The sequence below is a fragment of the Pseudomonas sp. NFACC46-3 genome, from assembly GCF_900114515.1.
GTDB classification, from domain to species: domain Bacteria; phylum Pseudomonadota; class Gammaproteobacteria; order Pseudomonadales; family Pseudomonadaceae; genus Aquipseudomonas; species Aquipseudomonas fluorescens_Q.
Map to the genome: position 1 here is coordinate 1 of NZ_FOTH01000018.1, position 115,343 is coordinate 115,343.

Consider the following 115,343-nt stretch of genomic DNA (forward strand, 5'->3'; position numbering starts at 1 on the left):
CAACAATATTTCAACCTGACCCACAGCCAGCCCATCGGCGACTGGACCCTGGGCGCCAACCTCGGCTACTTCACCGGCAAGGAAAACGGCAGTGCCCTGGCCGGCGACCTGGACAACAAAACCGCGTTCGCCATGCTCTCGGCCAAGTACGGTGGCAACACCTTTTATGTCGGCCTGCAGAAAGTCGGCGGCGATGATGCCTGGATGCGCGTCAACGGCACCAGCGGCGGCACCCTGGCCAACGACAGCTACAACTCCAGCTACGACAACGCCAAGGAAAAATCCTGGCAACTGCGCCACGACTTCAACTTCGCTGCCGTCGGCGTGCCGGGCCTGACCCTGATGAACCGCTACATCAGTGGTGACAATGTGCACACCGCCACCGTTGACGACGGCAAGGAATGGGGTCGCGAAACCGAACTGGCCTACACCGTGCAGAGCGGCGCGCTGAAAAACCTCAACGTGAAATGGCGCAATGCGTCGATTCGCCGGGACTTCAGCACCAATGAGTTTGATGAAAACCGGATTTTCATCAATTACCCTATCTCGCTGCTATAAAACATCTCCGGTTCCACTTGATGAGTAGCGGCGTGCAGGTACGCCGCTATTTTTTCAATAATTTCTGCGCCAGCGCCAAGGCTTCATCTTCAGTGGTTGCGATGAGCATGGGATAACCCCAAAATTTTTCATACATGATTGCGAACGCTTTGCCTGCCAGCCGTTTGGCGAGACTTGATTCGATATGAATCGAGGCTTTGACATAACGCTTGAGTTCGCTTTTGTGGCGCTTCATCCACAGGGTCATTTGTTTCAGTTCCTCTGGCGAGTGTTCCGGTTGCTCCTTGTCCAGACCTTCATTGCTGATCAATACGAAGGGCTCATTGCGAGCAAGCACGGCTTCGAACTCGGCGAGAGACTCTTCTTGGCTATGGCCCAGTGTGGCTTTTTGCATCCAAACGAACGGAAATTGTGTGGCGTCTATACGCATTTCTATAGTCCTTCGACACGTTGCCAAACTTCTGTGATGTCCCGCGGTTTCAGGATACTCTGCAAGCGAGTCGGCTTAATTGCACAGTCTGGCCACAATATTGTTCAAATCAGCCGTTTTGAGGGGATTAGCGTGGGGCGCACACCTGTTATGGCGAACACGGCCAATAGAGACACGGTGACTGTTTGGGACGTCGACAGCATTTCCCGGCCTGTCGTTGCCCTCAGCGCTTCGATGGTGAGCAAGGATTGGGAGCAGGCCAGCCATCAACATCGTAAGGCGCAACTGCTTTATTCCGTGCGCGGCATCCTTAATTGTGAAATAGAAGATGGCGTCTGGATCGTTCCACCCCAATGTGCCGTATGGATACCCGGTGGTTTGTCACATGCGACACGTGGTTCAGGAGAAACAGAATGTTATTGCCTGTTTGTTGAACCTGATGCCGCTCCGGATCTTCCGCGAAGCTGCTGCACGATTGGCGTATCACCGCTGTTGCGCGAGTTGCTGCTGAAGGCGGCGGCGTTCTCGGGAGACGCTGTCAATGTCGCGCGCGAAGACCGCCTGATCGCAACGTTGTTGGACGAATTGTCGGCAGCCCCCGTGGAGGACCTGCATTTGCCGATGCCTCGCGACACGCGTCTGCGCAGGCTCGCTGAAATGCTCTTGGCCGACCCTGCTGTTAAGGTTTCGGTGCGCGAGTGGGCTACTCGCATTGGCATGAGTGAGCGCAGCATGAGTCGGCTTTTGCTGCAGGAAATAGGGATGAGTTTTGGACGTTGGCGTCGGCAATTGCATGTGATTGTGTCACTGCAACGCATGACCAGGGGCGAGAGCGTCCAATCGGTTGCGTTGGAACTCGGTTATGAGGGACCCAGTGGTTTCATCACGATGTTCCGCAAAACCGTAGGCAAACCGCCTGTGCAATATCTCTCCGCACGCTCAGCCAGCGCTCTCATCTCAGGTGAATCATTGCCCGTGCCGTCAATCCTGTTTCCTGACGACCTGTAATGGCTTGTAGGCCATCTATCCGAACCTGACCATCCTCGTGGCGGAAGGAAAACGGCCAATCGCTGACATTGGCTGAACTGGAAAATAATCTGGCCATCCTTCGATATCTGGCAACGGCGGCTTGTTGCTAGATTGCGCGACAACGAATGCAAATCAGTTTCACTTGAGACTGATTTGTCACTTCTGTTCTCCGGCCTGGCGCCGGTTGAGTTGTCGGCCCTTTCTCAAACCCGTCTCTTGACGGTCGGCCGCTGTCTGTTTTTTTCTTGATAAGGAATGGCTGATGTGGAGTTCGTTGACTTACTGCGGTGAGAGGCGTCCTTGCGTGCCTGAGCGTTTGCTGAAAAATCCGGTTACTGCAGCGCTGTTGGTGCTTTTAGGCAGTTCGAATTGTGTAATGGCGCAGGACCCTGTCGAAGCCGATGAGAGCACTCAGTCTCAAGGCGTGATAATTCTCCCATCGGTGACGATAAGCGGGACGAGGACACCTGATACCACCCCGACGGAAGGGACGGGACTTTACACCATCGGTCAAACCACGGCCGCGACTCGCTTGCCGCTGACGTTGCGGGAGACGCCGCAATCCATTTCCGTGGTAACACGTCAGCGCATGGACGATCAAAAGCTGGATACAGTCCAGGGGGTGCTGGAGAACACGACTGGCATCTCGTCTTACCAATCAGATAGCCAACGTACGAGTTTTTATTCCCGAGGCTTTCTGATCGACAACATCCAGTATGACGGCATACCCGCCGTCATCGGCGATGTCATAAACGGCAGCGGAATCAGCGATCTGGAAACGGCATTTTACGACCGTGTCGAAATTGTGCGCGGGGCTAACGGGCTGCTCACCGGCACGGGTAATCCGTCAGCTGCGATCAACTTGGTGCGCAAAAGACCAACGCCAGAGTTCTCGGCCTCCACTTCTATCAGTGCGGGGTCTTGGGACAATTTCCGAGAGATGGGGGATATTTCCGTACCGTTGACAACCGACGGTCGTATCCGAGCACGTATGGTAGGGGTCAATAACGATGGTCACTCCTACATCGATGGTTACCAAACACAAAAGCAAGCTTTCTACGGGATCATTGAGGCAGATCTCACCGAAGACACCACCTTGGATATAGGGTACGACTATCAGAACAGTTCCCCTGAGCGACCGACATGGGGTGGTGTTCCTCTCTGGTTCAGCAACGGCTCAGAGGCAGAATGGTCGCGCTCCAAATCCCTGGCCGCGGACTGGAATCGCTGGGACAGCACCCGGCAGACTGCCTTTGCCGAACTTGAACACCGGTTTGATAACGGTTGGAAAGTTCACAGTATGGTGAACCAGTACCGCACTAAGTATGACTCCCAGTTATTGGGCGGCTTTGGTACACCCGACCAGGAGACTGGATTAGGTATTTTCCCTAATGGCGCTTATCCGGTTGCGTTGGCCGGCAAAGGGAAAAGCCGTCAAAACACCTTTGATGTGATGGCGAGCGGTCCCTTCGATTTTATGGGGCGCCAACATGATCTGGTAGTAGGCGCTATGAGTTCTCGGTATACGTCGAACAAAGACGATATCAGTCCCTTTTTTGTAGGGTTCACGCCCGGCAATATCTACAATTGGAATAATCATTTCCCCAAGCCCGACTTTGATTCAATGGCGTCTGTGCCGTCCGATACCGAGGTTAAACAGCGCGGCTTCTATAGCACAGCGAGATTCTCATTGGCCGACCCATTGAAACTGGTTGTCGGAGGTCGGTTCAGTCGGTACGAGATCGACGAGACCGCAGGTGGGACGCCGTTCAATTATAAAAAGAGTAACGAGTTCACGCCCTACGCAGGTCTGATATACGAGATTGATAGTACGTATTCCGTCTATATCAGTTATACCGGCATATTTAACCCGCAAACATCGTTCCGAGACAGCAATGGCAATGTCCTCACGCCGACGGAAGGCAAGACGAAAGAGATTGGCGTCAAGGCTGAATACCTGGAGGGGCGATTGAATGCGTCTGTCGCATTGTTCGACACTGAACTGGACAATGCTGCACAACCGGATGGCAGTCTTCTTACGCCAGCCGGTGCGCAGGCTTACAAAGGTGTTGACGGCACCAAATCCCGCGGGATTGAGTTTGACATGCAAGGTGAAGTCGCTCGCGATTGGAACATCTACGCTGGCGTCGCCGCCTTCACTGCCAAGGATGGCAACGACGCCAGGCTGAACGCACAGGTACCGCGCACTACCGCTCAGATGTTCACTACGTACAAATTACCTGGCATGTTGGAAAAGTTGACTTTGGGCGGAGGCGTCAGATGGCAAAGCCGCTTCTTAAGCAGCAGTACGAGCACAAGGGTAGCGGAACAAGACCCCTATGCGCTGACGTCACTGATGGCACGGTATGAGTTGTCAAGGAACATGGACCTATCAATCAATGTCAACAATGTGTTCGATAAAAAATATGCAACCCAGAAAGGCGATTTCGATACTGTCAGTTACGGAGCGCCGCGTAATGCCCTGATGACGTTGAACTATAAACTGTAGTTTGCGCGGCTAACCGAATCACTCCATCACCTTAAGCTCCGCGGCCTCGTCAAACTTCGACCGGGCCGCTTCAACCTCGGGCAATTTGTCGAGCGTCCATTTATGCAACTCGCGAAATGGCTGCTGCAATGTTCGACCCAGCGGGGTGATCTCATACTGCACTGCCACGGGCGAGAACGAAATGATCTGGCGCGAGACGAGACCGTTGCGTTCCAGCCGCCGCAGGCACTGGGTAAGTGCCTTCTGGGTGACGCCCTCCAGGCGACGTTTGATGGCGTTAAAGCGATGCGGTCCGTCATCGAGCACCGCCAGAACCATCATTGACCACTTATCCGCGATCTGGTCGAACAACTTATTCCGTCCTTTTTCCATCCGGTCGCTCGAACTGAAAAACCGCATTGTCATGGCGCCGATGACGCGTCTGTTCTCACCCGAGGGCATCCCGGGGGACGCGAGCACTGCCTATTACCGGCGGCGGGCAGAGGGAGGTGTCGGGCTGATTTTGTCGGAAGGCACCGTGATTGATCGCCCGGCATCGCGTAATGAGGCCGGTATTCCTTTTTTTCACGGCGAAGCGGCGCTGGCTGGATGGAAGAACGTGATCGATGCCGTCCACACGGCTGGCGGGCGCATGGCTCCGCAGATCTGGCACACCGGCTCCACGCGTTACATCAACGACTGGGAGCCAGATGCACCCGTTGAAAGCCCGTCGGGCCTTGTTTCGCCAGGTGACCTGCGTGGCGTGGCGATGAGTGAAGAGGACATTGCCGACACGGTAGCCGCCTTCGCCAAGGCCGCAGCGGATGCCAAGCGACTGGGCTTCGATACCGTTGAGATCCACGGAGCCCATGGTTATCTGATCGATCAGTTTTTCTGGTCTGGTAGCAATCTGCGCACCGACCGCTACGGCGGCCCGACAATCAAGGAACGCTCGCGTTTTGCCAGTGAGGTCGTCTCTGCCGTTCGTCAGGCTGTTGGCCCGCAATTCCCGATCATCATGCGCGTCAGCCAGTGGAAGCAACAGGACTACAGCGTACGCGTCGCGGAAACGCCGGCGGTGATGGAGGACTGGTTGTTGCCACTGGTCGAGGCCGGTGTCGACGTCCTGCACTGTTCGCAGCGCCGCTTTTGGGAACCTGAGTTTCCCGAAATTGACGGTGAGAACGGGTTGAACTGCGCGGGCTGGGCGAAGAAAGTCACTGGCGCCACCACCATCAGCGTCGGTTCGGTTGGGCTGGAGAATGATGTCACTAACGCCTTCGCCGGAAAGGGCTCAACCCCCGCGAGTCTGGATCGGCTCATTGAGCGTATGGAGCGCGGAGAGTTCGATCTGATTGCAGTAGGGCGTGTGTTGCTGAGTGACAAGGATTGGGTCGCCAAGGTGGAAAGAGGCGATTACGCGGATTTGAAGGGCTTCAATCCGGCCTCTTTAGCTGAATTGGTTTGAATTGGTTTGAATTGCGGGGTGGCCCGGGCATTTAAGCGCAGGCCACACCTTCAATCTAATGAGAATGGATGCACAGCTTGAACTCAGTACCCCTCGATCATGTCGGCCGCCTGCTGGGTGGCCTGGCTGGTGCGGGTGGCCAGCTTGCGGACCTCGTCGGCGACCACTGCGAAACCCCTTCCGGCCTCACCGGCTCTGGCCGCTTCTATCGCCGCGTTCAAGGCCAGTAGATTGGTCTGTTTGGCGATGCTTTGGATGGCGGCGACTATCTGCGTCAGCTTGGCGAGGTTTTCCTGCATCGCTTGATGCTGACGTTCCTGAGTCTGACGCAACTGGCTTTCCTCGCGATGGGCGTGCACGTCTGTGATCGCCCCCACTGTACGCAAGGGCGTGCCGTCGTTGCTTCGCTGGGTCTGACCCCGGCCTCTGAACCAACGGTACTCGTCGTTGCGGTGCCTGAGGCGGTAGGTCACATCGAAGGGTGTTTGGCCGGAGCGGTCGGCGACATGGTCGACAAACGCTTGCACGGCCCGTTGGCTGTCTTCGGGATGCAGGCGGGACAACCAGCTTTCGAACACATTGGGAAACTCTTCGATGGTTTCGTAGCCGAGCAGGTGACGCATCTGTGACGAGAACCAGATGACGTTATGGGGATTGGCTGGATCGCCTGCGATGATATTGATGTCCCAGAGTGCGTCCTGAATGCATTCGCGGGAAATCTCGAAGCGGGCTGAGAGCATCGCGAACTCTTCGTCTTGCAAGCGTTGTCTGTGGATGTCACGCACAATACCGACGCTGATCTGTGGCAGTCCCCGTTCGTCCCGGAGCGTTTCGCCGACGATCTGGACCCAGCGGTATTCTCCCGAGTGGCTCGCGAGGCGCACCTCCACCTGGTAGGGCGCGTGCCCGCTGCGATCGGCCAGGTGACGAGCCAGGGCATCCAGATTGACCTGGCGGTCGTCAGGGTGCAGGCAATCGTTCCAGGGGCCAAGATAGGCGGGGAGATCCGCTTGGGTGGGCAGGTTGCCGAACCATTGCAGTACTGCATCGCGGGCGGGCTGTAGGCTGCCATTGAACTGCAATTTCCAGAGCAAATCACCCGACCCGCAAGCCGCCAATTGCCAAAGTTGCGCTTGGTCGTGCAACTGCGTTTCGTATTCATCCAACTGAAGCTTGAGGCGTTGCAGTTCAGCATTCAGGTCGACCACGCTGGCCCGGAGCGCCGTGCGATCGGCGAGCAGGCGTTCGATGCCGGCCAGTACCCGTCGCAGTGACGAATCCTTCGCCGTTATCGATACTCCCTCGTCGTCGGGTTGTTCCAGTCGTTCGCCGAGCAGCTTCAATTCCTTGCGGGTGCTATTTCTGAAAAACATCAAATACCTCTAGTTTTACTCACGAGGTTTCGGGGCGGTTCTGGTTCTTGATGACCCGAGCATTCCGGTCTTCGAATGCTCGGGGACTGTCTGACCTGGACTGGAGTCTGTCGACTCAGGCGGCCTGGTACAGGCGGCGCTCGATCAGCGCGCTGCCACGCAGGCGATGTGTTGCCTTGGCACCGGCCAGCACGGCCAGGTCCAACAGCGGTTCGAGGGTGACGACGGTCATGTAGGCACTGCCGAAGGTCAGAATTGACAGGGCGTTTCCTGCGGTGAAGCCTTGTCCATAGAAGGCCCAGAAGGCAACCCAGGCGACGATGCCGGCCTGGAAGGCGGTCGACAGCCCCAGCGCTTGTCTATAGCTCAGTTCCACATACGGCGTGTTTGGCGCGATGATGCGTTTCGCCAGGGCGGCGACTGCGAACAGCGGTACCAGAAGGGTGGTGACGTTCATGCCGTATTGCGGCAGGTCGAATGGAGCGAAGAACAGACTCTGGATCAGCAGTCCCAGGGCTAGACCCGCTGTCGCAGGTGCGGCGCCGAGCAGCAGAAACAGCGTTGACCCCAGGATGAGATGCACCTCGGAGACGCCGACTGGATGGTGCGGTAGTAGCTCGAAGAAGCTGAATACCAGGGCCGTGGCAGTGATAGTGCGAGCCAGCAGCGAGAAGACCCCACGCTCGCCTATGGCTTGGGCCGCGAGTTTGAGGGTGTAGGCGCCGGCACCCGCGGCAGTGACATAGCTCAGCCAGAGTTTTCCAGCTTCCACCAGGTTAGGTTCGATATGCATGACGATTGCTCCTTGGCCGCTTCGCGACCTCGAAAGTAAAAAACAGGACGACTCCGGCCTCAGCTGATGGCCCGGCTGATCGCTACCGGCTCATGCCGTGGCAAGTGCTCGTGGCCGTTTCCATGGGCCGGTGGGCAACTCGCATTGAGCAGCGTCACCGGTTGTCCATGGGGGGTATTCAAGTAAGCCTGCTGCCATTGCTCGGTGCGCTGGGTGATGTCTTCCATACCCGTTAAACCAAGTGTGGTGACCATTCTTTCCATCGCTGTGATCCATTGCCGGTAGTAAGTGTCGTTGACGCTTTCTCCGGGTTGCGCCGGGCTAGCCTTGATCTCGTCGCTGAATACCTGCACCCAGTCTTTCCAGGGGAATAGACCGATTTGGTGCAGGTGTACCAGCAGGGAAAACGCCTGGACCTGCCAAGGTTTGTCGAACACCGGGCCCTCATCGTCGGAAGACAGGCCGGCTATTGGGGGGATGTGATGCAGGCTGGCGCTCATACGGCCTCCAGATAGTTGTCCCACAGATCAATGCAAACGCTGTCCGGTCGCGCCACTCCCCACAGTTCTGTGGCAGTGAAGCGAACGGCATAGACCTGTTGGGGTTGTTCGCCGAGACCGTGGGCCATCGTGTCTGGGGTGGCAAACGCACCGTGTGCAATTTCGATGGTCCCGACCTTGCCGCGCGCGTAGCGCGGCAGTCGGGTGTGGGTGGTTGGATTGAGGTTCTTCGTCCGCACCCGGTCACCGACCCGGAAGCGGCCGTCGACGGGTTCCTTTGCCCGGGAAGAGGCGCCGCCGAGTACTACGGCCTCGACGATGTCCGGTGTTAAAACCGTGACGGGCTGTGCCGGTGGGGTTGGTTTGGCCGTACCCTGCAGTTCGCCATTGCTGATCACGCCTTTTTCCAGCAGCAGGTTCTCGAAGGCATGCAGCCAATGCTCGTAGTAACTGGACTGCAAGTATTCAGCCGGTTCCATGCGTTCAATGGCGTGTCGGAATTCGTCGACATTGAAGTGTCCGCCGGCGAAGAGCGAGGCGAACAGCGGAAAGACCCTGCGCTCCCAGTCGTGATGGAAGATCGGTTCATTTTCCTCAGTAAGCACTGGGCCGAAACCGTGCATACCGCCTAAGTCGTGTACACCGTTCATGGGTTTTCTCCTTCTCAGGTTCAGGCTACTTGATCCGGATTCTTAGGCAGTCCGGTACCGATCATGGCGTCGCGCGTCACCAGCTCGACCAGTCGTTCCTCACTCCAGCCGTCAGTACCTGCCGGACGTTCCGGCAATACCAGGTAGCGCAACTCGGCACTGCTGTCCCAGACGCGAACTTCCTTGTCATTGGGAATGATCAAGCCGAATTCGGCCAGCACGCTGCGCGGATCGATGACGATCCGTGACCGATAGGGCGCGGATTTGTACCAGACGGGTGGCAGACCCAGGGTCGGCCAGGGGTAGCAGGAGCACAGCGTGCAGACTGTCACGTTGTGTACGGTCGCGGTGTTTTCCACCACCACCATGTCTTCGCCCTGCACGCCGGAAAAACCCAGTTCAGCAATGGCCGCGGTGGCATCTTCCAGCAGCCGCTGCTTGTAATCGGGATCGAACCAGGCCTTGGCGACCACCTGAGCGCCGTTGCGCGGGCCGACCTTGTGTTGGTAAGTGTCCACCAGCGCATCCATGGCGGTTGGGTCGACCAAGCCCTTTTCGATCAACAGGGATTCGAGTGCCTTGACACGCAAGGCGATGGCCTCGGGTGGCTCGGTGTGATCGTGATCGTGATCGTGGTGATGTTCATGGGTATGGCTCATGTATTGGCTCCTCTGAAGTCGATACTCACTTTCAGTGCTACTTGCCGGTGTTCGTTCGCCAATGCGATGCGCAGGTCTACAACGTCCGCCAATCGACAGAAGCCTCGAATGCCGCTGCCGCTTGATAGAGGGTGCCTTCGGCATAATGTCTTCCGACAAGCATCAGCCCCACGGGCAGTCCGTCCACCAGGCCGCAAGGGATCGACAGGGCGGGGTGCCCCGTAATGTCTTGAGCGGCCGTATTGCCAAGCATCTCCAACGCACGCGTGACGGTCTCGGTGATTGAAGAACCCGGTTCCGGGAGCGGCTGAGCGGTGATTGGCACTGTCGGCATGACGATCAGGTCATAGGTGTCCAGTGCCTTGTCGTAGGCCGCTCGGGCAAAGCGCGCAATGTTCTGGGCCTTGGCGTAGTAGCGACCGTTGTAGCGCTCCAGACCGAACTGGCCGACGAACATGCAAAGCTTGAGTGACGGCGACAATGCGTTCGCCTGGTCGCGCCAACCGGCCTGTTTGTCCAGCAGGCCCACGTCGTACAGCCCCTTCCAGTTAAAACCCGCGCCATTGCCGTGCATCATTTGCATGGTCAGGCCTTCACAACCGATAGGGCTCCATAACGACCCCGCCAGGTTGTGTTCGGGAACCGATACCTCCTCGACCCGCGCGCCCAACGCCTCTAGCCGGGCGATAGCGCTGCGTACCTTTTCTGCGATACGTGGATCCTGGTTAGCGAGTTGGAAGCCTTCCTGGAGAACCCCGATCCGAAGTCCGGTCACGCCTCGTTCCAGATAATCGCAATAGGCATCGACCTTGGGGGCGGCTTGGCGAGGGTCGAGCCCGTCGGCGCCGGCCATCACTTCGAGCATGAGCGCGTTATCGCGTACGTTGCTCGTCATGGGGCCGACATGATCGAAAGTGGACTCGATCGCCATGACCCCGGTGTAAGGCACTAGACCCCAGGTAGGTTTCATTCCATAAATGCCGCACCATGCGGCAGGAATGCGGATGGAACCGCCTTGGTCGCCACCGATAGCCAGGTCGACCGCGCCCGTCGCCACAAGCGCCGCGCTGCCCGAAGACGAACCGCCCGTCGTGTAACCATGGCGAAAAGGGTTGTGCACAGGCGCGGGGTCCGAGGTATGGCTACCACCGGAAAGGCAGTAATGTTCGCAGGTGGCTTTGCCGAGGATGGTTGCTCCTGCGTCGAGCAGACGCGTCACCACGGTGGCATCAAACGACGGTACGAAACCCTCCAGTGGCGCGGCACCATTCATCATCGGGACACCGGCCAGAGAGATATTGTCCTTGAGCGCGACCGTCTTGCCGGCAAGCTTGCCCGAACTGGCGCCCATCACCTCGGTTCTGTAGTACCAGGCGTTCAGCGGATTATCCGTGCTTGAAGGGCGGTAACCAGCACTGCGCTCGTAGCGCACTGGAGGGATGAAATCTGGCAACTCATCGACCAGGTCGTAGGCATCGAAACTGGATTGCATAAGCGCCAGGTATTCGCTGGCTTGCTCGGGTGTCAGCTGTATGTGCAGGCGGCTGGCGAGGTCCTGCACTTGTTCGAGAGTCGGGCGGATGATGGCCATGGGGTGTCCTGTGTCCTGTGCCAACCCGTAGGGGCTGGCAATGTCTGTTCAAACGTCATCTCGGGGATGCCCGGGCACGCTGCGCACTCTTGGCGAGCCGTGCTCGGGGCTGGTATCAAGCTATCTCCACAGATTGAGCAGCGCTTGGCTGAGGAGGACAGTCGCTTGGTTGAGCGGGACTCGCTTGCCCCTGTTTTTATAGCCACGCCACGGTAGCCGTCGGCGGCCAGAGCGAGCCCTGGCTGCCGTAGGCTGATGCCGAGCGCATTAGTCTTTGGATTCCGGCGTGGCCTGTTTCTGAGATGCCTTCCCAGGTTTTGGCCAGACAACCCCAACGCTTCTCATGCCTTTGGCGGGGTCCATTTCCGGGTGCGCGAGCACGACGTCCCGATAGGAGGGGCTCCCGATCACCGCCGGTTTGAACTTGATGAGGAAGTCGTTGACCTCTTTGCGCAGATCCGGGGCCAGGCCGTAGTCGTCGTAGCACGCCTCGAGACAATCGAGCACCGCTTGCCAGTGCACCTCGGTCAGGCCCATCCCGCGATGCGCGGTGACCATGTCTCTACCCCGGTATTTGGCGCTTCCACCCCAGTGCTCGGAAAGGAAATCGACAAAATTGATGTGTTCCTTTTGGAACGTCGATTCCGACATATGGGCCCAGATGTGCCCGATGGCGGGGTGTCCCATTGTCTTTCTCAACACGGCGCCTGCGAACTGATAGATCGCGTCATAGCCGCCAAGACGGGTATAGAGGGAGGGTTGTTGTTCCATGGTGGATTGCTGGTCGCTCATTGTCTGGTTACTCCGTTTCGGGTGAGAGGCATCTCATTAGCCAACTGTCGCGCCGTTGGGCACACGCTTGGTTGATAAGGACAACGGGTGGTAGAGACGGGCGGGTCTAAAAAACCCTGACGTAACGCAGGTTCATGCGAAAGTCTTCTTTGGGGCCGTTCTCCACCGCAAGGTCGCGTCCAAGTTGCACTTGGAGTTGGTCCTTGGCGGTGAAAAACTTCCTGGCCGTGATACGGAAGTTGGTGGTTTCCATCCTGTCGTCCTGGTTGACACCATCGATCTGGTTTTCCCCGCCCCAACTGTGGCCGAAGCCGATAGCCAGCGCCGTGGTCTCGTCGGGCATGTAGCGCCCCATTAACTGAGCACCGTAGGAAACGTCCTGCTCCCGGCGGGCGGAGTTGGCGCCGAAGTCGTTGTTGTCTGCGTACCAGATGGCGTCGCCGACGAGGTCGATGGCCCACTTCTGCGTGAAGTGCTTGACGTAAGCGGCCTGGAGATCAACCTTCCAACGGTTCTCGCCAATGTTGAGCGCGTCGTCTTTGTCATAGTCGCCAGTCGGCACGTACAAGTAGGCGGTCGCACCGAGGGTGTCGTTGGCGTCGTTGAGACGGTACTTGAGTGGCGCGGTGAGAATGAGGTCGCCGATGCCGCTGGCGTCGCCTAGACCAGAAGCGTCACCACCGCCCGAGACATGACCGAAGGGCAACAGGAATTGGGGCTCGATGGTCAGCCGCTCGCTCAACTGGTAGACGTGCAGCAGACGCAGAATGCCGATATCGGAAGTCAGGTTGAAATCGGAGCTGGTCTTGTGACCCTGGGCATAGGCACTGTCCGTGGTGGCGTGCTGGTAGTAGACCACGCCGATGGTCGCTCCGACGGGGAGCGGCTCGTAATCGCCAGGATCCACCTCGAGCGCGTGAGAAGAAAGGCTGGGGAGGAGGGCGGCAAGCGACAGGTAGCGGAACTGTTTCATGATCGACGATCCTTTTTTTCGGGCAAAAAGAGCCCCGCAATCGCCAGTCAGGCAATGCGCAGGGCTAAAAGTGGAGTCAGCGATGAAGTCAGGTAGGCGACACTTGCGCGTCGCGCATCATCCCGGTCTGCGGGTGGCAGTTGATGTACTCGAACAGTTGCTGGCTACCGTCCGCTACCGAGACCTCGTGATACAGCCGCAGCTTCGAAAGGCCTCCGATTACTCGGAAGAACGTGGTGAAAATACGTAAATGAGTGGGGTGGGATTCTGCCCAGCGTTCCAGTTTGTCGAGGGATCGCCAGTGACCGATGTCATAGGCGATGTCGAGAAGATTGCCATCCAGGTCGACGTTGCGTACGAAGCGGTTGCTGTAGCAGCCAAGCGCCTGCCCCTCGTCACGCAGGAAGTTCATGCCGTCTTGCAGGGGCGGCAGCATCTCGTTGAAATAGAGCGCGCGCTCTTCCTCGCCGGCTTCGACCCAGTCTTGTCCGGAGCGGATCAGCGTCAGGTTGTCGTGGCCGCGCACCACGACCCTGCCGCCCTTGGCGGGGTCGCCTGAAATGACTTGCAGTTCGCTGGTCGGCTGCATCCAGTCGGTTTGTGAAATAGCAAAGCGGTCGCGCGCCGAGCCCCAGTAGCCGTGCTCCTCGATCTCGCCGCTGATGCCGTCCATGATCGCACCGACACCTGGCAAATCGTCCTGGAATGCATACAGCGTCTCGAACTGCTCGGCGCGCGGTGCGATGACTTCGCGGAAATACCCCAACCCCTCGTTCAGGCGCGCATCGTCGCCCCACCAATCGGCCACAGGCGCTGAAAGTAGCCATCGGTGGTAGGCGGCGGGATCACGCCAATAGCCCACGGCGATGAAGTTCCCATACCCCTGATTATCCAGGTGGTAGGTCAGGTCGTGATTCCCTGGGCCATCGGCGAGGGCAAAGCTGGCGTCAATGTAGCGCATGGCTTGCAGGGCGGCGGCGCGTTGCTCGTCGCGAAATTGCACCCCGAGGTAAGCCATCACCACTTGCTTCACGTTTTCGTCGGCTCGCCCCACATACATCGGGAAGGGGGGCTGGTAATCGTCGTGAACACGACGGGACAACGTCCGGGGACATTTGAGATGTTTATCGATCGCAGATTCCATGGGGGGCTCCTTTATTTCCGTCTCAAACGGACGGTTCGCTGTTCTACATCCCAGTGGATGTTGTTGTTTTGCGGTGAGTACCGCGCCATCGGCGTTGCAGCATCAAGGTCCCGAGCTGCACCAGGTAAGTGGCAAACTCTTCGGGTGCCATGTCCCATCGCTGTAAAAACCAGGATGAATCGGACAGTCGCTGCTGTTCTCGTGGATGCATGAGACACCTCATCATTCGTGCTTGCAGGGGCACGGCGTGGAGTAGAAATTATCCAGGGGGGATGCAACGTGCTTGGCTCGAATGGACAACCGTTTGGTTGAAAAGGACAGGCAAAAAAGGCCGGCATATCAGCGCGCAGCAATGGTGCGGGGCTAGTGAATCAAGGGGGCGAGGTGCCCCGAGAAGTGGCATCAGGAGTATTGGAAGAATCGGCCCATGTAACGCGCAGGCACCTGTCTTCCAAGGTGTCTGACAGTGGGAATGAGGCGATGGCGATGGCCTGCTAATTGCTTGGCTCGCCAAAACGTTACCCCGCTTTTTTTGTTGAATCGCCGCCGCGAGGTGAATGCAATGAGCCAGACCTGTCAGTATTCAACGCTTGCCGTTACGGCCCCCCTCCGGTTCGATTACTGGAAGGAAGTGGTTTGTCACCACTGCCTGGACGCAGACAGCAAACTGCTGGCGCAGAGCGATTTTGACGGGGCGCTGGAGGTGCATGGCATGGGCGAGTTGGACATCTGCACGTTGTCCGCCCCCTTGCATTATTGGGAGCGCTCCGCCCAACACCTGCGCAGTGATCCCAATGACGACTTGTGGTTGGGCTTTACCAGGAGCGGTTATGGCGAACTGGAGCAGGCTGACCGACGGACGAAACTGGCGGCGGACGATCTGTTTCTTTATGACGCATCCCAGCCGTTCAGATTCAGCTTCGGTGGTACTGATAACCACCTTGTCCGCATTCCGCGAAAACTGCTCAGTCAGCGCTTGCCCTCCATAGCGGACTGCACCGCTGTGGTTCTGGATGATCGTCGCCCGGGAGTGATTCCGTTACGCGAGATGTTACGTCAAGCCGCGAGTATGCCTTCAGGCTTCCATAACGAAGGAGTATCCAGTCGTTACTCCAGCACGTTGCTCGACCTTCTGGTGGTCAGCCTGGAACTCCAGGATTTAAAGCAGACTCATGACGAGTTGGATCTGCATGGCCGGATCATGAATTACATCCACCGGTATTTGACCGAGGCGGACCTGTCGCTCGAACGCATTGCTCAAGCCCACCATGTCTCCACGCGCACTGTGACGCGCGCTTTCGCCCGTCATCAGAAATCGCCGGTCGCAGAAATCTGGAAGGCACGATTGCTTGCCAGCCGCGACGCTATTGAGCGCGGTCAAGTCCGCAGTATTTCTCAGGCGGCGCTGGATTTCGGTTTCTCCGACTTCTCTCATTTCAGCCACGCTTTTCGCAAAGCCTTTGGCGTTGCCCCCCATACTCTCCTGCGACGAGAGTGAAAGAGGGGCTTGATCGCTCCTGAAGCGAAGCCTAACCATACAACCGCTGCTCAATCTCTTCGAGCGTGCTGCCGCGTGTCTCCGGTACCCATACCGCGACGAAGGTCAGGGACAGGAGTCCTGCTCCCACGAACACAAAGAAGGTTTGGCCGATCCCGATCATCGCAACCAAAGATGGAAAGAACATGCCGATCATCACGTTGGTCAACCAGAACGCTGCGATCGCCATACCCATGCATCCGCCGCGGATGCGCATTGGGAAAATTTCCGCCAGAAGCACCCAAAAAGCAGGCCCGATCAGCCCTTGCATGGAGGCCAGGAACATCGCCATGGCGCCGAGGATGAGCATGGCGCGGGTGACGGAGGGGTCGACAAAAACTGAAACCAGGCCAATCAACAGCAAAGACAATGTGGTGCCAGTGAAACCGAGCAACATCATTGGACGACGGCCTACGCGGTCGAGCAAAGCAATGCCCACGAAGGTTGCGCCAATGGAGATAACGCCGTTTACAACATTGGCGATCAGTGCGCTACGTTGCTCCAGGCCTGCTTCTGTGAGGATCTGGGTGCCGAAGTACATGATTGAATTGACTCCGGTCAGCTGCGACGTAACAGCGATACCGATGCCAATCAAAAAGATTCGCCGCGCACCCTTTTGAGACAGGTCACGCCAGCCGCCTTTTTTGATGAATCGTTCGTTGCTGATCTGCTGGGTGATCGCCTCCATCTCAGCTTTGGCGTAGTACTCCTCCCGTACCAGTTTCAGCACCTCCAGGCCCTCTCTGAAGCGCCCTTTGGTGGCCAGCCAGCGCGGGCTTTCCGGCATGTAGAGCATTCCCAACCAGAGTGCCACTGCAGGCAGGGTTGCCAAGGCAAGCATCCATCGCCACACACCATCGAGATCGCTGAACAAATTGCCCAGTGTGGCGTTGGTGGTGAAGGCCAGGAATTGTCCGGTGACGATCATCAACTCGTTGCGGGTAATGATGCGACCGCGGATGCTGGATGGCGCCATCTCCGAAAGATACGCCGGCACGACGACCGATGCGCCGCCCACCGCTAACCCCAGCGTGAAGCGGGCGGCCACCATGACGTTGAGGGTTGGCGCCAGCGCACAAGCCAACGCGCCAAGAAAAAACACTACGGCGAGGAAAAGAATGATACGGCGGCGACCCTTGAGGTCCGATAAGCGACCGCTGAACAGTGCCCCCATCATTGCGCCGATCAATAGGGCGCTGGCGACCAGACCTTCCGTAAAGGGTGTCAGGCCCAGGTCATCTTTCATGTAGAGCAAGGCGCCGTTGATGACGCCGGTGTCGAAGCCGAATAGCAAGCCGCCAAACGTGGCAATCCAGGTGATTTTTTGCAGGTAGCGCTGTGCCTGGTGCTTTTCAGGGCTTACATAGGCGGCTGAAGTGTCTGCCGTATTTCCGTAGGAATTAATTGTCATTGTGATATTCCTGACTGAAACTCATGGGGATACTCACTCGCCATCGCGGTGAGCGTTTCAATATGCAATTACATGGGTTTTTCTCGTGGTGCGATTCAGATGGGTTGGGGTTTGAAATCGCTGGTGGCAACCGGCATGACGCTCTGTAGCAGTCTTACGGACTTTTCCAAACCCTCGAGGCTGTTGAGTAAAACGTCCTCATGCTCGATCGATAGCCAGCCATCGTAGCCAGCCATCTTCAGGCGGTAACAAAACTGCCGCCACCATTGCTCACCGTGGCCGAATCCAAGTGTGATGTAGGACCAGCTTCGGGATGAGATATCCATCAATGAGCCATTTTCCAGGAGTGAATCCACGGCCTGGACTGGCGCATTAAGCAAAGTGTCTTTGGCGTGCACATGATAAATGGCGTCGCCCAGTGCCTCGGCGGCGACCAGCGGATCAGCGCCCATCCAGAACAGATGCGAGGGATCGAGGTTGGCGCCAATTACCGGTCCGATGGCATTGCGTAGCTTCAGCAGCGAACGGACGTTGTAGACGCACTGGTTACCGTGCAATTCCAAAGCGATGCGCTCCACACCATTTTCCTTGGCCAGATCAGCTATCTCGCTCCAGAAGGGCAGCAGGCGTTCTTCCCATTGATAGCGCAACATTGCCTGGGTTTCGGGAGGCCATGAGGCAACCACCCAGTTCGGCATCCTGTCGCCGGCCTGACCTTCAGGTAAGCCAGACATGGTGCAGACGGTCTTGACTCCCAACTCACCGGCTACGCGTATCGTGTCCCTGAGGCACTGGCCTTGTGCAGGCTGCGTGGGGTGCAAAGGGTTGCCGTTGGCGTTCAGGGAAATGATCTCCAGATTGTGTTCCTGGAAGCTGCGTTTGAGGGCCTGGCGCTGGTCGGCGCTGGCGAGCATCTGGGCCAAGTCAAAGTGCGGCGCGGTGGACCATCCGCCAGTGTTGATCTCCAGGCCCGACACTCCCAGCCGTTCAGCCTGCTTGAGCATCTCCCGCAGGGGCAGGTTGCCGAGGCTATCGGTGACGAATCCCAGCTTCATGACGTAGCTCCTTCTCGCGACCGGTAGAGGGGCGGTGCTTCCAGCGTCGGCAACACGATCCGGCGACGCTGATTGAGTGCCTCGATGCCGGCTTGGGCGACAATGGCTGCGCAATAGCCGTCCCAGGCATTCGCGGCATGGACTGGGAACTGACCTGTGTTGATGAACGCCACGAATGCTTTGTTCTGCAGGCGGTAGGCGTCGGCGAAACGCGGCCGCCAATCGGCCGCGTACCTTTCAAAACCCTGAAGACAGGTGTTGAAACGAGCATGTACGGGTGTGTTCAGTTGCACGGAACCTCGCTCACCCACCAACTCGCCACGGACGTCGTACCCGTAATGGGCGTTGTTGTTGATTTCGATGTTCACCAGATGGCCTTCCCGGGTTTCCAGCACCATGAACACCGGGGCGCCGACGCCGTCCTCAGACGTGTGGGTGGGTTGGAACACTGAGATGGCAACGTATTCAGTGTCGAGCACGTGACGTGCCACATCGAACTCATGCGGCGCGGAGTTACTGATTGCCATTTGCCCGCTGAAGTTGGCGGGGGCTTCTACGTTGCGGTGGAAGTTGTGCATCATCACAGCCCGACCTATCACGCCGTCGCTCAAGGCACTTTTCATTTCCCTATACGAAGGGTCAAACCGGCGCATGAAGCCCAGTTGCACGAATTGGCGACCCCGAGAGGCCTCTTTGTCGATGACCGCCAGGCACTGGTCCGGGCTTTGAGACAGCGGCTTTTCACACAGTGCGGGCTTCCCTGCCTCGATGGCTGCCATGGTCAGGACCGCATGGGTTTCGTCCGGGCTGGCGATGATGATTGCATCGACATCGGACCTTGAAAGCGTGAACAGTGGATCAGTGGAAACGTCAGCAGCCCCATAACGGTCAGCTATCAGCTTCGCTCGCTCTGGCGACGCATCACACACCACGTGCAAAGTGGCTCCCGGAAGGTCCTGGGCAATGATGCGGGCGTGATCCTCCCCCATAATCCCTGCGCCGATAACGGCGATTCGTATGCTCATATTCAACGACCTATCAATGGGCGACAGTCATCAACGCAACGTCGAACTCGCGTGCGTGTGGACTGGGAAGGGAGATGTATGTGGCCATAAGCGGCGTAGCCGTGGCGGTCGAAACCAACCGATGAGGCGAGTTATTCATGGGACTATCCTGGCGGTTTGTTGTGTTTGTTGTGCCTCGATTATTAGCACCGAACAAGCAATCATCAAGGCGCGCCATAGGCTATTTATGATGTGAAAAACCTCAAATTTGAAGGTGTAGTAGTGGTTTTCATTGCTCTTGAAAACAGCCATCAGTAATGCGTATATGATGTAAATGACATCAAGAGAGAGCGGGCTATATGACCATGCAAACATCGGCGCGTTTATGGAAGGGGCCCACCGTTCAACAGGTCGCCAAGGTGGCCAGGGTCGGAGCAGCCACCGTCGACCGCGTGCTGAATAACCGCCCCGGCGTGCGAGAAAACACCCGTCTGAAAGTGCTGGCGGCCCTGGATAAGCTAAAGAAGGACTTGGCTGATGGCATGGCAACGTTGCAGATCAAGCTCTTTTGCGATTCGGGCGAAACCTTCAATGCAACATTGGCTGACGCCGAGGCATTGGTGAACGCTTCGACGCCAGGTGTCGTGGTGCATGGCTACTATGAACCGACCAACCAGGTCGATCCCGCCACGTTTGCTGATCAGGTTCAGGCGCAGGGCGCCTCGGCGGATGGGGTGATCGTCGTATCGCGCGAGCATCCGGCGATCAACCGAGCGATTCGCAAACTCTGCAGCCTGGGTATTCCAGTTGTGTGCCTGACCACCGACCTGCCTAACTCCGGGCGTAGCGCCTATGTTGGCAATGATCAATATGCGGCAGGCAGTGTCGCCGGGTTACTGATCGGCAATGCGTTACCTAAAGAGCCCGCGAAAATCCTGCTGGTGACCAGTGTGCCGTTTCGTTGTCAGCAAGAGCGGGAGATGGGGTTTCGCCGGGTGCTCCGCTCGGAGTTTCCCTATCTGAAGATCGACGAGCGGGTGATGTCCGATGATCGCCCTCAGACCACGACTGAACAATTGACGCGTTACTTTTCCAAACACGACTACCCGGCAGCCATCTACAACGTGGCCGGCGCCAATCGGGGCGTTGCTTGCGCAATAGATACCATTGCGGCTGAGGATCGGCCTATTTTCGTCGGCCATGAGCTTACGGTTCATACGCGGGCGATGCTGGAGTCCGGTGTCATGGATTACGTTATCTCTCATGATTTCGTTGGCGAGACGGCCGCAGCGGTGCGCTGGATACGAGGAGCGATCGAGGGCGCGGCGAGCGCGCCACCCTCAACACAGATCTTGATTCACACTCGATATAACTGTGGTGCGTAAGGCCAACGTTGCGTTCTACCCAACCGTGTCCCTCAGCAAAACCAAGGATGGAGGCCTATGTCGGAGTCAGTACCGATCGAGAAACGGTGCTCCTTGCCATGCAGCCGATACGATTACAGACTATCCGGATCCCCGAAGAACATTTTGACTGGGCTCCAGGACGGTAGTTACAGCCCGAAAAAAGGTCGCGTTGCACGCCTCATTAGACGCCACCAAAATACCTGCAAATGCAAAGCACGGCCGAGGTGGACAGTACTAAAAGAGTTGCAAAAATGCCGGCGTTACGACCAAAAGAATTGTCGTCTGTAAACGAAAGTGCGTAGCCATGTAGAATGCGTCCAACAAGTAGTACTGAACCGAGCGTGTGTAGTTGCCATTGCGGTGAGCCGGTTAATTCTAGAAATCCAATCAGCACGAGCGCCAGTGGAACGTACTCAGCGAAATTGCCATGTCCTCTAATGCGCCGAAACATGACGGAATTGCCACCGTCGCCAAGGCTAGGGCTGCCAGGCCCCATTCTTCCAATAATTACTCGGGCACTTAGTGCAATGAATAAGATTGCAAGTAGGCCACCGTAGAGAAGTGTAACCTTCACTGTATGCTCCCTGCCCCGCAAGGGGCCTAACTAGTGGCTAAAATTGCTCGCCTCGAAGCGTATGCACCCCGCGAAGGCTGTTGGCGCTTAGATCTTTGCTCTTCAATTGCGCTGCGCTAATCGGAGCTAAAGAACTGCTATTGGACGTTTCCCAAGGAAGGAGTGCGATTGTGATGTTTAGCTGAAACAGGGCAAGGAATAGCTTGCCCTGTTACAGGGAATTACGCGTCAGCGCCGCCTAAAATATTCTCTAGTTGCATTTCTTTTAAAACACGGTCTTGAATGGGTTGTTTGGCAGCGTTAATTTCATCAACACCCCAAACCATGCCTACCGCTGTGCGTGTAGGACGTTTGCCGGCAGGCATATCTGCTAACGCTAAATAAGTATCGACGACCAACTGTGGATCTGGTGCCTGGTCAGACTGCATGAATTTCGCGAATTCTGCGAACATAGCATCAGGTATCTTTGCCAAGTCACCATAGCTCTCCAGTACGTCAAGACGGGAAGGCGCTTGCCCTCCAGCACTCAGACCAGTAGGGAACGGGCCTGGTTGCACGATGGCAACATCAATACCGAAGGGCGCCACTTCGTAACGTAAGCCTTGGACGTAGCCTTCCAGAGCGTGCTTGGTGGCGGCGTATGTAGAGAAATACGGCGCCGAAATCTGGCCGACCATTGATGAGGTGTTAATGATCAGACCGGATTTGGCTTCCCGCATAGCGGGCAAGACAGCCTGTATAATGCGCATGGCGCCATAGTAGTTGGTTTCCATCTGCTCCCTGGCTTGGGCAATGCTAAATGCCTCCGTAATACCCAGGTACATTACGCCTGCATTGTTAATCAAAATATCAATCTTGCCCGCTTTAGCCAGCACACCAGCAATGGCTGTCTTGACGGATTCGTCGCTGGTGACATCCATATCTACGACATGGATGAGGTTGCTATACGCTTCCAGCGCGGTCTTGACTGCGGCGTTCTTGCCTTCTGTGCCACGCATGGTGGCGAACACTTGGTAGCCCTTGTCTGCAAAGTCTTTCACTGCTTTTAGGCCAAATCCACTGCTGCTACCGGTGATGATGACGCTTTTTTTGGCTTCGCTCATTTTTCTTTCCCGCTGGGTTGTCTATTAAGTACCATTCGGTACAAAATAGGAGGGGAGGGTGCCGTGTGTCAAGTTAAAATACCAGGTGGTACAAAATGAGCTTAAATCCGACAAAGCCTTCAAGGGGACGACCTAAGACCCTGGACCGTGATCACGTTTTGGATGTGGCAATGGAAGCCTATTGGAAAGAGGGCGTACGCAGCTTATCCCTTAATGAAATTTGCAGAAGGTGCGATATATCGAAGCCAGGTCTTTATCGTGAATTTTGGAATGAAGATGGCTTGATGAAAGCCGTTATTCTTAAATATCAGGAACAGGAGCTGGATTCTGTGCTGGAGATGTTAAAGGCAGAAAAGCCGTTTCGAGAGATGCTTGACAGCCTGGTGTCATTCGCCACCTCGGTGAGTGACAGTCAAGGGATACCAAAGGGATGTCTTTTGATAAAGATGCGCGAATCACGCATGCACTTGGGTGAGGCAACACGAGCACAAATCGATTTCATTCAAGAGCAAGCATTAACGGCTTACAGGAAATGGGTGGAGCGTGCAAAAGCCAAATGTGAATTCTCTGCAGACATGTCATCAGAGTTTGCATCTATCTATATTGATGCGCAATTAAGTAATGCTGCGTCACAGATATCTCGTGGCGAGGATCCGCAGATTGTAAAGAAGATGCTGTTAGTCGCTTTTTCTGTGTTCTGATGAGCATGCCTCTCAGCCCAGTGTTTCTGTAGAAGCAGGTATTCGTTCGTCTGGGGTAAAAAAGTGGCTTATCTGAATACTGTTTGATTGATATTTGCAGAGCCATTCATAACAATTCACGGCGCATGAGAATATTCTCGCTTCGCGCCCAGAAACTCCGGTGAGTGGGGCGTTAGGGTGTCTGCGTATAAGAAATTAATAGTGCTTTGTGGTGCTGAAAAAGCCGAGTTCAGGCTCTTGGGCGTACCCAGCCATGCGTGGGTTCTGTACGAAATCAGCTGAAACTCATTTGAACCCAGCAATCGTCGGGACTCAGTAAAGTCCGCGTCCATCAAAGGCAGGAGCCCAGTGTTCTGGTGCTCTGCTCGGGCGCTGCTAAAGAACCGCAAGATCATGCCCTCGGACGAAGCCGGGTCGGCCTGATGACGAAGATTCACATGCTGTGCGATGCCAATGGCGTACCGTTGAATTTTCTACTGTCCGGCGGGCAAGCTAGCGACATTGCCTATGCACAGCCGCTGCTGGATAACGCTTACATCCCAGGTTTGCGAGGGCGCCCTCGCAAGCGCTGCCGATGGTTGCTGGCCGACAAAGGCTACGACGCCGAAGCGTTGCGGCGCTACTGCGACCGCTATCGGATGCAGCCGGTTATCCCGCTGCGCACGATGAAGCGCAAATCCAAGCCAGGATTACCGAGACTGTTTGATCGCCCCAAATACCGACAACGCAACATCATTGAGTGCATGCTCAGCTGGCTGAAGGAGAACGGCCGCATCGTTGCGCGCTTCGACAAGCTAGCGAAAACTTATGCGGCGATGGTCTCACTGGGGGAATGTCCCTGTGCCGGTTCGTAGAAATGCCAATCGGTCATAGCTTACCTCTTTGGGCGCGCGCGCAAGGACTGCCAGCTGCTCGAGTCAATTCTGCTGCGCCGTTTCTAAAGAACGGGGCGGCGTTCGTATTTCTTACTTGTTTACCCAAGGCATGGAGAGGTCAATGTCAGAGACCAGCTTGCCACCGCCGAAGCTCATGTTCTCCAAGGGAACGGCATACATGATCAGGCTGATGTCGTCCTGGCTGACGCCCACTTTTCTACCGCGTAACGGGTGACCAACTCCGCGAGCTTGCGCTTCTGCTCCACTGTCCTGCTCGAGCCTATCGTCACCGTTACGACCATGCGCTTGTCAGATCTCTTCATGTCAGGAAAAGTCGGATGGATGAAAAGCTCATCGTCCTTGTGCTCACTGATGATGACGAAGCGGTCATCCTTGGGCGTATCCATGGCTTCATGAAGAGCGAGATTCAAGGCATCCGCCAGCGCGCGTTTCTCTTCGCTAGAGAATTTCCGAGCTGGAATGTGGGCGTGAAAAACTGGCATGAGCGTTTCCTCAGTTGTGTCGTTCAGCTAATACGCGGCGACGAGTTGGCCCCGACTTAGCTAAAGAAATCTTGGCCGAGTGTTTCTTCGAGTCGCTCTTTCAGGCCAGCCGAGAACTCACGAACGACGGGGAACGGGCTTTGAAAGAGCTTGATATTGTGGACGAGGCCAGACTCATTCCGAGTGATGATGGTGGTGCCGGCGACCGGCTTACCACCGTGGATGGCATCCCACTCAAGGTAAGTCTTCGCACCGTCAACCGTCTCCGCGGTGAACACGAAGTCTTCGTACATCGTGCTCGTCGCGGCAAAGAATGCCCCGATGGATGTCGGGCCGACCACCGTCTTGCTTAGGGCTGAGGTCTGAAGGCTGGCGTCAGCGGTGAACGACTTCGCGAAGTCGCTCGTTCCTTTCTTCTTGACGATTTGCATCCATGCTGTTCCCGGTGGGTTGGTGTCAGTAGTCATTACAATCTCCTATCGAGTGTCTGCAGTTTTGCAGTGTGTGTGCGTGCGCGTGCTAGTCAGCGAGGTGCCCGATGAGAAACTCGCCGGCTCTCTGGAGCGCGTCGTGGGCCTGGGGCAAAGAGGCTGTTTGAATGTGCCAGACGTGCAACATCTCCGGCCACACCTCAAGGTGCGATTCGCCGCCGGCCGCGCGCACCTTTCGGTCAATTTCAAGCGCGTCGTCGAGCAGTACTTCGTCGCTTCCGACATGTATGAGCAGCGGAGGAAAACCGTGCATGTCGGCGAACAGGGGCGAGATGCGCGGATCCTTCAAATCGTGGTTGCCAGCGTAAGCCGCTACCATCTCCCGCATCGCGCTTGCGTTGACCATTGGGTCGCGGTGAGCCAGTTGCGTTAACGAGGGCAGCGTCAGCGTCAAGTCTGCCCATGGGCTAATGAGTAGCGCTGCTCGCGCGTCCTTGTGGCCTTTCGAGGCTGCATAGGCCAGAACGTTGAGAGCCATGCCCCCGCCACTGGAGTCACCTGTCACGGCGAATGGCTTGCCAAGCGCACGCAGTGCTTCGTAGCCGCGGATGGACTCGTCGTAGGACGCCGGAAATGGGTGCTCAGGTGCCTTGGAGTGGTCCAGAACGATGACCTGGGACTTTGCCGCTCGAGACAGCTCCCCAAGCATGCCTAAATGCGAGGAAGGAGAGCCAGCCACCCAGCCACCACCATGGAAATGGTAGATGACTCGGTCCTTGGAAGCGCCAGGAGCCGTAATCGCCACCGCAGCTACGCCACCGAGTTGGATCGTCTCGACGGTTAGGTCGGCCGCCGGCGGGTTCGCTTGTGAAATGGCCTCCATGCCGACGCGGAGCGTCTCGATGGTGCGTACGGGATGCGCAAAGTCGAAGGCAAACATCGCATCCCGAAGCTCACGGACGGAAGATGAATCGTAAGTCATGGTCAGTTCACTCCAGGTTGAGGAAAGTCGCCGGTACCCAGTCGTAGCCTTCGCCGTTGTCGGCTTTGCGAAGACGGCCCAGGCCAGGGAACGGCATGTGGGCTGCGGCAATCATCGTCTTGTCCGCAGCGAGTTTCACCAGCAGGTCTTCACGCGTTTTGACCGCCGACGCGCTGTCTGAGTCGAAGACGATGCTGATTTCCGGGTGCGGCATTTGGACGGCGCCAACATGAGCTACGTCGCCCCAGATGAGCAGCGACTGACCCTTTGAGGAAATCATGTAGCCGGTGTGACCGGGCGTGTGGCCGGGAATGGCATACGGTGCAATGCCTGGAACGATTTCGGCCATGCCTTCGTACGGCTTCCATTTACCCGCAGCGATATAAGGCGCGGCGCCATCCTGTGCGACCTTGAAGAAGATTTTCGATTCTTCCGGAGCCTTGGCCATGATTTCCTTCGACAGCCAGAAATCGGCGTCGGCCTTCGTCATCATCACGGTCGCGTTCGGAAAGACGCGTTTCCCGTTTTGGTAGATACCGCCAGCATGGTCAGCGTGAAGGTGAGTCAGTAGAACCAGGTCAATCTGCTCCGGCTTGTAGCCGGAGGCCTTCAAGTTCTGCGCGAGCTTGCCCAGTGTAGGAGGGCCCCAGTGACCGCCTGAACCGGTATCGATGAGAACGAGTTTGGAGCCGGTGTTGACGAGGAAGCCTTGGACGGTTGCCGAAACATGCTTGGGATCGTTTTGGAAGGAGCGCGCCAAGAGGGACTGAATGAGCGCGGGATCACCGTGTAGGAGACTGGAGTCGATACTACCGCCGCCGTCATAGAGCGCGGTGACTTCATAGTCGCCAATCATCGTGCGATAGAAGCCTGGAACCTGCTTGTGCTGCATCGGCGCAGCAGCTTGGACCGGAGCTACAGCAGCGAAGGCGCCCGCGAATGCTAACGATACCGCGAGTAGGGTGCGCGAAGTGATGGTGGAGAATTTCATCGTGTTCTTAACCATTGTGTGTGGTGGATATGTAGGTACGTACAGCTGTGATGACCTTCAGCAAAACGCCAACTCATCGTGCCATGTCGCTGTTACCGCCTTTCCGGCCATACGCAGCATCGAATTGCCGGTGTTACCCGTGATGAAAGCCCGGATGTTCGATTTTTTGCCGATCCGCCGGAGCTGTCATAGCGCTTGCATTGTGCAAGTGGTTGAATAATATTCGAGCACCTTGCACAATGCAAGTGGAAATTCAAGGAGAGTAGCTGTGCAACAAACAAGACGATCGGGCTGCCCGATCAACCTGACGCTTGAGCAGATCGGCGACCGCTGGAGCCTGATCGTTATCCGCGATGTCATGTTCGAGAACAGACGCAGTTATGGCGTCCTGCTGGAGAAAAACCAGGAAGGCATCGCCACGAACATCCTCGCAAGTAGGCTGAAACACTTGACCGCGTCTGGCCTGCTGACACGATGCCCGGATCCGAATCACCAGCAGAAAGTAATTTACAGCCTCACGGAAGCAGCAATACAGCTGGTACCTCTGCTCGCGCATGTGGCTGCCTGGGGTGTTCGGCATACGCAGCCGAGCAAGGAAGCGTCTTTGCGCGCGGAGGTGCTGGAGAAGGGCGGCCCTTCACTCTGGAGTGCCTTTATGGATGAACTACGTTACTTGCATCTCGGTGCACCGCGTCCGGAGCGTTCGGTATTGGACCAGCTCAGGGCCGACGACGAGCAGGCGATCGCTACTTAGTAGCCATCTTTGGCGTCATGACATGCAGCATGTGGTGCAAGGCTATCCATGCTCGAATAGCTTCCGCCTTGCGCGAGATGGGGCGTCATCGAGCGCACGCTGTTCATAAACGGGTGATTTTACCTTCGCGCCTTTGAGCCCGACATCGCTTACTCCATTTCGAGCAAGTGCTGCAGGAACAAGCCTGCCGCGACCGACAACGCCGTTCGCGACCTCACGCATACGCTGAGTTCGCGGGAGGCCCACGGCTCATCCAGCCTGATCACCTTCGCTCCGTCCATTTTGTAAATCGCCGCGCTCCCCTCGGGCATGATGCCAATGCCCAGGCCGGCCTGAACCGTCAGGCATAGCGCGTCGTAGCTGGAGACTTCCATTCGGATCCTTAGCGAGCGCCCCAGGTCGTTGGCCGCCTTGATCAACTGAAAGTTGAGATGAGTGCCACTGCGCAGTGAAAATCCATCACAGGCTATCCGGATCCCCGAAGAACATCTGAATCCGCGACCGCAACCAACGCTCCCCAGGATCGTTGTCCTGGGATCCGCGCCAAGCCATGTGCAGCTCAAAGCTACGCACTGGAATCGGTGGGTCTTCGGCGCGTACGCCGCCGGCGGCGGTCAGGGCGTCGGCGGTGTAGTCAGGGACGGTGGCGATGATGTCGGTGCCCGACAGCAGCGTGCTCAGGCCATTGAATTGCGGTACGGCCAGCACCACATGGCGCTTGCGGTCGAGTTTCGCCAGCTCTTCATCGATGAAACCGCTCAAATCACCCGCGAAAGACACCAGGGCATGGGGGCGAGCACAGAATTCGTCCAGGGTCAGTCGTCCCGGCGCGGTGTCGGCCCGCAACACTTTGGGCAAGCTGCGTCGCAGGACCTTGCGCTTGGCGTTGGCCGGCAGGTCGTCGGTGTAGCTGACACCGATGGAGATTTCACCGGACGCCAGCAAACCAGGCATCAGAATGTAGTTGACCCGGCGCACCACCAGCACGATGCCGGGCGCCTCGGCCCGCAGGCGCTTGAGCAGCATCGGCAGCAGGGCGAATTCGGCGTCGTCCGACAGGCCAATGCGAAACACCGAGGTGCTGGTGGCCGGGTCGAATTCCGCCGCCCGGCTGACCGCCGTGGAAATCGAATCCAGGGCCGGGGAGAGCAGGGCGAAGATCTCGACCGCCCGGGCCGAAGGCTCCATGCTGCGACCGGTACGTACGAACAACGGGTCATCGAACAGGCTGCGCAGGCGCGACAGCGCGGCGCTGATGGCCGGTTGGCCTAGGAACAGTTTCTCGGCCGCGCGAGTCACACTGCGTTCATGCATCAATGTTTCGAACACGATCAACAGGTTCAGGTCGACACGCCGCAGGTCATTACGATTCATCTGGGGTCCTGGCAGATTCGGCAAGCTTGACGTGAGCGGCCATATGGGAACAATGGCCGGCATGAATCTTACGGGGAAAGACTGGTACTCTGCACCGGCTAATTGAGTTTTCTTAGGTTAAGTCCTACGCAATGGCTTGGTTTTTCTTGCTGCGGAATCAATGACAGGCATGTCGACTATTAATAGCCACTGATGGTCTTGGGTACAAAGCCCGGATAGAGTTCATGGCATTAGAGGTTACTTTGACGAGGTTTGCGATGTCCCGCACGATCCGTTTTCACAAGTTTGGTGGTGCCGAGGTGCTCAAATGCGAAGAGCATACGGCGGCTCTTCCTGCGCCAGGAGAAGTGCAGGTCCGCGTCGAAGCGATCGGCATCAGTTGGTACGACACCTTGTGGCGCCAGAACCTGGCGTCGTCCCAGGCGCGCCTGCCTTCGGGCCTGGGCCATGAAATGGCCGGCGTGGTCACGGCCGTCGGCGACGGCGTCGATGACTTGGCCGTGGGCGACAAGGTCGCCAGTTTTCCGGCCGAAAGCCCGAACGATTATCCGGTGTACGGTGAGGTCATCGTGCTGCCACGCACCGCCCTGACCCGTTATCCCGACGTGCTCAGCCCGATCGAAGCCGCCGTGCATTACACGCCGCTGCTGATCGCCTATTTCGCCTACATGGACCTGGCACGGGTCAAGCCGGGGCAATTCGCCCTGGTCACCGATGCCAGTCATTGCGCCGGTCCTTCCTTCGTACAACTGGGCAAGGCCCTGGGTGTGCGGGTGATCGCGGCCACCAAGACGGCTGAAGAGCGTGAGTACCTGTTGTCGCTGGGCGCCGAAAAGGTCATCGTCACCGAAGAGCAGGACTTGCTGATGCAAATCAACAAGCTCACCGACAACCGTGGCGTCGATGTGGTCTTCGACGGCCTCGGCGGGCCGCAGATGTCGCTGCTGGGTGACGTGTTGGCACCGCGTGGCAGCCTGGTGCTGTATGGCTTGCAGGGCGGCAACCAGACGCCGTTTCCAGCCTGCGCGGCGTTCCAGAAGAACATTCAGTTCTTTGTGCACTGCATCGGCAATTTCACCGGCAAACCGGAACTGGGCATTCTCCAGGACCAGGTGGCCTTGCAACGAGCACTGCGCGATATCAATCAACTGACCGCCGACCGTGTGCTGTTGCCACTCAAGACTCGGGTCTTCCCGTTCTCCGAGTTTGTCGAGGCTCACCGTTACATGGGCGAATGCCCTTGCCGTGAACGTGTTGCCCTTCAGGTCATCGACCCGGTCTGAACCCTGCCTTGCGCAAGAGTCATCACCTGGGCTCTTGCGCTGCCTTCGTCCTGACACCTTCTTATCCTTTCTGACGGCACCTCCTGCCTGGCGGTGCTGCGTTCTTACCTGGCCTTTCGTGCCTTGAATGGCCTGTCCCGGTTCGCTCAAGCCTGAAACGGTCTGCCGACCAACATCTGAACTGGTTTTTGCCCTCAATCTGTATCTTCTAATCATTGTTTAAGTCTTGATAATTGAACGCTGATTTCCATATCAAGGAAGAAGTCGTGGTGCTGTATAACTTTTTCGAAGGTCTTCATCCTTCAAGATGCATTCAAGGGGCAATAAACGTTAATGGGTGCGGGGCTATCTATCGACCCCGGGGAAAACAGGGCGGGGTAGAGAGTCAATTAAAGTTCGGCAAGTTCTTTATTTCTCGTACTCATTGTCTGTGGGACGTTGTCGGAATTCTCCTAGGACGTGCCGTTTGGTCGGTTAGGCCCCCTGATTTAAAGGCTTTCGGCGGAGGGTTGCTGGGGCGTGAGCCGACTCTCAGTATATGTATCAAATAATTACAACAAGCAATGCTCGAGCGTATTGCTAATACTCTTTGAGTGCTAGAACAATCATCTAGACCAACACGTCGTGCAGTCACGTTGGTGCGGGTGCGACGCCGATAGTTGAATTTCCAGGTAAATGGCTATGAGTGCAATTCATGAGCAGGCAATGACTCACGTGTATCAACAGATACTGCAACGACTGTCAGGTTTTTATTCCCGGGCAGAACGTACCGCGTTGCAGCTTTTGATCCAGCGTTTAATTGTCGCCGCCGGAGGCATCGAGCGGATTGGCGATTATCGCGTGTTGACGGTCCTGAACGGGAGCCGGGAAAGCTTTTATGTGCTGACCGCCTTGCGGGCCGCACAGCTGAGTATCGCGGGGCGACATCCGGTGACCTTCACCTTGCGTGTCGCCACGCCACGCTTGAGCGAAACCACCCAGGCGACGCTGGAAAACATCCACCGCTGCTACAGCGCGCTGTTTGTCTACGATGATCCCCGGGTCGAATTGCTGATGGCGGATAACCGCGAGGTGTTGCCGTTCAATCACCGGCAGCCCTTGTCGGTGGCAGGGCACGAAGCCAATCGCATGGACCTGCTGGTCCTGGGGCATCTTCGTGCGGTCGACAGCCCCTTGGAGATTGGGGATGACGGCTACCTGGCGATGGCCGAATTCTATCGGCATATGGCTCGCTGGGAGTCGGGCGTGGATTCGTTGGTCAGCAGCGATACACCGCGCCAGCAAAAACAATTCATATCAGGCCTTCGCCGCGCGACTCGCAAGATCGGCCTGCAGACCGAGCACGCCTGCGGTTTCGACAACCTCTTTGCCCACCTCGACACCCTGGGTGGTGATATCTACCGGCATTTCTATGGGCCGGATCGCCTCGATGCCTGGAGGCCCGAGGGTCACTTCGAGGCTTGCCGGCGAGTGGGCCACGTCGGCATCGACGACCTGATCGTCGTTCGTTCGGAGGGGACCAACTGGCCGCTCTTCAACGAGTTCCTGCGGGTGCAGACCGAGGGGCTTGTGCCATCGGCGCCTGAAAACGAATACATCAGCCCGCTGCTGTCGGCCCATCTGCACGGTCTGCAGGCCTGCTACCTGCATGGACGCAGCTATGAAACCGGCTATGGAGACTACGCGCAGCGAGCGATCATGATCATGCATCGCAAGCAACTGCCGGAACACGCCTGCGAACAGGCCCGGGCACTGTTCGGCTCACCGTCGTCGATTCCCGAGCGTCGTGCCTACGCCGCCCTTGAAGCGCAAAAGATCCTGGGGCTCAGCGAAACGCAACTGGTGTGCATGCTGTTCGCGCCCTTCGTGGGGCAGGGTGCGGGCCTGGAGCATTTCCTGCGTTGCTGCCATCCCGGCATGCTGGTGGCGATGCCGGACCTGCACAAGGCCATGCAGGGCGCGACCGTCGTCGATCAGGTTGCGCAGTGGATGGTCGAGGTCAGCGGCCTGCCCATCGACATCCTTGGCAAGCTGTACCGGGCGAGCGTCTCACTGCCGGAACAACCGGACATTGCCCCGGGCGCCGATCTGCAGCAGACCATTGACGGCATCGACACTGCAGAAGCCGGGTCGCCTGCCGATGGGCTGCATGAACGCTCGGCAAGGCATTGAGGAACGAGGTTTGACGCAATCATCTACCTCGTCCCCAGTCCTTGTACCCGGTGTTGCGACTGGGTCGGCGGCGACCCGCTGTCCTGGCCTGAGCCGATGAAAGGTTGCCGGGAGACAGGCTTCGCCTACCAGGCGGTTTATCGCTACCTGACCACGCTGATCAACGAGCTGGAGGTTGATGCGCGGGTTCGCCTGCCGTCGCTGCGGCAACTGGCCGAGCGTCTGAACGTATCGATATCGACCATTCAGTACGCGTATTCGCTGCTGGAAAAGGAAGGGCGGGTCTATTCGATCGCCAAGTCCGGCTACTACGCGCTGCCAGTGCCCAGCATGGCCACCCTGGACGGCGGTGACGATTTGCTCGAGACCCTGTACGTCAATGCCCGACGACCAGGCATGCGGGTGCTCAGTGCGGACGAACCGGCGTCGATGCAGCCATTGGACAGCCCGCTGTTGCTGCTCGAACGCGAACTGCTGCGCCAGTACCCACGCTCCTCGCAGACACCCTCGCAACCCTGGGGTGAGCTGGAGCTGCGCACCGCGCTGGCTGCCCGCTACACGTCTTCGCCGGCCCGTTGCTGGAATGCCGATGACGTCTACATTGGCGCCGACCTGCGTGGCGTGCTGGAGATCCTGATCGCGGTGCTGGCACTGCGCGGGTCCGCCGTGCTGATCGAATCGCCCTGCGATTGGGCAGTGTTGCGCCTGCTGCAGTCGGCGGAGGTCAACGTCATCGAGCTGCCACTGCTGACCAGTGGCGAGCTCAATGTCGAGCAACTGGAACAACTGCTGGTGAACGAAACTGTACGCCTGGTGGTGCTGTCGTCGGTCTTGAACATGCCGAGGGGGACGCTCGTTCCTGAAGAGAACCGTCGTGCCATCGCGCATCTGCTGGAGCGGCACGGAACTTGGGTGCTGGAGAACGATAGCCATACGGACCTGGCGTTCGAGGCGAGGGGGACGCCTTTTCGAGACTTGCTCGACCCGGACCGGCTGATCGTCTATTCGACGTTCGAGAAAACCATCGGGCCAGAGGCGCCGTATGGCTACGTGTTGTCGCGCCAGTTGACCCTGCACCTGCAGCGACATTTCCTGTTGCGTGCGTTTTGCTTGTCGCCGATTCGCCAGAAAGCCATCGCCCGGCTGTACAGCAACGGTCGGATTGACCAGCATTTGCTGGTGTTGCGGCGCCTGCTGCGCGAAAGCGCGGTTTCGACGACGCAATTGCTGCGCGAGCGGCTAGGGGATAGCCTGCAATGGGCAGAACCTCAAGGTGGTGCGACGATCTGGATGCAATCGACGCGACGGGTCGACTTGCGGCGGGTCTTCCATCGGCTGCTTGCCCAGCGAATCGTCATCGCGCCAGGGGAGTTGTTCAGCCTCCAGGGCCTGTATGCGCAACATATGCGCCTCACCCATGCCCTTAACGGGCCACAGGACATGGACGCGGCCCTCTGCGCGCTGGCCGATGCCTTGAGACTCGAACAGGCGTAGTCGGCAGCAATGGATCGAACCCATCGCGCCATGGTCGAACTGTCAGTAAACTGCACCCCATTTACCGAGCCACTCCACTCAGAGGTTTTGCATGACAGTCAGTCCATTTGCGGGCAAGCCGGCACCGGCAGAGTTGTTGATCGATATCCCGCGACTGGTGACGGCCTACTACACCGGCCGACCCGATGCCTCGGTTGCGACCCAGCGCGTGGCTTTTGGCACTTCCGGGCACCGTGGCAGCTCCTTCGACCTGGGCTTCAACGAATGGCACGTGTTGGCCATCAGCCAGGCGATCTGTCTGTACCGCGAAGCCCAGGGCATCAACGGGCCGCTGTTTGTCGGTATCGACACCCACGCGCTATCGACCCCGGCGGGCGCCAGCGCGCTGGAAGTATTCGCGGCCAATGGCGTCACCGTAATGATCGCCGAAGGCGATGAATACACCCCGACACCGGCGGTTTCCCACGCCATTCTCTGCTACAACCGTGGCCGCACCTCGGGCCTGGCGGACGGTATCGTCATCACGCCGTCCCACAACCCACCGCAAAGTGGCGGTTACAAGTACAACCCTACCAACGGTGGCCCGGCCGATACCCACATCACCAAATGGATCGAAGCCAAGGCCAACGAATTGCTGGCCAACCAGCTCGCCGGCGTCAAGCGCGTCAGCTACGAGCAGGCCCTGAAAGCCGATACCACCCACCGTCACGACTATGTAAACACCTACGTGGCAGACCTGATCAACGTCATCGATTTCGATGCCATCCGTACTGCCGGGTTGCGTCTGGGCGTCGATCCGTTGGGCGGCGCGGGCGTGCGCTACTGGCCGGCCATTGCCGAGCATTACCGCCTGGACCTGGAAGTGGTGAACACTCACGTGGATTCCACCTTCCGTTTCATGACCGTCGACTGGGACGGGCAGATCCGCATGGACCCGTCCTCCAGCCATGCGATGCAAGGGTTGATTGGCCTGAAGGAACGTTTCGACGTGGCCTTTGCCTGCGACCCGGACCATGACCGCCATGGCATCGTGACCCCGTCCGGTGGCCTGTTGGCGCCGAACAACTACCTGGCGGTCTCCATCGACTATCTGTTCCAGAATCGCCCGCAATGGCGCGCCGATGCCGCCGTGGGCAAGACGGTGGTCAGCAGCGGCCTGATCGATCGCGTGGCCAAGCGCTTGGGGCGCCGCCTCTATGAAGTGCCGGTGGGCTTCAAGTGGTTTGCCGATGGCCTGTTCGATGGTTCCCTGGGCTTTGGGGGTGAAGAAAGTGCCGGTGCTTCGTTCCTGCGCAAGGACGGCGGCGTCTGGAGTACCGACAAGGACGGCCTGATCCCTGCGCTGTTGGCAGCTGAAATGACCGCGCGCACCGGTCGCGACCCGAGCCAGGCCTACCGCGCGTTGACTGACGAGCTGGGCGAACCCTTCTCGGTACGCGTCGATGCCAAGGCCAGCCCCCAACAGAAGGCGCTGTTGAGCAAGCTTTCGCCCGATCAGGTGGCCTCCACCGAACTGGCCGGGGAGAAGATCCAGAATATCCTCAGCCATGCGCCGGGCAATGACCAGGCCATTGGCGGCTTGAAGGTCATGACCGAAAACGGCTGGTTTGCGGCACGCCCGTCCGGGACCGAGGATATCTACAAGATCTACGCCGAAAGCTTCCTTGGCGATGCGCACCTCAAGCAATTGGTGGCTGAGGCGCAAACGTTGGTGGATGGGGCTATCACCAGCAAGTGATACATGTGATGTGAGCTTTGTGGTGAGGGAGCTTGCTCCCGCTGGGCTGCGCAGCAGCCCCCCTCAAGCTCACTCAATCGACCTGATCCACCGCGTCGCCGGGTTCTAGGGCCGCTGCGCCACCCAGCGGGAGCAAGCTCCCTCGCCACAAGAGCAGCAGTGCTGCGATGCAGGGGTTAGGCGAGGTCAACGAGCACGATTTCGCTGTCTTCGATCGCGGTCACTCGCAATATCCGTTCATCTTCAATCGCAACACCGTCTCGAGCTTGTGCACGCAAGCCATTGATTTCTATCAATCCTGTGGCCGGCACAAGATAAGCTCGACGTGCGGCGTCCAGCCGATACTCCGCACTTTCACCCGCCTTGAGATTGGCCGCTACCAGTCGTGCGTCGGCGCGAATGCGCAGGCTCTGGTCATCGCCGGCCTTGCCACTGGCCAACGTCACGAAGCCTTCGCGCGAGTCCTTGGGAAACGGCTTGGCCCCCCATGACGGTGCCAGGCCTTCTTCGTTGGGGATGATCCATATCTGGAAGATGCGGGTGGCCGTCGACTCCAGATTGTATTCGCTATGGGCAATGCCGGTGCCGGCGCTCATGACCTGTACATCACCGGCCTGCGTACGGCCTTTGTTACCCAGATTATCCTGATGGCTGATCGCGCCTTCGCGCACATAGGTGATGATTTCCATGTCCCGGTGCGGGTGTTGGGGAAAACCGCTGCCAGGGGCGATGACATCATCGTTCCAGACGCGCAGGTTGCCCCAATGCATGCGTTGCGGGTCGTAATACTCGGCGAACGAAAAATGGTGGTGGGCATCCAACCAGCCGTGGTTGGCGGCGCCCAAGGTGGCGAAGGGCCTGAGTTCGAGCATGTTCGTGTCCTTTTCGCTGGGAGCGAAAGCGATGGTTGATGGCGCTATTCTCGCGAAGGAAATCATCGACAAAAAGCGTAAAAAACGCGTCAAACCTATCGACTAACCAGATATTAATTCGTGAGCCAACTTTCACTTCATCGCCTAAACCCATGACTTAAAAGCTTTTGGGTGGAACCTGACGGCAAATACAGACACCATAGCCGTCATGGTTCATGAACACCGGAGTCCCCAGCGTGGCGCAACACACTCCCGATCTTCCCCCCGAGCTTTTATCCCTGGCCCAGATGCCGCTGTTCAAGCGCCTGGTCGCCCGATTCTTCGGCCATGGCCTGACACGCCTGCGAGCCCAACATCGTGCCTCCTGGTTGCATGGCCAGGCCGACGGTTTCCGCAGCGGTCATACCGCCGGTTTTGACTATGGATACAAGGAAGGCCGGGCCGAAGGGCTTGAGGAAGGCCGTCAGGTCCTGTTGATCCGTGATTCGCGCAGCACGGAGCATCCGGCACCGCAGGTCGATGATCTGCTGTTCGATGACTGGCGCCTGCCGCTGACCGCTGAGTTGAAGAAACGCATCAAGGCAGATGTCGCCCGATTGCTGCCGGTCCATGCACAACCGAGTGCCGCGCAATGGAAGATGATTTTCAGCGACACACCCTCGACCTCGGTGGTCGCCGGGGCCGGGGCGGGCAAGTCCACCACCCTGGTGCTGCGCATTGTGCTGTTGTCCCATTACCTGGGTTTCGAATTGGACTCGATGACCGTGGTGACGTTTACCCGGGAATCGCGTAAGGATTTCATCCAGAAACTGATCGAAGTGTTTGCCCTGTGGGGACGTACCGTCAGCCTCAAGGAAGCTCGGGACTTGGTGCGGACATTCCATTCGCGAATCTTGCCCATGGTCCGCAGCCTGCCCGGGTTCGAACGGCTCCAGGCGTTCGAGACCCTGAGCCATCGCGCCGAAGCGGGTGACGATGATGCCCAGGGCAATCCTTTTGATTTGCGCATCAATGACGCCCAGCGCCAGCAACTCAACGCCTGTTATTACAACCTTTACCAGCGTGACCCGCGTTTCCGTGAGCTGATCCTGCCGTTGTCCCGCCACGCGCTGCAGCTCAAGGAACTGGAGCGCGATCACCCGGATGTACAAAAGCGGGTCGCCGTGACCGCGCTGGCAGCCCAGCGCGACGAAGAGTTGTGCGATGCCGTCGAAGACCTGTGGTTGCGCGCCGGTGCATGGCCGATCAAGGGTATCGAGCCGAAACGACAAGCGTTCGAGATCAATGGGTCGACGTTCCACTGCCATGGTTACGCGCCTTCCCTGGATGCCTGGGTAATACTGGGGTTCGATCCACGGGAAGACGCCCGGCTCAGTCGTCCGGGCGCCAAGTTGAGCATCCGCGCGGAATGGGCGGTCAAGCGCACCCTGTTTCAAGCTTTCTGTCGTAAGCCACTGATATGGCTTGAAAGTTATGAGGTGTCAAAACGTGTATTAGCATCAATGGCCGGCGATGCCAGTGCCGGGCCAGGGTTCGATTACAAGGTCAAGGGCGAGCTGGGTTCGGCACCGTTGCTGGACTGCTTTGTCGCGGCGGCAGGCTTTATCGAGAACCTAGGCCTGGACGTCCCGGATGCCGTGGGTCGGATGTCCTTTGCCCAGGATGACCCCGATCGGTATTTCTTCGAGGCGCTGAGTCGCTACTGGCGGGCATTCGAAGACCATCTGCTCGACCAATCGCCGCCGGTCATGACCTACAACCGCATGTTTGCGCTGTTCAGCGAACACTCGCCGGAAAACTTCAAGTTGCTGGGGGATGCGTTGCTCCGGCCGCTTTCGCACCTGATGATCGACGAATTCCAGGACGTGTCGCCGCAGATCGTCTCCTGGCTGCGAGCCAGTCTTCGGGAAATACGCGGCCGTGGTCCCGCGATGCACGTGGGGCGCGGCGCCCAGCGTTCTTCCTTGTTGTGTGTCGGGGATGATTGGCAATCGATCTATGGCTGGCGCGGCAGTTCACCGAGCTATTTCATGGCATTCAACCAGCAATTCCCGTCGCCGACGACGACCCGGGTCATGCTCACTGACAACTATCGCAGCCACCAATACATCATCGATGCGGCCGAGCATATTGTTCGCGCCGCTGCGGCTATCCCAGGCAAGAAGGCCAAGGCCAGTGGCGTGTCTCGCTCGCTGAGCCCGGTCAATGTGTTGGATCGAGACGATGAAGGGCTGGCGCGGCGACTGGATGAGCACTACCGCAAGGGTGATTCGATCTTGATGCTGTATCGAAAAAGCAGCGATAAGCTATTGATAGAAAAGTATATTCAGCCAACAGTTAATGTGGATTCTAGCTTGCCGTGGGAGGCGAGGCGGCTCAGGCAGATGACTTACCACAGTGCCAAAGGGCTCCAGGCCGATGCGGTGTTCCTGCTGGGCGACTGCCAGCACCTGAGCAGTTCACCCTACAAGAACCAGGTCTACCGAATGGCCGGGCTAGGCAAGGACGGTGATGCCGAACCTTACGACTCGGCGCAAAAGGACGAAATCCTGCGCCTGGCATATGTGGGCATCACTCGTGCGGTGCAGCACTGTTACTGGTACGTCGATGGCCAGGACGGCCAGGCGGCCAATGGGCCCAAGGCTTCGGATCGTATTGCCGGGGACAAGCCCTTTTTTGCTGACCATCGCCGGAGCGTGGCAAATGGCCGGCAAAAAGCCTGAAGCATGATGGCACCTTTGGATAAATGATCTACACCTATGGCAAGGGATTGCATTGCCAAGGTCGGCATGCGGTTGATCGATCGATCACCGCGCGAAATCTTCGCCACGCTCCCTCGATATCGTTCCCACCCGGCTGCCAGAGCCAGGCCTGACCGTGCCCGCTTGGCGGGCGCCAAGGAGGTGCGTCACATCGCTGAGCGTGGACCGTGAGCAGGTCTGGCATCGTGCCAACGCCTGATAACAGAAGGAGGCCCTGCGCATCGCTCAACCCTTCGATGGGACGGCAGGCGTCTCCCGATAAGGAGATATCGATGAAGCATTTCCAAGGAAAGATCGTTGCACTACTGGCCCTGACCGGCACGTTGTCCATGGCTGGCGCCCAGGCCGGGACGTTCCCTGATTACGGCTTCGCGCCACCCAAAAGTTCGTATCCCTCCGCATTTTTCCGGCTCAGTCAGGACTACCCCACCGTGGCGCCGGGCCCGACTTCGATGCCGTCGTTTTTCAAGCACCTGCCCGCCAATTTCAGCAATGATTTTGAAAGCTGGCGCACCTATATGAACGAGGTAAAGAACTACTGCCTGGAGGGCAATACGGAAGTCGGCTGGAACGTGCAGAAAAACAAGGTTCGTCAGTGGTATCACATGCCTTGGCAACACTATGGCCCCAACGGTCGTGAAGCTATTCACGGGCTGACCAAAGAGGCGCCTATCCAGCCCAAACAGTTGGCGAGTACCCAAACCGTGAATGGCCAGACCTATGCGGTCGGCATCTATAACGATATAGGGGCGTACACCATCGGCCAGGTTTGGAAGGATCCGCAGAACCCTGACCCGAGCTACACCTCGCAACCAAAGGGATTTCCCAATGGCACAGTGGTGTGCAAGGCGTTGTTCGCAGACATCGATATCAGTACGGTGCCCTCGCTGGTCAATCCGGTACTTTGGAGTGCCTACACCACCAAGGACTTCTACTCAACCAAACGCGCCATCACCAAAGTCGCGTTGATTCAGATGGACATCGCCGTCCGGGACACGCGCGTCAAAGATACCGGCTGGTTGTTCGGCACCTTTCAGTACAACGGTGCGATGACCGGTAAATCGGGCTGGGACAACCTGGTGCCGGTGGGAATCATGTGGGGGAACGATCCGAAGGAGAACGGCAACGCGTTCACCAACCCGACGCCGACTGAAACCAAGATCAACCCGACGTTGAAGCAGACCGCGATCAATGCCAATACCAAGGAGCTGCCACCGACCCACCTTGGCTGGAACGGCCGCCTCAACGGCCCCGTGGACAATCCTCAGGCCTCTTGCCTGAGTTGCCATATGACCGCCGAGTACCAGCAATTGGCGCCAATGAATCCGACCTTCCAAGCCAACCCGCCACCGGTGGGAGGCGAGGAATGGATGAAATGGTTCCAGAACATCCCGGCTGGACAGCCGTTTTCGCCGGGCACCCGCAGCACGGACTACAGCCTGCAATTGTCCGGCGCCCTGGCGAACTTCTATGAATGGAAATGCAACCACAGCGGAATCTATGCCGACGGCAAGAATGCTTGCGCTAAAGTCCAGCCCCTTAACCTGATGAAGGCGAGCAATGCGCCTGAACAAGAGGTGTTTAAAGTACAGCGCAGCCCTGAACTGGAAGAGCTCAAGTAGCGTGCCCCCGGCCTCGGACAAGCGCCGAGGCCGGACTTCCTGTGGGGGCGAGCTTGCTCGCGAAAAGGCCGGCACATCCAGCTTCGGTGTGACTGACCCGCCGTCATCGCGAGCAAGCCCGCTCCCACCGGGCCATGCGTTCGCTCAAACCAGGCGGCACCTAAGCCATCGGCGGCAACCGCCGCTTGACGGGCGTCTTCTTGACGATGGCCGTATTGGTCTCGGCGTGGACATTGAGTTTGTCCAGCAAGGTATCCAGCTGTTCCATCGAACGCACGTGCAGGCGGGCGATGAAGCAATCGTCGCCGGTCACCTTGTCGCATTCGGTGAATTCAGCGATGGCCTGGATCTGCCGCTCCACTTCCTGCAACTGCCCCGGCAGCGGGCGGATACGCACGATGGCCTGGAGTTGATAGCCGAAGCACTTGGGGTCCACTTCGACGGTGTAGCCCCTGAGCACACCACGTTCTTCGAGCCGGCGAAGGCGCTCGGCGACACTGGGGGAGGACAGGCCACTGAGGTTTGCCAGGGCCTTGAGGGAGCGTCGGGAATCTTCCATCAGGGCACTGATGAGAATCTGGTCAATATCGTCAGTCATTTCAACTCCATTAGGCGAATGTGTGAAGTTGCCTTGATAAAAAAGGTCGAATCGCAGTTTAGCCTTTTTCAAACCATGGAGAAGCCTCCCGACGGCTCGGCATACTGTGCCCACTTGCTGAAGGAGCCTGAAGATGGACAAGACCTTACGCCGCGGTTCGCTGGAAATGACTGCCGCCATGCTGATCTCCGGAACCATTGGTTGGTTCGTGCTGGTTTCCGGCCTGCCGGTGCTGGATGTGGTGTTCTGGCGCTGCGTGTTCGGCGCCGTGACCTTGCTGCTGATCTGCGCCGGTTTCGGCTTTTTGCGCCCCGGCATCCTCACCCGTACCACTTTCCTGCTGGCGGTACTCAGCGGTGTGGCGATCGTCGGCAACTGGGTATTGTTGTTTGCCTCCTATTCCCGCGCCTCGATTGCCATCGGCACGGCGGTGTACAACGTCCAGCCGTTCATGTTGGTGGGGTTGGCGGCGCTGTTTCTGGGGGAAAAAATCACCGCGCAGAAACTGTTCTGGCTGGCGGTGTCGTTTCTCGGAATGCTGGCCATCGTCAGTGCCCATGGCGAGCAAGGGCAGGGTGGCGATGAATATCTGCTGGGTATTGCCTTGGCGCTGGGGGCTGCGTTGCTGTACGCCATCGCGGCGTTGATCATCAAGCGCCTGACCGGCACGCCGCCTCATCTGATCGCGCTGATCCAGGTTAGCACCGGCGTGTTGCTGTTGGCGCCCTGGGCGAACTTCTCGGCGTTGCCGCAGCAAACCGAAGCCTGGGCCAGCCTGCTGACCCTGGGCATGGTGCACACCGGCGTGATGTATGTGTTGCTGTACAGCGCCATACAACGCTTGCCGACCGCGTTGACCGGTGCACTGTCGTTCATCTACCCGATCGCAGCGATCTTCGTCGACTGGTTCGCCTTTGGCCATCGCCTGGAGCCGCTGCAATGGTTGGGCGTGGCGGCGATCCTGCTGGCGGCTGCCGGCATGCAACAGGGCTGGGGCATCAAGTCGCGGCGCCCAGTCCTGTCGTAGCCCACCGTTCGGGCGTGGATCAGAAGATGTAGTCAGTGGTCAGGAAGTTGGAATCGCGCTCACGGATGATGTCGCTGATCAACGCCTTGTTGTTCTCCTGGAACTTGGTTGCCACCAGCGTGCGGATGGAAAAGGTGCGCAGTGCATCGTGGACCGACAAGGTACCCTCGGCCGAATTCTTCCGGCCATTGAACGGGAACGTGTCCGGGCCACGTTGGCACTGGGCGTTGATGTTGATGCGTCCGACCTGGTTGGCGAAGGTGTCCACCAGCTTGCCGACTTGTGCCGGGTTGGTGCCGAAAATGCTGAGCTGCTGGCCGAAGTCGGACTCCAGTACGTAATCGATGACGGTATTGAGGTCGCGGTACGGCACGATGGGCACGACCGGACCGAACTGTTCCTCATGGTAGACCCGCATCGCTGTGTTCACTGGGTACAGCACCGCGGGGTAGAAAAACGAGCTTCGCGACTCGCCGCCATGGGCATTCTTCACTTCTGCACCTTTGGCGAGTGCATCGGCGACCAGCGAATGCAAGTAATCGACTTTGCTCGCTTCGGGCAGCGGCGTCAGCGCCACACCGTCCTCCCAGGGCATGCCAGGTTTCAGGGTGGCGAGCCTGGCGTTGAACTTCTCGATGAACGCCGGCGCCACATCCTCATGGACAAACAGAATTTTCAGCGCTGTGCAGCGCTGGCCGTTGAATGACAGCGAGCCGGTCAGCGCCTCGTTGACCGCGTTGTCCAGGTCGACGTCCGGCAGCACCAGGCCAGGGTTCTTCGCATCCAGCCCCAGGGCCGCGCGCAAGCGGTGTGGCCGTGGATGGAGCTTCTTCAGGTCACTGGCCGCTTTGTTGGTGCCGATAAAGGCGAAGATGTCGATCTTGCCGCTGGCCATCAGCGCGCTGACCGTTTCGCGGCCGCTGCCGTAGATCACGTTGATCACGCCCGCCGGGAAGCTGTCGCGGAAAGCTTCCAGCAACGGCCGCACCAGCAGGACGCCGAGCTTGGCCGGCTTGAACACCACGGTGTTGCCCATGATCAAGGCCGGGATCAGCGTGGTGAAGGTTTCGTTCAGCGGGTAGTTATAGGGGCCCATGCACAAGGCCACGCCCAGGGGCACGCGTCGGATCTGCCCCAGGGTGTCCTGTTCCAGCTCGAAGCGGCTGGAGCGCCGGTCCAGCTCCTTGAGGGCGTTGATGGTGTCGACGATGTAGTCGCAGGTGCGGTCGAACTCCTTCTGGGAGTCCTTGAGATTCTTGCCGATCTCCCACATCAGCAACTTGACCACGGCCTCGCGTTGCTCGCGCATGCGTGCCAGGAAGGTTTCCACATGGCGGATGCGCTCGGCAACGCGCATCGTCGGCCACTGGCCCTGGCCGCGATCGTAAGCCCGCACGGCAGCATCCAGGGCGGTGAGGGCGGTCTCGGCATCCAGCAGCGGCGTGCTGCCGAGAATCACTTGTTCATCGCCCAGCTCACCCGTCAGGTAAACGGGGCTGCGGACGACGGCCAGTGGCCCTTGCCAGGTTTCCAGGACGCCGTCGACCAGGTATTCACGCTGTTCGATCCGGCCTTCGAGGCGGTAGGCCGGCGGGATGTCGGTGGCGCTGGGAAAAAGGTTGGCGAGGAAGGGGACGGTGGTCATGTCGTTACTCCATCAATGAAATGAGCCAGGGCAGACGGCTTGCAGGTATAAATCGCTTTTAGCGTTATACGCCTTAATGGAGGTGTTTTTTAAGTGGGCGGCAGTTTGCTTGTGCCGGACTTATGCAGGAGCCGCCTCACTTCGCTCGACAGCTCCCACAGGCCCAGCCTTGGAAAGCGGTGGGCGTTATCAGCGACTCACCAGCGCATCCGCACGCCCATGCTGGTAATGATGCCATTGAGGTCGTTGTCGTCGACGTCACTGCTGTAATCGGCGCTGACATACAGGCTGACCGCCGGCGTGACCCGGGCGACCAGGCCCAGGCCGACTTCGACGGTGGAGGATTTTCGGCTGCTGCTGATCTTGTCGACCTTGTCCAGGGACACCGTGCTGGCGTCCTGGACGGTGTGCCACAGGTTGGTTCGCAGGTAAGGCTCCACACCGAGGCCGTTGACCTGGTAGTTACCCTTGAGGCGTGCGCCAACGCGGCCGCTCCAACTGCTCAGTTCATCGCCGGTGCCGCTCTCGGCATTCGGCGTATCGAGGGTGATGCGCTGGTTGATCAGTTGCGCCTGGGGTTCGACCACCCAGTGGGTGCTGATGCCAATAGGGAAGCCACCTTCGACCGACAGCGTCACCGCATGGCCTTCGGTGGCCTGGCGCTGGCCTTGTTCGGTGCGGCTGTAGCCATTGATCCGGCCGCCGCTGGCGCTCAGGTCGACGTGCCAGCCCGCGGGACCGGTCAGGCTCCAGTAGGCGCCGAGGCTCGAACCTTTCAGGTTGACGGCATCTTTGTCCGGGTCGGCCAGCGCGGGCATCACCAACAGGCCGCCGCCGGTTGAAGTGATCTGCTGTTGCCCAGTGATCAGTCCCATGCGCTGGGTATGACCGTCGCCGTTTCGCACTGTGAACAGGGCGGGGCTTTTGCCGGAAGCAGGCTCGCTTCCAGCCAGTGCGGTATTGAGGTGGGTGGATGATGTTCGGTCGTACCAGGGCTGCACGGTCTCCTCGGCAGGCCAGGCCTGGACCTCCATGGATGAAAGCAGCAGCAACGATGTCGAGACGGTATGGAAAGTGGTGGTGAGCGCTTGTGGACGGAGGGAAGTTTTCATGGGGGCCTGCCTTGCAATCGCATGCGTTTCTCGCTTTTTGGCGTCTCTCCTACCCCGAATGAGGGGCGACCGAATGGATTGAGGCAAGCCTCTGGCGGCCCGTGTTGGCGGGTTCCAGAGGCCTGCCCCTGACTGTATTTCCGGGGGTAGTACGGTGTAGTCAAGAAGACCGATGGCGGCGCGTCAAGAAAATGAACGATGAATGGCAAGATGAAATCAGCGCTAATAAAGCGCTGATTTCAATTGGTTATTGTGGTGGGTATTCGGGCGTCAAACCTCTGTCGTAGACCCTGTCTACCAACTGATCCGAAAACCGACGTTGCCCATGACACTGTGTTGCTGGTTGCTGTCGAGGTTTTGGCTATAGTTCGCGCCGGCGTACATGGCGACGCTGGGCGCCAGGCTCACGGTGACGCCAATCCCGAGGTCGCCGGTGGAGGCCCGCTGTTGGGTCTCGACCCGTTCGGTGTCGTCGAATATCACCGAGTCGGTGCCGGAAAACGTATGCCAGAGGTTGGCGCGCAGATACGGTTCCACGGGCATGCCGCTGACCTGGTAGCGGCCCTTGAGGCGCGCACCGAGGCGGCCGGTCCAGGCACCGTCGGAATCGAATTCGACCTTGGAGACCCCATCGTTTTGCGTATCCAGGGAGACCTTTTGGTAGATGATCTGGGCCTGGGGTTCAAAGTCCCAGTCAGCGGTCACCTTGAAGGGGTAGCCGGTCTCCGCCGAAGCGGTCAAGGCGTGCCCGCGATTGTCGATTTTCAGGCCGCGCTCGGAACGGTTGTCGCCGTTCAATCGCGTGCCCATCACCACGGTGTCGACGTAGCCGCCGTTGGGGTCGGTGAGCGTCCAGTAGAGCCCGTAGCTGTCGCCGTCGAGTTCTATCTTGCCGGCGTGTCGGCCTTCGAAACCCAGGTTGAAGCCTTTGACATTACCGTTCAATTCCGTGTGCCCGACGAAGAAGCCAATGCGCTGGGTCTGGCCGCCGGACAGAAGCGAACTGTATAGGTCGTTGCCCACCTGGAACCCTTTGATCGACCCATCGAACTGCGGCGTCACCGTACCGGCCCAGGTTTTATCCAGGTCTACGCCATAGACCCGACCCCAACCCGCGCCGAACGCGCCGGTTTCCGTGAGCAGGCGCTGGTCACCCTGGCGGTCATGGAACGTACCGAGGGCCATCAACGTCAATTGCGCCGCCGCCGGAGGCAGCACCGACCAGGTCGGCACTTCTGGGCGATACAACGGGATGGGGGCGGCGCCGGGCACTGCGGTTGGCAAGGGCGGTAGCGTCGGGACGGGGGGCGCGCCCGGCGCGGGGGGCGCCGTCGGGATGGGCGCCGCTACCGGTCCGGCGACCACAGTGGAGCGCAGGTACCAGTTGTTTTGATTACCCGTCACGCCGCCTTTGAACAGGCGGTAATCGAACGCGCCGGCCGAGACGGATTGCGCCAGAGAAAAGGCATCGATGTTACTGACCGCGCCTCCCTGGGCCTGGACCACTTCGATGCCATCCTGAGTCGTCAGTGCGCCCGTGCCGCCCAGGTTCGTGACTGTAATGGCGGTATTGCCGGTGAGCGTCCCGCCGTTGACCACCAGCTTGTCGCTGGCGGAGCCATCGGCGCCGATTGCCGTTTGCACGTGTAACTGGCCGTTGTCGCCGACGTAGTTACCCTGGACGGTGAGGGTATCGATGGTGCGGTTGTTGCCCTGGGTAAGGTCTATCGTGCCGGCATTGTTGAGCGTCGCCAGTTGACCGGCAGTAAAAGGGGCGACAACGCCTTGGGTCGCCGTCAGCGTGCTGCCGCTCTCGATGTTGAGCGTCCCGGTGCCGGTGGCGCTGTCACCCAACGTCAGTGTGTCATCAAGGTCCAGTTGCGAGCCTTGGGTGAGGCTGACCGTTTCCCAATTGAGGTAACGGGCGCCGGTGCTGGAGGTGCTGCCTTCAAAGGTCAGGACGTCTTGGCCCAATCCGCCATTCACGCTGGGGGTGATGCTCAGCCCGGTCTCATCGAGGTTGCTCAACAGCGCCGTGTCGCTGCCGTCACCCATCAAAATAGCCGAGTGAATGAGGCCACCGCTCCACTGCAACTGGTCGTCGCCGGCACTGGCCCGGACCTCGCCGAGGATTTCGCCGCCGCTGACGGTAATGCTGTCGTTGCCGCCGCTGACGCTGACATTGCCGCCGATGCGTCCGGCGGAGAGGATGATGGTGTCCTGGCCGAAACCGGTCACCAGGTTGCCAATGATCTGCCCGCCTGACATATCGAAAACGTTGTCATCGAGCTTCATGTCGACCCGGCCGATCGTGCCGCCGGTCATCTGCGCAACGTCGCCGTCTTCGAACGCGTCGACGATGGTGCCGCCGGTCATCAAGAACGTATCGAGACCGTCACCTTGTGCCAGGGACAGGATCCTGCCGCCATTCATGATGAAGTCGTCCACGCCGGAGCCTTGCTGGACATCACCGTCAATCAAGCCGTTGGCATTGATCACGATGCGGTCGACGCCGGCACCGAATGTGACGTCGCCGCTAATGACACCACTGCCGTTGGCGGGCATGGTCAGGCTGTTGTTACCCGAAAGGTCCGTCAGCCCGGGGCTGGTGCCGCTGTCGCAGACATAAGCGTCATCGCCTGCGGTTGGCGTCAGCGTGCAAGCGGCCATGGTGGCCGGGACGGGTAACAGGAAGGGGGCTGATATCCACACAGCGTTGAACAGCCGATTGAATCCTCTATCGTGCCGAATCATGTGCTATCCCTCTGCATCGGCATCTCGTAAATGCCGGTTTCAGCATCGGTTGCACAACAGATGGCACACAGGGCCTGGCAACGCTCGCTGTATGGGATGGCACCCTAGCAATGAAAAACCAGCGTCGCTACTGTCAGAACTTACAGGTCCGCGGGCAGAAAGAGCAGAAAAGGCCCGCTCTACAAATTAATCCCGTTCACTTAAGGCCATCGACAAACCCGTGGCGAGGGAGCTTGCTCCCGCTGGGCTGCGAAGCGGCCCCTGAACCTGCCAAATGCGCAGCATCAGACACACCGCACCCGCCGGTTTACGACTGCTTCGCAGCCGAGCGGGAGCAAGCTCCCTCGCCACAGGTCCATCATTTTCTTAAGTGAACAGCATTACGCTCTACAAATGCACTTCCACCGAAAGCGGCAGGTGATCGCTCAGGTGCGTCCACGGTTTGTTGCCCAGGATTTGCGGGGCATGGCTGCTGGCGTTGCGCAGATAAATACGGTCCAGGCGCAACAGCGGGAAGCGGGCTGGATAGGTCCTGGCGGGGCGACCATGGTGGTGCTCGAAGGCTTCATGCAGATAGCCACGGCGGGCGAGGGCGAGGTTGCCACGCAGCTGCCAGTCATTGAAGTCGCCGGCAATGATCACCGGGGCGTCCTCGGGCAGCGAATCGAGCAGTTGGCAGAGCAGTTTGAGCTGCAATTGGCGATGGCTTTCCAGAAGACTCAAGTGCACGCAGATCCCATGGACAGCGGCGTGCCCGGGCACATCCAGCACACAGTGCAACAACCCGCGCCGCTCCGGGCCGGTGATGGACACATCGAGATTGCGAAACTGGCGGATCGGGTATTTGGAGAGCAGGGCGTTGCCATGGTGGCCATCGGGGTAGACGGCATTGCGGCCGTAGGCGAAGTCGCTCCACATGCTGTCGGCGAGGAATTCGTACTGGGATGTCTGGGGCCAGTTGTCGTAGCGTGACGCGTGTCGGTCATGTTCGCCCAGCACCTCTTGCAGGAACACCAGGTCGGCGCCGGTACTGCGCACCGCTTCGCGCAATTCGGGCAGGATGAAGCGACGGTTGAGGGCGGTGAAACCCTTGTGGGTATTGACCGTCAGGATTCGCAGCCGATGAACCGCCGCAGGCAGCTCCGATGGCATTGGTTCGACGGCCCGCCAATCGGGATCTTGAGTCACGTTCCCTCCTGAATCAGACGTACCTGTTCATGCGACTGACCCAAGGCGTCGGCAGTTCCGGATTTTTCGTGTCCTTGCCGTGCCGAGCGCTATCGCGAGCAAGCTCGCGAAAGCGGTGTATCCGAACCACCACCATCACGAACAAGCCCAGTTCCTACAGGCACGTGTTCAGATGAAGACAATTTCATACGGCATACCCATCCGATCCAGGATAACCCGGGGCACCAGCGGGGCGATGCCGCTCGCCGGTTCGCCGTTGAGTTGGCTGACGTAAGCGTACATGGCGTGACGCTTGCGGGCGGTAGTCCAGACATCCAGGCGCAGTTTACGGGCCCGGTGCCAGGGGATCTTATTTTGCTCACGGACCGGCCAGTGCCAGGCCCATACCGGTAGTTCGTTGAACGCCACCCCGATCCTGTCGGCGGCCAGGGCCCCGGCGCGCCCGACGGTCTCGTGGTCGCTGTCGCCATCCTGGCGCCAGGTGCTGAACACCACGTCACCGGGGCGCAGATGACGTGCAATGAAGTCGGTGAGCTCGGCCTCGTGTTCGGTCAAGGCCTTTTCCGGGAAGCCACCGCGTACCCATTGCAGGCCATGGGCTGCTATGCCCAGGCGATGCAGGGCGTCCACGCTTTCCTGCGGGTGAGGGCGGTGTGTACGCAGGCGCTCATCGGTCCACAACGGTGAACCGGGATGGATCAGGGCTCCATCGGAGACCGAGATCAGTAACATGGGCTGATCAAGATTGTTCAGCAACTGCAGCAATCCGCCACAGGCACCGATCTCATCACCCGGATGCGGGGAGAGGACGACCGCGCGGGCACCGGCGGGAATGAGCGTCTGGGTACTGATAATCGGGATATCGGCCAGTTGCGCAGCGCTGTTCCAGATTTGCGGATGCTGCCGGCCAGGCAAGCGAGAGGCGGGTTTCATGAGAGACATCCTTGTGTGTATTCAATCTTTCAGCCATCTACCGGGCCTACTGTCCGATGACGCCCGCGTGGGTATGGCTGCGATTCACAGCGCTCCGAATCCTGGAGACTACCGCATGTGAAGTATTGACCATGTCGGCCGATTCGTCTTGCGAGATGTGTGTCTGAACTGCACTTTTTTCTTAAAACTGGGCTGTGTGCAGCGAAAAACCGCGTCCTTGCGGTCTCTCTGGCGGTTTACAACCGGTACTTCATTCCTCGTCTTCGCGTTGCAGCTCAAACAGCAGCAGCGAGCGCCCGGTGACGGAATATTCGGAATCGAAATCGAAGCGCTCTTGTCCTCGAACGGTCGGCTGGTTGGTGTCGACCATGCAGGTCCAGAAACTGCCTTCGGGGACTTCCGGCAAGCGGAAGTTGACGATGTCATGGTGGGCGTTGACCACCAGTAGCAGCGTTGCATCGCCGGCCTTGCGTCGAATGCCGGTCTCCTGGGCGCGGCCGTCCATCAGCATGCCGAGGCAGCGACCATGGCTGTCCTGCCATTGCTCAATGGTCATTTCGCTGCCGTCCGGGGCCAGCCAGGTCACGTCCTTGACGCCGATGTCCTCGTTGTAGTTACCCACCAGGAACCGCCCGCGTCGCAGGATCGGATAGGTCAGGCGCAACTTGATCAGGCGCTTGACGAACTTGAGCAGCGTCGCGCCATCCTCGCTCAGGTCCCAATTGATCCAACCGATCTCGCTGTCCTGGCAATAGGCGTTGTTATTGCCGTGCTGGGTACGGGCGAATTCGTCGCCGGCGACGATCATCGGCGTGCCTTGGGCCAGCAGCAGGGTAGCGAAGAAGTTGCGCATCTGCCGATGACGCAGCGCGTTGATCTCTGGATCGTCCGTCGGCCCTTCGACGCCATGGTTCCAGGACAGGTTGTTATTGCTGCCATCCTGGTTGTTCTCGTCGTTGGCCTCGTTGTGCTTGTCGTTGTACGACACCAGGTCATGCAAGGTGAAACCGTCATGGGCGGTGATGAAGTTCACCGAGGCGTACGGACGCCGACCACGCTGGTTGAACATCTCGCCCGAGGCCGTCATTCGGCTGGCGAAATCGGCAAGCTGGCCGTCGTCGCCCTTCCAGAAGGCCCGCACCGTGTCGCGGAACTTGTCGTTCCATTCGACCCAGCCCGGCGGGAAGCGTCCCACCTGGTAGCCCCCGGGGCCGCAGTCCCAAGGCTCGGCGATCATTTTTACCTGGCGCAGCACCGGGTCCTGGCGGCAGGCCACAAGGAAGCTGTGGCGCTCATCGAAGCCGTCATGGTAGCGGCCCAGAATGGTCGCCAGGTCGAAGCGGAAGCCATCGACGTGCATCTCCGTGGCCCAATAGCGCAGGGAGTCGGTGACCATTTGCAGAACGCAAGGATGGCTCAGGTCCAGGGTATTACCGGTGCCGGAATCGTTGATGTAGTAGCGTTTGTCGTCGGGCATCAGCCGGTAGTACGAGGCGTTATCGATGCCGCGCATGGACAGGGTGGGCCCCTGTTCGTTGCCTTCGGCGGTGTGGTTGTAGACCACGTCGAGGATGACTTCCAGGTTGGCCTCGTGCAGGTGGGCGACCATCTCCTTGAACTCGGCGATCTTGCCGCTGGCCAGGTAACGTGGGTCCGGGGCAAAGAAGGCGATGCTGTTGTAACCCCAGTAGTTGGTCATGCCTTTGTGCAGCAGGTGCTGGTCATTGACGAAGGCATGGATGGGCAGCAGTTCCACCGAAGAGACACCCAGCTTGCGGATATGCTCCAGCACATCATCGACCATCAGCCCGGCGAACGTACCACGCAGGTTCTCAGGCACCGAAGGGTGACGCATGGTGAGGCCGCGCACGTGGGTCTCATACAGGATGGTCTTGTCCCAGGGGACGCTGACGCGATGGTCGTGGCCCCAGGTGTGCGCAGGGTCGATGACTTTGCACTTGGGGACGAACGGGGCGCTGTCGCGCTCATCGAAACTGAGGTCGCCATCGGGATGGCCGATGGTGTAGCCGAAGAGGGCTTCGGACCACTTCAACTGGCCGACCAGTTGCTTGGCATACGGGTCGATCAGCAGCTTGTTGGGGTTGAAGCGGTGGCCGTTCGCCGGGTCGTATGGGCCGTAGACCCGGTAGCCATAGATCAAGCCCGGGTGGGCATCCGGCAAATAGCCGTGGTAAATCTCGTCGGTGTACTCCGGCAGTTCGATGCGTTCGAGTTCGACTTCGCCGGCATCGTCGAAAATGCACAGTTCGACCTTGGTGGCGTTGGCTGAAAACAGCGCGAAATTGACCCCGAGGCCATCCCAGGTTGCACCCAGTGGAAAAGGCAGCCCTTCACGAATCCGCGAAGCCTCGATCACGGGCGGCGGCGTGTTTTTTTTTGGACGGGTCATAGTTGCTCCTGCAAAAGACAGACAGATTCAGCGATGCGATTCACTTGGGGTGGGTGGCTCCACCCTTCACCTGTGACGAGGGGATTTGTCCCCGCTATGCGGGACAACAGTTGTTTCTCTGTGGGAGCAAGGCTTGCCCGCGATGAAGCGATGCGCGCCTGCTGAAATCGACGCGCCTGTTTCGCGAGCAGGCGTTGCTCCCATCTGACGAGGAGACCGATAGGATCAATCAAACAGCCGGCGGCTTGCGCGGTGCCCGGGGCTTCTTGTCCGCTGTTTTGTTGGCGGGTGGCACTACTGCTGCAGTCGCTGCGGAGGGTTTGGCCGCAGGCTTGGCCTTGGGGGACGTGTTTTTTGCGGCAGTCTTGGCCGTGGCGCTCTTGGCGGCAGCAGGCTTGGCGCCATCGGTTTTGCTGGCCGCTGGTTTGCTCGCCGCCTTGGGTGGCTTGCTCGGCGCCAGCGCTTCGGCTTCGGCCAGTTTGCGCGCCATCTCCCAGTGGCGTTTCTCCTGCCCGGCGGGCTTACCCTCGGACTCCCAGATCTGATAGGCGAATTCGCGAATGCGTTTATCGTCGGTACTCATCGCAGTGCTCCTGATTCAACTCAAGGTTGGATAAAGACATTGACCGGGAAATTCCCCAGAGCGGTGCTGATCAGCAGCTCCCTTTGGGGTGTGACTGTTGCGCTTGAAAAAAGTCCCTTCAGTTTTTCATCCCCGGCGGCGAACGGTAACGACACACGGGTATCGCCCCAATCCGACGCAGCCACCAGCGGCGTGGCACTGTTTTCCAGCAACGGCGCCGCATGGACAGGTACAACAATGATCGCCCGTTGTTGCGAGTCTTCACGCATGAAGGCCAATACTCGCTCCGCTTGCTCGCCGAGCACTTCCAGCGGCTGGTAGCGACCCTGGCGCCATAGCAGCGGATACTCGGCTCGCACGGCCAGTGTCCTGGCGATCAATGCCTGTTTGATCCGGCCGTCACGCCAATCGCGAATCAACGCGGCTGGCGTGCTGTCGGCCCCTAACGCCTCGCGGCGTGCCTGGAAATCCACCGGACGGCGGTTATCCGGGTCCACCAGGCTGAAATCCCAGAACTCGTTGCCTTGGTACAGGTCCGGTACGCCGGGTACGGTCATGCGCAGCAAAGTTTGCGCCAGACTGTTGAGGGCGCCCGCCGGGGCGATGGCCTGGACCGCCTCGGCGATGGCGCTGCGCAAGGGCAACCCCTCATCGCCCAGCAGTAACCGTTCGAGGAACATCTGGGTGGCTTGCTCATAAGCGTCGTTGACCGCCGCCCAGCTGCTCTGCAGTTTGGCTTCGCGCAGGGCCTTGCGTTGCCATTGCCACAGGCGCTCGTTGTAGGCGGCCAGGGCTTTGTGGTCCTGAAGGTCGAGGTCCAACGGCCAACTGCCGAGCAGGGCCTGGTACAGAATCAGTTCATCCCCGGCCGAGGGCGCCGCCGGGTCACTGTGCAGCGAAGGCGAGAGGATGCGCCATTGCTCCACGCAGGCGGTGTACCAATCGGCGCGTTCGCTGAGCACGGCCAGCCTGGCGCGGGTGTCTTCGCCGCGCTTGTGATCGTGGGTGGCGGTGGTGATCAGGTTGTCGGGGAAATGTTCGAGTCGATCGAGGCAGGCGTGGTGGAACACCTGAGGCGGGGCGCTGAAGCGCTCGGTGTCATAGCCCACGTCATTGCGTGACAACAGCACCGCCGAGCGATAGAGGGCGGTGTCCTCCACCGCTTTGGCGGCGGCCGGCGAGGTCAGTTGCTGGAAACGCACGCAGGCATGGCGCAAGCGTTTACGCTGGTTGCCGCGCGGACGTTGCCGCCAGGGCATCCCACCGAGCCAGCCGGCCAGGCAATCGATCACCGGCCAGTCAGCTTCGCTCAGGGTTTGCCGGGCGCCTTCCAGGGCCTGGTTGAAGAACACCTCGTCTTCGGCCGAGCGCCCCAGGGGCGTGATGTAGGTGCGATACACCGGGAAATGCACGATCAGTTCCTGCAAGGCCCGCCGAATTGCGCCCAGGGTCAGGTCGCGGGTCATCACATCGTCACGGGCCACTTGCAGCAAGGCCTGGGCGACGCTTTCGAAGTCTCCGGCCAGGGAGCCATTGAGAATCTGCTGGCGGGCCAGGCGGGCTTCTTCGATGAAGTGCGCTGGCCGCTCACTGTTCCGGCTCCAGAATTCGGCGAGGGGGGCGGCACCGGCCGGGTCATGCTGCAGCAGCGAGACCTGGTTCATGAACTCGTAGCCGGTGCTTCCGTCGATGTTCCAGTCCTGCCGCAACGTCTCGCCATCGCCGAGGATCTTCTCGACGAAAATCGGCAGGTGCCGGGTCGGCGACAGCGAATCGACGCGCCTGCGCAATTTGCGGCAGTAACCGCGAGGGTCGGCAAGGCCGTCGATGTGATCGATCCGCAGGCCGTCCACCAGGCCTTCGCCGATCAATTGGAAAATCTTGGCATGGGTCGCCTCGAATACCGCCGGACGTTCGACCCGCAGCCCACCCAGCTCGTTGACATCGAAAAAGCGCCGCCAATTGATGTCGTCCGCCGCCGTGCGCCAGCTGGCGAGCCGGTAGCTCTGGCGCTCGAGCAGTTGGTGCAGACGCTCGAAGCCTTCGGGTTGAGTAGAGTCGTAGCCGTTCAGGTTGTCGTTGATGGCGGCGAGGATGCCCGCTTGCGCCGCCAGGTCCTGCAACTCTTTTTGCAACGGGCGGGCGAGGGTATGGGCATCGGTCTGGTAATTCAGCGTGGTGAAGCGCTCGGCCAGGGCCCTGAGCGATTCGGTTTGCTCGGCGGGCAAGGTTTCGCTGGGTTTGAGCAGTTCGCCGTAGTGCATCGGGCAAATCGGGAAGCGGTGTTCGTAGTGCTCGACGTAGAAGCTGCCTTGGCTGGCATCGAAGTGCAGTTGCAAGGTGCCTTCCTGCAACGCCACGCCGTAGTCGCTGCCCAAGAACGGCAGCAGCAATTGGCCTTCCATCAGTGGGTCGGGGGAATGCCACTGGATGTCGAAGAACTCACCGTAGGGGCTCAGGCGTCCCCATTCCAGCAAGTCCAGCCACCAGGGGTTGTCGTTGCCGCCGACGGCCATGTGATTGGACACGATGTCGAGGATCAGCCCCATACGATGTTCGCGCAAGGTCGCGACCAGACGCTTGAGCGCGGCTTCGCCACCCAGTTCAGGGTTGACCAGGGTCGGGTCGACGACGTCGTAGCCGTGCATGGACCCGGCGCGCGCCTTGAGCAGCGGCGAGGCATACAGGTGGCTGATGCCCAGCGAGGCGAAGTACGGCACCTGGGGGATGGCGTCGTCCAGGGTAAAGCCTTTATGAAACTGCAGGCGCAATGTTGCCCGCAGGGGTTGGATCAACGTCTGTTTCATCGGTCACGCTCGTTCGCCTGAAGCCTGGCACAGGCGAGTATTTCCAGACGCCGGGCAGCGTCCGGGTGATCCAGCAACGCCTGGCTTTGCCCGGACAGGCGACGGCGCCAATTGGGGTGGGTGTCGATGGTGCCCGGCAGGTTGGCCTGCTCCTCGATCCCCAGGGCGTCTTCGAGCGGCAACAACACCAGCGGTGCGCGGGTGTGACCGAGGAAGCGCACGCTGGCATCGAGCACCTGGTCGGTCTCGCGGTGTTCTTCGCGAAAGTTCTGCGGGTCCTGGTTCAGCACGTGGCGCAGGCCTTCGCGTTCGCGCTCGCGGTGTTTGCGCCAGTCCATTTCGGTGTGGGAATCGATCAGGTCGAGCCGGGCGTTCCAGTCGATGTCGTGACCGTGCCACCAGCCATTGAGCGTCGGCAAGTCATGGGTGCTGGTGGTGGCCAGGGCATTGTCCGGCCAGTCGAGAATTGGCTTGAAGTGGGTGTTGTCCTGTTCGAACAACAGCACGCGCATGCCCAGGATCGAGCGGGCGCTGAGCTTGTCCCGCAGGCCATCGGGCACGGTACCGAGGTCTTCGCCGAGCACGATAGCCTGATGACGATGGGATTCCAGTGCCAATAGACGCAGCAGGTCGTCTACCGGGTAATACAGGTAGGCGCCATCGCAAGGTGGAGCGTCGTTAGGGATCACCCACAGTCGTTGCAAGCCCATGACATGATCGATGCGCAAGCCTCCGGCATGGGCAAGGTTGGCCCGCAGCATTTCAATGAAGGCGCGAAAGCCGTTGCGCACCAGGCCTTCCGGGGAAAACGCCGAGATGCCCCAACCTTGGCCGGAGCGGTTGAGAATGTCCGGCGGGGCGCCCACAGTCAGCGAGGCGAGCAGTTCGTCCTGCCGGCTCCAGGCCTGGCTGCCACCGCCATCGGCACCCACCGCCAGGTCGGCGATCAGACCGATGCCCATGCCGCTGGATCTGGCTGCGCTCTGGGCGCGCTCCAGGCAGCGGGCGATCAACCATTGGCAAAAAGCGTAGAAGCCGATCTCATCGGCATTTTCCTCGGCGAAATGGGCCAGGGCGGGGCTGCGCGGGTCGCGCCATTCTTCCGGCCAGTGGCGCCAGTCGAGGCTTTCCCCCCGGGCGGCGCGTTCGGCCTGCAAGGCCTCGAAGCGGCAATGGTTTTCCAGGGCTTCGCCGCTGGTGTGGCGGAAACTGCTGAAGTCCTCATGCAACGGATGCTCACCCTGGCTGAAACCGTCGTACAGGGCACGCAGGATTTTCTGTTTGGCCTGGGCGGCGACCGGCCAGTCGATCAGCGGCTGCTCTTCCAGGGTGCGCAGTTGATTGGTCAAGCCAGTGGCGTCGATGGCGGTGCGCAGCGCGCGTTCACCGAGGATGGTGCCCGGCGCGGCGTAAAGGCTGTTGAAAAACAGTCGGCTCGACGGTGAGTAGGGGCTGTAGCGCCCGGTGTCGCTGCTGAACATCGCGTGCATCGGGCTGATGGCAACGGCCTCGGCGCCGCGCTCGCCGGCCACCCGCGCCAGCTCCTCCAAGGCCTGGGTGTCACCGAAGCCACCGTCACCGGGGCGGCGCAGGGCATACAGTTGCGCGCTCAGGCCCCAGGCCCGGGGCGTCGGGTCGTCCACTGCATCGGCCACGCTGTAGCAGCGGGCCGGCGCGACGGCCAGGGTGAAATGCTGGTCCTGAATGCTGACATGCTGATAACCCACCGGGACCATCCCCGGCAGCTTGGCATCGGCATCGAGGTTCAAATTCAGTGTCGCACCCTCTTCGAGTTTGATTTCGCAGGGTGTCCCGGCCTCGAAGTAGCGGCTCAAGTCCAGGCTGACCCCGACGTCGGCGGTGATCAGCGGTGGCAATTGATGGTTCTGTTGAGCTTCCTGCAACTGCAGCAGGCTGGCGTCGATTTCCTGGGCGCTGCCGGCCGGATGGCCCAGGCCGCTGAGGACCGAACGCAAGACCGCCGGCGAGACTTTCTGGGCCCGGCCATTGGCATCGATCCAATCCACCGCCAGGCCCGCTCGGCTGGCGAGGATTTCCAGTTGCGCATCGCTCATAGGCGCTCTCCAGTGATGTTGGGCAAGGTTGTCGCCTGCGTCAGACTGACCAGCGCGCTGTAGGGCGCAAGGACGCCCTGTTGCAACAGACCCATGACCTGCTGCGGATGTTCGAAAAGAATGCGTGCCTCTTCCGGGGCATTGTGTTCGACGGGCTGGTCGCCGAGGTTGAAGTCGATGCGCAACACGCTGCCATCGCCCAACCGCCAGCGTGCGCTGATGGCGCCATGGCCCAGCACATCGGTCCCCAGAGCCTGGGCACCGGGCAGGCGCGGGACGATCTCTTCACGGCGGATTTTCAGCAGTTGCCGATACAGCGCCTCGTTGGCCTGTTGCTCCGGGCCTTGCGATTCCAGGCTTGGGCGTGACGCCTCGAAGGTGCTGGCGGCGTTGGGGTCGGGGATGCGTTCGCGCTTCTGTGGATCGGCAAAGGCGGTGAAGGCCTTGAACTCGTTGCGTCGGCCTTCGCGCACCCGCTCTGCCAGCTCGCCGTGGTGGCTGGTAAAGAACAGGAACGGTTGTTCGGCCGCCACCTCGTCGCCCATGAACAGCAGCGGGATCATCGGTGATAACAGCAACAAGACTGTCGCTGCTTGCAGGGCCTGGGGCGCGGCGAGCTGATGCAGGCGTTCGCCCAGGGCACGGTTGCCGATCTGGTCATGGTTCTGCAGGAACAGCACGAACGCGCTCGGCGGCAGGTGGCCGCTGGGCTCGCCCCGGGCTTCGCCATGGCGATTGAGATGGCCTTGGAAGACGAAGCCCTGGCTCAGGCAACGTGCCAGTTGTTCGGTCGGCTGCTCGGCATAGTCGGCGTAGTAGGCGTCGGTCTCACCAGTCAGCAGCACGTGCAGGGCATTGTGTCCGTCGTCGTTCCACTGGGCGTCGTAGACATGCTCCAGCAGGTGGGCCTGGTTGTGTTCGTTTTCCACGGTCAGCCAGACATGCCGGATCGGGTCCACCTGCTCGCGCACCCGGGTCGCCAGTTCCTGGAGAAAGTCCGGGTCTTCAATGGCGTGTATCGCGTCCAGGCGCAGGCCGTCGAAACGGTACTCCAGCAGCCACATGAGCGCATTGTCGATAAAGAAGTCCCGCACTTCGCGGCGGCGGAAATCAATCGCCGCGCCCCAGGGCGTGTGCTTGTCTTCACGGAAGAAGCCCTTGGCATAGCGGTGCAGGTAGTTGCCGTCGGGGCCGAAGTGGTTGTAGACCACATCCAGGATGACGGACAGCCCATGGCCGTGGGCGCTGTCGATCAGGTGCTTGAGCTGTTCGGGCGTGCCGTAGGAGGCCTGGGGCGCGTAGGGCAGGACGCCGTCGTAGCCCCAGTTGCGATCACCGGGAAACTGCGCCAACGGCATCAGCTCGATGGCGGTGATGCCCAGCCCGGCCAGGCGTGCCAGATGCTGTTCGACGCCGTCGAAACCACCCAGGGCGCCCACGTGCAATTCGTAGATGACGGCTTCGTGCCAGGGGCGACCGGACCATTGGGTGTGTCGCCATGAGTAGGCATGCGGGTCGACCACCACGCTGTGGCGGTCGATGTCGCCGGCCTGGGCGCGCGAGGCCGGGTCCGGCACCTCCAGCTCGCCATCGATGTTGTAGCGGTAGCGGGTGCCGGCGGGGCAACGGGTCTGGATCATGAACCAGCCGTCGGCTTGGGGCAGTAGCGGTATTGAATCTCCAGTGTCGAGCTCGACACTGACAAAAAATGCATCCGGGGCCCAGAGGGCGAAGCGGGTGTGCTCTTCATCCAGCATGACCGCCCCGTGGGTCCATGTCTCAGGCGTCCTTGACGTCATTGTTACCTCATTGTCTGGCCGATTTTCCCAGTGACTTAGCCACCAGCTGTTCGTAGAGTTCGGCATAGGGTTCCACGGCCTTGCACCAGTTGAACGGCGCCGACATGGCCCGGCAGCGCATGGCGTTGAGCAGGTCGGGGAACTCGAAGACCTTGAAGGCCCGGCTCAAGGCCTGTTTGTAGCTTTCCGCGGTGGACTCATCGAACAGGAAACCGGTGATGCCATCTTCGATGGTGTCCGCCAACCCTCCGGTATTGCGCGCCACCGGCAGCGAGCCGAAGCGCTGGGCGTACATCTGGCTCAAGCCGCAGGGCTCGTAGCGCGACGGCATGAGCAGGAAGTCGCTGCCGGCGAACATCCGCCGCGCATCGGTTTCGTTGAAGCCGATACGCACACCGATGCGTCCGGGGAAACGCAGGGCCAGTTCACGCATGGCCTGTTCTTCCTCCGGTTCGCCACGGCCGATGATGGCGATCTGGCCGCCGGACTCGACGATGAACTCGGCGACCGCTTCGGTCAGGTCCAGGCCTTTCTGGTAGACCAGGCGCGAAACCACGGCGAACAGCGGGCCAGTGGAGTCGTCGAGGCCAAAGAGTTCGCGCACATGGGAGGCATTGACCGCCTTGCCTTCCCAGTCGCCCATGGCGAACTGACGGAACAGGTGGGTGTCGGTGGCCGAGTCCCAGCTTTCATCGATACCGTTGGGAATGCCGCTGAGCAAGCCTTGTTGGGTCTTGGCAGCGAGGAAACCGTCGAGCCCGCAGCCAAACGCCGGGGTGGTGATCTCCTGGGCGTAGGTGGCACTGACGGTGGTGATATGGCTGGAGTACGCCATCCCGGCCTTGAGAAACGACAGTTTGCCGTAGAACTCCATGCCTTCCTGTTGCAGGGCGTGCTCGGGGATGCCCAGTTCCGGGCAGGACGCCAGGCTGACCACGCCCTGGTAGGCCAGGTTGTGAATGGTAAACAGGGTCGGGGTGCGTTGCCCGCGCCAGTGCATATAGGCCGGCGCCAGCCCGGCTGGCCAGTCGTGGGCGTGGACCAGGTCCGGGCACCAATGGATCTGCGCGAGGTTGGCGGCGATATCGGCCGCGGCCAGGCCCAGGCGAGCGAAGCGAATGTGGTTGTCGGGCCAGTCGCGACCGTTGTTGGCTCCGTAGGGAGAGCCTTCGCGGGCAAAGAGTTCCGGGCAGATCAGGACGTAGATCACCAGGCCGTCGGCCATGTCCATGCGCCCGATCTTGCAGGGCGGCAGTGCTGCGTGACCGCCCAGTTCGCCGATGATGTGGATCGGATTGCCGCTGTTCATCACTTGCGGATAACCGGGGATCAGCACCCGGACATCATGCAGCCCGGCCATGGCCCGGGGCAGTGCGGAGGAGACGTCGCCCAGGCCGCCGGTCTTTACCAGGTCGGCGATTTCCGAGGTAACGAATAATACTTTCTTGCGGTTGGGATTCTGTCGAACGACGGGGAGCAGTGCCTTGCCGCCGGTGGCCAGCACCGGTGCCGTTGGCGATTCGGCCGCGGGCGGTAATTGAGAACGAACTTGTTGTGGTTCCAAGGCAGCACTGATCATAAATATCTCCCATTTTCTCGATCTGTTTCCGGCAAGCGCCAGAGCTGTTGTTTCATTGGCCAAATCCTGCGGCCAGGCGCACAAGCGCTACGCAAGGAAAGCGAACGGCTACCCAATGCGGCGAAGCGAATCAGCTGAAGGAGCTGTTGCAATGACTAGTGCAAGGACTGCACCAGTCGCGGTTGCCCTACCTCTAACCTGACCTGTCGCCGTTGCGAAAAGTTTCGACTTTTTTTCGTCTGGATGACCGGCTGGTTTTCCCCACGGTTAGGCAGTCTAGGTCAGAACGTAGAGCGGTGCGGCTCGGTTCGTCGCATTGTCCGACAATCACGGTTTTTGTCGGCAATCTCTTACATGACAAAGGGGGATACGCACCGACGAAGTGCAGTTTTCTGAAACCAGAGGGGTGTATGGGAACGGCGTTGTTTCATCGGCGTGCGCGATGGAATGGCGCGGCGCACCATTGGAGGGCGGGTGGTATAGAGGCGTTTTAATGGCCAATAAAACACGATGTCTCCTGTGGGAGCGAGCTTGCTCGCGATAGCAGTGTGCCAGTCACCGAACTTGCAACTGATCCGCCGCTATCGCGAGCAAGCTCGCTCCCACAAGGGAAGGTGTGTTGATGCTCTAGGTTCAGCCTGCTGGCGTCAGCAACCGGATTGGCTGGCCCGCCGCCCAGGCCAGCAGGTCTTCGATCATCAGCGAATAGAACCGCTGGTAATTCTGTCGGCTGACATAGCCCACATGCGGCGTGGCCAGTACGTTATCCAGGGTTCGGAACGGATGGGCGGCGGGCAAAGGTTCCTGGGCGAATACGTCCAGGGCGGCGCCGGCCAGGCACTTGTGCTGCAGCGCGTTGATCAGGGCGGTTTCATCGACGATCGGCCCACGGGAGGTGTTGACCAACAGCGCCTCGGGTTTCATCCAGGCCAGGGCCTGGGCATCCACCAGGCCGCGGGTGCGTTCGCCGAGCACCAGGTGGATCGAAAGAATATCGGCCTGCTCGAACAATGCCTGTTTGCTCACATACGTCACGCCCACTTCGGCGGCGCGCTCGGCGCTGAGGTTCTGGCTCCAGGCGATGACCTGCATGCCAAACACCTGGCCAAACTGCGCCACCCGCGTACCGATGCTGCCCAGGCCGAGGATCGCCAGCGTCTTGCCGTGCAGGTCGCCGCCCAAGCCTTGCTGCCACAGGCCGGCGCGCAGGGCGTTGGCTTCCTGCATCAGGTTGCGGGTCAGGGCCATGATCAGCGCCCAGGTCAATTCAGGCGTGGCGTGCTTGTAGCTGTCGGTGCCGCATACCTGGATACCCAGCTCAGCGGCAGCCTTCAGGTCCAGGGCGGCATTGCGCATGCCGCCCGTGAGCAACAGCTTCAGATTGGGCAAGCGACGCAGCAGGCCTTCGTCGAACAATGTGCGTTCACGCATCACGCAGATCACCTCGAAGCGCTGCAAGCGCTCGGCGAGGGTGTCGCGGTCAGCGGGATAGTCATGGAGAAACGTCACCTGGCCGACGCTGTCCAGCACCGACCAGTCCACAACGTCGCGTGCCACATCTTGCCAATCGTCTATGACTGCTATTTGCACCGCCATGGAACACCTCGTCAGGGAATGGGTTTGTCCAGCCAGCTCAACAGGGCCTTGTGGAACCGATCCGGCTCTTCCATCTGCGGGGCATGCCCCAGATTGGGGAACTCCACCAGCGTCGAGCTGGGAATCAGCCGGGCGGCTTGCTTGCCCAAGACCTCGTAGTGGCCCAGCTTGGCCTTGACCGCCGGCGGCGCGATATCGCTGCCGATGGCGGTGGTGTCCGAGGTGCCGATCAGCAGCAGGGTGGGTACCGTCAAGTCCTTGAACTCGTAATAGACCGGTTGGGTGAAGATCATGTCGTAGATCAGCGCCGAGTTCCACGCCACTTGCGTATGACCCGGGCCCTTGTTCAAGCCGGCGAGCATGTCTACCCAGCGCTCGAACTCAGGTTTCCAGCGGCCTGCGTAATAGGTCGTGCGCTCGTAGTTGCGAATACCCTCGGCGTTGACTTTCAGCTCCCGCGCGTACCATTGGTCCACGGTGCGATAGGGTACGCCCAAGGCTTTCCAGTCTTCCAGGCCAATGGGGTTGACCATCGCCAGGCGTTCGACCTCGTCGGGAAACTGCAAGGCGTAGCGGGTGGCGAGCATGCCGCCGGTGGAGTGACCGAGGATGACGGCTTTCTGTACGCCGAGGGCCTTGAGCAAGGCCTGGGTGTTGCTCGCCAGTTGCTGGAAGCTGTACTGGTAATGCTCGGGTTTACTCGATGTGCAGAAACCGACCTGGTCCGCCGCGATGACCCGGTAGCCGGCTTCGCTGAGCACCTTGATCGAATCGCCCCAGGTGGCGGCGCAGAAATTCTTGCCGTGCATCAGTACCACTGTGCGGCCATTGACCTTGCCTTGGGCCGGCACGTCCATATAGCCCATCTGCAACGACTGGCCCTGGGACTGGAAGGCGAAGCGCTTGAGGGTGTAGGGGTATTCGAAGCCCTCCAACTGCGCTCCGTAGGCCGGGCCTTCGGGTGGGGTGGCGGCCAGGGCGAACAGGGGCAGGGCGGCGGTGAGGAACAGGCTGGGCAACCAGCGCGCGGGGGTACGGGGCATGGTCAATCTCCTTGTGGCCGCCGCCGATCCTGGCGCGACCCGATTATGGCGACATTAACCACAGGCAACCGAACAGCCCGAACGTTCAGTCCATCCATCCCAGTGTCGCCAGGGCGAGAACGCCATAGCGCAGGCCCTTGGCAAGGCTCACGAGCAGCAGGAAACGCCGCCACGGTTCGCCCATCACCCCGGCCACCAAGGTCAACGGATCACCGATGATCGGCAGCCAGCTGAGCAGCAGTGACCAGTGGCCGAAGCGTTGGTAATGCACGCGAGCCTTGTCCAGGTGGGCCGGGCTGACCGGAAACCAGCGCCGATTCTTGAAGTGCTCCAGCCGCGTGCCCAGCCACCAGTTCACCAGTGAGCCGAGGACATTGCCGAGCGTGGCAACGGCCAGCAACAGCCAGGCCAGATGGCGCTCGCTGAGCAACAAGCCGACCAACACCGCCTCCGATTGCAACGGCAACAAGGTTGCCGCGCCGAAAGCCGCCAGGAACAAGCCGATATAGGCTTCGCCCATTAGTGGGCCGGGTAATCCGCCACTACGGTTTGGGTCCCGTTTTTCTTCAAGCCGATGACTTGGTAGGCATCGCTCATACCGTCCATTTCCATGCCGGGCGAGCCCATGGGCATGCCCGGCGCGGCGACACCGAGCAGGTCATCGCGCTTGCTCAGCGCCAGTACCTGGTCGGCCGGGACATGGCCTTCGACGAATTTGCCGTTGATCTCGGCGGTGTGGCAGGAACGCAGGTTCGGCGCCACGCCCAGGCGCTGCTTGACCGAACTCATGTCGGCTTCGACATGGTCGTTGACCTTGAAGCCGTTTGCTTGCAGATGCGAGATCCACTTTTTGCAGCAGCCGCAATTGGCATCGCGGTGTACATCGATGGTGACTGGTTCGGCTGCCTGGGCCAGGGTGGTCATGAACAGGGCGCTCAAGGCGAGCAGGTGCAGGGGATGGGCCATGGGGGTGGTCTCGTGTCGAACGGTTTGGAGGGAGGATAACAGAGTAGCGAGCGCGAGCTGACGGGGGGCTGAAGCGGGGATTACAGAATTGTCAGGTTGCAGGGGCGAATAACGTCCTTTGGGAGCTTGCTCGTGATGGCGGTGACGCCGCTTCAGGGGAAGGCAAGGCGCGATAAAACCAGTGTTGCATAAGGTTGGCGAGGGAGCTTGCTCCCACGCCAAAAAGACAGTTAGCGGGGCATGTCGAAGCCCGGGCCGCCACGGTGATCAGGTCGATCCCCATGACCGCGGTCGTGGGGGAAAAACAGGCAGCCACTCAGGGTCAGGGTGAACAACAAGGCAAGCAATAGGCTGATACGACGAAACATACATAATTCCTCATGATTAACCGCCGCGGTTGCGCGAATACGCTCCTTCGGCTGTACCATGGGACCCCGTTGGCAGCCCGCCATTCCCGCAATACGGTATGGGCTTGGCAAGCCTTCGGACACAGAGCGGATACATTCAGGAAATTGGTAATGACTCATTCACAACGTTTGAAATACTCGATTCTGATCGTCCTCGTCGTCCTGGCAATCATGCTGGGGCTGTCATGGATGCAGGGCAAGGGCATGATCAGCGAGCAGCTGTTTCAATACATCGCCATCGCCGTGGCGGTCATCGTGGTGGTGATCAACGGCGTGATGCGGCGCAAGGTCAAGTCCTGAGCGCCGGCTTCATTCCTCGGCCTTGAGCACGGCCATCGCACTGGGGTGCAGGCGGTAGCTTTTATCCGGGTTGAGGGTGACGACGCCCTCGCTGCACAGGCGCTTCAACACCTCACGCACGCTGAGAAAGGACAATGGAATGTCCAGCCCCAATAACTGGCTGTGCACCCCGCGCACGCCCAGGCTGCGGTTTTCCTGGGCGGCCTTGAGCAGCGCGTCGATGACTTTGAGACGAATCAGGCTGGTCCTGAGCCCGAAGCTCTTGAGCAAGCGTCTGATGTGGTCATTGCCGCCTCGCTCTGACGGCCTGTCGAATACACGGTGGGGGGCGCTCAGCGAGACGCCGGTCGCCCTTGGCTTGCCCTCCATGGGCAGTTGCGCGTTACGCATGCAAAAACTCCTTACCAGCCTGATCAGAAAAGGTCACGGATACTCTCCTGTAATAGGACGAACGAGGACGCACAATCATGAGGGCCATGATGTGAAAAAAATGCCCTTGCTGCGTCAAACCCCCATATTCAAAAGGCTGCCAGCCATTAATTTTTTTTCATCCGGTTCGTTTTCAAGGGAGGCACATTCCGGTTCAGCAAGCGGCATGTGATTTCCCAGGCGGGTCGAGTGTTTGTCTTCTGTCGCACCGGTGGCCGTCCTGGTTTCTGAAGTTTTATCAGGAGTGAATGTGAGAATGTCCGGGCAGTTATCGAGGATTGGCCTCGCAGGCGCTTTTCTGGGGATCGCCCTCGGGCTCAGCCCCGTGGTCAATGCGCAAGACGATGGGCAGCAGGCCAGTGCCGAGATCCGTCGCACCCGTTTTGGCGTACCGCATATCCGGGCGCAGGATGAGCGCGGGCTGGGTTATGGCATCGGCTACGCCTACGCCCAGGACAACCTGTGCCTGCTGGCCAATGAACTCGTCACGGTCAATGCCCAGCGCTCGCGCTATTTCGGGCCCGAGCGCAGGACGGTGGAGCAGCGGGAGAACCGCGTCAGTGATCTGTTCTTCAGTTGGCTCAACACGCCACAAGCGGTTTCCGGTTTCTGGCAGGCCCAGACGCCTCAAGTGCAACAACTGGTCGAAGGCTACGTGGCGGGCTACAACCGTGCGCTGGTCGAGCGCAAGGCCAAAGGCCTGCCCGAACAATGTGCCAGCGAGTGGGTGCGGCCGATCACGGCGCTGGACCTGGTCAAGTTGACCCGTCGGTTGTTGGTGGAAGGCGGCGTTGGTCAATTCGCCGAGGCCCTGGCCGGCGCGCAACCGCCCCAGGCGAGCGCACTCGCGGGCACCCCGGTCGCTGGTTTCGCGGCCGCCGCCACTCGGCAGCAGCGTTTTGCCCTGGAGCGCGGCAGCAATGCGCTGGCCATCGGCAGCGAGCGCTCGTTCAACGGCCGTGGGATGTTGCTGGCGAACCCACATTTTCCGTGGCTGGGCGGCATGCGTTTCTACCAGATGCACCTGACCATTCCCGGCAAGCTGGACGTCATGGGCGCGGCGCTGCCAGGCCTGCCGATGATCAATATCGGTTTCAGCCAGCACTTGGCCTGGACCCACACCGTCGACAGCTCGAAACACTTCACCCTATACCGCCTGCAACTCGACCCTAAGGACCCGACCCGCTATCTGCTTGACGGCAAGTCTGTGCCGATGAGTCAGCAGACGGTCGCGGTGGACGACAAGCAACCTGATGGACAGGTGCAGACGGTCACCCGAGTGATCTATGGCTCGCAGTTCGGCCCGATCGTGCAGTGGCCTGGCCGGTTGGACTGGGATAACCGGTTCGCCTACAGCCTGCGGGATGCGAACCTGGAAAACGATCGCGTGCTGGCGCAGTGGTACGCCATGAACAAGGCGGTCACGCTCAAGGATCTGCAGGACGCCGTCCATAAGATCCAGGGCATTCCCTGGGTCAATACCCTGGCGGTGGATGACCAGGGGCAAAGCCTTTACATGAACGTGTCGGTGGTGCCGAACGTCGACGCCGAGAAACTGGCCCGGTGCAGCGATCCCCGGGCTGGGTTGCGACTGATCGTGCTGGATGGCTCTCGCAGCGAGTGTGCCTGGGGCATCGATTCCAAAGCCGTGCAAAAAGGCACCTATGCCGCCGACAGGCTTCCGCAGTTGCTGCGCCGCGATTACGTGCAGAACTCCAACGATTCGGCTTGGATGGTCAACCCTGCGCAGCCGCTGTCCGGTTACTCCCCATTGATCAGTCAGCAAGGCCAGCCCCTGGGACTGCGGGCGCGTTTTGCGCTGGACCGGATGGGCCAATTGGCCAAGAGCGGGCCGGTGAAGATCGAGGATTTGCAGCGCATGGTCATGGACGATCAGGTTTACCTGGCTGACCAAGTGATGCCGGACCTGCTCGGCGTGTGCGCCGGTGACCTGGGGGCTGATGCTTCGGCATTGGTCGAGGCGTGTGCCAGCCTCAAGGCGTGGGATCGCAAGGCCGGCCTGAATAGCGGCCTGGGGTTCGTGCATTTCCAGCACATCATGGACCGCTTGCAGGCGGTGCCGGATTCATGGCGCGTCGCGTTCGACCCCAAAGACCCGCAACACACACCGCGTGGCCTGGCGATTGAGCGGCCAGCGGTACTCAAGGCCGTGCGCGATGCCATGCTGGCTTCGGTGGAGACGGTGAAGGTCGCCGGCTTGTCGAAGGACAGCCAATGGCAAGACGTCCAGGTGGCCAGCAGCGGCAGCCGACAGACACCGATTCACGGCGGTCCCGGGGAGCTGGGCATCTACAACGCGATCCAGAGTGTGCCCGGGGCGGACGGCAAGCGGGAGGTGGTCAGCGGGACCAGTTATCTGCAAGTGGTGACGTTTGACGGCAACGGTCCGCAGGCCCAGGGGTTGCTGGCATTCTCCCTCTCCAGCGACCCGGCATCGCCATATTCGGCGGACCAGACCCAGGCCTTTTCGCAGAAGCAGTGGAGTGTGCTGCCATTCACTGAACAGCAGATCAAGGCCGATCCGCACTATCAAGCGTTGATTATCCGCGAGCGTGATGAGACGGGCAGGGTGGCGACGCAATAGCCGCTGGTGAGCGGTCACATTCAAACTGAATGTAGACTGATCCACCGCCTTCGCGAGCAAGCTCGCTTCCACACATAGGATCGGTGCCAGCCTGTGATTTCCCGGCCAACACAAATCCCCAGTGGGAGCGAGCTTGCTCGCGATGAGGGCGGCGCATTCAACGTCGAGGCAAGCTGACCCGGGCTATCGCGAGCAAGCTAGGCTCCCACAGAGAAAAGCTGTCAGTGAGTGGCTGGTCGTTGCCCGATGGAATTGAGGACCGGGTTGCCGTCCTTGTTCTGGGTCAGGTAGACCGGCAGCACTTTCGGCAGCGAAGGCACCAGGTTTTGCACTTCGCTGATGTTGTAGACACCACCGATACGCAGGCCCCCGGTGCTGTTGTCGGCCAACATGACAGGCCGGTCGAGGTAGCGGTTGATCAGCGGCAGTGCATCGCTCAGGGCAAGGTTATCCAGCACCAGTTTGCCGTTGCGCCAGGCCAGCGAACTGTCATTGGCATCTGTCTCATGAACTTGCGGTTGTTGGTCGCCTGCCTTGTAGCTGGCCTGCATGCCCGGGAAAAGCGGCAGGCCGTCACGGCTGAGTGCCTGGTTGCTGGTCACCCTCACCGAGCCCTCCAGTAGCGTGATCCGTACCTGGTCCTGGTACATCCATACGTTGAAACGTGTACCGGTCACACGCACCTGGCCTTGGCCAGCCCGAACGACAAACGGGTGCTGTTTGTCATGGCTGACGTCAAAAAACGCCTCACCCTTTTTCAGCGTCACCCGGCGTTCGTTTTTGTAGTTGGCAAATACCAGCTCACTGCCCAGGTTGAGTTCGACCTGGCTGCCGTCACCCAGGGTGACATGACGTACGCTGGCGCCCGCTTCGAAGCGCTGGTAGGAATTGGCAACCCAGCCCAGATTCCAGCCGGTGTAAGCAGCCAGGGGCGTGCCCACTACTAACACCGCAGCGGCGACCGCCAACCGGCTCCAACGCGACTGGGTGCGGCGTGCTGGAGCCGTCGGCGTTGACTCGACACGCGGCAGATGATCGGCAACAGCCCAGATCTCCAGCATGGCTTCGTATTCGAAAGCATGCAGGGGATCGGCATCGTGCCATTGCTTGAACGCCTGCCGTTCGGCATGGGTGCAATCGGCGGCATGCAAACGCATGCACCAATGGGCAGCGGCATCGGTAATGGCGTCGTATTCGGCTTCCGAGAGGGGATGTTCGGTCATTGACTCTTCCTGGTTTGCCGCATTCTAACCTTCGGCATGAGCTGCCGAGAACAACCGTCATGGCGTTTACGCATCAATCGCCTGTTTTTTTACTCAAACACTCGTTGTCGCCTACCGTCGCATACATTGCGTGAAAAAAAGATCAACCACCCAAACCGTTCATGGCACGGTAGTTTTCCGTGGTGGAGTGGGGTCGAGTTGGCGTCCCAATTCACAGATCAAGAGTGTGAGCGAGTCGGCGTTGCGAAGTATGACGTCGATGCGCTTGTCCGGCAAAATCGAATCGAGAAAATCATCGCGAGCGTTATCCATGGTTCTGGCGCCAGTAATCTTCAGGATTTCCCGGGTGATTTGACTGTATCCAGGCAACAGCTCCAGCTTCTTGTAAGTGTTATCCGTGCTGTCCCACTGCGTGAACAGTTTTGACTTTGGTGTGGTCAATGAAAGCCCGTTGAGTTGCAGGTCCCTTTGCTCGTCGTATCGCAACTTTCCGGCGTAAGTCGCTGTTGAAATCAAATCGAGAAATGGCAGTGCGGCGTCCAGGTAGATGATGTCGAACGTATTGAACAACTGATGGGAAATTTCGTGGATGAGGGTCGCTCCCTGGGCATGCGCATCGACATTGAAGAACTCAGGTACGACGGCCTTGTACCAATCCAAGCCCATGTCGAAGAAAAACTGCGTGATATAGATTCTGCCGACGGCTGCCGGCTCGAGTACGAAGGCGGTTGCTCGATCTTCCAGGTGCTTGAGGTTGCCGATCACGATGCGGTCGGCATTCTGTTGCGCCCAGGATGGATCGGCCAATGCCCGGCATATGGGCGAGATCGCCGTCTCTATCTTGCTGATAAGACGAGCGTCGACGCTGTCGACCCCAAAAAACAATCTCATGAAATTATCCAGCCGAGCGCCCGCAAGTGGTTGTCGCTTGAATTGATCAAGGTTGTGAAGGGCGTTGAATGAATAGAACCTCGCGGTCTCCAGTGCCTGCACAATTGCGTTTGCACGGTGCGGATATTTCCTGCGTATCTCAGCCATGCCCTTTGCTTCGATATTCAGTGAGCCCTTGGCCTTGAAGTCGCTGTAGGTGACGGCCATTTTCGATCCGGCTTTGCCAAAGCGTATGGTCTGGCGTTGTGGATCGAGTTCCCATGTCCGGCCGTCAGGCGACTTTCTCAATAACGGCCCCTCTGCGTGCTCATGCACGATTCGCCAGGTTTGGCCGGCTTTCGCTACTTGGAAGACTTTGCCGGCAAGGGGGATATAAAGCCTGCCGTTTTCCAGTGCCTTGTAGGTGCCGTCGATCAGGTCTGGTTGCAGGTCCGACAGGCTGATACCCATGGCCTCGAAAACGCTCAAGTCGGTTCGGATCCGGGCGGTGGAAGCGATGTCCTTCCAGCGATTGGCCAACGTAGCGCCTTGCGAAAGCGGTTCAATGGGATCGAGAAGACCGAATGTATCCTCGCGATTCATCAGGCCCAGCGACACCATCTCGGCAGCGCCGGCGATAAAATCGTGCAGGCCTGTTTTCCAGTCATGCTGCTGCAACGCTTCGGCTGAAGCCTTGAAGTCCTGGTAGCTTTCCCAAAGCGTTTCGATAAAAGTCAGTTTGCCCGACAGTTGCCTCCCCACTGACTTGATGCCGGAGCTGAACAGGTGCAGGACCGTTTCCCAGTCAAACTGTCGTTTTTCATTGGTTTGTGCGCTCAGCATGTCCGATAACAATGCTGCGTTGTCGTCGAACAATGTGTCGAACAGGTTGGTCTGGATAGGGTTCGAGGCCAGGGTGATTTCCGATCGCTGCCCGACGGTGGCGGCGAACAGGTGCCTGAATGTGGCCTGCTGGTGCTCGGGAAGCCGGCGAATCAGCAGGTTCTGAAGTATCCCTGGCGTATTGAATGCGGCAATGACGCTCGCTTCATCCTTGAATTCGATGAAGTGCTCCCCCTCGTGGTAGGGCGAATACAGGACCTGAGGACTTGTCGCATCGACGCTCGAGCCGATCAAGTAGAGCCCTTGCGCTTTGACCGGCACTGCACCACCGGTCTTGATCAATTCCAGCGGGCGAATAAACGCGTTGGCACCGTCAACGGCTTTGCGAGCGACAGCATCGGGCATGTCCACCACCTGACGAATCAAATCAAAGGCCAAGGGGGAAAGGTGTTGTTGCAGATAACGTGCGTGAGCGTATTGCAGCAACTGCCAGGGCATTTGTTGGCGGAAGGCCGTTTTTCTTTGCCGGGCCTGCGCAGTGGGGCCGGACAGTTTCTGCGCCACCTGATTTTTAAAATCGGTCGAGATATTCAACGAGGACAGCATCTGCCTGACGGTGATCTCGTTCAGGCCGTCCGGCAATTTCTGCGTGGACGTTGAAGAAACCTTGAAGCCCTCCCGGGTCACTTCGATGTGATGCATGGCGAAGTCGGTTAGCGAACTGGCCGGTCCGACTATGGCGAGGTTTGGTGTGATCTGGAGGGTGTCGGGGTCAAGGTTGTTTGCAGCGAAGCGTGCGCTCAGCAGTGCTTTCAATTTATTACGCACATAGGTGCGCAGCGGCTCGATACCGTCCAGATAGTCCTTGCCATCGAACACGCTGTTTTTATATTGCTCAAGCAACTCGACGTGCAGGCGTTGATCGTCAAGTGCCGCTGTACCGAGCCAGGCGGGGAGTTGCTGTTGCTGCTTATTAGCCCGGGCAATGTGGGTGGCGCGCTTGAGATTGGTCGGCGCGCCTTTGTCCAGCAATGCCTGAAGGCTTCTCGACAGAGCCTTGCCGGTCAGTTGCCAGCTTCCGGCTTTCAAGGTGCTCAGATAAGCATGCTCGGCCTCAAAGTGTTTGATGAACGAACTCATCCGATTCACCAGCACGTTGTCCTCGATCAGTTCATATGCCTGGAGTTGATAGCGTCCATGAGGTTGGCGTTGGGCCGGGGTGAGGTTGGCGAGCAACCCAAAGCGTTTTCGGGAATCGAGCAGGTGCCGATTCAATTGCTGGGTCGCAACATCTACGGACGAAAACGCCTGCAAGCCATCGGCGGGCGTCCACAGGATGGCCATGCCCGAATAGGGGGTATCGAGGCCTCCGCGCTCAGTTAATAAAAAGCAGTTGGCAAGGGGCAGATAAACCGTTCGGTCTTCTTCGCTACAGGCCAGCGTCAACGAATAGACATCCGGCCGGAAGCCCCTGACGCCGATCCGTTGGGCACGGTCCGGGTATTCTGAATCGTAGGCAAAAACCGTTCTGATCAGGTCATTGGCAATCGCCGGCAGGCTCGCGTTAAGTTCCCTGAGTTCGGCCTCGGCCCGTATCCCCAAGGAAAAAACATTGGTCAGTTCAGCCAGTAATTGCCTGAGCCCATTGTGCAGCGAAACGTTGTGGGAGGTCGGCAACCGGGTAAAGAGGCTATCGAAAGCGGCTTCGACATCGGTGTAGCTCTTGACCTTTCTTTGCATCTGATCAGCCATGAAGTTGGACGGGCGCAGACTTCCATGAAAAGCGGGATGAGTCCCCCAGTGTCCGGCAGTAGGCGGGTCCAACAGGCTTTTATTGATGAAGGTGCGTATATCCAGCGCCTTGTCGATGAGCGCGTGGATGTCGACATCGCCCTGGCGAGACATTTCCAGTGCGTAATGAAAGTTATTCTTCTGTTTTTCGATGATGGCGTTCGCCAGGGATTCGGACACTGGCAAATCCAGCGGCTTGCCCGAAATCTGTGGTTCGTCAAAGCGCAGGAAACGGTTGCGCTCTTCCAGGCTCAGCAGGCTATAGAGCGCTTCCTTTTGTGCGGTGCTTGCGGGGTGACCGAACAGCGCAGCCTTGAAACCTGGAGGGTTGTCTATCTTCTGAAGACCCTGCATGGGGGTGTAGAGATAGTTGCCTTTGGCGCTGATCATCAAGGAGCCTGCAAGTTCTACAAAGTGCGGCTCATATTCCCAGAGGCGAATCGTTTCGATGAACAGCAGTGCTTCGTCCCGGCGCGAGGGCCTGAACAATCGGAGCAGTTCACGACTTTGTTCCTCCGTCAGTTGTCTTTTTTCCCGCTCGACCAGGATGGTTGCCCAGAGTCTGTCGTGGATGACTTGGGAAAGCAGTTTGCGCCGAGACATATAAAAGTGGGTCGTCGTGTTCTCCCAAAAGGCATCGATGCAACCGATAAGCGTTGGAATCAGTTTCCTGGCAATGTTTTTTATGATGTTTTCCCATCGCTGCGGGCTGTAGGACGATGCGGGCGTACCCGGGTGAGTCAGATCGATGTCATGCCCGACAGGCCAGCCCTGATGATGGAAATAGCCCAGGATGGCATCGCTCAGTGGAAGGCTTTCGGTCACCTGGATGGCCCTTGGATTTCCTGGGTAAGCCCCCTTGCTGAAGGCCACGCGGATCTGTCGATGATCCAGGTCTGGCAGCGCCTCGTTCAATACCTGGTCAAGCATCGATCTTAACGAGGGCAATTTGATCAGTTCATTCACCATGGCCAGGGCATTGAGACGCTGGGCGTGCTCGATGGATTCGAGCTGGGTCTTGAAAACATCCTCTTCGATGAGTTGCCGGGTCTGCCGGATGTCGGTGGTACTGTTCAGTTCGCTGCGTTGGGAGATCGACAAGAGACGAAACAGGTCGTCGCGTTGCGCAGTGTCCCGGCGCATCCGGTCAATCTGCGCTTCGAGGGATGCCAGGTTGTCGAACTTTTTTATGCCGCCACTTGGCGTGTAGAGGAACGCCGGGTGGGTGCTGGTTTTGCTGCTGTTCGACGAGGTGCTGAGGACAAAGCAGCCGGCCAGTGCAATGGGCGGTTTTTCATCGGCTTGCAACAGAATGGTTTCGGCGAACATCGGGGGTGTCTGCGCTGCGCGCTGGGTGTGCTCGGGCAGGGCGATGTGCTGCAACCAGTCGAGGTCTGCCTGCGTCAGTCCGTGGGTTGCGGTCAATTCGTCCAGGCGATGGGCGTGCAATACCTCGGGAAATAAAAGTGGCGTGGTTTCAGTGAGCATCGTTGCTTCTCGATCGGGGCGCCTCAAAGCGGCGCGAACGTGGAGGAAGCCGCCAGACTAGGCAACGATGAAAGAGCCAAGGTGGTACATAGTTACTGCATGCTGGTTTTCGACCTGCCAGGCCGGGCAGATGCCGTGGACAAGGATTGACAGTGCGCGCCTGAACCGGTGTTTAATCCCCCGGCGGGTCCCTTTACGCTGTTGCTACCTCCAACAATCATTCTGGAGCTTCAGATGTCTGTGCCATCCGATCATGCCGCTTCTTGCACCTTGTCTTTCGATGCTCTGGTGAGCTTGCTGGAGAAAATTTTCCTGCGTCATGGCACGTCGACCGAAGTCGCTCGGTGCCTGGCTGAAAACTGCGCCGGGGCCGAGCGCGACGGCGCCCACAGCCATGGGGTGTTTCGCATTCCCGGTTATGTCTCGACACTCGACAGCGGGTGGGTCAACGGCAAGGCCGTGCCGATGGTCGAGGACGTCGCTTCAGGGTTTGTCGCGGTGGACGCCTGCAACGGGTTCGCCCAGCCCGCCCTGGCCGCAGCGCGTCCGTTGCTGGTAGCGAAGGCCCGCAGTGCCGGTATCGCCGTCCTGGCCATTCGCAACTCCCATCACTTTGCCGCCCTCTGGCCGGATGTCGAGCCGTTCGCTTATGAAGGCCTGGTGGCGTTGAGTGTGGTCAACAGCATGACGTGTGTGGTGCCCCATGGCGCGGACCGCCCATTGTTCGGCACCAACCCCATTGCCTTCGCCGCACCACGGGCTGACGGTGAGCCGATTGTCTTCGACCTCGCCACCAGCGCCATTGCCCACGGCGACGTACAGATTGCTGCACGCAAGGGCGAGTTGTTGCCACCAGGAATGGGCGTGGACAGCCTCGGCCAGCCGACCCGGGACCCCAAGGCGATTCTCGAAGGTGGAGCGCTCTTGCCTTTTGGCGGACACAAGGGCTCGGCGCTGTCGATGATGGTCGAGTTGCTGGCGGCAGCCCTGACTGGCGGCAATTTTTCCTTCGAGTTCGACTGGCACAACCATCCGGGTGCCAAGACCCCGTGGACCGGTCAGTTGTTGATCGTGATCGACCCGAGCAAGACCGCCGGGCAAAACTTTGCCGAGCGCAGCCAGGAACTGGTCAGGCAGATGCATGGCGTCGGGTTGCGGCGCTTGCCGGGAGACCGTCGCCATCGCGAACGCAGCAAATCCAATGAGCATGGGATCAGCTTGGACGAACAGACCCTGGCGCAGCTGCGCGAGTTGGCAGGGGTTTGAACAATCCGCTGTGGCGGCCAGCCTGGCTGCCACTGCCTTGCCGTGACACGCTGCGCCAAGCCTTCTACTATGACGGCTTCTTTTCTGTGGAATCGCCTGGATGAGTAAGCCCGGCCAAACGGTGCTGGTTGCGCTGCGCAAGATGATCGCCTCGGGCGAGTTGGCCGCTGGCGAGCGTCTGATGGAAATACCCACGGCCGAGTTGTTCGGCGTATCGCGCATGCCGGTGCGCATGGCGTTCCGCACCCTGGAGCAGGAAGGGTTGCTGGTGCGCTTCGGCGGACGAGGTTTCCAGGTGCGTTCGGTCAGTGCCGAACAGATCGCCGGGGCCGTGGAGGTGCGTGGCGTGCTGGAGGGCCTGGCGGCACGGCAGACGGCCGAGCACGGTTTATCTGAAGAGGCCCGTGCGATACTCGAGCAATGCCTGGCGCAGGGCGATGAATTGTTCGCCAAGGGCTATGTGACCGAGGACGACCTGGAGGTCTATCACGACCTCAACATGCGCTTTCACCAGGTGATCGTCGAAGGCAGCCACAACCCGGCGATTGCCGATGCCCTGGCCCGCAACGATCATCTGCCATTCGCCTCAGTCACCGCCCTGGCTGTGGATCGCCAGAACATGGCCGGCGAATTTCGCCGCTTCAACTATGCCCATATGCAACACCATTCGGTGTTCGACGCCTTGATCAACCGCCAGAGCGGCCGCGCCGAGGCAATCATGCGCGAGCATGCCAACGCGACCCTGCGCTATGCCGAAGTGTTCGGCTCGACACTGGCTGACGAGCGGATGACGGTGATTCTCCGTTCGGAGTGAACGGCCCGGATGACTGCTGTATTTGTGTAGCCAGCACGCATCCCCTTTGGCGAGGGAGCTTGCTCCCGCTGGCCTGCGAAGCAGGCCCTATATCGTTCAGGTAAATCGCATTGTCTGGTTTGCGAGTGCTGCGCAGCCGAGCGGGAGCAAGCTCCCTCGCCACGGGATTTGGGGTGCCTGTTTTCCGGTGGTTGTCAGAGATCCAGCACCAGCACCGGGGTTTTCGACCTGGAGCAGCACGGCGTGAACTGGTCGTTGCAGGCCTGTTCAGCCTCGGTCAGGAACATGTCCCGATGCTCTGGTACACCTTCCAGCACGCGGGTCAGGCAGGTGCCGCAGACCCCTTGTTCGCACGAGATCGGGATCTCGATGCCATGGCGCTCCAGCGCCTGCACCACACTGCAGTCCGCCGGCACGTCGAACACTTGGCCGCTGCGGGCCAGCTTGACCGAAAAACTGCCATCGGCACGGGTGTCGGTAGGGGCGGCGGCAAAGTATTCGCGGTGCAGGCAGGCTTCCTGCCAGCCCTGGCTTTTGGCGGTGTCGAGGACGTGTTGCATGAACCCGCCGGGGCCGCAGACGTAGAGGTGCACATCGTCACTCGGCGCGGCCAGCACCCTGGCGGCGTCCAGCAGGGTTTCCGGTTCTTCATCGAAATGCAGGAATACCCGGTCGGCATAAGGCGCCTGGCGCAGGCGCTCGACAAAGGCCGCGCGGTCCCGGGCGCGGGCGCAGTAATGCAGCTCGAACGCGGCACCGCTCTGGGCCAGATGCTCGGCCATGCACAGGATCGGCGTAATGCCGATGCCGCCGGCAAACAACAGGCTGCGCCGGGCTTGCGGGGCGAGAGCGAACAGGTTACGCGGCTCGCTGATGTGCAAACGCATGCCTGGCTGGATCAGCTCATGCAGGCTGCGCGAACCACCGCGGGACGCCGGATCCTTGAGCACACCGATGAGGTAGCGGTGCCGCTCCTGGGGATGGTTGCACAGCGAGTACTGGCGAATCAGCCCGCCGGGCAAGTGCACATCGATATGGGCGCCGGCGGTGAAGGCCGGCAGCGGCTCGCCATCGACACGCGTCAATTCGTAGCTGCAGATATCGAGGGCTTCGTTGTGTCGCGCCGCGACCTGGACTTCGATCATGGCCGTTGCTCCACCCGTTGTGGTTGATGGCTGCTGGCGATCAACCCGGCCTGTGCTTCCCGTTCCCGTGCGATCCAGCGCTCCAGCACCCGGCGGGACTGTACGCCGCCTGCGTCGATGTTGAGTTTGAGCAAGTTGCGTTGCGGATGGTCCAGCAGGTTGCGCTGTTGGCGTTCGAGCATTTCCAGGTCTTCGCTGAAAATCTTGCCTTGGCCTTCGCGAATGGACGCGGTGAGGGCTTCATCCTGCGGCTGGAAGTGCCGGGCCATGCCCCAGAAGTACCAGATCGACGTCTCGGTTTCCGGCGTAATGAAATCCACCACGATGCTTGACGCCTTGAATTGCGGCGCGGCGTGATAACCGCCGTTGCCGGCATGGGCCACGCCGACTTCGATCAGCACATGGCTGGGCGGGGTGAAACGGCAGATCTGCCAGCGATCCACCGGCACGTCATCGGCCAGATTGTTGCCGCGCAAGGCCATGCGCCAGAACGGCGGGGCCATGATGTTTTCCATGTGCCGGGCGGTGACCACTTCATCGCCATCGACCGTGGTCACTGGCGGCGCCTCGTCGATTTCCTTCTGGCCGATGCTCGAGGCGTGGACGTAGGTTTCGTGGGTCAGGTCCATCAGGTTGTCGATCATCAGGCGATAGTCGCAGTGGATATGGAACAGGCCGCCACCGTAGGCCCATTCATCGCTTTCAGCCCATTCCAGATGATGGATCAGCGCCGGGTCGGCCTGCGCCTGGTCTCCGGGCCAGACCCAGATGAACCCATGCCGTTCCTGTACTGCAAAAGTCTTGTTGCAAGGGAAGCCTCGCACCCGTTGCCCCGGCATCTCGACGGTCTTGCCGTCGCAGCCCATCACCAAGCCGTGATAGCCGCACACCAGGTTGCCGTTTTCGACATACCCCAAGGAGAGCGGGGCGCCGCGATGGGGGCAGAAGTCTTCCACCGCCGCGACCTTGCCTTCATGCCCCCGGTAAAAAACCATCTTCTCACCACAGATCTGGCGACCCAGGGGCTTGTCGGCGATTTCATCGGGGGTGCAGGCAACGTACCAGGCATTTTTGGGGTACATGAGGGATCTCCAGGCGGATGTTGTTCTTGTCTGTGGATCCATTAACTCTCTTAACTAATTTCGTTGTCAACGGTATTGCGGCGTAAATGACCAATTTATCTGATCAGTGGATCCATTAGTGGGCGATTGGCGGTCACATCAGAACCGATAGGCCGCCGGCACCTGCGCTTCGATGAACCGCTGCATGTGCTCCAGAAAGCTGGCTTGCAGCTTGGAAACCGGCCCCTGGACGGGCAGAAGCATGCTGAAGTCCATTTCTATCGCCGGTTCGAAGGCACGGAAGACGATGCCCTGGCCGCGGTACTCGACGGCGCTGATGGCATCCACCAACGCCACGCCGAGGCCCTGTTCGACGAACGCGCACATGGGCAGCGAGAGCTGGGTTTCCAGGCGCAGTTCGCGGTCTATGCCATGGGCGGCGAAGATCGCATCGATGTGCTGGCGTGAGGCAATCGACTGCGGGTAGGAAATGAACGGTTCGCCCTGCAAGTCTTCCGGGCGGATCGTCGCCTGGTCCTGCAAGCGATGGCCGGCGGGCAGGGCGCAGAGCATGCGCGTGGCCAGCAATTTTTCGGCACGAGGGCTGGGGTACGTGTTGGGCAGCACGATCAGGCCCAGGTCGCAGCGCTGGCCCACCACCAGGTCCACGACTTCCCGGGACGAATGCACCACCAGCGATATCTGCACTTGATCGTGTTCGGCCATGAACGCAGCAATCGCCCGGGGCACGAATGACAACCCCATGGCCGGTGCGCAGGCAATGTGCAGTGAACCGCGCTTGAGCGTGCGGATGTCCTGGGCGGTACGCGCAATGCGTTCCACCCCCAACAACGAACGCTGCACTTCCTGGTACAGGGTCATGGCCTCGGCGGTGGGTTGCAGCCGCCCCTTGACCCGGTCGAACAGGCTGAAGCCGATGTCCTCTTCCAGGCTGGCGATCAGTCGGGTCGCCGCCGGCTGCGAGATGTGCAGCATTTCGGCAGCCCGCGTCACGGTCTGGCCCAGGATCACGGCGCGAAAGGCTTCCAACTGACGGAGATTCATAGCTCGGATCCACCCATAACAAAAAGACATGAGGTTGCCAAAATAAAGCATTTTTCAAGGCGCTGTCATCGCCCTAGGATCGACAGAAAGCACTTGAACCAGCCATGGGCCGGCGTCTGATTGAATCAGTGGCGCCGAAAACAGCGATCCGAAAACCATGTCAAAAACTGATGTCATTGTCGTAGGGGGTGGCCTGGTGGGTATGTCCATCGCCTATGGACTGGCCTTGCTCGGGCGCCAGGTGAGCGTGCTCGACGAGGGCGATGACGCTATTCGCGCCGCCCGGGGCAACTTTGGTTTGCTCTGGGTGCAGGGCAAGGGCTACCGCATGAGCCCGTATGCCCGGTGGACGCGGGAATCGGTGGCGCTCTGGCCTCGATTCGCCGCGGCGTTGCAAGCCGATACCGGCATCGATGTCCATCTACGCCAACAGGGTGGCTTCCAGTTGTGCCTGAGCGACGCGGAAATGGCCGAGGAAAGTCATCGGCTGGCTTGGTTGCGTGACGCCTTTGCTGGCGACTACCCCTTTGAACTGCTGGACGCCGCGCAACTGCGCGCCCGCTTGCCCGGCGTTGGGCCTGATGTCGTGGGCGGCTGTTTCTCGCCCATGGACGGCCACGTCAACCCGCTCAAGCTGCTGCGCTCGCTCTATGCCGCCTGCCAGGTTCGCGGGGTCAAGCTCATCAACGGCCATCACGTCGAGGCCATCGACGCGGGCACCACGGGCTTCGAACTGCGGGCAGGAGAGCAGCGCTGGGCTGCCCGCCAGGTGGTGCTGGCCGCTGGCCTCGGCAATCGGGCGTTGGGGGCCAGGGTAGGGTTGGACGTGCCGGTGCAGCCGAACCGTGGGCAGATTCTGGTCACCGAGCGGCTTGAGCCTTTTCTGCAGTACCCCACTACCTATGTCCGCCAGACCGACGAGGGCACGCTGCAATTGGGTGATTCCCACGAGTCAACGGGCTTCGATGACGGCACCGGCAGCCAGGTCATGGCGGCTATTGCCCGGCGCGCGGTGCAGTGTTTTCCGCGGCTGGGCCAGGTACGAGTGGTGCGGGCCTGGGGGGCGCTGCGGGTGATGAGTGCCGATGGCTTTCCGATATACGAAATGCCCCAAGGCTGCCCGGGGCTGTCGATTATCAGTTGCCACAGCGGCGTGACGCTGGCTGCCGCCCATGCCTTGCGCTTGGTGCCCTGGATCGCCGGGGAATTCGATGAGCCGGCGGTGAAGCCATTCGGGTTGCAGCGTTTCAACCTGCAAGCAGAGGTGCGCCATGTCGGCTGACAGTCTGTTCCGGCCGCTGGCCTCGGGAGATCACACCGTGCAGATCGAATTTGAAGGCAGACCGCTCACAGTGCCCGCCGAGGTATCCCTGGCGGCGGCGCTGCTGGCCTGTGGCATTCGCCACACCCGCGAAAGCGCGATCAACGGTCGCCCCGGCGCCCCTTATTGCATGATGGGTGTGTGCTTCGAATGCCTGGTGGAAGTGGATGGACAAGCCAATGCCCAGGCTTGCCTGGTGCCGGTGAGTTCCGGCATGCGCGTGCGGCGCCAACGCGGAGCCGCGTGCCTGGCACCATGGCAGGAGGGCGGCGATGAGTAATGCAATCATCGACCTGATCATCATCGGCGCTGGTCCGGCGGGAATGAGCGCTGCGCTCGAAGCCAGGGCCCACGGCCTGTCGGTCGTCGTGCTGGACGAGCAGGCCAGCCCAGGCGGACAGATATATCGCCAGGTGCTCCAGGCTGACGCTCGCCGCCGCGCCGTGTTGGGTGACGACTACGTGGCCGGGGCAAAATTGGCCGCCGACTTTCTGCAATGCGGTGCCCGCTATCTGCCCAACGCAGCCATCTGGCAGGTGACGCCGCAGCGTCAGGTGCACTACCTGTTCGAGGGGCGTGCAGAAGTCTTGCAAGGGCGCCATCTGTTGATTGCCACGGGGGCCTTCGAACGGCCGATGCCGATTCCTGGCTGGACCCTGCCGGGCGTCATGACCGCCGGGGCCGGGCAGATTCTGCTCAAGAGCGCTGCCATGGTGCCGGCCACGCCAGTGGTGCTGGCCGGGTGTGGTCCATTGCTCTACTTGCTGGCGGTGCAATACCTGCGTGCAGGCGTCGCGCTTGAGGCCCTGGTGGATACCAGCCATCGGAGCGATCTGCTGCGTGCCTGGCGGGAAGTTCCCGGTGCATTGCGCGGCTGGCGTGATCTGCTCAAAGGACTGAAGCTGCTGACCGAGCTCAAGCGTGCCGGCGTCCGGCATTTTTGCGGCGCGCGCAACCTGCAGGTTGAAGGCACGGATCGGGCCTGCGCCTTGAGTTTCGACAGTCAAGGCCGCTCGCGGCGCATTCGCGCCGATTTGGTTCTGCTGCATCAAGGCGTGGTGCCCAACACCCAGGTCAGTTGGTCATTGCGCCTGGAGCACGACTGGAACGAACAGCAACTGTGCTGGATTACGCATCGCAATCAATGGGGTGAAAGCAGCGCGCCGGGCATTTTTATCGCCGGTGACGGTGGTGCCATCGGCGGTGCCCAGGTGGCGCAATTGGAGGGGCGCCTGGTCGCATTGACAATCGCCGGCCAGCCGACGCGCGCGCGCGCCCTGCAGCAGCTGTTACGCCGCGCCCGCGCCGCACGGCCGCTGCTCGACACCCTGTATCGCCCCCGGCCCCAGAATCGTATCCCCGCTGATGACGTCACGGTATGCCGCTGCGAAGAGGTCAGCGCTGGCGACATTCGCCGTTACGTCGACCTGGGTTGCCTGGGCCCCAACCAGACCAAGGCCTTCGGCCGTTGCGGCATGGGCCCGTGCCAGGGGCGCCAATGCGGTCTGAGCGTCACTGAAATCATTGCCGAACGCCGCCACGTCGCACCCGCCGAGGTGGGCTATTACCGCATCCGTTCACCCCTCAAACCCATCACGCTCGCCCAATTGGCCGGTGAGCGTCTTTCCCTCGAGGAACCTTCATGAGTATTCAACGCATCGAAAGCAACCCACGCCTGAGCCGTAGCGTCGTGCACAACAGCGTGGCCTGGCTCAGCGGTGTCGTGGCCGCCGATTGCAGCCAGGACATCGAGGGCCAGACCCGCCAGGTGCTGCAGCGGATCGATGAGCTGCTGGCCGCATCGGGCAGCGACAAGCACAGGCTGCTCAATGTGCAGATATGGATGAAAGACATGGGCCGGGATTTCGCTGCGATGAACGCAATGTGGAGCGAGTGGCTCGATGCCACGCAGACGCCAGCGCGGGCCACGGCCCAGGTGGCATTCGACGACCCGGAGATTTTGCTGGAGCTGATTGTCACGGCGGCGGTCTGAGGCCGTCGGCCGGATCACCGTTGTGCTGTCACCGGGCAGGCGACCACCAGAGCCACCGCCCGGGCTTGTTCACATTGCTGCTGCCATAACGGGCGACTTCTGCGCAGTGCCCGAAATCAATAACATCGCACCTGGAGCAAATGAATGAACGTTAAACGCATCGCCTTGAAACTGGGTCTCGTCTCGCTGCTGGCTTTCGGCACGAGCCTGCAAGCCGCCGAATCATCGTTGCGCATCGGTATTGAGGCGGCTTATCCACCATTCGCCTCAAAAACTCCGGACAACGCCATCGTCGGTTTCGACTACGACATCGGCCAGGCACTTTGCGCCGAGATGAAGGTCCGTTGTGTCTGGCAGGAACAGGAATTCGACGGTTTGATTCCAGCGCTCAAGGTGAAGAAGGTCGACGCGGTGATTTCCTCCATGTCCATCACCCCCGAGCGATTGAAGTCGGTGGACTTCACTGATCGCTATTACCGAATCCCGGCGCGCCTGGTGTTTCGCAAGGGCAGCGGCATCAACGATATTCCGGCACAACTCAACGGCAAGCGGATCGGCGTGCAGCGGGCCACCAACTTCGATCGCTATGTCACCGATCACTTTGCCCCGGCGGGCGCCGAGGTAGTGCGCTATGGTTCGCAGAACGAAATATTCCTCGACTTGCTGGGCGGGCGCCTGGACGCGACCATGGCCAGTTCGGTGGTGATCGACGAGAGCCTGCTCAAGCGTCCCGAGGGCAATGATTTCGAATTTGTCGGGCCCAATTTCACCGAGGAACAATACTTCGGCACCGGCATCGGCATTGCGGTACGCAAGAACGATACGCTGGCGGGCCGCTTCAATCAGGCACTGGCGACCATTCGCGCCAACGGCACTTACGAGCGGATTCGCCAGAAGTACTTTGACTTCGATATCTACGGCGAATGAGGTTCGAGGCTGGTTTTTGGCCCGCAGGCTATATCTGCGGGCTTCCTGTTACACAGCACGGAGTGATCCATGAAAACCAAAGCGGCACTCACTGAACAAGACGTTGCCATGTTGCTGGTAGCGGCCAAAGATCTGGCGCACCAGCGGGAATGGGCGGTGTCGATCTGTGTGGTAGACGACGGAGGCCACCCGTTGGGGCTGCTGCGCCTGGACGATGCCTCGCCGTTGTCGGCCTATATCGCTACCGAAAAAGCCCGCACGGCCGCCATGGGGCGGCGTGATAGCAAGGTTTTCGAAGACATGATCAATGGTGGTCGTTACGCGTTTCTCAGCGCTCCGCACGTGCAGGGCATGCTTGAAGGTGGGGTGAGCATTCACCATGACGGCCAGTGCATCGGTGCCATCGGGGTTTCTGGGGTCAAGGCTGAGCAGGATGCTGAATTGGCTCGTTTGGCGGTAGAGACGGTGTTGCCGGTGATTACTCCGGATTCCTGAGGCGGCTATAAACCTGTGGGAGCTTGCTCGTGATAGCGGTGGGTCGGTTACAGACGCATCTACAGACCGAACACCATCGTGAGCAAACCCGAACGCCACAAGGTTTGCACAAATCTTCCAGACACTCTCCTCATCAGCCGTTAATCTGCCAAGAGCACATTCACCAAGCGGGATAGGGCATGGCAGCGCGCAACTGGATCGATCTCAAGCAGGACGCCACGTCCGGTATCGAGACCGTGCGCGCGCATTTCGAGGGGCATGCCTATGACCCCCACTGGCATGACACCTATCTGGTGGGCGTGACAGAGCAGGGCGTGCAGCAGTTTCATTGCCGCCGCCAGCAGCACAACAGTACGCCGGGCAAAGTGTTTCTGCTCGAGCCCGGCGAGCTGCATGACGGCAATGCCCCCCACGACCACGGGTTTACCTACCGCACGTTGTACCTGGAGCCTCAATGGCTGGAGCGCGAATTGCGTTCCTTGTTCGACGTGGCGCCGGACAACGCCCAGTTGGGGTTTGCCGCCACCCTGACGGACGATGCGCGGCTGGCGAGTGCCACGGCCATGGCCTTCCAGAGCCTGCACGAGCAGGAGATCCGCATCGTGCGCCAGACGGCCCTCGATACGCTGTTGGCCAACCTGACCCAACACCTGCACTGGCGGGCGCGGATCAACCCGGATCCACGGCTGCCATTGGTGGCGCAGCAGGCCCGGGATTATCTGCACAGTCACCTGAGCGAAGACATCGGCCTGGATGACTTGGCGCAGGTCACCGGCGTGGATCGCTTTCGCCTGACCCGTGCGTTCAAGGCGGCATTCGGCCTGGCGCCCCATGCTTATCTGATCCAGTTGCGCCTGGCCCGCGCCCGGCGCCTGCTGGCGCGTGGCGAGAGTGCCGTGGCGGTGGCGGCCATGCTCGGTTTTGCCGATCAAAGTCACTTGGGCCGCTGGTTCCAGCGCGCCTATCGCCTGAGCCCGGCGGACTACCGCAAGCGCTGCTCAATTGTTCCAGACTGACCATGGCTTCATCGGGATGATCAAGCGATCGATCATTCACCGAGAAGTTGCTCCATGGACCAGTTACTGCCGTTTGCCTTGTTCGCCTTTGTCGCCTCCATCACCCCGGGTCCGACCAATATCCTGGTGTTGAGCCATAGCTCGCGTTTCGGCCTGGCAACCACTGTGCCGATCATCCTCGGCGCGTGCGCGGCGGCAGCCTTGTTGGTGCTCCTGGTCGGCACCGGATTGGGGGACGTGCTGGCGCGTCATGCCACGATTCAAACATTGCTCTCATGGGCCGGCATTGCCTGGTTGAGCTGGATGGCCTGGCAGATTTTCAGCGCGCCGGCCCAGGCCATTGACCCGGACCGGCCCGCCGAAGGCCCGCGACTGGGCCTGGCGGGAGCGGCCGGGTTGCAGTTGGTGAATCCCAAGACCTGGATGATGGCGCTGGCGGTGGTCAGCGTGTTTGCCGGCGCCGAGGCTGACCGTACCGTGCGGGTGCTCTGGCTGTCCCTGGCGTTTTTCGCGATTTCCATCCCGTGCATGACCGTGTGGGCCTATCTGGGCCTCGGTGCGGCCAGGTTCTGCCGTTCCGCTGTAGCCATGAGCCGGTTCAATCGGACCATGGCGGTGTTGCTGCTGGTGTCGGCATGGGCGACGTTGGTGGTCTGAGGGATCGGAAAGAACCATTGTGGCGAGGGAGCTTGCTCCCGCTGGGGCGCGAAGCGGCCCTGAAACCTGGCGACGCGGTGAATCAGGTTGATTGAGCGGGGGCTGCTTCGCAGCCCAGCGGGAGCAAGCTCCCTCGCCACAATGGGTATCCCGGCCCATCTGGCTCTATCGCCGGTCAGCTTTGCAAGTACACCGCATGGGTATGGGTGTATTCATACAAGCCATGCTTGCCATCAGCCCCGCCCACCCCGGACTTGCGTACCCCGGCATGGAACCCCTGCATGGCTTCGAAATTTTCGCGGTTGACGTAGGTTTCGCCAAAGTCCAGGCCTCGAATGGCGTGCATGGCGCGACCCAGGTCTCGGGTGTAGATCGAAGAGGTCAGGCCATAGTCGCAGTCGTTGGCCAGGGCGATCGCTTCGTCCAGGTCGTCGATGATCTGGATGGGCAGTACCGGACCGAAAATTTCCTCGCGCATGATCTGCATCGAGGCGTTACAACCGGCCAGCACGGTGGGTTGGAAGTGGAAACCGTCGGGGCGGTCTGCCACGCGACCTCCGCTGATCAGGCTGGCACCTTGCTGCAGGGCGGTTCTCACTTTGCGCTCGACGCTGTCCAGGCCATGGCGGTTGATCAAGGGGCCCATCTCGATATCGGGCTCGGCCAGCGGGTCGCCGTAACGGGTGGCGGACATGGCCGCGCTGATGCGTTCGATGAACTGATCGGCGACCTTGCGCTCCACGTAGACCCGCTCGGCACAGTTGCAGACCTGACCGGTGTTGATGATCCGTGAGTCGCGAATCGCCTTGACCGCCAACGCCAGGTCAGCGTCCGCCAGCACAATGGCCGGGGCCTTGCCGCCCAGTTCCAGGTTGAGCTTGGTAATGTTCGGCGCCGACGCCGTCATGATCCGCGAGCCGGTATCAACGCTGCCGGTAAAGCTGATCATGTCCACGCCTTTGTGACCACTCAAGGCCGCGCCCACCTGGCCGTCGCCACACACCACGTTGAACACGCCGGGCGGCAAGTCGGTTTCGGCCACCAACCGGGCGAATTCGAAGCAGTTGTTCGGGGTTTCTTCGCTGGGCTTGATGACAATGGTGTTGCCGGTCAGCAGGGCCGGGGCCATTTTGCGAGCGATCAGGAAAAACGGAAAATTCCACGGCAGGATGCCGGCCACCACACCCAGGGGCTTGCGGAACAGGAAGATGTTTTCCCCGGGGCGGTCGCTGGTGATGATTTCGCCTTCGATGCGCCGGGCCCACTCGGCCATGTAGTCGAGGTAGTCAGCGGTGAAGTTCACCTCCACTGCGGCCAGGGCGCTGGTCTTGCCTTGTTCCAGGGTGATGGTGCGCGCCAGGTGCGCAACGTTCTCCCGCAGTTTGCCGGCGATGCGTCGCAGGTGACCGGCGCGTTCGATGGCCGGTTTGGCCGACCAGGCTTTCTGCGCGGCGCGGGCGGCAGCCAAGGCCTGATCGACATCGGCGGCGGTGGAGGCCGGGCCCCGGGACAGCAATGCACCGGTGGCCGGGTTGTACACGTCCAGGTGTGCTTCGCTGTGGGTGAACTGGCCGTTGATGAAGTTCTGGAACACAGGAACGGATGACATGGCAGGCTCCTTTTAGTAAGTGCGCGACGGCGCTTGGACGGTGGCAGGTTCGCGATAGCGGGCGAGGGTAGCCTGGGCGCTCTGGCGCAGCAGGCTGATGTCGATGGCCACCGCAATGAACTGGCAGCCCCAAGCCTGATAACGACGCGCATCGGCTTCGTTGGGCGCCAGGATGCCGCAGGCCTTGCCCGTCGCGAGGGTGGCGTCGACCGCGTGCCGGATGCGCTCCTGTACCTCGGGATGTCCCGGGTTGCCTGCATGGCCGAGACCGATGGACAGGTCGGCGGGGCCGATGAACACCGCGTCCACGCCCTCGACGGCAGCGATGGCTTCGACGTTTTCCACGCCCGTGCGCGATTCCACCTGGACGATCAGGCACAGTTCTTCATGGGCGGTGGTGAGGTAGTTCGCCACACCGTCCCAACGAGTGGCGCGGGTCAGGCCGCCGCCCACGCCACGAATGCCATGGGGCGGATAACGCATGGCGCGTACCAGGGCCTGGGCCTGTTCGGCGGTTTCGACCATGGGAATCATCAGGGTCTGGGCGCCGACATCCAGCAACTGCTTGATCAGGTTGGCGTCACCAGTCACCGCCCGCACCACCGGCGCGGTGGCATAGGGCGCCACGGCCTGGAGCTGGCCGAGTATGCTGGGTACGGTGTTGGGCGCGTGTTCGCCATCGATCAGCATCCAGTCGTAACCGGTGCCGGCGATGATCTCGGCGGCATAGCCGGTGGCGAAACCGGCCCAGATACCGTACTGGGGCTGTGTTGAGGTGAGCGCGGCCTTGAAGGCGTTGCGGGGCATGTTCATGGCGTGCTCCTTTCGCGGTGATAAGGTCGGTGCAACTGGCAATCCGGATTGAGCGTCACGCCGAAGCCAGGCTGGTCAAGGACCGACAGGCGCATGCGGCCTTCCACCGGCACCGGTTCACCCAGCAGTTGCGGGTGGAACATCGGCACCACTTCGTCGGCCTTGGGTGCCATCATCAGGAACTCGGCGAATGGGCTGTTATGCCGGGTGGCGACGAAGTGATAGCTGTAGACCGAGGAGCCGTGGGGGATTACCAGCGCGTTGTGGGCGTCGGCCAGGGCCGAGATCTTCACTAGTTCGGTGAGGCCGCCGCACCAGCCAACGTCCGGCTGGATGATGTCGCAGCAACCCATCTCCAGCAGCATGCGAAAGCCCCAACGGGTGGCCTCATGCTCACCGGTGGTCACCAGCATGCCCTTGGGCACGTTGTTGCGCAGCGCGGCGTAGCCCCAGTAGTCGTCGGGCGGCAACGCCTCTTCGATCCACTTCAAACCGTGCTCGTGGGCGCCGACCGCAAGTTTGGTGGCGTAGTTGAGGTCCAGGCTCATCCAGCAATCGAGCATCAGCCAGAAATCGGGGCCGACCCGCTCGCGCATGGTTGCCAGGGCTTCGAGATTCTTGCGCAAGCCTTCCTCGCCTTCGGCCGGGCCGTGATGCAAAGGCATCTTGCCGCCGATGAAACCCATTTTCTGCGCCAGGTCCGGCCGCGCGCCGGTGGCATAGAACTGCAATTCGTCACGCACCGCGCCGCCGAGCAATTGATGCACCGGCTCTTGGCGGATCTTGCCGAGCAAGTCCCAGAGCGCCAGGTCCACGCCGGAAATCGTGTTGATCACCAGGCCCTTGCGGCCGTAGTAGAGCGTGGACTGGTACATCTGGTCCCAGATCTTCTCGATGTCGGTCACCCGGGCGCCTTCGACGAATCGTGCCAGGTGCTTTTCAACGATGTAGGCCGCGGGCTCGCCACCGGTGGTCACGGCGAACCCGACGGTGCCATCGCTGGCTTCGATTTCCACCACCAGGGTGCCGAGCACATTGATGCCGAAACTGCGGCGGCTCTGGCGATAGTCCGGGTACTTGCTCATGGGCGTGGCGATGTGATCGTCGATCCAGTGGCCGTCGGCTTGGTCGTGATAGTCCGCGCCGCCGCCTCGAAGCACGAAGGCGCGAACGTGTTTGATTGTGGGAATACCCATATGTGCAGCTCCTTGAGTTAAACAGTGGCGGGCGTCTTCGAAGCGCGTTGGCCGGGCGAGTGGATACCCAGCACCAGCAACGCGGCGATAACGGTGGTAACGGAGAGCAGGTAGAGGCCTGCGGCGGGAGAGTGGAAGGCGCCTTCGGCCCAATTCTTCAGCACCGGGGCGATAAAGCCGCCGAGGGCGCCAAAGGAGTTGATCAACGCGATGCCCGCTGCTGCCGCGCTGCCGGCCAGGTAGCTGGATGGAAAGGTCCAGAACACCGGCTGCACGGCGATGAAGCCGGAAGCGGCGAAGCACAGGGCGATGATTCCCAGCAATGGGCTGGAAACGCTCACCGAGCAGGCGATTCCGGCGGCCGCCATCAGCAGGGTCAACGCGGCGGTACGGCGGCGCTGGCCGGTGCGGTCGCTGTAACCGGGAATCAGGTAGGCCGCGCACAGCGCGCAGATCCATGGAATGGCCGTGACCAGCCCCACCATCAACCCGACCTTGCTGCCCAACAGACCGCCGACCTGGGTCGGCAGGTAAAACACCACGCCATAGACGCTGGCCTGGATCAGCAGATAAATCAGGCACAGGTACAACACCGAAGGTTGGCACAGCACGCTGAGCAGGCTGCGGCCGTGGGATTGTTTGTGCAGGTCCTCGGCATCGAGCAGCGCCTGGACCTGCCGGCGTTCCTCGACCGTCAGCCATTTGGCATCGGCGGGGCGGTTGTCCAGGTACCAATAGGCCCAGATGCCCACAGCCGAGGCCATCAGGCCTTCAACGGCGAACAACCACTGCCAGCCGTGAACACCGGCAAAACCGTCCAGCTCCAACAGCAGGCCCGACAGCGGGCTGCCAAAGATGAACGCCAGCGGCGCGCCGAAGTAGAAGAAGCCCATGGCCTTGCCCCGGGCCGCCGAGGGGAACCAATAGGTGAGGTAGAGGATGACACCGGGAAAGAACCCGGCTTCGGCCACGCCCAGCAAGAAGCGCAGCACGTAGAAACTGGTTTCGTTGTGGGCAAAGACCATGGCCGCCGACACCAGCCCCCAGGTGACCATGATCCGGCACATCCACAACCGCGCACCGACGCGGTGCAGGATCAGGTTGCTGGGCACTTCCAGCAGTGCATAACCGGCGAAGAACACGCCCGCACCAAACGCGAATGCGGCGTCGCCGATACCGGTGTCGGCCTGGAAGGCCTGTTTGGCGAAGCCAACGTTGGCCCGGTCGAGAAAAGCCATGATGTACATCAGTAGCAGGAAGGGCAGCAGGCGCCAGGAAATCTTGGCCAGTACAGACACAGGAAGAGTCTTCATCGCGGGAGTCCTTTAGCAGGTATTTGTTCTTATGGGCTGGACTGTACGGCGGGCGATTGATGCGTTACAAATCGAATCTCGCTAACAACCGATACCTTGAAGGTATCGGTAATCAGGGGCCTATCAATGACTCATCCTGTATTGTCGCGCAGTCTGTTCAACCGCCTGCGCTACAAACATTTGCACATGCTGGTGGCCTTGAGCGCCAGCCAGAACCTGCACCGGGCATCCCAGAGCCTGAACATGTCGCAACCGGCGGCGACCCGGATGCTGCACGAGATCGAGGACATGTTCGGTTGCGACCTGTTCGAGCGCCTGCCCCGGGGTATGCGCCCGACCGCCCTGGGCCAGGAACTGATCCGCTTCGCCGAGTTAGCCCTCAGCGGCCTGGATCGCTGCGCCGAAGATCTGCTGGCGCGCCAACAGGGCGGTTATGGTTACCTGTCCATCGGCACCATCATGGGAGCGGCGCCGGACTTGGTCATGGATTCCATCGCGCGGATCAAGGCGCTCAATCCGCAGCTGCGAATCCGCATCATGGGCGATACCAGCGACCAGGTGATCCAGTTGCTGGAGCAAGGTCGCATCGACCTGGCCATCGCCCGACGCAACGCTGCCACCGACAGCGAGCACTACGACTTCGAACAACTGGGCAATGAACGACTGCTGGTGGTAGTCCACGCCGGCCATCCCCTGGCACGGCGCAAAAAACTGGCCCTGGCCGAACTGGTCAGCGACTGGCCATGGATCCTGCAACCGGAAACCAGCCCGGCGCGCATCGGCCTCGATCAGGCGCTGCAACGCCTGGCGTTGCCAATGCCAGCGGACATCATCGAGTGCAGCTCGGTGTATTCCATGCAGCAGCTGATCCAGCTGACCGACGCGATCATGGTGCTCTCGGAAACGGCGTTGCGCGATTACCTGAAAATGGGCCTGATGGTGGCGCTGCCAGTGGCACTGGACGTACAACTGGCGCCGTTTGGCATGTTGCGGCGCAAGGGTGAGCCGGTGAACCGGGAGCTGGGACTGTTCATTGACCTGCTACGCACCCAGGCCGCGGCGCGAAGGTAGCACCGATTCGCTTGCTGCGCTGACGCCCGCAACCCCTTGCAACGGTTGCGCGGTTTCAAAAAAAAATCAGTTTGGAGAGCATCGGCCACCTCAACGCATTCAATCGCCCCCAAGGAAGGAGGTCCAACATGTCCACACTCGAGACCCATGTCGAGTTCATCCACGCCAGGCTGCCCATCTGGTTGAAACGCGCCTCGCGAGCCCACCAGAAACGGTTCAAGGTCCTGACCCAGCAATTGCAACGCGACAGCGACACCCTCAATGCGCTGATGGTCGACTTGCCGGCCCCCGATACCTTTACGCGCGACCTGCTGCTGGCTCAGCCGCCCGTGCAGGCCTGGGGACCGGTGAAGGGCAAGGGCGGCGTCGTGGAGGCGGTACGTCGGGCGCGGATCAAGCGCGATGCCTTCGGCACCTCGTTGTCGGTGGTCGAAGCGGCCATGCGCAATTACCCTCCCGCCGATGCCGCCGTCGGCAGCGAGTTCGACAAGAAAGGCGAGCTGTTCATCAAGGGCCAGCCCGGGGAGTTCCATCGCTGGGGCGCTCCGTCAGCGACCCTGCCGCTGCCCATGACCCCGGCCAGTTTCGCCCTTCTGTGTCGAAGCATGGACGCGGGTGGCGCTTACCAGCGTTTGCTCGCACAGCGGCTGCCGCATATCGGCGCTGAGGTTCCCGCCGTTGCCAAGGCTTACATGGCCTATGCACGCAGTCAGCTGGCCTACGACGCCTACGAGGCGAAGCTGGATGGGCGCCTGGATGAGACCGGTGAGCGTTTGCTGGCCTATGTCGGTGTGCAGCTCGAAGATCGGCCCGTGGAGCCTCTGGCTTGCGAGATCAAGGCACTGGAAGTGCTGTCTGTGCCGTTGTTCGGTGCTCGGGTCTACTGGGGGGTGGCAGGGAACGCCCAGGGCGTACGCCCGGTGGTCTTGCACTTGCCCCATGACGTGGTGGCGCCCGTCAAGCAATTCCCCAGCCTGCAGGCCATGGCAGCACAGCTGGCCGAACGATTGCGCAAGCGCAGTTATCGCCAGAGCCTGATGCGTTACCTCCCGTTGCGCCTGCAAGCCCAACTGGGCGATGCCCTGCATGATCAGGTGGAATGGGAGATAAAGGACAACCTCAATCTGTTCCAGGAAATCCATGCGCGTGTGACCGGCTGGCGAGAAGGGGAGCTGGGCGAGGGTGGCAACCCCAGGCGTATCCGGGTGCCGACGCCCCACGTGCCCTGGAGTCTTGGCGATGTGCGCAAAAATCAATGGGACGATCGCTATCACGAATGGCGCACCCATATCCTGGCCAATGCCTCGACGCTGATGGTCCCCACCAAGGACCAGGACTGGCAGGCGCTGCTGGCACGCTTCGAGTATTGGGAAAGCCTCGCGGAGCGTTCGCTGATGCTCGCCGTCAGTTTCATCCCGTTTTGCGCACCGATTGGCATGGCCGCAGCGGCGGTGGGCGGGGTACGCCTGGTGTATGAGTTCTTCGAAGGTATCCAGGCATTCAACGAAGGCCACGCCCAGGAAGGCATCGACCATATCTTCAACGTCTTGTTTGGGATCGCTCAAGGTGCCTATCTGGGTTTTATCGGCGGGGCCGTTGAACCCATGCCGCTGAGTGACGGTACGACACGCCTGTGGAATGGCGATGTCACGCCGTTCCAGGCCCGGCAGCGCCCCCCCTTGGTGGCCGAACAGGACGCCTGGGGTGTTTGGCGCACGGCCGACCAGGCGTGGGTGCAGGTCGAGGGCCAGTATTTCGAGGTGCAAGGGACTGCCGACGCCTTGGGCTTGCGCCTGCCCGCCGGCCATCGAGGCGTGACGCCTCTGCTGGAATGGAGCCGTGCTCGCGGCTGGCGCTGGGCGCACCGCAACCCATTGCAGCGCAGCAACCTGGAACTGCTGCGCGACTTTGCCGAAACGCCAGGCGAGCTGGACGACAAGACGATCCTTGCCTTGCAGCGACAGGCCGGCATCAGTGAGGCGCACCTGCGTTACCTGCAAGTGGAAGGACAGCCGCTGCCGGCGCTATTCGCCGACGCCCTGAGTGAAGCGCGCAACTGGCAAAAGGTGCAGCAGACCATTGGCCGTCTGCGGCGTGATGAAGCGCCCGGGCATGTGCCTGTGCAAATCGCCCACACCCTTGTGGATTTGCCGGGTTGGCCAAGCGAGCTGAGGCTGCGTTATCACGACGGCGGGCAGGCTCACGTCACCGGTGACACAGCCGCTACGCGCGTGCTCGACGTACACGACGCAGACCTGGAGCAAGACGCCTGGGCGGATCGCATCCTGGCCGGATTGAGCCTGAATGAACAGCGCACGCTGCTGGGGCAAAGCCCCCTCGGACTGCGCCCGGTGGAGCGCAGCCGGTTGTTGGCCGGGCGCTGGTCCGACTACCTGGAACGCCATGGGACGCAAGTGAGCGCTGCCCTGGCCCGGCCCGCAGTGCTCGATCCGCAGGCCGTTCCCGTGGCGCGTGCTTTCCCGGGCCTGCCGGAGTCCTTGGCCAACGAACTGGCCAGCCAGGCTCGAGGCCAGGACCGGCTGCGCCTGCTTGAAGGCCGGGTGACCGGGCGCCTGGGCAAGCAATGTGTAGAAGCCCTGAGCGAGCTGCGCCTGACCCGTGCCTTGCGCGCCCTGGAGCGCGGCGAAAGCAGCGCCGACCGGGACGCCATGGTCATGGGGTTGCTTGGCGACACTGCGCGATTACACGGTCGGCTGCACCTGCGTCTGTCCTCGCCCGAGCAGCAAGGCCCGCTCACGGTGGGAGAGGCAGGACCTTTGAAACTCATTCGCCAGGAGGACGGCCAATACCGTCCTTTTGACGAAGCGGATAACGAACTGGCCGGGCCTTCGAGCCTGGAAGAAGCGTTGCTCAGGGCGATGCCGGACGAAGCACGCAATGCCTTGGGCCTGAATATCTGGGACGCAGCCAAGCTGCGTGAGGCCCTTCTTGAGCAAGCCCTGGATGATCGACAGAGTCTGCGTCCGTACCTGCGACTCAAGCGCTTCGACAACATGAATGAGGGGCCGCAGTGGCTGAACGGATACTTTGGTTATCCCATGAGCGGTCGTGGCCGACTGCCGTTGCGGCGCTGGCTTGGCACCCTCCAAGGGCGCCTTGAACGGCTGTATCCCCACCATACCGGAGCCGCCTTCGAGGGGTTGCAACGCAGCTTGACCGAGCAGGCCGAGCGTGAAGGCATCAGTCTCGATGACCTGGTTGGCCGGTTGACGACTGAATGGGCAACCCTGGATGAAGGGCTGCGCCAATGGGAGGTTGAGGAGGGCCTTCATCACCCTAACGAGGGCCGTTACAACCGTGATGAACTGATTTCGGTGCGCAGGGAGGTGACGAGGGAAATCCGCCGGGCTTGGCGACGTGAACCCGATCCGGACCGGGAAGATAGCGAGCTGATATTGCGTCTATCGGGGTGGGACATCGGCCGGCTTCCGCCCCTCAGCGCGCGTTTCGACCATATCGAAGAGCTGATGTTGGCGCACATGGGCTTGAGTGAAGACCCCTCGGATTTCCTGCGGCTGTTTCCCAATATCGAGACGCTGCGCCTGCACGGCAATAATCTCACTACCGTGCCAGCGGCGGCCGGCGAGTTTCGCAACCTGCTGGAGCTGTCATTGGGCAGGAATCCACTCAACCTGGACGCGGATGTATTCGCCCCCTTGCTGGGCGCCGACCGTGCTCCTCGTCTGGAGGAACTGAACCTGTCCGAGGTGAGCGGCGGGACCGTACCCGGTGCCGACCGAGCCGTGGCCATCGGTCGCTTGGCGGAGCTGCCCTCGCTACGGGAACTGGTATGGTCCGACAACTTGCATTTCACCCCCGAGGAATTGCAGGCCATCACCGCTTTACCGGGATTGCGCACCCTGGACCTGGCTCGCTGTGGCCTGCGCCTGGATGAGGAGGGCAGTGCATTCCTGCGTAGCGCCACGACCGTCAGGGATTTACGGCTGAGCGGTAACAACTGTCGCGATTTACCGGACCTCCCCGAACTGGAGTCCTTGGAGGCGCTGGAGCTGGCCAACGCCGGGCTTGAACGCGTTCCCGCGCTGGCATTGCGGTTGCTCTCGAAAACATCATCCGAGCCAATCTTCATCGACCTCAAGGGCAATCGCATCACCGACATCCAGGGTGACTTGATCCCGGCGCTGGGCAACCTGCCAACGGGGAATACCCTGGGGCTTTGGCTCGAAGATAATCCACTGCCCAGCGCCCAGATCCGAATCCTGCGGGCCGTGGACCCCCAGGCTTTTCGCTACACCGTCGACGACTGGCTTGATCCCTTCAACGAACTCCAGCGGGCGTTGGAAGTGGCCCGCGACGATGCCGGCGGGCGGCGTTTCATCGATTGGTACTCCGGCCTCATCCGTGACGCCGATGCCGATGTGTCGGGCGGGTTGGCCGCCGGCGATCGACAAAGGGCGACCAGCATTCTGCAGTACTACACCGGTTTCCCGGACACCTATGCCGACCTCTCGGCACGGGTTGCGGATTTCGACCAGCAATTGGCTCAACTGCGCACACGCTTGCAGGCCCGCGTGCTGGACAGGCAACCGCCGGACGTCCCCGAACTGGAGGCGCATTTCCTGATGTTCCAGGCGGTTCAACGTGCCCGCCTCGAGCCGCAAAGGGTGCCTTTCGCGAGCTTCCTGGGCCGCCACCATGACTATTGGGGCAGAGTATTGAGCGGGCGTTATCCCGACGTCTCGCAGTTGCGGGCGGCCATGACACGGGAAGGCTTCATCAACTGGCTCAGCGACGCCCAGGACTCCTTTAACGGCAACGATCAAATACCCCGCGTCGGCGAACTGACCTGGCGTCCCTACCTGGGGTTGATGTCCCGCGAGTGGTCCGACGGCTTGGCGATCTGGGACACCGTGGAAGACGATCTGGTGGATGCCTTCAGCGAGCCGGTGGACCCTTCCCATTGGCCCCAGGTGTTGCTGGATAACCTGGCACATCCGGATGCCGACCTGCCCAGTGCCCTGGAATCCGTCACCGGGCCAGAAGGGATCGTCTGGCACCGTGTGAGGCTCGAGGCGGTGGCGGATGTGGATTGGGCCGCCGGCCAGCCGGTGACGCTCAGCGAAGACCAGTTGCGGCGCACCATGGCCATCTATCGCTCGGTCAAGAGCCGGGAGGTTGAAGGGATGGTCAAGCGGATCACCACAGGCCTGGTCAGCCCTTGGTGGTCGTTGCGCACGCAATAGAGGTTACTGGCCGGCACCCTCGCCAGAGGCCGTCATCCTGAACACCAGCGCCTTCAGGCCACACGCCATGTCGGCATCTGGAAACTCCGGCGGATTCGCCAGCCGCTGTTCGAACACCAGGCCCGGTGCTTCGCGGGTGACGCCGTCGATGAGGAAGTCCGGGCCGGTGGCCGGGTCGTTGCTGCAGGCCAGGACCGTGCCGTCGGTGGTCAGCAGTTCCGGCAGGCGGCGCAGGACGCGCTGGTAATCCTTGGTCAGCAGGAAACTGCCTTTCTGGAAGGTGGGCGGGTCGATGATCACCAGGTCATACGGCCCGCTGTTGATCACCTTGCCCCAGGATTTGAACAAATCGTGGCCGAGGAAACTCACCTGGCCCAGGTCATGGCCGTTCAGGCGATGGTTGTCGCGGCCACGACTCAGGGCCGCACGGGACATGTCCAGGTTGACCACGTGCCGCGCACCGCCGGCGATGGCCGCCACTGAGAAGCCGCAGGTGTAGGCGAACAGGTTCAACACTCGCTTGCCGTTGGCATTGGCCCGCACCCAGTCGCGGCCATAACGCATGTCGAGGAACAGGCCGTTGTTCTGCTTCTTGCCCAGATCGATCCGGTAACGCAGGCCGCCTTCGGTCAGGGTCCATTCGTCAATGGGCTCGCCCACCAGCCATTGGGTGAGGCTTTGCGGCAGGTAGCGGTGCTGCACGGCCAGCGTATGGGCCTTGCTGTGTTGCCAGGCCGACGACGTAGCGAGCGCCAGCAGTGTCGCGATCAAATCCTCCAGGTGCGTGGGTTCCGGTTCCTTGAACAGCGAGACCAGAACCACCCCTTGCAACCAGTCGACAGTGATTTGCTCCAGGCCCGGCCAGCAGCGCCCGCGGCCATGGAACAGGCGCCGGGTTTCTTCTGGCGCCGACTCCAGGGCGGTCAGCAAATGGGCGTGAAGGGTTTGAAGGGCTACGCAATTCATTCAGGCAACGCCAGGGATTCGAAAGGCCGGCATATTAACCTGTGGCGAGGGGATTTATCCCCGTTGGGCTGCGAAGCAGCCCCAATGCAGCAGACTCCATCTTCCTGGCACACCGAGCTGGCAGATTTCAGGGCTGCTTCGCATCCCAACGGGGATAAATCCCCTCGCCACAAAGGTGCCATCTAACCGCCGCTGGTAGCCAGAATGCTCGCCACCTGTTGCGGCTGGCAGTTGAGGTACGCCGAACGCTTGAGCCAACTGGGGTCCGGATACCAGGAAAACATGAATTGACCGCCCTTGAGCTTGTCGATCACCTGGCGCGCCACCTGGGGGCGTACGGCAGGGCAACCCTGGCTGCGCCCGATGCGGCCCTGGCGCACGCTCCACAACGGGTTCACGTAGTCGGCGGCATGGATCACGATGGCCCGATCACGGGCCAGGTCATTGAAACCCGGCTCCAGGCCGTCCATGCGCAACGAATAGCCGTGGGTGCCCTGGTAGCTTTCCTGGGTGCGAAACAGGCCCAGGCTGGATTGGTAGCTGCCCAGGCGATTGGAGAATTGCGTCGCGAAGTTTTCCCCGGATTTTTGCCCGTGGGCCACCAGGTCACGCAATACCAGCTTCTTTTGACGCAGGTCGAAGATCCACAGGCGACGGGCCGTGGAGGGTTGCGAGTAGTCGATGACCGCCAGGTGGCGGGCCTGGCTGGCACCATTGGCGACCGCGCATTGCATGGCGCTCAGGGCACTTTTGAGCGCCTGGGGATTGAGTTCCGGCGCTGCGTGGGCGAGGCTGTTGTAGAGCGTTTGCGAATTCGTCTTCTTTTCGGCCAGTGCCGGGCTGCAAATGACGCCCAGGCCCAGCATGACCAGGCAGAGTCGGCGCAAAAAGCCCTGTACAGGCGAAGCGTTTCCAGCGTGGTGTTCGTTCGCGGCATCCCGTCCGATTTCGTTTGTTTGCATGATGGCGGGTCGTACCTGTCGCAAAATTCACCGTCAACGAGACGGCCATGGAGTGGAGTAAAGCAGTTGTTCAAAAAGTCCGCATGTTACCTGAGCCTTTTATTGCTCACTGCGCCATTGGTCGCGACAGCCGAAGACAGCGATCCGGCGCTCGTGCAGACCACTCTGGCGCAATTGGCGGTCGCGTGCCCGGACGTCGCGGTGGGTGTCGACTTTCCGACGCAGCTCGATTTGCAAGCGTTCTATCAGCAAAACGCAGGCCAGGAAGTCTGGTCGGACGACGAACGACGGGGGGCGTTGCAGGTCCAGTTGCAACAACTGGCCGACGACGGTCTCGATCCCGGGCGCTATGGCTTGCCTGTCGAGGGGGCGACCCAAGGCCCTCATTGTGCCGACATCGCCATCAGCCGGCGCTACCTGCAAGCCTTGCATGACCTGCGTTTCGGCTACTTGCCTCAAGACCGGCTGGAACCGGTGTGGAAGGCCAATCCACCGCCACAGGACCATCCGGCCGTGGTGTTGGCCATCGCCGGGCTGGGCCTGCGGAACCTGGCCGACGCTTTTGAACAGGCACGGCCGAACCTGGACCTCTACCGCAACCTGCGTGGCCTCTATGCCCGGCTGCGACAACAGCCTTTAGCCGAATGGCAAGCGGTGCCGGGCGGGCCGTTGCTGCAACCGGACAAACAGGACGCCCGCGTACCCGCCCTGGCCCAACGACTGTTCAACGAGGGTTACCTGAGTACGCCGCCGCAGTTGAGCGACGAGCACTACAGCCCCATGCTGGTGGAGGCGATGAAGAGCTTCCAGGCCCAGCATTCGTTGCAGGCCGATGGGGTGGTGGGGCCGTGGACCGTCACCGAGCTGAACATCAGCCCGGCCATGCGTCGCGAGCAGCTGCGCATCAACCTGGAGCGCATGCGCTGGCTGGCCCAGGACGTGGAGGCCGACAGTGTCCTGGTCAACGTGGCAGCGGCGCAGTTGACGGTCTACCAGGGCGGCGCCCCGGTGTGGCAAACCCGCACCCAGGTGGGCCGTGCGCAACGGCAGACGCCGTTGCTCAAATCCCACGTCACCCGACTGACACTCAACCCGACCTGGACCATTCCGCCGACCATCATGCGCGAAGACAAACTGCCCGAGATCCGCCGCGATCCGGAGTTTCTCAGCCGCCACAACCTGCGGATTCTCGATGGTGATGGCCTGCCATTGCTGGCGGAGGATATCGACTGGGAGCACCCGGGCAACCTCATGTTGCGCCAGGATCCAGGCCCGAAGAACCCGTTGGGCAAAATGGCGATTCGTTTTCCCAACCCGTTTTCGGTGTACCTGCATGACACACCGAGCCAGGCACTGTTCAGCAAAGGCCCGCGAGCCTTCAGTTCAGGCTGCGTGCGGATCGAGCAAGTGATGCGCCTGCGCGACTTGCTGGTAAGCCCGGCCGAACGCGCCCGCACTGAGACGTTGCTGGCCAGTGAGTCGACCCACGAGTTCAGGCTGGCCCGGCCCGTGCCGATCCTGCTGGGCTACTGGACAGCACAAGCGGACAGCCAGGGCCAGGCGGTGTACGTTCCGGATATCTACGGGCGTGACGCGACACTGTCGGCCGCCCGTGGTCGCGCGCTCTGAGTTCAGGCGCATGCGGTCGCGGGGGCATGGGTGGTTTCGTCGAGCGTTGCGAACAAGCGCTGGCCGATAATGCCGGCGGTCTGCAGATGTTGTTGTGGATCGGCGGTTTCCGAGTCGAGCAAGCGCTGGGAACTCACCACGCGGGCGCCGCAGTAACCGAAAATGCCATGGTCGATCTGCGTGGTCATGGCCTCACCGTAGCCGTGGCGCTGGAAGCTGTCGGCATCGGCGCCGCCGACCCCCACCAGATGGACCTGCAAGTGCTGCAATTTCTGGATGAAGGGCTTGTCGAGGCTGAAATCGAATGCCCAGCCGTTGGAAAACACCCGGTCGATCCAGCCCTTGAGCAGCGCCGGCATGGACCACCAGTAAATCGGATAGACCAGCACCAGCGTATCGGCACGGTCGATTCTGGCTTGCTCGGCCAGCACATCCGCCGGCGGCAAGGCTTCGCGGTGGTGCACGGCATGGTCGGCAAAGCTGAAACGCGGATCGAAGCCTTCGGCGGCCAGGTCGGCGATCTCGAACGTATCGGCGGGGTTGGCGCGGGTGATGCCTTCGGCGATTTTTCCGGCCAGGCTGTGGGTGAGGGAGCGCGGATCGTGGTGAGCCACAACGATGAGTGCATGCATGGCGAAACTCCTTCTGGTCACGAGGTCTTGATGACAGGTATGCTTAAGTTACGCTTAGTAAGTTACGGTTGGTAAAGTTAGCATGTCAAGCACTGACGAACATTCGCAGGCGTCACCTCGTCGTCGTTTATCCCGGCATGACCGGCAGCGCCAATTGCTGGATGTCGCCTGGCGACTGGTGCGGGAGGAGGGCAGCGACGCCCTGACGCTGGCGCGGCTGGCGGACCAGGCGGGGGTGACCAAGCCCATCGTCTACGACCACTTCATCACCCGGTCCGGGTTGCTGGCGGCGCTGTACCAGGATTTCGACGCCCGCCAGACCGCGTTGATGGACGCAGCCCTGGACGCCAGCGACGCGACCCTGCAAAGTCGGGCGGCGGTGATTGCTTCTTCCTACGTCGAGTGCGTGCTGTTGCAGGGCCGAGAGATTCCCGGGGTGATCGCGGCGTTGAACAGTTCGCCGGAGCTGGAACGTATCAAGCGCGAATACGAGGGTATTTTTCTCGACAAGTGCCGCGCGGTGCTGGAGCCGTTCGCCGGCACGAAGGGCATCACCCAGGCCGGTTTGCGGGCGATGCTGGGAGCGGCGGAAGCATTGTCCAATGCCGCCGCCACTGGGGAAGTCAGCGCTGACGAGGCGAAGGAAGAGTTATTGGCCAGTATCGTGGCGATGGTGACCAGGACCGCCGATAACCCTTCAAGCTGACCCACCGCTATCGCGAGCAGGCTCGCTCCCAGCGCAAAGTGCATGCCGGACAACCGCCTCGTGCTTGCTTCGGGGGTGTTTTAATGGGGCCGGGCCACACCACGCAGCAGATTGGCGCTGAGCTTGTCGGCATTGCAACTGGCGACGTTGGCCAGCGAGACCATACCCACCAGGCGCTTGTCGCGATTGACCACCGGCAGGCGGCGTTTTTCGATCTGGGCCATGTTCTTGGCCACATGGTCGATCTCTTCGTCTTCGAAGCAGTAGCGCACCTCATCGCTCATGATCCGACTGACCGGGGTGTTCATGTCCATGCCATCTGCCATGGCTCGAACCACCAGGTCACGGTCGGTGATCATACCGGCCATACGGTCGTCCTGATTGATGATCAGCGCACCGATGTCGGCTTGGCGCATGATTTGCGCGACTTCGCGCAAGGAAGTCTCGGGGGAGACCGTGCGTACTTCCCGACTCATGACTTCATTGATTTTCATCGCTGAATCTCCTTTTTCTCGGGTTGGACAGCAAGCCTCGATCCGGGCCGGGCAAGTCACCTGCGCGACACCGGACGGGGGCCTCACTTATTGTGAAAATCCGGGTGGGTGATGGTTCAGGATTTTTCCCGACAGGTTTGAATGGCTGCACTTTTATGAAGCCGCAGGCGGGTGATCGCACCATCGCAAGGCAGTGGGCGGTGCTTGGGAAACGGCGGAAGAGGCCGCTCAGCTCGCGGTGGCTGGGCCGACGGTTTCGCGGCCAGGCCCGCTCCCACAGGGGATCGTCGGCGAATGCGAGGTTGCCAATAGCGTTGCGGATTAGGTTTGGCACGCTCGCTGCAAGAGGCTATCCAGGCCCACCGTGAACACAGTCGAGTGGGCAGCCCCGTCGGTCAACGAAGATCGAGCGCCAGCAGGCCGGGGGACATCGGTAGGTCAGGGCGCAGTCGCCGGGCCGATACCGCACAGAACAGGCAAAGACGCCTGGAACCGCAAGGTTTCAGGCGTCTTTTTTTTGCTTTCAAAATCGTGATGGGCTTTTGTCGGGTGCTTTTTATGAATTCCAACGTTGCTTCTCTGAACAAGCTGCAAACGCTGATCGTGATCGGCAATGGCATGGTCGGCCATCACTGCGTCGAGCAATTGATCGAGCGCGGTGCCCTCAATCATTACCGTGTGCATGTGTTCAGCGAAGAGCCGATGCGTGCCTACGACCGCGTGCACCTGTCCGAGTACTTCTCGGGCCGCGATGCCGAGTCCCTGGCCCTTGGCGAAGCGTCGTTGTACCAGACCCCTGGCGTCACGTTGCACCTGGGTGTGCCGGTGCTGGAAATCGACCGTGACGCCCATCAGGTCGTTACCGCCCATGATCGCCTTCACTACGACAAACTGGTGCTCGCCACCGGTTCCTACCCGTTCGTGCCACCGATTGAAGGTGCCGAAGGCGATTCGTGCCTGGTCTATCGCACCCTCGAAGACTTGGACGCGATCCGCGCTGCCGCCAGCAATGCCCGTCGTGGCGTGGTGGTCGGTGGCGGCCTGCTCGGCCTGGAAGCGGCCAACGCGCTCAAGACCCTGGGCCTGGAGGCCCACGTGGTGGAATTCGCCCCCCGACTGATGCCGGTGCAATTGGACCCCCAGGGCGGCTTGGCCCTCAAGGCCCGTATCGAGAAGCTGGGCGTCGGCGTGCACCTGTCCAAGGGCACCCAGTCCATCAGCGCCGGTGAGCAGTACCGTTATCGAATGAATTTCGGCGACGACGATTTCCTGGAAACCGACCTCATCGTGTTTTCCGCCGGCATCCGTGCCCAGGATGCCTTGGCTCGCCAAAGCGATCTGCAGATCGGTCCGCGCGGTGGCGTGGTGATCGACGACCATTGCCAGAGCAGCGACCCAGACATCTACGCCATCGGCGAATGCGCGGCCTGGAACGGCAGCATTTTCGGCCTGGTCGCCCCGGGCTACCAGATGGCCCGCAATGTCGCGGCCCGGCTGTGCGGCGAAAGCGCTGACGCCTTCACCGGGGCCGACATGTCCACCAAGCTCAAGTTGCTGGGTGTGGACGTCGGCTCCATCGGCGACGCCCATGGCAACACCCCGGGGTCGCGCAGCTTCCAATTCATCGACGAAACCAGCGCCAGCTACCGGCGACTGGTGGTGGACGCCGCCGGCAAGCGCGTGATCGGCGCGGTGCTGGTGGGCGACAACAGCTACTACGACACCTTGCTGCAATACATGCAGAACGGTATCGCCTTGCCCAAGGACGCTGCCAGCCTGATCCTGCCATCGTCCGAAGGCGCCCCGACCCTGGGGCCGGCGGCGCTGCCGGAAACCGCCACGATTTGCTCGTGCCATAACGTCACCAAGGGCTCGATCTGCTCGGCCATCGACGGTGGCTGCACTGATCTGGGCCAGCTCAAATGCGACACCAAGGCCGGTACCGGGTGTGGTGGTTGCGCGGCCCTGGTCAAGCAAGTGTTCGAGCATGAGTTGACTGCCCGCGGCGTCAGCGTCGACAAGAGCCTGTGCGAACATTTCGCCTACACCCGCCAGGAGTTGTACGCCCTGGTGCGGGTGGAAGGCATCATCAGCTTCGAAGAACTGCTGGCCAAGCACGGTCGTGGTCACACCGGCTGCGACCTGTGCAAACCGGCGGTGGGCTCTATCCTGGCGTCGTGCTGGAACCAGCCGATCATGGACCCGTCCCTGGTGCCGTTGCAGGACACCAACGACACCTTCATGGCGAACATGCAGAAAAACGGCACCTACTCGGTCGTGCCGCGTATCGCCGGTGGGGAAATCACCGCCGACAAGCTGATCGCCATCGGCGTGGTCGCCAAGAAATATGACCTCTACACCAAGATCACTGGCGGCCAGCGCATCGACCTGTTCGGCGCCCAGTTGCACCAGTTGCCGGACATCTGGGCCGAGCTGATCGAAGCCGGTTTCGAGACCGGGCATGCCTATGGCAAATCCACGCGCACGGTAAAATCCTGCGTGGGCAGCACCTGGTGCCGCTACGGCGTGCAGGACAGCGTGCAGATGGCCTTGACCATTGAGGATCGCTACAAAGGCCTGCGCTCGCCGCACAAGCTCAAGTTCGCGGTGTCCGGCTGCACCCGAGAGTGCGCCGAAGCCCAGAGCAAGGACGTCGGCGTGATCGCCACCGAGAAGGGCTGGAACCTCTACGTGGCCGGCAACGGCGGCATGCGCCCGCGGCACGCCGAGTTGTTCGCCACCGACCTGGATGACGAGACGCTGATCCGCTACATCGACCGCTTCCTGATGTTCTACATCCGCACCGCCGACAAGCTGCAACGGACCTCGGTCTGGCGCGAAAGCCTGGAAGGCGGCCTGGACTACCTCAAGGACGTGATCATCAACGATAGCCTGGGCTTGGGCGCCGAGCTCGAAGCCCAGATGCAGCTGGTGGTCGATCGCTACGAATGTGAATGGGCCAACGCCCTCAAGGATCCGGAAAAGCTCAAGCGTTTCCGCACCTTCGTCAACGACGGGCGCGGCGATCCGGATGTTCACTTTGTCAGGGAACGCGGCCAGCGCCGGCCGGTTCACGCCCACGAACTCCACCTGATTCCCGTTACCGAGGAGGTGCTCTGATGAGCCAGTCAAACGTCGTTCGTATTCCTGTCCGCGATGTCGCTCAAGAACCGCTGCAATGGCGTGCCCTGTGCAGCCGTGACGATCTGGTCCCCAACTCAGGCGTGGTCGCCTGGCACGACGGCAGCCAAGTCGCTCTGCTGTACCTGCCCGAGCATCAGGACAAGCCGCTGTACGCCATCGACAACCGTGATCCCAAGTCCGGCGCGAATGTCATCGGTCGTGGCTTGCTGGGCAGCATCAAGGGCGACCTGGTGATTGCCTCGCCGATGTACAAGCAGCATTTCCGCCTGGAAGATGGCCATTGCCTGGAATACCCGGAACAGCGCCTGCGGGTCTGGCCGGTGCGTCTCAATGGCGATGTGGTCGAGATCGGCGAAGACTGACCCGCTTCTGTGGCGAGGGGTTCTCAAGCGAACGTATCAGGCAAGCTGCTAGGGGGATAAGCAATGAAAACCGCCGCTCAACTGGTGAAACTCAAAAGCGTGCAGCACCAGCAGGTCCACAGCATCGCTCCGGAACAGACGGTGCTCGAAGCACTGCAAATCATGGCCGAGAAAAACGTCGGCGCGCTGCCGGTGATCGAAGACGGGCAAGTGGTGGGCGTGTTCAGCGAGCGCGATTACGCGCGCAAGATGGTGCTGCAAGGGCGCTCCTCGGTGGGCACCCAGGTGCGCACCATCATGAGCGCGCCCGTGATCACTGCCGACAGCCAGCAAAGCATCGATCGCTGCATGGAAGTCATGACCGACAGCCACCTGCGGCACTTGCCGGTGCTGGATAACGGGCAGTTGATCGGCCTGCTGTCCATCGGCGACCTGGTGAAAGAGGCGATTGTCGAACAGGCGGATTTGATCCGGCAGTTGGAGCACTACATCCGCGGGCACTGAGCCCGCAAGCTCGCATTTGTGGCGAGGGGATTTATCCCCGCTGGGCTGCGAAGCAGTCCCAAAAAAAGCACAGTCGACTCAATGCTTGGGTGATAAAAAGGGGGGCTGCTGCGCAGCCCAACGGGGATAAATCCCCTCGCCACAAGGTTGTGTCCGACTTCAGTACCTATAAGCCTCACCCCAGCATCAACAACTGCCGAATCAGGTTCGGCGTGCTACCGGTCCAGCGCTTGAACGAACGACGGAAGTTCGCCGTGTCGTTGAAGCGCAAGTACTGCGCCACTTCTTCATTGCTGAACCCTTTGACCTGATAGAGATACAAAGCCACATGGGTGTGCACCCGATCCACCTGTTGCTGGAATCCGGTGTGGTGCTTGTGCAGCTTGCGCTTGAGGGTTGCCGGGCTCATGGCGAAGGCCTGGGCGGTCTGTTCCAGGCTGAGCGTCTGCTGCACATGAGCGTGCAGGTAGTCGTAGATACAATCCAGAAAGCTTGAAGCGAAGCCCAGTTGATCAAGCTGTTCCCGGGCTTCGATCCGCGCCACCTGGCCGGCGGTGGCTGAAACGTTGGGCCAGGGCTGGGCGAGGCAGTGGCGGGGCAGGCGCATCAGGTCCAGGGGGCGGTCGAACTGGGTGTGCTCACCCAGGTGCACCCAATATTGCTCGACGTAACGCGGTTCGCTGTGGCGAAAGCTGCATTGCCAGGGCAGGCGTTCGCCGCTGAGCCAGGTGCTCATCGCCACCATCGAGGTCATACTCGCCTCCAGTACGAAGCGCCATTGTTCATCGGCGCCGCAGCTGTCAAGCCAATGGAGGTAGGCATAGTGCTCGTCCAATAGCAGCCTCGGGGCGGCCAGCGGGCTGAGCAGCGCCTGCTGGTCGATCAGGGTTTGCAGGGCTTGATGCAGATTCTGCGCGTGGCGCAAAGCGTGGCTCGCAGGCCCGTAGTGGCCCGGCAACAGCCGCTGGCCAAACAGGAAACTGCTGTCGCTGGCATCCAGCAGGCGCCGGCTGTTGTCGATCAGACCGAGGAACTGCTGCGGGCTGATACGGCTCTGGCCGGCGAGGATATCGTCGTGAAACAACCCGGTGCCGCGCAGCAGGCGATGGCTGTCGATGTCCCGCGACAGCGCCAGGTCGATCAGCGCGGCAGGCTGATAGTGCCCCGGAATGAAGCGGCTGTCGGTTTCGTACCAGCACGTCTTGAGCGTCATGCGCTTTTCGCCAATGTGGTCCGGGACTGGGCCAGCGCCAGGTTCAGGCGTTTGAGCAAGGCTTCGGGGGACTCGTCGAACGCCATCACCACCGCCGTGCTGGCGACCAGTTGCAACCGTTCGCTGTGTTGCCGGGTCTTGTGGGCCAGGCTGCGCACCGCAATCTCCAGCTCCAGGGCCAAGCGCCGGGCCTGGCTCTCGCCTGTATCGGGCAGCAGCACCACGAAGCGATCACCGGCCAGGCGGCACAGCAGATCCTGGCGCCGCAGGTTCAATACCAGCAACTGGCTGACGGCCTGCAACACCGCGTCGCCTTCGCCGTGGCCGAAGCGCTGGTTGATGGCGGTGAAGTTGTCAAGGTCCAGGGCTAGCAGCGACAAAGGTTGCTGGCGGCGTCGACTGTCTTCCAGGCTGGCGGACAGTTCGTGCTTGAGAAAGTCGGCGCCTCCCAACGGCGTAAGTTTGTCGAACAGACGATGCTCACGGAACAGCCGCTCGCGCTTCTCCATCTGCGCGTTGATCGCCAGTTGCTCCCGGTGCCAATGATAGATGCCGAGGGTCAACAGGATCATGCCCACCGGCATCGGCCCGGATTCGAGCCAGTGGTCCCAGGTGATGCTGTCGGGCAGGCGGATGAATTCATCGAGGCTGTCGATCCACCAGGAAAAGAAGATGCAGCCCAGGCCCAGGATCAGGTAGTTAGTGACCCGTCCGGTCGGGCGGCTTTTCAGCACCAGCCCCAACCAGACCAGCGCCAGCAGCGCTGAGCCACCTTCGCCGAGGATGTCCAGCCAGACCCATTCGGCGACGGGTTTGAGTTCGCCGCTGGCCAAGTGCAGGATCAACCCGACGTTGGCCGCCAGCAGGAGCAGGGCGAGTTTGAGGCAGTGCGGGCGCAGCACGGAGAACATGGCCGGAATCCTTTGGCAGAAGCGGAATGCGGCCCAGCACAGCAGATGAATGTGACAGTGCGGTGACGGCGGGTGATGGGGTGGGGGAGGTCGAATCAGCTCATCCATTGTCTGAACTTTTCATTCATGACATCGCCACCTATCTCATTGTGGCGAGGGGATTTATCCCCGTTGGGTTGCGAAGCGACCCTAAAACCAGGCATCGCGGTATGTCAGGCAATATGAAGGAGGGCGCTTCGCGCCCAGCGGGGATAAATCCCCTCGCCACAAAAGTGATCGGCTGCGGATTGTCTGGGCGGCTCGAAACCAGGTCATTTCAGCTCATTCCGGCTCGCCAGCCCCCCTAAATCAGCCGATTGCTGCCCCTCCAGCCAAACCCTGTCACAGAACCGTCATTCCGCACCCCTAGCGTGCCCTCCCAGTTGCCGGGCCATTGCCTGGCGGATTTCCGGATTCCTGGGGAGGACCACCATGTATCACCGCACAAGCACTGCCGGGCTCGTCGGTTTCACGTTCACCGCATTGGCGATGGCCATTGCCAGTGAGCGGCTGAGCGCTGCCGAGCAGGCGACCACAGAACACGTTGAAGTGGTCGGCCAGGCGGCCAGCATCGATCAGGCCCTCAAGGAGCAGCGCAACGCCGACAGCATCAAGAGCGTGGTGCATGCCGACGGCGTGGCACAGTTGCCGGATGAAAACGTCGCCGAAGCGGTGCAGCGCCTGCCCGGTGTCAGCGTCGAGCGCGACCAGGGCGAAGGCCGGTTTGTCAGCGTGCGCGGCCTTGGCCCGGACCTCAACAGCGTGACCATCAACGGCACGCTGGTGCCAGCCCCGGAGAGCGAACGCCGGGCCGTTGCCCTGGATGTGCTGCCTTCGGAGCTGGTGCAATCGTTGTCGGTGATCAAGACCCTGACGCCGGACATGGACGCCAACTCCCTGGGCGGCACGGTGGACGTCAAAAGCCTCTCGGCCTTCGACCACAAGGGCCTGTTCTACACCGGCAGCAGCGAAGCCAGCTATGACAAGAACACCAGCCAGACCAGCCCGAAATTCTCCGGTGCCATCAGCGATCGTTTCAGCCTCGGCGATGGCATCGACAACTTCGGCGTGGCCGCGGCGCTGAGCTGGCAGAAGCGTGACTTCGGTTCGGACAACGTCGAAACCGGCGGCGCCTGGGATTTCGAGCAAGGCTCACGCCTCGAAGAGTTCGAACAGCGCGACTACGACATCCGTCGCGAGCGGGCCGGTGGCGGGTTGAATTTCGACTACAAGCCCGACGACTCCAGCAGCTATTACCTGCGCACGCTGTACAGCCGCTACAAGGACAGCGAAACCCGCAACGCCGCCAGCATTGCCTTCGAAGACCCGCAAGCCGCCGGTGAATTGGGGGACGCCGAGGGCGAGCGCAAACTCAAGCAACGTGAAGAAACCCAGGAAATTCAATCCTACGTGCTCGGTGGCGAGCGCCTGTTCGGGCTCTGGACCCTGAGCGGTCAGGGCGGCTATAGCCAATCCAGCGAAGACAGCCCCGGCCACATCGCCGGCGCCACTTTCGAAGGCATCGACGGTTTCAACGGCGGCTTCTACGACAACGACAAGCCGCGGCCGATCATCGGCTCGGGGTTCTACGATCCCGCCAACTTCAGCCTCGACAAGGTGGATTGGGAGGAGCAGAAGACTACCGACACCGAGAAAAACCTGCGCCTGGACCTGGCCCGGGACTATGATCTGCGTGGCTACGCGTCCCAGGTCAAGTTCGGTGGCAAAGTCAGCCGACGTGACAAGGACAACGACCTCAATGCCTGGGTCTACGAGGATTTCGACGACCTGGGTTTTACCGACGAGCAGTTGAACCTTGGGCAGTTCCAGAAAGGCAACGTGGATTATCGCCTTGGCCGCTTCGGCCCGGGTATCAGCGCCGATGCGATCAAGCAGTTGCTCGGCGGTCTGAATCGCGATCAGTTCTTTGACGAGCAGGAGTCGCGAGTCAACGACTTCAAGATGAGCGAAGACATCAACGCCGGATACCTGATGAACACCGTCGATATCGATGACTGGCGCTTCATCGCCGGCATGCGCTACGAAGGCACGGAGTTCGACGCCAAGGGCACCGGCGCCACCGACGGCGTATTCACCGACACCGAGACCCGGCGCAAGTATCACCACTGGTTGCCGGGCCTGCACGCCCGCTATCAACTGGACAAGAACACCCAGGTGCGTGCGGCCTGGACCAAATCCGTGGTGCGTCCGACCTTTGGGCAGTTGGCGCCGGGTTTTGTCATCGACGATGACGAGGCTACGTTCGGCAACCCGGAGCTCAAGCCGCTGGAATCGAGCAACCTGGACCTGGGCATCGAGCACTTCATGGGGCACGCCGGCACGGTCTCGGCCTTCGTGTTCTACAAGGACATCAAGAATTTTGTCTACAACACCGACCTGGCCGGCACGGGCGCCTGGACCGATTTTTCAGAGGCCCACAGCTACGCCAACGGTGACAGCGCCAAGCTGTATGGCCTGGAACTGGCCTACTCGCAAAAGTTCGACTGGCTGCCAGCACCTTGGAATGGCCTGCTGCTCGGCGCCAACACCACCTTCAGCCGTTCGGACGCCGAGATCGAAGGCTTCGACCAAGCCAGTGGTACCCAGCGCAAACGTAGCATCGACTTGCCGAACCAGTCGGACACGGTCGGCAACCTGATGTTGGGTTGGGAAAACGACAAGCTGAGCCTGCGGCTGTCGGCCAACTACAAATCCGCGTACCTGTTCGAGCTGGCGTCCATCAGCGACCGCGACCATGACCTGCATGTCGATGCCCAGACCTTCGTCGACTTCAGCGCGCGTTACTCGCTGACCAAGAACCTGCAAGTCAGCCTGGAAGCCCAGAACCTCACCGACGAGCCGTATTTCGTCTACACCGGCCACCGCTCCTACAACGGCCAGTACGAAGAGTACGGCCCGACCTACAAGCTGGGGCTGACCTTTACCCATTTCTAGGTGCCGATGCTGATCACCTGTGGCGAGGGAGCTTGCTCCCGCTGGGCTGCGCAGCAGACCTGTTGTGTGGGCGCTACGCACCCAAGCGGGAGCAAGCTCCCTCGCCACAGGAATAGTGAACATGCCATTTCTGAAGTTGGCCCAATGACAAGGATTTTCCCGTTGATCACGATGTTTTTCTTACCCAAGCGCTGCCTACTGGCGATGGCGCTCAGCCTGGCATCAACTGCCGCGCTGGCGGCTGCTTCAGCGCCCAAGCTAAAGCTGCAACCCTGGCCTCAAGCCGAACAACGGTCGATCAACGCCCTGGCATTCCTGCCTGGCCCTTCGACGACCGAACGCCTGGCCAGCGCCCGCGAGGGCCTGTTCTTGCTCGATGCCCAAGGTCGCGAACTGACGCGCCTGAAGGGCACCTTCGAAGGTGTCGATAGCCGTGCCCAAGGCGAGAACGTGCTGGTCGCCAGCCTCGACAGCGAGCGCCAGCAAGCCATGGTCGTCAGCCTCGACCCAAAAAGTCGCCAGTGGAGCACGCCGCTGTACCTGCCCACGCGGGACTTCCCGGTCAACGGCCTGTGCCTGTACCGCGACGAGGCGAGCAACCTGTTTGTGTTCCTGGTCGGCGAGGAAGGCAAGGGCGAGCAATGGCTGGTGGGCAATGGCGAGCGCCTGAGCGACACCGCGCAACGGGTGCGGGGCCTGCCGTTGCCGCCGGATGCCAAGACCTGCCAGGTGCAGGACAGCGCTAATCAGTTATTCGTCAACGAGGAGCGGGTGGGTTGGTGGGCCTACCCGGCATCCTCTGAGGCCGAGACCGTGCGGGTGCCCGTGGCGATGCGCGCACCGTTCGGCGAGCTCCAGCAACGCGCCGGGGCCATGGCCGTGTTGCCGGGAGGCCTGTTGGGGCTGGACCCGGAAGCGGCGCGCCTGCATGTGTATCAGCAGCAGGGAGAGGGTTGGAGTGCTGAAGCCAGTCTGCCGCTGGCGGGTCTGAAGGAACCGGAAAACCTCGCGGCGCGGCTGACGAAAAGTGGCATTGAAGTGCTGCTGCGCGACGATGACAACGGGCACCTGTACCAAGGCGAAATCAGCTGGAAACCCACGCCAGTGCCTTTGCCGCCGGTACTGCCCACTGTGACGGCCATCGTCCAGAGCGAACCGGTGGCCCGCCAGGGCGATGCCGCCGATGACCCGGCGATCTGGGTGCATCCAACGACGCCCGGGCTGAGCCGGGTGCTGGGCACCAACAAGAAGCAAGGCCTGCTGGCCTATGACCTGCAAGGCAAGCTGCTGCAGGAACTGGCGGTCGGGCGCCTGAATAACGTCGATGTGCGGGCGAACTTCAAGCTGGGCACGCAAACCGTCGATCTGGCCGTGGCCAGCAACCGAGATCGCAACAGCTTGAGCCTGTTCAGTATCGACCGCGCCAGTGGCGAGTTGCGCGAAGCGGGCGAGATCATGACGTCATTGCAGGAAATCTACGGCATCTGTCTGTTCCAGCCTGCCGAAGGTGAGCTGTATGCCTTCGCCAACGGCAAGGACGGGCGCTTCGTGCAGTACCGCCTGAGCGCGCCGGACGGCGTGGTGAAAGGCCAGTTGGTGCGCCAGTTCAGCGTCGACAGCCAGCCCGAAGGTTGCGTGGCAGATGAGCGGCGCCAGCGTCTGTTTCTCGGTGAAGAGGATGTAGGTGTCTGGGCGGTGGATGCCCGGGCCGACCAACCGGCGACCTTGAACAGTGTGATCAAGGTTGGCCCCTTGTTGCACGCCGACGTTGAGGGCATGGCCTTGTACCAGGCCAACGGCCACGACTACCTGGTGATCTCCAGCCAGGGCAACGACAGCTACCTGGTGCTCGATGCCGAGCCTCCTTATGCCGTGCGGGGCGCCTTCCGGATCGGCCTGAACGCTGCCGCGGGCATTGATGGCGCGTCGGAAACCGATGGCCTGGAGGTGACCTCGATGAACCTCGGCGGGCCTTGGAGCCAGGGCATGCTGGTGGTCCAGGATGGACGCAAGCGCATGCCCGAGCAGACCCAGAACTTCAAGTTCGTGCCCTGGGCCGACGTGGCGAAAGCGCTGCGCCTGCCTTGAGCGACGCTGTCATCAACCGGTCACGAACATTTCATCGAATAACCGCCAGACAGGAGTTTCAACCATGCAAGCCACTCTGGAACACATGACGATCTGGGGCCTGATCAGTGACGCGAGTCTGCTGGTCAAGGCGGTCATGCTCACGTTGCTGCTGGCCTCGCTATTGAGCTGGTATCTGATCATCCAGCGCAGCGCCGTGCTGCAACGCAACGAGCGCCAGCTCAACGGTTTCATGCAGCGTTTTCGCAGCAGCCAGGATCTGTTGCCCTTGTACCGGGAACACGCACAAGTCCGCGAAGAAGACGCTGGTGTCACGCCGATCTTTCAGGCGGGTGTGCTGGCCTTCACTCAGCTCAACCAACCTTCAAGCACGCCAGAAGTGGTGCTTGAAGGCGTCGAGCGCGCGCTGCAAGTGGCGATCAGCGAACAGGAAATACAGCTGGAAAAAGGCCTGCAATTTCTCGCCACCGTCGGTTCGGTCAGCCCCTACATCGGTTTGTTCGGCACCGTCTGGGGGATCATGAATGCCTTTATCGGCCTGTCCCAAGTGCAACAGGCCAGCCTTTCCACGGTGGCGCCGGGTATTGC

Annotated in this window: 92 protein-coding genes and 3 pseudogenes (1 of these 95 running past the window's edge); 38 read left to right on the plus strand and 57 right to left on the minus strand. The window is 60.5% G+C overall.

Annotation, left to right across the window (positions count from 1 at the left end; translation table 11 throughout):
• Positions 1 to 558: OprD family outer membrane porin (locus tag BM300_RS18070; RefSeq protein WP_139232368.1), on the plus strand; the 558-nt coding region annotated here is incomplete at its 5' end.
• Between the two features lie 46 nt (positions 559 to 604).
• Here BM300_RS18070 and BM300_RS18075 read toward each other — a convergent pair.
• A complete protein-coding gene (locus BM300_RS18075) occupies positions 605 to 988 on the minus strand; it encodes a hypothetical protein (RefSeq protein WP_092143034.1) in 384 nt (127 codons plus the stop codon).
• A 150-nt stretch (positions 989 to 1,138) separates the two neighbouring features.
• Between BM300_RS18075 and BM300_RS18080 the strand changes: the two genes are divergently transcribed.
• Positions 1,139 to 1,996, plus strand: coding sequence for an AraC family transcriptional regulator (locus tag BM300_RS18080; RefSeq protein WP_092143037.1), 858 nt, complete (start codon positions 1,139 to 1,141; stop codon positions 1,994 to 1,996).
• A gap of 325 nt (positions 1,997 to 2,321) precedes the next feature.
• Entirely contained in the window at positions 2,322 to 4,526 is a 2,205-nt protein-coding gene (locus BM300_RS18085) for a TonB-dependent siderophore receptor (RefSeq protein WP_256575843.1), read from the plus strand.
• 18 nt (positions 4,527 to 4,544) lie between these two features.
• On the opposite strand, the gene BM300_RS18090 is transcribed toward BM300_RS18085, so the two are convergent.
• Entirely contained in the window at positions 4,545 to 4,847 is a 303-nt protein-coding gene (locus tag BM300_RS18090) for a winged helix-turn-helix transcriptional regulator (RefSeq protein WP_256572753.1), read from the minus strand.
• Here BM300_RS18090 and BM300_RS18095 point away from each other — a divergent pair.
• A complete protein-coding gene (locus tag BM300_RS18095; RefSeq protein ID WP_092463468.1) occupies positions 4,798 to 5,973 on the plus strand; it encodes an NADH:flavin oxidoreductase in 1,176 nt (391 codons plus the stop codon). The two genes, BM300_RS18090 and BM300_RS18095, sit on opposite strands and share 50 nt — an antisense overlap.
• A gap of 92 nt (positions 5,974 to 6,065) precedes the next feature.
• On the opposite strand, the pseudogene BM300_RS31830 reads toward BM300_RS18095, so the two are convergent.
• The 10 genes and pseudogenes from BM300_RS31830 to BM300_RS18140 all read right to left on the minus strand — a co-directional run.
• Positions 6,066 to 6,350, minus strand: a pseudogene (locus BM300_RS31830) (methyl-accepting chemotaxis protein); the annotation flags it as partial.
• 3 nt (positions 6,351 to 6,353) lie between these two features.
• Positions 6,354 to 7,346, minus strand: a pseudogene (locus BM300_RS18100) (PAS domain-containing protein); the annotation flags it as partial.
• 115 nt (positions 7,347 to 7,461) lie between these two features.
• Positions 7,462 to 8,139: an energy-coupling factor ABC transporter permease gene (locus tag BM300_RS18105; protein ID WP_092224124.1), complete on the minus strand. Its 678-nt coding sequence runs from the start codon at positions 8,137 to 8,139 to the stop codon at positions 7,462 to 7,464.
• 59 nt (positions 8,140 to 8,198) lie between these two features.
• Positions 8,199 to 8,639: a nitrile hydratase accessory protein gene (locus tag BM300_RS18110; RefSeq protein ID WP_092143049.1), complete on the minus strand. Its 441-nt coding sequence runs from the start codon at positions 8,637 to 8,639 to the stop codon at positions 8,199 to 8,201.
• On the minus strand, positions 8,636 to 9,289 hold the full coding sequence (gene nthB, locus BM300_RS18115; protein WP_092463472.1) for a nitrile hydratase subunit beta: 654 nt from the start codon (positions 9,287 to 9,289) through the stop codon (positions 8,636 to 8,638). The genes BM300_RS18110 and nthB overlap by 4 nt, the downstream gene beginning before the upstream one ends.
• 20 nt (positions 9,290 to 9,309) lie before the next feature.
• Positions 9,310 to 9,948 (minus strand): nitrile hydratase subunit alpha, encoded by a 639-nt coding sequence (nthA, locus tag BM300_RS18120; protein ID WP_092143055.1) that lies wholly within the window; start codon positions 9,946 to 9,948, stop codon positions 9,310 to 9,312.
• Between the two features lie 76 nt (positions 9,949 to 10,024).
• Positions 10,025 to 11,539: an amidase gene (locus BM300_RS18125; protein ID WP_092463474.1), complete on the minus strand. Its 1,515-nt coding sequence runs from the start codon at positions 11,537 to 11,539 to the stop codon at positions 10,025 to 10,027.
• Positions 11,540 to 11,806: 267 nt separating this feature from the next.
• Positions 11,807 to 12,331: a group I truncated hemoglobin gene (locus tag BM300_RS18130; RefSeq protein ID WP_092463476.1), complete on the minus strand. Its 525-nt coding sequence runs from the start codon at positions 12,329 to 12,331 to the stop codon at positions 11,807 to 11,809.
• A gap of 106 nt (positions 12,332 to 12,437) precedes the next feature.
• Positions 12,438 to 13,304 (minus strand): transporter, encoded by an 867-nt coding sequence (locus BM300_RS18135; protein ID WP_092143065.1) that lies wholly within the window; start codon positions 13,302 to 13,304, stop codon positions 12,438 to 12,440.
• An 88-nt stretch (positions 13,305 to 13,392) separates the two neighbouring features.
• Positions 13,393 to 14,448, minus strand: coding sequence for an aliphatic aldoxime dehydratase (locus BM300_RS18140; protein ID WP_092143067.1), 1,056 nt, complete (start codon positions 14,446 to 14,448; stop codon positions 13,393 to 13,395).
• Positions 14,449 to 15,010: 562 nt separating this feature from the next.
• On the opposite strand from BM300_RS18140, the gene BM300_RS18145 reads away from it, so the two are divergent.
• Positions 15,011 to 15,946, plus strand: coding sequence for an AraC-like ligand-binding domain-containing protein (locus BM300_RS18145; protein WP_092143070.1), 936 nt, complete (start codon positions 15,011 to 15,013; stop codon positions 15,944 to 15,946).
• 31 nt (positions 15,947 to 15,977) lie between these two features.
• On the opposite strand, the gene BM300_RS18150 is transcribed toward BM300_RS18145, so the two are convergent.
• The 3 genes from BM300_RS18150 to BM300_RS18160 form a co-directional block, all read right to left on the minus strand.
• A complete protein-coding gene (locus tag BM300_RS18150; RefSeq protein WP_092463478.1) occupies positions 15,978 to 17,396 on the minus strand; it encodes a sugar porter family MFS transporter in 1,419 nt (472 codons plus the stop codon).
• A 95-nt stretch (positions 17,397 to 17,491) separates the two neighbouring features.
• Positions 17,492 to 18,451 (minus strand): sugar phosphate isomerase/epimerase family protein, encoded by a 960-nt coding sequence (locus tag BM300_RS18155; protein WP_092463480.1) that lies wholly within the window; start codon positions 18,449 to 18,451, stop codon positions 17,492 to 17,494.
• Positions 18,448 to 19,476, minus strand: a complete 1,029-nt coding sequence (locus BM300_RS18160) for a Gfo/Idh/MocA family oxidoreductase (protein WP_092463482.1) — start codon at positions 19,474 to 19,476, stop codon at positions 18,448 to 18,450. Before BM300_RS18160 ends, BM300_RS18155 begins: the two co-directional genes overlap by 4 nt.
• A 338-nt stretch (positions 19,477 to 19,814) precedes the next feature.
• Here BM300_RS18160 and BM300_RS18165 point away from each other — a divergent pair, with 338 nt between their 5' ends.
• Positions 19,815 to 20,840, plus strand: a complete 1,026-nt coding sequence (locus BM300_RS18165) for a LacI family DNA-binding transcriptional regulator (protein ID WP_092143082.1) — start codon at positions 19,815 to 19,817, stop codon at positions 20,838 to 20,840.
• Between the two features lie 202 nt (positions 20,841 to 21,042).
• Here the strand turns inward: BM300_RS18165 and BM300_RS31835 are convergent, their stop codons facing one another.
• Positions 21,043 to 21,435: an MAPEG family protein gene (locus BM300_RS31835; protein ID WP_158265816.1), complete on the minus strand. Its 393-nt coding sequence runs from the start codon at positions 21,433 to 21,435 to the stop codon at positions 21,043 to 21,045.
• 221 nt (positions 21,436 to 21,656) lie between these two features.
• Positions 21,657 to 22,538, minus strand: coding sequence for an SDR family oxidoreductase (locus BM300_RS18175; RefSeq protein WP_092224135.1), 882 nt, complete (start codon positions 22,536 to 22,538; stop codon positions 21,657 to 21,659).
• 95 nt (positions 22,539 to 22,633) lie between these two features.
• On the opposite strand from BM300_RS18175, the gene BM300_RS18180 reads away from it, so the two are divergent.
• Both BM300_RS18180 and BM300_RS18185 read left to right on the plus strand, forming a co-directional pair.
• Positions 22,634 to 23,239 carry a TetR/AcrR family transcriptional regulator gene (locus tag BM300_RS18180; RefSeq protein ID WP_086936564.1) on the plus strand — a complete coding sequence of 202 codons (606 nt, stop codon included), beginning with the start codon at positions 22,634 to 22,636 and terminating at the stop codon, positions 23,237 to 23,239.
• Positions 23,240 to 23,607: 368 nt separating this feature from the next.
• Positions 23,608 to 24,093: pseudogene (locus tag BM300_RS18185) on the plus strand (IS5 family transposase); the annotation flags it as partial.
• A gap of 203 nt (positions 24,094 to 24,296) precedes the next feature.
• On the opposite strand, the gene BM300_RS18190 reads toward BM300_RS18185, so the two are convergent.
• Genes BM300_RS18190 through BM300_RS18205 form a run of 4 tightly spaced genes read right to left on the minus strand, consistent with a single transcriptional unit; the run spans position 24,297 to position 27,021 of the window.
• Positions 24,297 to 24,617: a tautomerase family protein gene (locus tag BM300_RS18190; RefSeq protein WP_256575844.1), complete on the minus strand. Its 321-nt coding sequence runs from the start codon at positions 24,615 to 24,617 to the stop codon at positions 24,297 to 24,299.
• A 56-nt stretch (positions 24,618 to 24,673) separates the two neighbouring features.
• On the minus strand, positions 24,674 to 25,084 hold the full coding sequence (locus tag BM300_RS18195) for a hypothetical protein (protein WP_063321003.1): 411 nt from the start codon (positions 25,082 to 25,084) through the stop codon (positions 24,674 to 24,676).
• 52 nt (positions 25,085 to 25,136) lie between these two features.
• A complete protein-coding gene (locus tag BM300_RS18200; protein WP_063321004.1) occupies positions 25,137 to 26,030 on the minus strand; it encodes an alpha/beta hydrolase in 894 nt (297 codons plus the stop codon).
• Between the two features lie 7 nt (positions 26,031 to 26,037).
• Positions 26,038 to 27,021 (minus strand): MBL fold metallo-hydrolase, encoded by a 984-nt coding sequence (locus tag BM300_RS18205; RefSeq protein WP_063321005.1) that lies wholly within the window; start codon positions 27,019 to 27,021, stop codon positions 26,038 to 26,040.
• 268 nt (positions 27,022 to 27,289) lie between these two features.
• On the opposite strand from BM300_RS18205, the gene BM300_RS18210 reads away from it, so the two are divergent.
• Entirely contained in the window at positions 27,290 to 27,775 is a 486-nt protein-coding gene (locus tag BM300_RS18210) for a winged helix-turn-helix transcriptional regulator (RefSeq protein WP_092143118.1), read from the plus strand.
• A 149-nt stretch (positions 27,776 to 27,924) separates the two neighbouring features.
• On the opposite strand, the gene BM300_RS18215 is transcribed toward BM300_RS18210, so the two are convergent.
• Together BM300_RS18215 and BM300_RS18220 are read right to left on the minus strand one after the other, a co-directional pair.
• Positions 27,925 to 28,338 (minus strand): LysR substrate-binding domain-containing protein, encoded by a 414-nt coding sequence (locus BM300_RS18215; RefSeq protein ID WP_256575845.1) that lies wholly within the window; start codon positions 28,336 to 28,338, stop codon positions 27,925 to 27,927.
• The gene (locus BM300_RS18220) at positions 28,235 to 29,149 is read right to left on the minus strand and encodes a LysR family transcriptional regulator (RefSeq protein WP_069970812.1); all 915 of its coding nucleotides are present in this window, start codon (positions 29,147 to 29,149) and stop codon (positions 28,235 to 28,237) included. Before BM300_RS18220 ends, BM300_RS18215 begins: the two co-directional genes overlap by 104 nt.
• A 257-nt stretch (positions 29,150 to 29,406) precedes the next feature.
• On the opposite strand from BM300_RS18220, the gene BM300_RS18225 reads away from it, so the two are divergent.
• The 4 genes from BM300_RS18225 to pgm all read left to right on the plus strand — a co-directional run bounded on the left by BM300_RS18225 (position 29,407) and on the right by pgm (position 35,836).
• A complete protein-coding gene (locus BM300_RS18225; protein ID WP_092143121.1) occupies positions 29,407 to 30,432 on the plus strand; it encodes a zinc-dependent alcohol dehydrogenase family protein in 1,026 nt (341 codons plus the stop codon).
• A 681-nt stretch (positions 30,433 to 31,113) separates the two neighbouring features.
• Positions 31,114 to 32,604 carry a hypothetical protein gene (locus BM300_RS18230; RefSeq protein WP_092143124.1) on the plus strand — a complete coding sequence of 497 codons (1,491 nt, stop codon included), beginning with the start codon at positions 31,114 to 31,116 and terminating at the stop codon, positions 32,602 to 32,604.
• A 96-nt stretch (positions 32,605 to 32,700) separates the two neighbouring features.
• Complete coding sequence (locus BM300_RS18235; RefSeq protein ID WP_092224169.1) at positions 32,701 to 34,098, plus strand: aminotransferase-like domain-containing protein; 1,398 nt, start codon at positions 32,701 to 32,703, stop codon at positions 34,096 to 34,098.
• 91 nt (positions 34,099 to 34,189) lie between these two features.
• A complete protein-coding gene (gene pgm / locus BM300_RS18240) occupies positions 34,190 to 35,836 on the plus strand; it encodes a phosphoglucomutase (alpha-D-glucose-1,6-bisphosphate-dependent) (RefSeq protein WP_092463484.1) in 1,647 nt (548 codons plus the stop codon).
• A gap of 176 nt (positions 35,837 to 36,012) precedes the next feature.
• On the opposite strand, the gene BM300_RS18245 is transcribed toward pgm, so the two are convergent.
• Positions 36,013 to 36,708, minus strand: a complete 696-nt coding sequence (locus tag BM300_RS18245; RefSeq protein WP_063321157.1) for a pirin family protein — start codon at positions 36,706 to 36,708, stop codon at positions 36,013 to 36,015.
• Between the two features lie 236 nt (positions 36,709 to 36,944).
• Here BM300_RS18245 and BM300_RS18250 point away from each other — a divergent pair, with 236 nt between their 5' ends.
• Positions 36,945 to 39,431: a UvrD-helicase domain-containing protein gene (locus tag BM300_RS18250; RefSeq protein ID WP_092463486.1), complete on the plus strand. Its 2,487-nt coding sequence runs from the start codon at positions 36,945 to 36,947 to the stop codon at positions 39,429 to 39,431.
• 311 nt (positions 39,432 to 39,742) lie between these two features.
• Positions 39,743 to 41,092 carry a hypothetical protein gene (locus tag BM300_RS18255; protein WP_092463488.1) on the plus strand — a complete coding sequence of 450 codons (1,350 nt, stop codon included), beginning with the start codon at positions 39,743 to 39,745 and terminating at the stop codon, positions 41,090 to 41,092.
• Positions 41,093 to 41,252: 160 nt separating this feature from the next.
• Here BM300_RS18255 and BM300_RS18260 read toward each other — a convergent pair whose 3' ends face one another.
• A complete protein-coding gene (locus BM300_RS18260; protein WP_003202176.1) occupies positions 41,253 to 41,690 on the minus strand; it encodes an Lrp/AsnC family transcriptional regulator in 438 nt (145 codons plus the stop codon).
• Between the two features lie 133 nt (positions 41,691 to 41,823).
• On the opposite strand from BM300_RS18260, the gene BM300_RS18265 reads away from it, so the two are divergent.
• Complete coding sequence (locus BM300_RS18265) at positions 41,824 to 42,717, plus strand: DMT family transporter (RefSeq protein WP_092346593.1); 894 nt, start codon at positions 41,824 to 41,826, stop codon at positions 42,715 to 42,717.
• A 19-nt stretch (positions 42,718 to 42,736) separates the two neighbouring features.
• Here the strand turns inward: BM300_RS18265 and BM300_RS18270 are convergent, their stop codons facing one another.
• From BM300_RS18270 to BM300_RS31065, 16 genes are all read right to left on the minus strand, one after another.
• Positions 42,737 to 44,362: an NADP-dependent glyceraldehyde-3-phosphate dehydrogenase gene (locus BM300_RS18270; RefSeq protein ID WP_092143139.1), complete on the minus strand. Its 1,626-nt coding sequence runs from the start codon at positions 44,360 to 44,362 to the stop codon at positions 42,737 to 42,739.
• Between the two features lie 197 nt (positions 44,363 to 44,559).
• The gene (locus BM300_RS18275; protein WP_092463490.1) at positions 44,560 to 45,474 is read right to left on the minus strand and encodes an autotransporter domain-containing protein; all 915 of its coding nucleotides are present in this window, start codon (positions 45,472 to 45,474) and stop codon (positions 44,560 to 44,562) included.
• A gap of 294 nt (positions 45,475 to 45,768) precedes the next feature.
• On the minus strand, positions 45,769 to 48,228 hold the full coding sequence (locus tag BM300_RS18280; RefSeq protein WP_092463492.1) for an autotransporter family protein: 2,460 nt from the start codon (positions 48,226 to 48,228) through the stop codon (positions 45,769 to 45,771).
• 387 nt (positions 48,229 to 48,615) lie between these two features.
• A complete protein-coding gene (locus tag BM300_RS18285) occupies positions 48,616 to 49,380 on the minus strand; it encodes an endonuclease/exonuclease/phosphatase family protein (RefSeq protein WP_219737683.1) in 765 nt (254 codons plus the stop codon).
• A gap of 204 nt (positions 49,381 to 49,584) precedes the next feature.
• Positions 49,585 to 50,349: a PIG-L deacetylase family protein gene (locus tag BM300_RS18290; protein ID WP_092143148.1), complete on the minus strand. Its 765-nt coding sequence runs from the start codon at positions 50,347 to 50,349 to the stop codon at positions 49,585 to 49,587.
• 250 nt (positions 50,350 to 50,599) lie between these two features.
• A complete protein-coding gene (glgX, locus tag BM300_RS18295; RefSeq protein WP_092463494.1) occupies positions 50,600 to 52,759 on the minus strand; it encodes a glycogen debranching protein GlgX in 2,160 nt (719 codons plus the stop codon).
• A gap of 229 nt (positions 52,760 to 52,988) precedes the next feature.
• Entirely contained in the window at positions 52,989 to 53,342 is a 354-nt protein-coding gene (locus tag BM300_RS18300) for a DUF2934 domain-containing protein (RefSeq protein WP_063321168.1), read from the minus strand.
• A gap of 20 nt (positions 53,343 to 53,362) precedes the next feature.
• Positions 53,363 to 56,149 carry a malto-oligosyltrehalose synthase gene (locus BM300_RS18305; RefSeq protein WP_092463496.1) on the minus strand — a complete coding sequence of 929 codons (2,787 nt, stop codon included), beginning with the start codon at positions 56,147 to 56,149 and terminating at the stop codon, positions 53,363 to 53,365.
• Complete coding sequence (malQ, locus tag BM300_RS18310) at positions 56,146 to 58,224, minus strand: 4-alpha-glucanotransferase (protein WP_092463498.1); 2,079 nt, start codon at positions 58,222 to 58,224, stop codon at positions 56,146 to 56,148. Before malQ ends, BM300_RS18305 begins: the two co-directional genes overlap by 4 nt.
• Positions 58,221 to 60,023: a malto-oligosyltrehalose trehalohydrolase gene (treZ, locus tag BM300_RS18315; RefSeq protein ID WP_092224191.1), complete on the minus strand. Its 1,803-nt coding sequence runs from the start codon at positions 60,021 to 60,023 to the stop codon at positions 58,221 to 58,223. The genes malQ and treZ overlap by 4 nt, the downstream gene beginning before the upstream one ends.
• Before the next feature lie 7 nt (positions 60,024 to 60,030).
• The gene (glgA, locus tag BM300_RS18320; RefSeq protein WP_092143163.1) at positions 60,031 to 61,602 is read right to left on the minus strand and encodes a glycogen synthase GlgA; all 1,572 of its coding nucleotides are present in this window, start codon (positions 61,600 to 61,602) and stop codon (positions 60,031 to 60,033) included.
• Positions 61,603 to 62,235: 633 nt separating this feature from the next.
• Positions 62,236 to 63,198, minus strand: coding sequence for a D-2-hydroxyacid dehydrogenase family protein (locus BM300_RS18325; RefSeq protein WP_092463500.1), 963 nt, complete (start codon positions 63,196 to 63,198; stop codon positions 62,236 to 62,238).
• An 11-nt stretch (positions 63,199 to 63,209) separates the two neighbouring features.
• Entirely contained in the window at positions 63,210 to 64,241 is a 1,032-nt protein-coding gene (locus tag BM300_RS18330) for an alpha/beta fold hydrolase (protein ID WP_092143169.1), read from the minus strand.
• 85 nt (positions 64,242 to 64,326) lie between these two features.
• A complete protein-coding gene (locus tag BM300_RS18335; protein ID WP_092143171.1) occupies positions 64,327 to 64,761 on the minus strand; it encodes a YqaA family protein in 435 nt (144 codons plus the stop codon).
• A complete protein-coding gene (locus BM300_RS18340) occupies positions 64,761 to 65,207 on the minus strand; it encodes a DUF411 domain-containing protein (protein ID WP_092143174.1) in 447 nt (148 codons plus the stop codon). Before BM300_RS18340 ends, BM300_RS18335 begins: the two co-directional genes overlap by 1 nt.
• Positions 65,208 to 65,437: 230 nt before the next feature.
• Complete coding sequence (locus BM300_RS31065) at positions 65,438 to 65,575, minus strand: hypothetical protein (RefSeq protein ID WP_170862072.1); 138 nt, start codon at positions 65,573 to 65,575, stop codon at positions 65,438 to 65,440.
• A 150-nt stretch (positions 65,576 to 65,725) separates the two neighbouring features.
• Between BM300_RS31065 and BM300_RS18345 the strand changes: the two genes are divergently transcribed.
• A complete protein-coding gene (locus tag BM300_RS18345; protein WP_003202135.1) occupies positions 65,726 to 65,914 on the plus strand; it encodes a hypothetical protein in 189 nt (62 codons plus the stop codon).
• 9 nt (positions 65,915 to 65,923) lie between these two features.
• Here BM300_RS18345 and BM300_RS18350 read toward each other — a convergent pair whose 3' ends face one another.
• Positions 65,924 to 66,304 (minus strand): fe2+ zn2+ uptake regulation protein, encoded by a 381-nt coding sequence (locus tag BM300_RS18350; RefSeq protein WP_092463502.1) that lies wholly within the window; start codon positions 66,302 to 66,304, stop codon positions 65,924 to 65,926.
• Positions 66,305 to 66,599: 295 nt separating this feature from the next.
• Here BM300_RS18350 and BM300_RS18355 point away from each other — a divergent pair, with 295 nt between their 5' ends.
• The gene (locus tag BM300_RS18355; protein ID WP_092463504.1) at positions 66,600 to 68,948 is read left to right on the plus strand and encodes a bifunctional acylase PvdQ; all 2,349 of its coding nucleotides are present in this window, start codon (positions 66,600 to 66,602) and stop codon (positions 68,946 to 68,948) included.
• A 221-nt stretch (positions 68,949 to 69,169) separates the two neighbouring features.
• Here BM300_RS18355 and BM300_RS18360 read toward each other — a convergent pair whose 3' ends face one another.
• Together BM300_RS18360 and BM300_RS18365 are read right to left on the minus strand one after the other, a co-directional pair.
• The gene (locus tag BM300_RS18360) at positions 69,170 to 70,171 is read right to left on the minus strand and encodes a FecR family protein (protein ID WP_092463506.1); all 1,002 of its coding nucleotides are present in this window, start codon (positions 70,169 to 70,171) and stop codon (positions 69,170 to 69,172) included.
• 159 nt (positions 70,172 to 70,330) lie between these two features.
• Positions 70,331 to 75,163 carry a dermonecrotic toxin domain-containing protein gene (locus tag BM300_RS18365; protein WP_092463508.1) on the minus strand — a complete coding sequence of 1,611 codons (4,833 nt, stop codon included), beginning with the start codon at positions 75,161 to 75,163 and terminating at the stop codon, positions 70,331 to 70,333.
• 234 nt (positions 75,164 to 75,397) lie between these two features.
• Between BM300_RS18365 and BM300_RS18370 the strand changes: the two genes are divergently transcribed.
• Together BM300_RS18370 and BM300_RS18375 are read left to right on the plus strand one after the other, a co-directional pair.
• A complete protein-coding gene (locus BM300_RS18370; RefSeq protein ID WP_092224204.1) occupies positions 75,398 to 76,429 on the plus strand; it encodes an Ldh family oxidoreductase in 1,032 nt (343 codons plus the stop codon).
• 100 nt (positions 76,430 to 76,529) lie between these two features.
• Positions 76,530 to 77,243 carry a GntR family transcriptional regulator gene (locus tag BM300_RS18375; protein ID WP_063321180.1) on the plus strand — a complete coding sequence of 238 codons (714 nt, stop codon included), beginning with the start codon at positions 76,530 to 76,532 and terminating at the stop codon, positions 77,241 to 77,243.
• A gap of 194 nt (positions 77,244 to 77,437) precedes the next feature.
• On the opposite strand, the gene BM300_RS18380 is transcribed toward BM300_RS18375, so the two are convergent.
• From BM300_RS18380 to BM300_RS18390, 3 genes are all read right to left on the minus strand, one after another.
• Entirely contained in the window at positions 77,438 to 78,388 is a 951-nt protein-coding gene (locus BM300_RS18380) for a PDR/VanB family oxidoreductase (protein WP_092143186.1), read from the minus strand.
• Positions 78,385 to 79,470 (minus strand): aromatic ring-hydroxylating oxygenase subunit alpha, encoded by a 1,086-nt coding sequence (locus BM300_RS18385; RefSeq protein ID WP_092143189.1) that lies wholly within the window; start codon positions 79,468 to 79,470, stop codon positions 78,385 to 78,387. The genes BM300_RS18380 and BM300_RS18385 overlap by 4 nt, the downstream gene beginning before the upstream one ends.
• 138 nt (positions 79,471 to 79,608) lie before the next feature.
• Positions 79,609 to 80,514, minus strand: a complete 906-nt coding sequence (locus BM300_RS18390; protein WP_063321183.1) for a LysR substrate-binding domain-containing protein — start codon at positions 80,512 to 80,514, stop codon at positions 79,609 to 79,611.
• 157 nt (positions 80,515 to 80,671) lie between these two features.
• Here BM300_RS18390 and BM300_RS18395 point away from each other — a divergent pair, with 157 nt between their 5' ends.
• The 8 genes from BM300_RS18395 (at position 80,672) to BM300_RS18430 (ending at position 86,923) form a co-directional block, all read left to right on the plus strand.
• Entirely contained in the window at positions 80,672 to 81,796 is a 1,125-nt protein-coding gene (locus tag BM300_RS18395; protein ID WP_086936577.1) for an NAD(P)/FAD-dependent oxidoreductase, read from the plus strand.
• A complete protein-coding gene (locus BM300_RS18400) occupies positions 81,786 to 82,115 on the plus strand; it encodes a (2Fe-2S)-binding protein (RefSeq protein WP_092143192.1) in 330 nt (109 codons plus the stop codon). The genes BM300_RS18395 and BM300_RS18400 overlap by 11 nt, the downstream gene beginning before the upstream one ends.
• Positions 82,108 to 83,481, plus strand: coding sequence for an FAD/NAD(P)-dependent oxidoreductase (locus BM300_RS18405; protein WP_092143195.1), 1,374 nt, complete (start codon positions 82,108 to 82,110; stop codon positions 83,479 to 83,481). Before BM300_RS18400 ends, BM300_RS18405 begins: the two co-directional genes overlap by 8 nt.
• A complete protein-coding gene (locus BM300_RS18410) occupies positions 83,478 to 83,828 on the plus strand; it encodes a RidA family protein (protein WP_092143198.1) in 351 nt (116 codons plus the stop codon). The genes BM300_RS18405 and BM300_RS18410 overlap by 4 nt, the downstream gene beginning before the upstream one ends.
• Positions 83,829 to 83,972: 144 nt before the next feature.
• Positions 83,973 to 84,755 (plus strand): ABC transporter substrate-binding protein, encoded by a 783-nt coding sequence (locus BM300_RS18415; protein WP_063321187.1) that lies wholly within the window; start codon positions 83,973 to 83,975, stop codon positions 84,753 to 84,755.
• Positions 84,756 to 84,824: 69 nt separating this feature from the next.
• Positions 84,825 to 85,250 (plus strand): GlcG/HbpS family heme-binding protein, encoded by a 426-nt coding sequence (locus BM300_RS18420; protein ID WP_092143201.1) that lies wholly within the window; start codon positions 84,825 to 84,827, stop codon positions 85,248 to 85,250.
• A gap of 179 nt (positions 85,251 to 85,429) precedes the next feature.
• Positions 85,430 to 86,266, plus strand: a complete 837-nt coding sequence (locus BM300_RS18425; protein WP_092463510.1) for an AraC family transcriptional regulator — start codon at positions 85,430 to 85,432, stop codon at positions 86,264 to 86,266.
• 54 nt (positions 86,267 to 86,320) lie between these two features.
• Complete coding sequence (locus BM300_RS18430) at positions 86,321 to 86,923, plus strand: LysE family translocator (RefSeq protein ID WP_092463512.1); 603 nt, start codon at positions 86,321 to 86,323, stop codon at positions 86,921 to 86,923.
• A 175-nt stretch (positions 86,924 to 87,098) separates the two neighbouring features.
• Here BM300_RS18430 and aldA read toward each other — a convergent pair whose 3' ends face one another.
• Genes aldA through BM300_RS18450 form a run of 4 tightly spaced genes read right to left on the minus strand, consistent with a single transcriptional unit; the run spans position 87,099 to position 91,854 of the window.
• A complete protein-coding gene (aldA, locus tag BM300_RS18435) occupies positions 87,099 to 88,532 on the minus strand; it encodes an aldehyde dehydrogenase (RefSeq protein ID WP_092143210.1) in 1,434 nt (477 codons plus the stop codon).
• Between the two features lie 12 nt (positions 88,533 to 88,544).
• The gene (locus tag BM300_RS18440) at positions 88,545 to 89,345 is read right to left on the minus strand and encodes an aldolase/citrate lyase family protein (RefSeq protein WP_063321192.1); all 801 of its coding nucleotides are present in this window, start codon (positions 89,343 to 89,345) and stop codon (positions 88,545 to 88,547) included.
• On the minus strand, positions 89,342 to 90,541 hold the full coding sequence (rhmD, locus tag BM300_RS18445) for an L-rhamnonate dehydratase (protein WP_046064328.1): 1,200 nt from the start codon (positions 90,539 to 90,541) through the stop codon (positions 89,342 to 89,344). Before rhmD ends, BM300_RS18440 begins: the two co-directional genes overlap by 4 nt.
• A gap of 17 nt (positions 90,542 to 90,558) precedes the next feature.
• The gene (locus BM300_RS18450) at positions 90,559 to 91,854 is read right to left on the minus strand and encodes an MFS transporter (RefSeq protein ID WP_092143213.1); all 1,296 of its coding nucleotides are present in this window, start codon (positions 91,852 to 91,854) and stop codon (positions 90,559 to 90,561) included.
• A gap of 126 nt (positions 91,855 to 91,980) precedes the next feature.
• On the opposite strand from BM300_RS18450, the gene BM300_RS18455 reads away from it, so the two are divergent.
• Complete coding sequence (locus tag BM300_RS18455; protein ID WP_092463514.1) at positions 91,981 to 92,925, plus strand: LysR family transcriptional regulator; 945 nt, start codon at positions 91,981 to 91,983, stop codon at positions 92,923 to 92,925.
• 128 nt (positions 92,926 to 93,053) lie between these two features.
• Complete coding sequence (locus tag BM300_RS18460) at positions 93,054 to 98,150, plus strand: dermonecrotic toxin domain-containing protein (protein ID WP_092463516.1); 5,097 nt, start codon at positions 93,054 to 93,056, stop codon at positions 98,148 to 98,150.
• Positions 98,151 to 98,153: 3 nt separating this feature from the next.
• On the opposite strand, the gene BM300_RS18465 is transcribed toward BM300_RS18460, so the two are convergent.
• On the minus strand, positions 98,154 to 99,116 hold the full coding sequence (locus tag BM300_RS18465) for a class I SAM-dependent methyltransferase (protein WP_092463518.1): 963 nt from the start codon (positions 99,114 to 99,116) through the stop codon (positions 98,154 to 98,156).
• Positions 99,117 to 99,298: 182 nt separating this feature from the next.
• Positions 99,299 to 99,982, minus strand: a complete 684-nt coding sequence (locus BM300_RS18470; RefSeq protein WP_092463538.1) for a murein L,D-transpeptidase catalytic domain family protein — start codon at positions 99,980 to 99,982, stop codon at positions 99,299 to 99,301.
• 162 nt (positions 99,983 to 100,144) lie between these two features.
• Between BM300_RS18470 and BM300_RS18475 the strand changes: the two genes are divergently transcribed.
• Positions 100,145 to 101,707, plus strand: a complete 1,563-nt coding sequence (locus BM300_RS18475; protein ID WP_092224214.1) for a L,D-transpeptidase family protein — start codon at positions 100,145 to 100,147, stop codon at positions 101,705 to 101,707.
• Between the two features lie 2 nt (positions 101,708 to 101,709).
• On the opposite strand, the gene BM300_RS18480 is transcribed toward BM300_RS18475, so the two are convergent.
• Positions 101,710 to 102,339, minus strand: a complete 630-nt coding sequence (locus BM300_RS18480) for an NAD(P)H-dependent oxidoreductase (RefSeq protein ID WP_092143225.1) — start codon at positions 102,337 to 102,339, stop codon at positions 101,710 to 101,712.
• A gap of 82 nt (positions 102,340 to 102,421) precedes the next feature.
• Between BM300_RS18480 and BM300_RS18485 the strand changes: the two genes are divergently transcribed.
• Positions 102,422 to 103,045 carry a TetR/AcrR family transcriptional regulator gene (locus BM300_RS18485; RefSeq protein WP_092143228.1) on the plus strand — a complete coding sequence of 208 codons (624 nt, stop codon included), beginning with the start codon at positions 102,422 to 102,424 and terminating at the stop codon, positions 103,043 to 103,045.
• An 80-nt stretch (positions 103,046 to 103,125) separates the two neighbouring features.
• Here BM300_RS18485 and BM300_RS18490 read toward each other — a convergent pair whose 3' ends face one another.
• On the minus strand, positions 103,126 to 103,539 hold the full coding sequence (locus BM300_RS18490; protein ID WP_072345929.1) for a CBS domain-containing protein: 414 nt from the start codon (positions 103,537 to 103,539) through the stop codon (positions 103,126 to 103,128).
• Positions 103,540 to 104,097: 558 nt separating this feature from the next.
• Between BM300_RS18490 and nirB the strand changes: the two genes are divergently transcribed.
• From nirB to BM300_RS18505, 3 genes are all read left to right on the plus strand, one after another.
• A complete protein-coding gene (gene nirB, locus BM300_RS18495) occupies positions 104,098 to 106,659 on the plus strand; it encodes a nitrite reductase large subunit NirB (RefSeq protein WP_092224216.1) in 2,562 nt (853 codons plus the stop codon).
• Positions 106,659 to 107,045: a nitrite reductase small subunit NirD gene (gene nirD, locus BM300_RS18500; protein WP_063321203.1), complete on the plus strand. Its 387-nt coding sequence runs from the start codon at positions 106,659 to 106,661 to the stop codon at positions 107,043 to 107,045. Before nirB ends, nirD begins: the two co-directional genes overlap by 1 nt.
• A 63-nt stretch (positions 107,046 to 107,108) precedes the next feature.
• Complete coding sequence (locus tag BM300_RS18505) at positions 107,109 to 107,549, plus strand: CBS domain-containing protein (RefSeq protein WP_092463520.1); 441 nt, start codon at positions 107,109 to 107,111, stop codon at positions 107,547 to 107,549.
• Between the two features lie 175 nt (positions 107,550 to 107,724).
• On the opposite strand, the gene BM300_RS18510 is transcribed toward BM300_RS18505, so the two are convergent.
• Positions 107,725 to 108,762: an AraC family transcriptional regulator gene (locus tag BM300_RS18510; RefSeq protein ID WP_063321206.1), complete on the minus strand. Its 1,038-nt coding sequence runs from the start codon at positions 108,760 to 108,762 to the stop codon at positions 107,725 to 107,727.
• On the minus strand, positions 108,759 to 109,673 hold the full coding sequence (locus tag BM300_RS18515) for a GGDEF domain-containing protein (RefSeq protein WP_092346471.1): 915 nt from the start codon (positions 109,671 to 109,673) through the stop codon (positions 108,759 to 108,761). Before BM300_RS18515 ends, BM300_RS18510 begins: the two co-directional genes overlap by 4 nt.
• A gap of 471 nt (positions 109,674 to 110,144) precedes the next feature.
• On the opposite strand from BM300_RS18515, the gene BM300_RS18520 reads away from it, so the two are divergent.
• The 3 genes from BM300_RS18520 to tolQ form a co-directional block, all read left to right on the plus strand.
• Positions 110,145 to 112,667 (plus strand): TonB-dependent receptor, encoded by a 2,523-nt coding sequence (locus BM300_RS18520; RefSeq protein WP_092463522.1) that lies wholly within the window; start codon positions 110,145 to 110,147, stop codon positions 112,665 to 112,667.
• A 162-nt stretch (positions 112,668 to 112,829) separates the two neighbouring features.
• Entirely contained in the window at positions 112,830 to 114,755 is a 1,926-nt protein-coding gene (locus BM300_RS18525; RefSeq protein WP_092463524.1) for a phytase, read from the plus strand.
• Positions 114,756 to 114,819: 64 nt separating this feature from the next.
• Positions 114,820 to 115,343, plus strand: the 5' portion of a protein-coding gene (tolQ, locus tag BM300_RS18530; protein ID WP_092346465.1) for a protein TolQ. 184 nt of this gene lie beyond the right edge of the window; 524 of the gene's 708 nt are visible here — the first part of the coding sequence; it begins with the start codon at positions 114,820 to 114,822; the stop codon falls past the right edge of the window.

What these genes read in the sequence shown, in the direction of transcription:
- glgA (WP_092143163.1), bottom strand. Translation starts at nt 61,602, where the DNA reads ATGATCAGTGCTGCCTTGGAACCACAACAAGTTCGTTCTCAATTACCG.
- BM300_RS18365 (WP_092463508.1), bottom strand. Translation starts at nt 75,163, where the DNA reads ATGCTCACTGAAACCACGCCACTTTTATTTCCCGAGGTATTGCACGCC.
- BM300_RS18275 (WP_092463490.1), bottom strand. Translation starts at nt 45,474, where the DNA reads ATGAAAACTTCCCTCCGTCCACAAGCGCTCACCACCACTTTCCATACC.
- BM300_RS18175 (WP_092224135.1), bottom strand. Translation starts at nt 22,538, where the DNA reads ATGAGCGAAGCCAAAAAAAGCGTCATCATCACCGGTAGCAGCAGTGGA.
- BM300_RS18395 (WP_086936577.1), top strand. Translation starts at nt 80,672, where the DNA reads ATGTCAAAAACTGATGTCATTGTCGTAGGGGGTGGCCTGGTGGGTATG.
- pgm (WP_092463484.1), top strand. Translation starts at nt 34,190, where the DNA reads ATGACAGTCAGTCCATTTGCGGGCAAGCCGGCACCGGCAGAGTTGTTG.
- BM300_RS18285 (WP_219737683.1), bottom strand. Translation starts at nt 49,380, where the DNA reads ATGCCATCGGAGCTGCCTGCGGCGGTTCATCGGCTGCGAATCCTGACG.
- BM300_RS18180 (WP_086936564.1), top strand. Translation starts at nt 22,634, where the DNA reads ATGAGCTTAAATCCGACAAAGCCTTCAAGGGGACGACCTAAGACCCTG.
- BM300_RS18480 (WP_092143225.1), bottom strand. Translation starts at nt 102,339, where the DNA reads ATGCATGCACTCATCGTTGTGGCTCACCACGATCCGCGCTCCCTCACC.
- BM300_RS18400 (WP_092143192.1), top strand. Translation starts at nt 81,786, where the DNA reads ATGTCGGCTGACAGTCTGTTCCGGCCGCTGGCCTCGGGAGATCACACC.
- BM300_RS18090 (WP_256572753.1), bottom strand. Translation starts at nt 4,847, where the DNA reads ATGATGGTTCTGGCGGTGCTCGATGACGGACCGCATCGCTTTAACGCC.
- BM300_RS18330 (WP_092143169.1), bottom strand. Translation starts at nt 64,241, where the DNA reads ATGCCCCGTACCCCCGCGCGCTGGTTGCCCAGCCTGTTCCTCACCGCC.
- BM300_RS18245 (WP_063321157.1), bottom strand. Translation starts at nt 36,708, where the DNA reads ATGCTCGAACTCAGGCCCTTCGCCACCTTGGGCGCCGCCAACCACGGC.
- BM300_RS18410 (WP_092143198.1), top strand. Translation starts at nt 83,478, where the DNA reads ATGAGTATTCAACGCATCGAAAGCAACCCACGCCTGAGCCGTAGCGTC.
- nirD (WP_063321203.1), top strand. Translation starts at nt 106,659, where the DNA reads ATGAGCCAGTCAAACGTCGTTCGTATTCCTGTCCGCGATGTCGCTCAA.
- BM300_RS18145 (WP_092143070.1), top strand. Translation starts at nt 15,011, where the DNA reads ATGAGCCAGACCTGTCAGTATTCAACGCTTGCCGTTACGGCCCCCCTC.
- treZ (WP_092224191.1), bottom strand. Translation starts at nt 60,023, where the DNA reads ATGACGTCAAGGACGCCTGAGACATGGACCCACGGGGCGGTCATGCTG.
- BM300_RS18300 (WP_063321168.1), bottom strand. Translation starts at nt 53,342, where the DNA reads ATGAGTACCGACGATAAACGCATTCGCGAATTCGCCTATCAGATCTGG.
- BM300_RS18075 (WP_092143034.1), bottom strand. Translation starts at nt 988, where the DNA reads ATGCGTATAGACGCCACACAATTTCCGTTCGTTTGGATGCAAAAAGCC.
- BM300_RS18360 (WP_092463506.1), bottom strand. Translation starts at nt 70,171, where the DNA reads ATGACCGAACATCCCCTCTCGGAAGCCGAATACGACGCCATTACCGAT.
- BM300_RS18370 (WP_092224204.1), top strand. Translation starts at nt 75,398, where the DNA reads ATGTCTGTGCCATCCGATCATGCCGCTTCTTGCACCTTGTCTTTCGAT.
- BM300_RS18335 (WP_092143171.1), bottom strand. Translation starts at nt 64,761, where the DNA reads ATGGGCGAAGCCTATATCGGCTTGTTCCTGGCGGCTTTCGGCGCGGCA.
- nthA (WP_092143055.1), bottom strand. Translation starts at nt 9,948, where the DNA reads ATGAGCCATACCCATGAACATCACCACGATCACGATCACGATCACACC.
- BM300_RS18255 (WP_092463488.1), top strand. Translation starts at nt 39,743, where the DNA reads ATGAAGCATTTCCAAGGAAAGATCGTTGCACTACTGGCCCTGACCGGC.
- BM300_RS18440 (WP_063321192.1), bottom strand. Translation starts at nt 89,345, where the DNA reads ATGAACATGCCCCGCAACGCCTTCAAGGCCGCGCTCACCTCAACACAG.
- BM300_RS18195 (WP_063321003.1), bottom strand. Translation starts at nt 25,084, where the DNA reads ATGACTACTGACACCAACCCACCGGGAACAGCATGGATGCAAATCGTC.
- BM300_RS18125 (WP_092463474.1), bottom strand. Translation starts at nt 11,539, where the DNA reads ATGGCCATCATCCGCCCGACTCTCGAACAAGTGCAGGACCTCGCCAGC.
- BM300_RS18290 (WP_092143148.1), bottom strand. Translation starts at nt 50,349, where the DNA reads ATGAAACCCGCCTCTCGCTTGCCTGGCCGGCAGCATCCGCAAATCTGG.
- BM300_RS18520 (WP_092463522.1), top strand. Translation starts at nt 110,145, where the DNA reads ATGTATCACCGCACAAGCACTGCCGGGCTCGTCGGTTTCACGTTCACC.
- BM300_RS18265 (WP_092346593.1), top strand. Translation starts at nt 41,824, where the DNA reads ATGGACAAGACCTTACGCCGCGGTTCGCTGGAAATGACTGCCGCCATG.
- BM300_RS31065 (WP_170862072.1), bottom strand. Translation starts at nt 65,575, where the DNA reads ATGTTTCGTCGTATCAGCCTATTGCTTGCCTTGTTGTTCACCCTGACC.
- aldA (WP_092143210.1), bottom strand. Translation starts at nt 88,532, where the DNA reads ATGTCATCCGTTCCTGTGTTCCAGAACTTCATCAACGGCCAGTTCACC.
- BM300_RS18505 (WP_092463520.1), top strand. Translation starts at nt 107,109, where the DNA reads ATGAAAACCGCCGCTCAACTGGTGAAACTCAAAAGCGTGCAGCACCAG.
- BM300_RS18465 (WP_092463518.1), bottom strand. Translation starts at nt 99,116, where the DNA reads ATGAATTGCGTAGCCCTTCAAACCCTTCACGCCCATTTGCTGACCGCC.
- BM300_RS18305 (WP_092463496.1), bottom strand. Translation starts at nt 56,149, where the DNA reads ATGAAACAGACGTTGATCCAACCCCTGCGGGCAACATTGCGCCTGCAG.
- BM300_RS18190 (WP_256575844.1), bottom strand. Translation starts at nt 24,617, where the DNA reads ATGCCAGTTTTTCACGCCCACATTCCAGCTCGGAAATTCTCTAGCGAA.
- BM300_RS18235 (WP_092224169.1), top strand. Translation starts at nt 32,701, where the DNA reads ATGAAAGGTTGCCGGGAGACAGGCTTCGCCTACCAGGCGGTTTATCGC.
- BM300_RS18390 (WP_063321183.1), bottom strand. Translation starts at nt 80,514, where the DNA reads ATGAATCTCCGTCAGTTGGAAGCCTTTCGCGCCGTGATCCTGGGCCAG.
- BM300_RS18380 (WP_092143186.1), bottom strand. Translation starts at nt 78,388, where the DNA reads ATGATCGAAGTCCAGGTCGCGGCGCGACACAACGAAGCCCTCGATATC.
- BM300_RS18385 (WP_092143189.1), bottom strand. Translation starts at nt 79,470, where the DNA reads ATGTACCCCAAAAATGCCTGGTACGTTGCCTGCACCCCCGATGAAATC.
- BM300_RS18515 (WP_092346471.1), bottom strand. Translation starts at nt 109,673, where the DNA reads ATGTTCTCCGTGCTGCGCCCGCACTGCCTCAAACTCGCCCTGCTCCTG.
- malQ (WP_092463498.1), bottom strand. Translation starts at nt 58,224, where the DNA reads ATGAGCGATGCGCAACTGGAAATCCTCGCCAGCCGAGCGGGCCTGGCG.
- BM300_RS18110 (WP_092143049.1), bottom strand. Translation starts at nt 8,639, where the DNA reads ATGAGCGCCAGCCTGCATCACATCCCCCCAATAGCCGGCCTGTCTTCC.
- glgX (WP_092463494.1), bottom strand. Translation starts at nt 52,759, where the DNA reads ATGACCCGTCCAAAAAAAAACACGCCGCCGCCCGTGATCGAGGCTTCG.
- BM300_RS18345 (WP_003202135.1), top strand. Translation starts at nt 65,726, where the DNA reads ATGACTCATTCACAACGTTTGAAATACTCGATTCTGATCGTCCTCGTC.
- BM300_RS18220 (WP_069970812.1), bottom strand. Translation starts at nt 29,149, where the DNA reads ATGAATCGTAATGACCTGCGGCGTGTCGACCTGAACCTGTTGATCGTG.
- BM300_RS18135 (WP_092143065.1), bottom strand. Translation starts at nt 13,304, where the DNA reads ATGAAACAGTTCCGCTACCTGTCGCTTGCCGCCCTCCTCCCCAGCCTT.
- BM300_RS18425 (WP_092463510.1), top strand. Translation starts at nt 85,430, where the DNA reads ATGGCAGCGCGCAACTGGATCGATCTCAAGCAGGACGCCACGTCCGGT.
- BM300_RS18415 (WP_063321187.1), top strand. Translation starts at nt 83,973, where the DNA reads ATGAACGTTAAACGCATCGCCTTGAAACTGGGTCTCGTCTCGCTGCTG.
- BM300_RS18470 (WP_092463538.1), bottom strand. Translation starts at nt 99,982, where the DNA reads ATGCTGGGCCTGGGCGTCATTTGCAGCCCGGCACTGGCCGAAAAGAAG.
- BM300_RS18095 (WP_092463468.1), top strand. Translation starts at nt 4,798, where the DNA reads ATGGCGTTAAAGCGATGCGGTCCGTCATCGAGCACCGCCAGAACCATC.
- BM300_RS18080 (WP_092143037.1), top strand. Translation starts at nt 1,139, where the DNA reads ATGGCGAACACGGCCAATAGAGACACGGTGACTGTTTGGGACGTCGAC.
- BM300_RS18455 (WP_092463514.1), top strand. Translation starts at nt 91,981, where the DNA reads ATGACTCATCCTGTATTGTCGCGCAGTCTGTTCAACCGCCTGCGCTAC.
- BM300_RS18160 (WP_092463482.1), bottom strand. Translation starts at nt 19,476, where the DNA reads ATGAGCATACGAATCGCCGTTATCGGCGCAGGGATTATGGGGGAGGAT.
- BM300_RS18230 (WP_092143124.1), top strand. Translation starts at nt 31,114, where the DNA reads ATGAGTGCAATTCATGAGCAGGCAATGACTCACGTGTATCAACAGATA.
- BM300_RS18355 (WP_092463504.1), top strand. Translation starts at nt 66,600, where the DNA reads ATGTCCGGGCAGTTATCGAGGATTGGCCTCGCAGGCGCTTTTCTGGGG.
- BM300_RS18270 (WP_092143139.1), bottom strand. Translation starts at nt 44,362, where the DNA reads ATGACCACCGTCCCCTTCCTCGCCAACCTTTTTCCCAGCGCCACCGAC.
- nirB (WP_092224216.1), top strand. Translation starts at nt 104,098, where the DNA reads ATGAATTCCAACGTTGCTTCTCTGAACAAGCTGCAAACGCTGATCGTG.
- BM300_RS18340 (WP_092143174.1), bottom strand. Translation starts at nt 65,207, where the DNA reads ATGGCCCATCCCCTGCACCTGCTCGCCTTGAGCGCCCTGTTCATGACC.
- BM300_RS18105 (WP_092224124.1), bottom strand. Translation starts at nt 8,139, where the DNA reads ATGCATATCGAACCTAACCTGGTGGAAGCTGGAAAACTCTGGCTGAGC.
- BM300_RS18405 (WP_092143195.1), top strand. Translation starts at nt 82,108, where the DNA reads ATGAGTAATGCAATCATCGACCTGATCATCATCGGCGCTGGTCCGGCG.
- BM300_RS18200 (WP_063321004.1), bottom strand. Translation starts at nt 26,030, where the DNA reads ATGACTTACGATTCATCTTCCGTCCGTGAGCTTCGGGATGCGATGTTT.
- BM300_RS18485 (WP_092143228.1), top strand. Translation starts at nt 102,422, where the DNA reads ATGTCAAGCACTGACGAACATTCGCAGGCGTCACCTCGTCGTCGTTTA.
- BM300_RS18140 (WP_092143067.1), bottom strand. Translation starts at nt 14,448, where the DNA reads ATGGAATCTGCGATCGATAAACATCTCAAATGTCCCCGGACGTTGTCC.
- rhmD (WP_046064328.1), bottom strand. Translation starts at nt 90,541, where the DNA reads ATGGGTATTCCCACAATCAAACACGTTCGCGCCTTCGTGCTTCGAGGC.
- BM300_RS18150 (WP_092463478.1), bottom strand. Translation starts at nt 17,396, where the DNA reads ATGACAATTAATTCCTACGGAAATACGGCAGACACTTCAGCCGCCTAT.
- BM300_RS18325 (WP_092463500.1), bottom strand. Translation starts at nt 63,198, where the DNA reads ATGGCGGTGCAAATAGCAGTCATAGACGATTGGCAAGATGTGGCACGC.
- BM300_RS18460 (WP_092463516.1), top strand. Translation starts at nt 93,054, where the DNA reads ATGTCCACACTCGAGACCCATGTCGAGTTCATCCACGCCAGGCTGCCC.
- BM300_RS18420 (WP_092143201.1), top strand. Translation starts at nt 84,825, where the DNA reads ATGAAAACCAAAGCGGCACTCACTGAACAAGACGTTGCCATGTTGCTG.
- BM300_RS18510 (WP_063321206.1), bottom strand. Translation starts at nt 108,762, where the DNA reads ATGACGCTCAAGACGTGCTGGTACGAAACCGACAGCCGCTTCATTCCG.
- BM300_RS18205 (WP_063321005.1), bottom strand. Translation starts at nt 27,021, where the DNA reads ATGAAATTCTCCACCATCACTTCGCGCACCCTACTCGCGGTATCGTTA.
- BM300_RS18260 (WP_003202176.1), bottom strand. Translation starts at nt 41,690, where the DNA reads ATGACTGACGATATTGACCAGATTCTCATCAGTGCCCTGATGGAAGAT.
- BM300_RS18430 (WP_092463512.1), top strand. Translation starts at nt 86,321, where the DNA reads ATGGACCAGTTACTGCCGTTTGCCTTGTTCGCCTTTGTCGCCTCCATC.
- BM300_RS18130 (WP_092463476.1), bottom strand. Translation starts at nt 12,331, where the DNA reads ATGAGCGACCAGCAATCCACCATGGAACAACAACCCTCCCTCTATACC.
- BM300_RS18350 (WP_092463502.1), bottom strand. Translation starts at nt 66,304, where the DNA reads ATGCGTAACGCGCAACTGCCCATGGAGGGCAAGCCAAGGGCGACCGGC.
- BM300_RS18375 (WP_063321180.1), top strand. Translation starts at nt 76,530, where the DNA reads ATGAGTAAGCCCGGCCAAACGGTGCTGGTTGCGCTGCGCAAGATGATC.
- BM300_RS18280 (WP_092463492.1), bottom strand. Translation starts at nt 48,228, where the DNA reads ATGATTCGGCACGATAGAGGATTCAATCGGCTGTTCAACGCTGTGTGG.
- BM300_RS18155 (WP_092463480.1), bottom strand. Translation starts at nt 18,451, where the DNA reads ATGAAGCTGGGATTCGTCACCGATAGCCTCGGCAACCTGCCCCTGCGG.
- BM300_RS18165 (WP_092143082.1), top strand. Translation starts at nt 19,815, where the DNA reads ATGACCATGCAAACATCGGCGCGTTTATGGAAGGGGCCCACCGTTCAA.
- BM300_RS18490 (WP_072345929.1), bottom strand. Translation starts at nt 103,539, where the DNA reads ATGAAAATCAATGAAGTCATGAGTCGGGAAGTACGCACGGTCTCCCCC.
- BM300_RS18225 (WP_092143121.1), top strand. Translation starts at nt 29,407, where the DNA reads ATGTCCCGCACGATCCGTTTTCACAAGTTTGGTGGTGCCGAGGTGCTC.
- BM300_RS18450 (WP_092143213.1), bottom strand. Translation starts at nt 91,854, where the DNA reads ATGAAGACTCTTCCTGTGTCTGTACTGGCCAAGATTTCCTGGCGCCTG.
- nthB (WP_092463472.1), bottom strand. Translation starts at nt 9,289, where the DNA reads ATGAACGGTGTACACGACTTAGGCGGTATGCACGGTTTCGGCCCAGTG.